Origin of the sequence: Desulfobacula sp. (assembly GCF_030145145.1) — a bacterium.
In the GTDB taxonomy this organism is placed as follows: domain Bacteria; phylum Desulfobacterota; class Desulfobacteria; order Desulfobacterales; family Desulfobacteraceae; genus Desulfobacula.
Window position 1 is genome coordinate 1 of record NZ_JAQYWD010000017.1, and the last position, 115,171, is coordinate 115,171.

Sequence of the window (115,171 nt, forward strand, 5' to 3'; positions counted from 1 at the left end):
ATGTTACAGCAAAATTCAATATACACAAGCCATAGCGTTTTTTTGCTTCAAACAGCCAATTTACCCAATTCTTTTTGTCTTTCCGGAATTTTAATAAAAATTCCCTTTTGTGGCATCGATGGGTAATATGCCAGATGCAATTTGGGATATAATGTCTATTAGCACGAGCCATTTTTCTTAAAGTGTTTTTTTTGGGGCTTAAAACGTTAATCTAAGCTGATTTTAACGGCATTTTTTTTAAATTTGTTTTATATTCTCAATATATTAACTTGGTCCGACCGTATACCAGTATACCAATGGGCTGATTGCCTGGGACCGGTTAACGTGACAACCGGATATTTTGCTGCCATGTATAAAAGGTGTTTTTCCAGATCTCTTTTGATGTGTGACATGTTTGTTTCCCATGTTTAAAAAGAATAATGATAAACATATATCATTATTGGACAAACTGAAACTTCAAAATTCAATTTGTCCGTTTTTTCAGGTTCCGGGGAAGGTCAATGCCGGCCACGGCAAGACCCTGTTTTTTTCGGCAGACCAGGAAGCTGGGATTGGATAATTCTTATTTGCCCCGTTTGACATTTGTCAAGTATTGGATTACAATCCAATAATAATAGATAATAATAGGATTACACTCAAATGATTGACAATTTTATAGCCACATACAAACGGCTGCTTGAAAATACCCGGTATAAAAATCATCGTTACATTTATAAACAATTTAACATGGTCAACCGCCTGACAGGATTAATCGGGCCAAGGGGAACAGGCAAGACAACTTTATTGCTGCAATTTATCAATGAAAAAATTGACAATAAAGATGACTGTATTTATGTCTCAATTGACAATCTATATTTTTCAAACCATTTATTAATCGATTTTGTTGCTGAACTATATGATGATTATGGTGTGCGCTATTATTTTTTTGATGAAATACATAAATATCCGAACTGGAATCAGGAATTAAAAAACATATATGATTCATACCCGGATATCAAAGTTGTATTTTCCGGCAGTTCAAGCATCAACCTGATAAAGGGGACATATGACCTGTCAAGAAGGGGAGTGCTTTACCGGATCTGTGGGATGTCATTCAGAGAATATTTGTTGTTCAATGGCACCGCCGATGTTGAACCGGTTACCTTGAATGAAATCCTGAACAACAGGAGTGAAATAGAAAAAAAAACCACCGGCATAAAGAAAATAAAAGGGCATTTTAAGAAATACCTGGGTAAAGGGTTCTACCCATTTTATCTGGAAGATGAAACAACATATCACCAGAAAATTATCAGGATAATTCAAAAAACAATTTATGAAGATATCTCTGATTTTTACCGGTTAAAAACAGCAAATTTATCCAGTTTTAAAAGAATACTGTCATATCTGGCAACCATTCCACCTGGAGAATTGAATAAAAACAGCATTTCTAAAAATATCGGTTTGGATAATCGAACCATTCGAAACTATTTAAATATATTACAGGAAACAGGCCTGATAGAGCTCATAGGGAAAAATAAATCAGGGGCTAATATGTTAAGGTCGACAGAAAAAATATATTTAGATAATCCTGATCTCTATCAATCCATCAGTGAAGAAATTGGGCATGCATCAAAAATTGGAACGATTCGGGAGATATTTTTTATTAAAATGATTAAGAATGCCGGGTATAAGATTCATTATAGCAAAACAAGTGATTTTGAAGTCGATCAAACGATCTTTGAAGTTGGTGGGAAAAACAAAACAAAAAAGCAGATAAAACACAATCTGGACAATGCCTGGCTGGTCAAGGATGATATCCTTTATGGCAGTAAACATGAAATACCATTATACCTGTTCGGGTTTTTATATTGATTCCAGGAGGCCCAGGGCCTAATGTTTGGTGGACTTCGATGGTTATGCCGATTAATTTACCGATTATTGGATTTTTTCTCATGATGTTTATCCAATTCTTTTTGTTTATCCGGACTTTTAATAAAAATTCCCTTTTGTGGCACTGATGGGTAATGGGCCAGATGCAATTTGGGATATAAGTCTATTCGCACGGGGCATTTTTCTTAAAGTGGTGTTTTTGGGGCTGAAAACGTTAATCTAAGCCGATTTTAACGGCATGTTTTTAAAATTTGTTCTATATTTTTAATGTATTAACTTGGTCCGACAAGTATACCCGAGTATACCCGACAAACAAGTATACCCGACAAGTATACCTGAAGTATACCTTGCAAGTATACCTTATGAGACCCCCCATTCGCCATTATGAAAGAATCGTTTTAAATTTTTTCTTTCCTTTGATTCGATAGATTGTAAAATCTCTATCAATGGTGGCGATGGTATAGATGTCGAGTTTTTCTGCTATATACACAAGACAAGAATCAGCAAAATCCATTGGTAAATCACGATATTTTTCAGTTAACGATTTTAATCGTTTAAAATCGATATTTTGGATATTGTGTATTTCAACCGCACCTCTGCTTACCCACTCCAGAAAATCAATCTGAGCATTTCGATTAAAATCCAGCAAATGAAGCGTTTCTGTTATTGAAGCAAGGGTCGTAATTAAAGGATCTTTGTTGATTTTTATAAAATTAACAGATTCTTCATGATACTTGTCTGATGCATCGAATAAAGCGATCAATGGTCCCGAATCAATTAAAATCTTTTTCATCCCCTTTTGGCCTTTATTTTATCCTTAACGATTTCTTTTCGATCAGAAGACAAATTGTGATAACCTGATGAATACTTTCCAAAAAGGTCCTGTCCTGCCTCCCATGCATTTTGTTTCCCAAGTTTTCTTAGATATTCAAGGATACTTTTTCGGATTAAATCAGATTTTGTAAGGCCAAGATTCTTTGCTGTATTGGTTATCGTTTGCTCTAAATCTGGATCGAGTCTTAATGTAATCATTTTTGTCACCTCCGTAATACGAATTGTAATACGTTGATATTGTGATGTCAAATGGTTGATTAAAATAATCGCGGTGCTTACCGGCAACCTGTTTACTGTCCAAAGGTTCAAGGCCGCCATGCTCACGGAAAATTTGTTTTGATCGATTTCTCATAAGTGTTTTCCGGACATCTTGTCATCCTTTGTTGATATGTGGATTCTGTCCCCGGGTTTCAGGGAAAAATGGTCTTGTAGTGACGGATTAGCGGGGTGTTTTATAAAGATCATCGTGGTCAAGAATACGTAATAGTTTAAGTTTGGACGACCAATCAGGAGAGCCGGTTGTCAGGAAAGCCTCCGGCTCAAATGAAACTCTACACCTTTTGTCCACACGGGCAGACCATGCAGTCGGATCATTCATAATGCGCTCAATTCTCAAGCCGGGATGACGGGGATTCTCTTCTAAGAAATTTATGGTTTTCGCAATTTTTTTTAATAATGATTTTTGATGTCTAAATTTTTCCAAATCAGAAATAAATTTTTTATTTGGAATCAATTTCGGCATTGTTGCGTTCCTTTTCAAACCAATCCGGGAGTTTGTCTGTTTCCGAGTCCCTGGCTTCCTTTAATTTTAATAGACCGGAATCATTTAGTCTTATTGTTCGATAAAATTCAACAGGGTAAAGATAAATTGCGCCATCAGCGTCCACTGAAAGTTCAAGATGGCTGCCGGGTTTAATCCCAAGATCTTTTCTTATTGAAACAGGCAAACTGATGCTTCCTCTTTTATCCATCGTTACAATCATAATTATTTCCTTTCTATTGATAGATTGTATTTGGACCATAGACATGAAAACAATATAATCTCATTATGACGTTTTGTCAATATGTCAATTTATGATGATGTTTTCAAGAGGCACTCATGGCCCATGATATCGGTCCTGGTCTATAGCGCTCACAAAAATTGAGACACCTCTGCTCACTTAAATTCAGACACCACGATGCCTTAACTTCAAAAGTACAGACACCATTTCATAAAAGGAATTCGGTAAAATAAATGGCGTGGTAAGGGCTAAAAAAAGGCCCTGTATCCCTGAAAATTTTTTCATTCGTTTCAGCGTTTTTTTGCTTCAAACAGCCAATTTCCCCAATTCTTAAAGGACACAAAATTCGTTTCCAAAAAATTGACATTAAAACGTCATGACGTTATACTGCTAAAATAAAAAATTTAGAGGTGAAATTATGGCACCATTATCAAAACGTTCAACCATCTATTTAGATCCAGTCCTTCATCAGGCATTACGACTAAAATCTCTTGAAACATCGCGCTCTATGTCAGAGATAATCAATGAAGCACTGAGAGAAGCTCTTGCTGAGGATGCTGAAGACCTTTCTGCCTTTGATGAAAGAGCTGATGAGTCCTTGATCAGCTACGAGCAAATGGTTAAGAGGCTTAAAAAAGATGGCCGCATATAAAATTTTTTTCAAATCTTCGGTTTGGAAAGATTTTAAATCAATACCGGATAAGGATTTAACAAAAATTCTTACCTGTATCGAATCTCTCGGTAATAACCCACGTCAATCCGGGTGTAAAAAACTAAGCGGCCAGGAAAAATATCGTTTGAGATATGGCAGATATCGCATTGTCTACTCCATACAAGATGACCAGCTTTCCATTTGGATTGTCAAAGTTGGGCATCGTAAAAATATATATAGCTGAAGCGAATGGCAGCCATGGCGTTTTTTTTGCCTCAAACAGCCAGTTTCCCCAATTCTTTTTGTTTTTCCGGAATTTTAATAAACATTCCCTTTTGTGGCACCGATGGGTAATGTGCCAGATGCAATTTGGGATATATTATCTATTAGCACGGGCCATTTTTCTTAAAGTGGTGTTTTTGGGGCTAAAAACGTTAATCTAAGCCGATTTTAACGGCGTTTTTTTGTAAATTTGTTATATATTTTCAATAGATTAACTTGGTCCGACAGGGATACATTCAGGGATACATTCCTACAGGGATACATTCCTGAAAAATTCAGGCAAAGAACCGGGGATACTGTAAAGGTTATTATTTTAAGTGAGCAAAAAGCCAGGCAAACGGATATTATTGATGAGTTGTTGTTAACTCCTGTTAAATCAAAACAGTTTTCGCCTCTGTTGAGAGAAGAAATCTATGAGCGCTTTTAAAATAGACCTGGAAGCGACATATTTCATCGATACAAATATTTGGCTTTATGCATTTATACAAGGTCGCTTTAGATTGCGATGCAAATTATTTGATATCTGAAGATATGCAGAATGGCTTTCTTCTTGAAGACCGACTGAAGATAGTAAACCCATTTACATCAATTAGGCCCAGGGTTTGAAAAAGTGGTGTTTAGTGAGAGTGGAGCCGCTGTTCACTCGATCAAAAATATCGAGTTTTGCGCGACCAGGTGCTTTCTCGTCTATAAAATAAAGGATTAAATTTGTCCGCCTGATCTCTTTGAAAATCAGGATCAAGAATATATAGTTCTTCATCAATCTCCTCAATTACCTGACGGATGGTGAGTTAACTGGTGCGAATGAGAATGTCATCCAACGGATAATCGGCTAAGTCCAGCTCTTGTGCGTCTATTTCAACATCTTCCGGTTCTTTAACGGTTTCCTTCTGCATGGTGCGTCCTTTTAACTTTTAGGTCTTACTTTTTCTAACATTTTGTCCAAAAAATGTCACCATTCTTAATTGCAGGCGAACATCCATTAACAGGTATCATGTTTTTACGACAGATAAATCACATCATGGGTGCTGACATCCTTGATCGAGGCGTTGAAATCCGTTAGACTTTACCAAACCTTGTGGAATTTTAAAATAGAGAACCCGGCGTTGTGAAGGGAAAGGGGGTCAGGCTTTTGTTATTGCAGGCTGAATCTTTTATCAGGCCCCATGCTTTTGATCACAGCCTGAAAAGTTAGGGGAACAGCAGTCGGTAAAAGCGTCAATAACGCAAGCCTGACCCCCATGAAATCGTGACTTTCATCGGATTAACTTGACAAAAACCATCCGCCTATCCTATAAATTACTTATTTGCTGGCACAAACACAATTTGCTGTCATAAAGGAAACAGATTCATGAAATTTCATCATATCCCTGCCAATCAGAAAGGGTTTTCGCTGATCACCATTGTCCTCCTTTTCACGATACTGGGAGTCATGACCGCCGGGGGGGTCATGTTGAGCCTTAAACTCCAGACGGCAGCAAAGAACAACAAAACTGTCGACAAGATGACCATCATTCGTGATGCCCTGCAACAATATTACAGGGGGCATCAAGAAGACTTCCCCACCATCCTAACGACCCACTTGCTCCCTTCCGACCCGAATAACCGAATCCCAGTGGATGCCCTCAAACTGGAACAACACTTCCGGTACGATGCCTGGGGACAATTTTTTCATTACGATCCCGGTGTTGTCACAGATATCACCGATGTCCGTGTTAATGACAACGGTAATAACAAATATGTAGGAGCTGTAATCATCAGCTCGGGGTCTGACCAGATCCGCCAGTCGGTGAATATTCCTCCCTATTCAACCCAGGGAGATGATATCCTTGTTCCGGTAAATTTAAGGGAACTAGGCATTGAAATAAGTCTCACGGAAATGCGGGTTCTCCAGAAAAAACTCAGGGCACTCGCTTTGAGGTGTATCAGCCCGTCACCACCCATCACAGATGTTATCACAGATATTGTCATTCCGTTTGCACTGGGTGATGAGTTCATACAGGATGCCTGGCTTCAGCAGTATATCATCAGCGACTCAGAAATACGGTCATCCGGGCCAGACGGACCATACGGGGACCCTTCTAACTCCGATGATCTTGTCCTGTCCAGCCTGACGGTCACCTGCCCCGGCGGCCTGCCCCAGACCTCTTCCATCATAGTAAACGGCCGATTCAACGAGGTGAATCAGAATTCGCCGCAGCCGGATATGGGCAGTTATATCGTAAACGGACAGATTGTTGGCGGCGCTAACCGGTCGGCAGTGGATAAACCGCCTGGGGGGGGTACTTACTCCTTGATATTAGATGGTTCTAACAATTATGTCAGACTTAACAGCCTTCCTATTCTCGACCCTGGGACAGGTGGTTATGCTATCAGCATCTGGATAAATGTTGACGTAGCTTCCAACGGAATAAGGCCGATTTATGGAACCAGGTCATCCGATTCAACCACAATAGAATTTTTTGTAGATGGCGACCCTGCTCTTGGCAAAGTTCTTGTTTTCAGAGTAGAGGATCCTTCTGGAAATTATGTTGAGGCCAGAAGCAATGCCACTTTATCCACTGGATCTTGGCACCATGTTGTTGCAGTGTGGGAGAGTTCATCCCAGGTTATTAAACTTTATCATCAGGGCGCCCCGTATCCAGCAACCCTGATGCCAGGTTCACCAGGTCCAGTCGGTAACCTTGAAAGCGATGAACACTATTGGATCGGACGGGACGGCTCAGGCAATAATTTCTTCGGTTTGATCGATGAAATCTTAATCTACAACGTGGCCATCTCCGACGCGGACGTTGCAGCAATCTTTGCCACCTACTGATATATGCGGGCAATATCGACTTTAGATTCTACACTGTAAACTAAAACAGAAATCAAGATGAATATTTTTAAGGAGCAATCGAGAAAGTTGAGAATTATCAGAATGCGACATAATAATCATCTGGCTGGGATAACCAACCAGGAAGCCCTGAGTCAAATGGCCCCAGGGGTGGCATTCATCTTGACTTTTTACAGGGGGGTTGCTAACTTAACCCCTATGAATAATAGGAATAACTCCCATGCCTTTGCGGGCACAATAAATATTAGTAAAGTTATGAGTTGTGAGTTATGAGTATTGGGAGGAGCTAAATTGACATTTTTTTCTCACTACTCAAAACTCATATCGCACGACTCATATATAAACCCATGGATCAAAACGGAGACACGCAAATGACACGGTATAAATCACTGGACAATAATGGCTTCACTCTCCTTGAGCTTCTCATTGTGATCTCGATCATCGGGATCATCTCCTATTTTGCTATTAGCATTACCTCTTCCATGAAGGCCACGGGTAATATTGCCACCACCAAAACCAACATGGAAATCATTGCAAAAAAGGCCCGGGAGTTCTATCGGGGGCATGAATATCTTCCCCCGGCCACCAGCGATTTTGTTGTTGCGACTGTCAATGTCGGTGTACCCGTGGGAGACAGCGCCCTCAATCTGGAACCCAAATTCCGGCTGGATGCCTGGGGGCGCTATTTGATATACGATGGCAACGTTAATAATCCTGGAAGTACCGTCTGGAACGGCATTGACCGGGATGGCATCGAAGGCAGGCTTACCAGTTACGGCCCTGACCAAGTCGCAGGCGGCGGAGATGACATTACCCTGAATATCAATGTGTCTGAAGAGGCTGTTGAAATTGCCATCGCGGAATTAAAGGTCTTACAAACAAAAGTGCATGCCTTTGATGCGCTTTATGAAGGTATGGAAAATGGAGGAAATCCTTCAATTGTGGATGATCCTGATCCTTGGTTTGGTGACTTGTCATGTATTTTAGCTTTACCTTATACAAAAGGGGCTGGTTGTCCTCCAATTTCAGGATTAAGAAATGACCCGAATTGCGGAGGACCGACATTGGATCAGATTGATACCTGTATTAATATAAATGATGATAATTATGACTGTTCCTTTATCGATCCTCTTGATCCGTCAATTGATCCGATCAGTGCTATAAGTACCATACTCAATGTTTACAATCTGTCCACCCAATACAGAAATGATCCATGGAACAACGAATACCAATGGGGATGGTCAAACCTAGCGGTTATTGCTGGTGCTCAAGGCCCTCCCTATCCAAGCGACAATCCAAGGTTTCATAAATTTTTCTCCATGGGCCCCGATGGACTAACTTCAGAAGTGGGAGTGGGCAATGATGATCATGATGGGGACGGTATAAATGACGATGACGATGATATCATACCATAGCTATTAATTTAAAAGTAATGTCATATGATAGCAGGGTCATTCCGAAAGACCCTGGGGTAAAACCCTGTCCAGAATCTTTTGCACCTGGTTCCTCTTAAAACGTGCAAAGATGAAATGGGATTTTCGATAATTTGTTTCCCATTCGGTTTTTCGTGGTAGGCCAGGCCCCAGTTTTACGATTACTCTGGCTTGCGGTAAAACCATTGCAATGAGGTCTTCTATTGACACACTGGTCATAAAAGTATTACCCGGTATTCTCCAGGACAAGCTTGAACCCTATTTATTTTGAACCCTGTCATCCCTTGGACGGGACGCGGCGGACTTAAAAGGGCTGTCCGGGAAGTGACGAGTAACCTGCCAAACTAAAAGTTTTTCTGCAAGAAAGATGTGAAATCCCAGTACAATTCTATTGAACATTGCACCTTGATGATGAAACTGTATGAATATGCTGATGACAGGATAATCATGGCTATGTCTGGCAGTTTCTGCGCCAGTGAGTTTACCATGGCATTGCAAGGGCTTCGTCGCTGTCTCTCCTGCTGGAAACTTTTTGTCTCATGAGTTTTGATAACAGTATGTTTCAAGGTAGCAGGAAGTTGTAAGCAGATTGTTTGGAAAAGGTAAAGTTAGTAGGGCAGAACCGAGTGAAACAGTAATGCCCTACACTGGGACACAAAGGTGCTAAAATTTTATGACGTCTTTTTTCTGCTCACTCCGGCTACACCAAGAAGACCAAGGCCAAACAAAATTACGGTGGCTGGCTCAGGCACAGCGGCGGCTGGATCAGGATCAGGTACAGGTTGTGGAGAAATAACTGATATATTGTCTAATAACAATGCAGACCTTAGAGAGTCATCGGTGCCTAATGATCCGAAAGTTAAAAATCCGGTTATGGCGCTGGAGAAGGTCTTTGTATAAGGGGTCCATGTTCCATCGCCGACGGACGCAATATTTGTCCCGATGGCTAATTGTACGTTAGGTTCACCTGTAACATATAGCCAAGCGTTGTCTGGATTTTGACCACCATTATTTATCCATGCGTAATCAAATGACAATTTTGTACCGGCGTTCCAATCAATCGCCTGTGATATGGTTACTGTTTCCATGAGTCCTGCGTAATACGTGAGATTGGTGGGGGTATACTTTTGTGACTGGGTGCCTATCGTCCATGCATCATTTGAATCGTATAGTTGTGCAGTCCCTCCGTTTGCAGCAGTTATGGTCCATTCGTCCATGGCCGGTGTATCTTCGAAACTTGGGTTTTGGATTATGGTGGAAGCCCCAGCACTTCCAGTCAAACCCCATGTTAGTAATAAGACAATCAATAATAATAACAACTTCTTCATGTTTTCCTCCTTGTAGTTTAAATAGATAATTCGCCTATGTTGCTAACTCTATATTGAATGCATAGATTGTGCCAAGATGAACTAAATATTTAGGCTCAAGCTTGGCTGATTTCAGGTATATTGGCGTTGCGGTAACTGAGGGCAAAGACATCATGAACTTTATACATGGTATCTTTATGGGACGTCAGCAGGGAAAATCTTTTAGAAGTTGTAAAAATAAATAGTATGACGGAAAATTATTAAGGGGATAAAATTAATGGTTTTTTTATTATGAGGAGTTGAGTAAAAAAGGTTATAAAAAAGGAAATAAATGTAATGCTTTTGGAAAAACATTTTCCAGGGTCACTCACCCACCATACCAAGCTCCCGAATATAACCCATAGCCTTTCGCATCTCCTCGAGCCGGGTCTCAGCTCTCAGATACCCCTTCCAAGTATCAATGGCCCGGGTCACCATGCCCTTTTGTTCATAGAGAATGGCCAGGTTGTAGTGGGCCTCCTTAAAGTAGGGGCTGATGGCCAGGGCCTTCTGGTACAGGGTAATGGCCCGGTCCGGGTGTCCTATTTGCCCGGATATCAGGGCCAGGTTGTAATTGGCCTCGGGAGAATCCGGGAATCGGCGCACCACGGTGCTGAAGCGGGTGGCGGCAAGGGCCAGGTCCCCCCGGTCCAGGGCCTGGATTCCCTGGTCAAAAAAAGCTGACACCTGGGGCAGGGTTAAAAGGGGTTGTTTTTTTTCATAAAAATCATAGTACCAGAGCACCTTTTGTATATACTGTTGGGTCTCCTTGAACGGCGGGACCCCATTGTATTGATCCACCCGGCCCGGTCCGGCATTATAGGCGGCCATGGCCAGGGTGACGTCCTTGAACCGGTCAAAGAGCCACCGGAAATACCGGGTGCCGGCCCGGATGTTTTCCCTGACATCAAAGGGGTCTTTGACGTTGTAATCCTTGCACACCCCGGGCATGAGCTGCATCAATCCTTTGGCGCCCCTGGACGAAACAGCCATGGGATCAAAATTGGATTCAGTCTTGATGATGGCCATGACCAGGTTCCAGGGCACGTTTGCTTCCCGGGCCATGGCCTGGATCATGTCCAGGTGATGAAGGCCGGTTCCCACGAGTTTTTTAAAGGTCCGGGGTGTCTTGAACGTGGTCAAGAGCAGGTGGTAGGTGTCATCCGGGGGGGTGTCGGTGATGTGCACGTTGCCGTGTTCATCCTCAACGCTGTACAGGGCGGCCATTGCCGTGACCCCGGACAGGATGAAAACAAGGATTCCTATCCCTAAGAGTGCAATGAAAAAATTTCGATCCTTTTGTTTAGCCATGGGTTGTTTTTACACTTTTTTTAGTGAATCCTTTCAAGGTTGCCAGGATAACCGGAAGACCGATCCAGGGTCAAGGGATAACAGCAAGACCCTGGATTTTTTTATTATATTGATATTCACTATTCGCTATTCGGTATTTGGGGGACATATTTGGGGGACACCTTACTGAATTCAATTGCTGCGGTTTGGATAGAGACAGCAAATCCCCGGCTCAAGGCCGAAGATATTCTATTCGGGAGACACCTTACTGAATTCAGTTGCTTTGGTTTGGATAGAGACAGCAACTCTCCGGCTCAAGGCCGGGGCAGAATATAAAATTAATTGTGAGATCGTTAGAGGAATAATAATCTATATCGTTAATTAAGTAAAGTGTCACCAGAACATCCAGTATTTTTGGGGTCAAACTATTAAAATTTTATGTCCAATCATATCGGATTCTTAAATCATTATGCCATTCATTTTTAATGTATTTTTCATGTTGAAGACGTCCAACAACAATACCAGGCGGTATTTGGACCTCATTCGCGAATTGAATAATATTGTCTTTGTAAAAATTTCCTTCCTTTATAAACAATTCAAACTTAGATGATGGTATAAGCGTCTCTGCTGCGTATTGATCGGCTTCGTCTTCTTTTTCATCCCTTGCTGATTCGGTGCTATCCGTTTCAAGAAATACGGAATTACAATCATGTAACAATATATGACCGAGTTCATGAAACAGGCTAAACCAAAAAATATCTGCCCATTTGCCCCGTATGGTCATCATAATAACAGCTTTATTTTTCCCGAGCCAGAATGTTGCACCCTGAACAAAAGTTCCAGGTAGATGTGGGCATAAAACCAATACAACCCCTGAGTCTGCTAATTTTTGACGCAGTTCATCCTGAAACTTATCTGGTTCACGTGCAGTTAAAGATCTTATCTCTTGAATAGATTTTTTAAATCTGTTTTTATCAAACGCTGGTAAGAACTGTTTTTGAGCCTTTAGTTCTCCTATCCTCAACCATGAGGTGATAGCTTCAGATGATGCCTTTTGTTTTTTACCTCCTCCGAATCTAAATGCAGTCTGATAACGAGGCAAGTTGTAAATAGTTTTTAATGCCGTTACGCCAAAGAATTTATGTAATTCTAAAATTTTATCAGTTGGACGAGTTCTCTTTTTTATGATATTTAATTTGACCAAATCGGCGTAACGAAATTTGGTAACAAGCTTGATCTCCTCTTTAAGTCTTTTTTGCTCGAGAATTTCGTTCTGTCGTGCCAAAGTAAGTCGATAATCAGCTTCTAGACCCGTCCAAATATGTGCCGGTACTCCGACAACCTTTTCCAACTGAAGTGCAGTGTCTGGAGTAATTGCCTTAGCCCCCTTGAAAATAGCACTTAGTTTTGGAGCAGGGCGATTCATCCTTTGTGCAAGTTCATTCTTGCTTATACCCAGTTCTTCAATAATTTCTTCAAGGTATTCACCTGGCGGAACCGGGAGATCAGAACAAATAATTTCTTTAGTCTCCATAATGCTTACTCACCTCCTCAATACACACAATTTCCATTTGGTTTCCATCAAGGTTAAAAATCAATCTATAAAAACCCGTTAGTTTGAGAGCGTATTGCCCTTGTCGTCCTCCTTTTAGAGGATGGCAACGTAATCCCGGTAACAGTAGAAGTTCATCAATATCAAAAACATTTTTTATAATGTTTACCCGTTGAATATATTTGCGGGCAACGGTTAAACCATATGCTTTTGTAGCACTCTTGAAACTTGTATATTCTTTTTTTAATTTCCGCGTCCGAAAAATAACATCCAATTAGCTAATCCCAAACAGATTTAATTTACCCTTAAGGTAAAATATAAAATGAAAAAAGTGTGTTGTCAATAAATAATTTCTATTCGGGGGACACCTTACTGAATTCAGTTGCTTTCGGTATTCGGGGGACACCTTACTGAATTCAGTTGCTTCGGTTTGGATAGAGACAGCAACTCCCCGGCTCAAGGCCGGGGCAGAATATAAAATTAATTGTGAGATCGTTAGAGGAATAATAATCTATATCGTTAATTAAGTAAGGTGTCACCAGAACAAAGGTGTCACCAGAACATAGAAATGTTGAGGCCGCAGAGGGTTTTTTATGCTTTTGTAAGAGCTTGTTGTATTTTTTCTTTTAAAGAAGGTAAATCTTCTTGAATGGTTTTCCATAACACTTCATTATCAAGGCCAAAATATTCATGAATAAGAATATTTCGCATTCCTTTCATTTTATACCAAGGGACATCGGAAAATTGTTTCTGAATGTGATCAGGTGTGTTGGCAGCCGCTTCTCCTATTATTTCAAGATTTCTGACAACCGCATCAATCGTTTTCTGGTCTTTCACCCAGTGGGCATAATTTAAGCTTAGAGTATATTCGAAGATTCTATCTAATGCTTCGGCAATATCTTCCAAACGAAATTTCCAATCTCTATATGACATGCACAGCTTCCTTAATAATTTTATCACGGAGTTGTTTTTTTAATGCATTTTCAGTTACCAAGTCAACAGGACGGTTCACAATGGATTCGAGATATTGTTTTAAATCAAGAAAGCCAAAAAGACCGGGGGAGGTTTGATATCGAACCAGGATATCGACATCGCTGCTTGGGGTTGCAGTACCTTTTAAGACTGATCCAAAAACTGCTAGGTACTGCACAGAGAACCTTTTTTTAATTTCCTCTTTGTGCACATCAAACAATTCAATGAAATGCTTGTCTATTGCTGCCATAATTTTTTCTCCAGTGTTTGCCGTCTGGCTTCTCGGCATTGCGGTTTATATCATTTCTAAAGCTTCCCGTCTGCCTTTCTAATCTCAAAAGGGGCCAATTCATATAGTGGCATATTCATGACTTAAATACCTTCCTTGATACAAATCAATTGCATTATAATAGACTGTCCTCATAATATCAATTTGTTTCCTATTGTATTCGGGGGACATCAGTTGCTTTGTTTTGGATAGAGACAGCAACTCCCCGGCTCAAGGCCGGGGCAGAATATAAAATTAATTGTGAGATCGTTAGAGGCATAATAATCTTTATCGTTAATTAAGTAAGGTGTCACCAGAACATCACCAGAACAACACCAGAACAACACCAGAACAACCTATATTGTCTGTTCCGATAGTCGTTTCACAGCTTCTATAATGGGTAGTGCCAGTGTTTTGCCTTTGTTAAGGGGTATGATTCGATTCCCTGGATAAATTATCCATTCTTTTTTGGGTTTTAAATTTTTACATCCTTCGTAGAAACCTCGGCCGGGTCGTGGGGTTAATCCAGCTTTTATTTCAATAGCGATTTCCACCTGGCCACCAGAAATGAGCAGCAAATCGATTTCACTGCCGCCACTTGTTTGCCAGAACCCCAGTTCCCAACCCAGAGGAAGGCAGGATGCCATTTGCTCAATGACGAGGATTTCCCATGAATTTCCCCTTACGGGGTGACCTAAAAGTTGTTCTCTGTTTTTCAGACCAAGCAAGGCATGCAGCAGACCGGTATCCCGGATATATACCTTGGGGGATTTAATCAGTCTTTTACCCAGGTTTTTATGAAATGGCTGCAGCCGTCGTACCAAAAGCGTCTGTTGAATGGCATCCAGGTAGCGACCGGCTGTGGTTGCCCCTATGTCAAGGCTTCTGGCGAGTTGTGCTTTGTTCCAGGGTTGCCCATGGTTGTGGGCAAGCATCTGCATGAAACGCCACATTCTTTCCGGGGGCAGATTAAAACCGAGTAAACCTAAATCCCGCTCCACCACATCTCGCAGATAATGTATTCGCCATTGCAGGCTTGTGGAAGCGGTATCCGCTATAAAGGAAGGGGGAAAGCCGCCCCGAACCCACAACTCATCGAGGCGGGTTGCCCTGGGATTTATTTCAGATAATAAAAAAGGGGTTAATTCCAGTGTGATGATACGTCCAGCAAGACTTTCTGCACTTTGACGCCGCAGATCAGGTGAGGCTGATCCAAGCAGCAGAAACCTCCCCGGTTTTCGATTTTGGTCCACCAATACTCGGATTGCCGGGAAAAGTCCTGGCATGCGCTGGGCCTCATCTATTATGATCAATTTGTTATGATATTGCTCCAAAGCAAAAATAGGGTCTTCGAGAGCAAATTGATCAGCCGGGTTTTCAAGATCGAAAAAATGGACTGCCCGGTCCTTGATGAATTGGCGTGCAAGAGTTGTTTTCCCACACTGCCGGGGACCAATTATCGCGGTGACGGGCGATTGAGTTAAGGTTTTTTCAATTGTTTTGTATAACTTTCTTGGTATCATACTTGTAAAATATCACATGATGTGGTTGAAATGCAAGCTTATATTCCGGGGACATCTTATTAAATTCCGTATATTCCGGGGACATCTTATTCAATTCAGTTGCTTTGGTTTGGATAGAGACAGCAACTCCCAGGCTCAAGACCGGTGCAGAATATAAAATTAATTGTGAGATCGTTAGAGGAATAATAATTTTTATTGTTAATTAAGTAAGGTGTCACCAGAACATTTCACTGATAAGCTGAATCATGATCAGGATGTAACGACAACAGGCGTAGCCATGAGTCGTCACGATATGCTATTCCCCGAAATCCCTTGCCGATTCGAAAACTGTAAAGTTTGTTACCGCCCGGGCCTTTTTGTGATAGAATAACTTCCCATTTTAGACCATAATCTAAATATACCTGTTGCCATGTCATATCTGCCAATTTTCGCAAAGTATTGAGGGTTTTGTGCTGATCACTTTTGGACAGCTTGAAAAGTAAGCGTTTATTCGGGGGACACCTTACTGAATTCGGTTGCTTCGGTTTGGATAGAGACAGCAACTCCCCGGTTCAAGGCCGCAGAACACTTGATCTATGCGGGAAGCTTTAGGGTGTTTTGTATAATCGGTATAATCGTTTTTAAATCAGCTGCTTCGGCTTGTTTTACCCGATACAAATCCCATCGAAGCTGTAAATTGATCCAAAAATCTTCTGACATTTCAAAAAGTTTTGCCAATCGTAATGCTGTGCTGGGTGTTACGCCACGTCTTTTGTTTACAATTTCATTAACCCGTTGATAGGGGACATGTATGGCTTTTGCCAATTGTTTTTGCGTCATACCCATTGGAATTAGAAATTCTTCGAGAAGCATTTCCCCAGGATGGGTCGGTTCTCTGTCCGTTGGTATTCGTATCATAGTCACCTCTATATTGTTAATGGTAGTCAGCTATTTCTACCTGATTTGCGCATCCGTCTTTCCAAATAAAACAAATTCTATATTGGTTGTTTATTCGGATACTATGTTCCATCTTTCTATCTCCAGATAATGATTTAAATTGATTGCCTGGTGGAACCCGTAATTCTTCTAATTCAATGATAGAGTCAATTTGATCTAATTTTCTGGCCGCGATTCTCCAAAGGTTTTTAGGACAAGTTTTTCTGGCATCTTTTGTATTTTTACCATTAAAGATATCCTCCGTTCCCTTATCCAAAAATGAATTTATCATAAAAACATGATAGCACGGTACCCATGCTATTTCAATACTGTCGTCAATATAACAGCAATTTTTGTATTCGGTGTATTCGGTGTATTCATATTCCGGGGACATCTTATTCAATTCAGTTGCTTTGGTTTGGATAGAGACAACAACTCCCAGGCTCAAGGCCGGGGCAGAATATAAAATTAATTGTGCGATCGTTAGAGGCATAATAATCTTTATCGTTAATTAAGTAAGGTGTCACCAGAACATCACCAGAACAAGACACCAGAACAAGAAAAGGTGCTATGATCTGGAGTCTCCGGCAAATGAAGTTTTCTTGAGCGCTATGAGTATTGCCGAGCTTATGATCAAATCTTCGATTGGTAAAATCAATATTGAGTTTGATCCCATTGAAATGGCAAAGCAAATGCAGATTGATATATTGGATTTTTCAGGAACACATGCGATGGCTCTGGGCAAATTACCATTTCACCATAAAGATCCTTTTGACCGAATGATAATTGCACAAGCCCTTGTCAATAAAATTGCCCTGATGTCTGACGATTCCAAGTTTTCAAATTATAACTGCCATATTATTTAATACCACAAATTTAAAAAACCGTTGAACAACCATAACCACAACTTATCGGGGTCTGACCCCGGCAACTCCTTAAATTGCCAAAAAACATGGCAGAACTTTTAGGACGGGATACTATTATCTTGCAAGGTATCAATCTTTAATGTATATTTTGACTATACATTAAAGCAAGGAGGTACCTGATGAAAGCAACAGTGGTTGATTTAAGATATAAGATGAATGATGTGCTTAAAGCACTCGATAGGAATGAACAAGTAACGGTTCTCTATCGTGGTAAAATCAAAGGAATTCTTATACCCGCTAAAAAACAGACAACAAATTTGAAGATTTCTGAGCATCCTTTTTTTGGTATGATTGCCTCAAACACTTGCAGGTCTGTTTTGGATGAATTGGATACATTAAGGGGTTCCAGGTACGATGATATTTGATACTGATATTTTTATATGGGCGCAAAGAGGCAATGAAAAAGCAGCAGCGCTGATGCAAAAAAACCAGGAGAGGTATCTTTCCATCCAGACCTACATGGAACTTTTACAATGTGCTAAAAATAAAACTCAGCATAAACTTGTAAAGGACTTTTTAAGCTCTTTTGGGTTTATTGTTCTCCCATTGACAGAAAACATAGGGCATCGTGCTTCAATCTATGTTGAAGAATATACATTGAGTTCAAGTATTCGTTCAGGAGATGCTATTGTAGCCGCGACAGCAGTAGAAAGCAACATGATACTTTCATCAAGCAATGCGAAACATTTCAAAGTGATAAAAGATTTGAAACTGAAAATATTCAAGCCATCCTAAAGCTAAATATGCAGCTCGACAAGGGTAGAAACGAGACTGGGGACACTCTACTCTGATATTCCGGGGACATCTTACTGAATTCAATTGCTGCGGTTTGGATAGAGACAGCAACTCCCAGGCTCAAGGCCGGGGCAGAATAAAAAATTAATTGTGAGATCGTTAGAGGAATAATAATCTTTATCATTAATTAAGTAAGGTGTCACCAGAACAAAGGTGTCACCAGAACAACATCTGTTTTTTATGAATTCAATTTGACAACATCCCCCAATTAACGATATTAGATAGGGTGTTTTCAGCCGTGGGTGCGCATCGCCTGTTTCCATATATGCTGATGATATCAGGAAGGATCGTTTCCATGGCGGTTGTTTATAACGGGGGAGTTTTTGTTTGGATTATAAAAAGCGTTATGGATTAAAAGAAGCCCCTTTCGGGCTGTCGCCGGACCCGGAGTTCTTTTTTCCCAGTGAGACCCACAGGGATGCCCTGGAGACCCTTCTCTACTCCATCCAGTCCAAGGAGGGGTTTATCCAGATCACGGGTCCGCCCGGAACGGGAAAATCCATGCTCCTGCGCAAGATCCTCAAGGAGATGGGCGATTCCGTGGTGGTGGGGCTGATCCTGCATTCCAATATCCAGGCCGGAGATCTGCTGCCCATCATCATGCAGGACCTGAAAATCGATACTTCCCGGGTGAACCTGCCGTCCCGGGGAAATTTGGTTCCCTTGTTCCGGGATTTTCTGCTGGACCAGGCCCGGGCCGGCAACCAGGTGATCATCATCGTGGATGAGGCCCAGAACCTTCCGGATGAGACCCTGGAAGAACTGCGCATGCTTTCCAACCTTGAGACGGAAAAGGCAAAGCTCCTCCAGATCATCCTGGTGGGGCAGGTGGAACTGGAGCAAAGAATCCGCTCGGAAGGGCTGAAACAATTGTCCCAGCGCATCACCGTGCGGTACCGGTTGAAGCCGTTGACCCGGGAGGAAACCCGGTCGTATATCTTCCATCGTCTGGAGATCGCGTCCCTGAACCGGGGCGAAACCCTGGTGGCGTTTCGGCCCGGGGTCCTGGGTGCCATCCATAAGTACAGCCAGGGAATTCCCCGGCTCATCAATATCGTGTGTGAACGGTGCCTCATGGCGGCCTTTATCGGGGGGGAAGACCGGATTAGTCGGCGCCATCTGAACAAGGCCATCCTGAGCATTGACGGTGCGGCTGCCCTGGTCCCGGGCCGCTTGTATTTCCGGCCGGCCACCTGGGGTCTGTTAATGGTTTTCTTTTTAATGGTGGGCCTGTGGGGGTATTTACGAGTCAATCCGGATCTGCCCCTGGTGTCCAGGGCCTTGTCTTCCCTTACCACTGCCATGACCGACGCTGCCCCCCCCCAGCCCCCAACTTACCGCAACCAGCCAACACCCGTGGAAAAAAAGCCTGATCCAGTGGCCATCAAGACCCCTGAGCCGGAACCGCCTGCCCAGCAGCCCGAGCTTTCAGTGGTGATGGAAATGCCCCCCCGGCAACCCGGGCCCGTGATAAATGAATTTTCTTTTATGGACCAGTGGATAACCTTGCCCCCGGGGGTGGTCCAGGTGGGGCTGATCAATAAGGCCCGGGGTACCCTGTTAATGGTCAAACAAAAAAAGGGTGAATTCTTTCGATCCACGGAAATGCCTGTCAGCTGGCCATACCCCTCGGGGGTCTACATGGCCGGATATTCCCCCCAGGACACCCCCTTTATCTTTCATCCTGAAATGGCCTATATCCAAAAGCTTGAGCTGGACAACCCCGACTTCTGGCAGCTGATCCGGACCGGGAGCAAAACCATCACCCCCCTTATCGTCCTTGCGTCCTTTGATTTACTTGAAAAGCCCCCGGAGCAGGGGGGGGGTGACAGCGTACGCCGGGTGGTCCAAAACTGGGCCGATACCTGGCGGTCCATGGATACGGAAAAACTCATGGGGTATTTCAGCAATGTGACCGCCATCTATACCCTGGGCAGGGAACAGCCCCTTGTATACTCGAAAACCCGTATGAAGGCCATTAAACGAGATATCCTTGAGCAGAGCCGCTTTATCCGGCTGAATTTTTCGGAACCCATCTGTCTCATCAACCCCCTGGAGCCTCATCTGGCCTATGCTGTTTTTCACCAGACTTACCAGTCCAAAACCTTCCAGGACCGGGGAACCAAAGTCCTTTATTTTCGCAGACTGGATACGGATGCTGCCCAATCTGACTGGAAAATCACCGGAAAACTCTGGATACCAGATCCTGATATCACCATTGCCGACCCAATGACCCCGTAAATTTTAAAGGAGATCCATACATGACCGATAAACCGCCCGTGGTGGCGTTAACGCACCTCGGCAAAACCTACAAGGGAAAGAAGAAGACTATTGTGACGGCCCTGAAGGACCTTTCCTTTTCCGTGGCACAAGGAGAGATTGTCGGCCTGCTCGGCCCCAACGGTGCCGGCAAGACAACGGCCATCAAGCTGATGATGGGCTTTGCCGTCCCGGATGCAGGCGAGGTCCGTTTCCATGGGAACATCCAGAAATTTGCCGAGCCCAGACCCAACACCGGGTATCTGCCCGAAAGTTTCAAGCCCAACCCCCATTTGACCGTCAAAGAATACATCCTTTTCCACTGCGGCCTGTCCGGGATTTCCAAGAGCCGGGCAGCACAAGAGGCCGATACCCTGCTGGGCCATGTGGGCATGGACATCTTTGCCCACCGGAAGATCTCGGATCTTTCCAAGGGTATGGGCCAGCGGGTGGGACTTGCCCAGGCCTTTGTGGGGAACCCTGACCTTCTCATCCTGGATGAGCCCACCTCGGGCCTTGACCCGGTGGGCCGGTCTGAAATGATTGATTTTCTGATTGCCCAGAAACAGGCCGGGAAAACCATTTTCTTCTGTTCCCATATCCTCTCCGAGGTGGAAAGGGTGTGCGACAGGATCGGCATCCTTGTCAAAGGGGAGCTCAGGCTGCTGGACACCCGGGACGTCCTCCTTGAACAGACAGACAGTAAAGACCTGGATGAGGTTTTTAAAAAGGAGGTATTATGCGCTCAATCCTGACGCTGACCCGCACCATGCTGCAGGAATCCTTTCGAAGCAAACTCTTCTGGGGCCTTGTCCTGTTTTTGATATTTTTTTTCGGGTTTTCCGTTTACATCAGTTTTCTCTCCCTTGACACCCCGGCCCGGTTTATCCTCAATGCGGGCATGGTGGGCATTTCCCTGGTCTGCCTGGCCGTTACCATCCTGTTCGGTCTGTTTTCCATGTATGAAGAAAAAGCCAGGTTTGAGCGATACGTGATCCTGAACCGTATTCCCAGGGCCACCTATCTCATGGGTAAATTTTCAGGAACCATTGTGATCCAGGCCCTTTTTGCAGTGCTCACGGCAACCGGTATCTTTTTTCTCACCTGGTACTTTGCCGGGGACGTTTTCTATGGTATTTTTGCCGCAGCCTATTGGGCCATCCTGGAGTTCAGCCTTCTCATGGCCGTGGGCATTTTTTTCTACTGCCTTGGCACCAGCTTTCCCTTGAACGCCATGCTGGTTCTGGGCACCTATGTCATGGGCCATTCCACCCGGGAGGCCATGCTGAGTTTTATCGGCCTGGGACAGTTTGGCAGCAAGATCCATTTTTATTTTGTAAAGGTCTTGTGCGTGGTCATTCCTGATTTTGATTTTTTTAATTTTCGTTTGTCCCTGATTCACCATGAGCCCATCCCCCTGGCAAAGATCCTCATCTCCACCGGTTATTGGGGGTGTTACCTGGCCGGAGTTCTGTTTCTTTCCACCATGATCTTAAAACAAAAGGATATCTGATCCATGCCGTTGCTATCCTCTATCACCAAGTGTTTAAGACATCACCGGATGATGCTCCTGGGTCTTGGTTTCCTCGGGGCTGCCTTCAGTCTTGGATATGCAAGGCTCACCCTCTACCCCTTTATCGTGAAACCCGAGGTCAAGGTGGTGGTGGACTCCCGGCTGAGCAGGATCGTGGCCCTGGACCACCCGGGCTTCCTGGCGGACATGCTGTTTATCCAGGTCAGCCTCCATTCGGGCAGTCTCATGTGGAAACCCCTTTACATCGACTTTGACAGCAAATGGGCCTATCATATGATGGATGTGATCACCGATCTTGATCCCGGATTCTACACGGCCTACCTGTTTTCTGCCATGGGGCTCGTGCACTACCACGAGGATGTAAAACTGGCCGTCCCGATTTTAAAGAAAGGAATGAAGCAATTCCCTGATTCCTGGGAGCTGCCTTTCTGGGCCGGGTACGGGTATTACACCCGGTTGATGGATTACCCAGCCGCATCCAGTTATTTCTGGGAGGCCTACAACAAGCCCGACGCCCCGAAACAATTTCTTGGCCTGATGCTCTCGGCCATGAAGCAAACCGGCAGCTTTGACCGGGCTGCCATTGCCATGAAAGCCATGATGGACAGCACGGACAACCTTAACTTAAAAACCATTTATGCCAAAAAGCTTGTCCGGTTGAAGAATCTGGATGTCCTTATGACGGCGGCAAAGAGGTACAAAGAAAAAACCGGGGAGTTCCCGACAACCCTTGATAACCTGGTGAGTTCCGGGTTTTTGAAACAGATCCCTGATGATCCGGAAGGCCTGACATACCAGTGGAACAGGGAAAAGAACCTGCCGGGAACGGTTCGATAAATGAAAGACAAGGAGTCTTTACTTGATGACCGGGGTGGCTTGAAGGTTGGAAAACCTGGCTACGAAAATGCCTCGACGGATACCCCCCTCACTGGTGGCATTGATGGCACCGTACCATTTGGTATCAGTACCGGTATAAATAAAATAAAGATTGTTATAAGACCGGTTTACAACGGCATTTTTTAGGGGGGCGGCTATTAGAAAAAGAAGACCGGGCTGTTGTCCCGGGATTTCAGTATCATTATTCAATCGATCAAAGATGGAAACCTGGTTAAAGGGATTCCGGATGGGGGCGTCTGGATGAATAAGTCCTTCCACCCCGTCAAAGGCTTTGTTTCCGGTGTAATGATTGATGAGTCCGTAGTTTGAAGCGTCAACACTGTCATCCTGTGCATTGCCGAGTAAAAAATTTTCAATTGCCAGGGAATATTTCTGGGCCTTGGCCTTTTTTTGTGCCCATGCCACAACATAACTGCCTGCCTCGGATGCATTCTGCCGGACCAGGCTGATCTTTGCCTCATACTGGGCTCTCTGGGCCTGGGGAATAATAACGGCAAGCATGAGCCCAATGATGGAGATCACAAGCATAAGCTCAAACAGGGTAAATCCCCTGGCACTAAGTCGGGTTCGGATACGCATTTTGTTCAACCTTTAAAGATAAAGCTCAGCTATTGAGGAGGGCCTAAAACAACTGTAACGGCCATGGTCGATTGTTAAAAATAATATAATCAGCACCTCCACCTATATAATTCACCAGGGAGAGGTGCTGATTTGCTAGGAACAAAAGTTCAAGTCATTTTTTTTAGGAACGAGCCTTGCCAAAATTAGAGTCCTGGTCTGACACGGGCAAAGAAAATACCGTTGCGCATTCCTGCCAGAGTGGTGGGGCCCATACCTGCATAATAAGAGGTATCGTTACCTATAGCAGAGGTCGTAACATCTGTACCCTGAAAAAGAAATGCATAATAGTGCCAGTCATCAGTCCCCGCGCCACCAGGACCTACATCTGCGATGGTTGCAGAGGCAATGGCACCGGTCACAGCCCCTCCTGTAGAGAGTGGATCATTGGATGCCTGGAAGACATTGACCTCGTTAAAGGGGTTCCGGATTACCTTTTCAGGGGGAATGATCCCTTCAACTGTGGTTTCCGGAGCTACACCAATTCCAGCAGTTGCATCGGCCTGTGTAATATATCTTCCGCCGATGAGAATCCCTCCTGGCTGATTCGCAGCAGTACCACCGGCACCAGATATGGACCAGTTGGTATTATTAGTCTGATCTGCCACCCAGGTCTGATTGGTTCCATATACGCCTACACCAGCACCTGGTTTACACAGGGACCAGAGATAATTGTCCATGGTTGCCGTTGAAAGGGATTCATTCTGGGCAAGCAACTGATTCTCAGCCCACTCCTGCCCAAAGGATGCTAGCTCTGAAGCATTCTGTCTGACCAGGCCGTACTTGGCGTCAATGTTGGCTCTCCAGGCCCGGGGGACAATGACTGCCAGCATCAAGCCGATGATGACAACAACTAGTAATAGTTCGATCAATGTGAAACCTTTTTCAGAATTTTTCCTTTTCATGCTCAACTCCTTTTGTAAAAATTAAAAAATAGTAGATTAATTATAAATAAAAACACTATCTCTCCCTCGCAAGAAAGATACCGTTACGAAGACCTGGTAAAGTTGTCAGCCCCTGACCGGCATAAAACGATGTGTCCGCAAAAGTATTCGTTGTACTGTCCGTACCCTGGAAGATCAGGGCGTAATAATACCATTCTTGAGTATTGTTTTCATCAATTCCGGCACAGGCAATAGCACCCGTAATGGCATTACCCGCCGCACTGGGATCATTGGATAGGGAAAACACATTGACACCGTTAAAAGGGTTGATCGGGATCTTTACGCCAGGAATCATTTCCTGGATAGTGATTTCCGGGACGACTCCTAAAGCAGTATTTCTGCCCGGAATCACCAAGGCTGCAGCGGCATTATTCCAGTTGGAGGGGGCAACATCTGCGATCCAAGTTGCAACGCCTCCAGGAACAACTGCTGCGAGGTTTGCCGCTCCAGTCAAAGAAGCCAGATAGGCATTCAGGTCAGCAGTGGAGTCTTCACGATCCTGGGAAGCCAGGCCCTGGTTGGCCCACTCCACAGCATAAGAAGTCAACTCCACGGCACCTTGGCGGACAACCCCGTATTTTGCATCAATATTGGCGCGATAGGCCCTTGGGGTGATCACGGCAAGCATCACGCCGATGACAACAATCACAAACAGGAGCTCTATCATTGTAAATCCAGGTTCATGGTCAAGTGGTCTCATTATTTTTTTTACCTCCTGAAAGGGAATAAGCCGCTGTAGTATGCTGCTCAACTGACGTCACTTTATTGTCATAAATTGTCATAAATTGCCATATATTGGAAAAAACGCTAAAAACCGTCATTTGGAAAATATCTCCACTTTGCCTGATGAAGAAATATAATCAGGTGAGCGCTCAAGGATCACCTCGGAATCCAGTTCAACTCCACCGTACTCCTGGTCGTCATAAAGTTTTGCAACAAAAATACCGTGGCGCATGGCCCCGGGTGTCATATCCATATTTCCGTACCATTTGCCCGCTTTCCCCTCACCCACTGCATCCGTGATTAACAGATAAAATTCAAGATAATCCATGGCTCTAGGGCTTTTACCTGCCATAAAATAAACCAGGCCGGTTTTTCTGGAAGGGATGGAGATGTCGTTATTGATATATGAAAAATAATTAGTTCCGTTAAAGGGATTTTTCAGGGAATTCTCCCCGCTAAAACAGTTTTCCACCACATCAAAATCTTGATTTCCCGTATATTTGTCCACCAGTTTTTTGCTTGTAAATGTGGTTTCCTCATCCCCCGTGATATCCGTGTAAAGGATATCCTTGATGGTAAAAGAGGTGCTGGGTCTCTGGGTACTGGCAAGCTCTTCTGCGTAAGTCACTATTTTCATGGAGATTTCATTGCAGTTTTGCCGGATCAGGGAGAACTGGCTGTCTATTTTGGCACGGCTTGCTTTGGGTATAACAAGGGCAAGGATGATGCCGATGATCGTTACCACCAGGAGCAATTCTACCAGGGAAAATGCAGCGGCATTACCAGGGGTGACGTTTCTTTTTTGGATTTTTTTGTCGTTATTTAAAATATCCATGACATCCATTCCTGCAATTGGTATTGTTTTTTAATCTTATTTATAAAGCCCATCAAAACCATCGGCTTAAATCATTATTAACTTTATAGCAATATTCATACCTAAAAAAATAATTGAACCCTTTTTTTTTAAAAGATAGTTATTTCAAATGGGTATAAACTTGCATGCAATTCCATTGTCTGTAAATTATGTAAATAATATCCTTTTATAGCGTTAATATAGTAAAAAAATTCCTTTTATGGCATTAATCTGGCTATAAAAATACCGTTTCTCAACCCTTCAAGGGAGTCATCGGCCTGTCCTGCGTAAAAAGCATTTTCCGTTGTAAAGCCTGAGGACTCAGTACCCTGAAAAACCAGGGCAAAATAATTGTAACCACCAGGATCAAAAAAATATGCACATCCGATAGCCCCTGTGATGGCATTGGCAGTCGGCAGGTTACCGCTGGAGAACACCGAAAGTCCGTTAAAAGGATTTGTCAAAATTTTTGCCTGGGGCATGATGTCTTTGACACTGGTGTCGGGGGGGGTGTCACTCCCTCCAGAGGAACCCGTCATCCTTCCAGATACATTTTCACGTCCTACAGCTTGCCAATTACTGGTGTTGTCGGTTTCGGCCACCCAATCTATAATAGCACCATCCGCAGCATTATTATCTCCCAGGGTCTCCATATAATTATTCAGGTTGCTGATGGCTTCGGGCGGCTGAGTCTCCAGCTCTTTCTCAGCCCATTCATTGGCCCAGGAAGCCAGCTCGGTGGCGGTCTGGCGGACCAGCTGGTATTTACTCTCAACAGATGCCCGGTAAGCCCTTGGAATAAGAAAGGTCAGGATCACGCCGATGATCACAAAAACCACCAGTAATTCCACCAGGGTAAAGCCTTTTTGTTCAGCAGTAGTTAATCTTTTGGTCAGCATTGGTTAAAGTCCTCCTGCACCCACACCCGTTGAAAGGGTGGACACCATATTGTACAACGGAAGTAAAACCCCCATGACAAGGGAGAGGGCCAGTCCTGCCATGGTAAAGACCAGGATGGGTTCCAGCATGGCCAGGGCAGAAGCTATGACACGTTCCAGCCGTTCGTTGTATACATTGGCAAGATAGTCCATCTGTTCGGGCAGGTTACCCGAAGATTCACCCACGGCCACCATGCGGATCACCGTGTTGGGGATAAAGCGGATCTGTTTCAGGGACTGGGAGAACATGGCACCGTCAATGATTCGTTGACGGCACCCTAAAAGTTCCTTCTGCACCACGGTGTTGGAGACGGAATAGGCAGAAAGATCAAGTCCCCTGAGAATATCCACCCCTGCCGTCAGCATGAGGGCCAGATAGCGCAGGAAATAGGTCATGTGGAGCTGGATAAAAACCGTTTTAATGAAAAATGTTTTGATCTCCAGCCAGTCAAACCAGTACCGTGTGGGTTTGTATTTCCTCAAAATAATCACCAGGATAACGAGAAGGGTGATCCCTAAGATATAGCCCATCCAGTAATCCTTCAGCGAGGAAGAGACTGCCATGACAATCCGGGTGATCAGGGGCAGTTCCACTTTAAATTCCTTGAGAAGACTGAAAAGAGGCGGAAAGACCATTGTAAGAAACACAAAGGCTGCCAGCAGCAGGGCCACAAGAACAAACGCCGGATACAGCATGGCCTTTCGAACATTCCGGATCAGATCGTCAATGCGTTTATAATGTAGTGCAATACTAAGGAAAATCTCGCTGAGCTGACCGGTCTCTTCAGCGATCTGGATCAGGTTGACAAAAAGAATGGGAAAATCCTTGGGACGTTTTGCCATGGCCTGGTTCAGGCTGTCACCAGCCGTGATGTTGTCCAGTATATCCCCGATAACCACCTGGATATATCCTGTGCTGGCATCTTCTCTGAGTTCGTCCAGGGCCGTGACCAATGGTACGCCGGCTTTGAGCATCACCGACATGTTGCTGCAGAATTCGATCAGCTGCAACCGTGTGATCCCGCCAAGCTGAATACCCTTCATTGCCTCCAGGAGCATTGATCCTTTTCCCTGGTTGGCACTGATGAGAGAATACCCGATCTGCCTCAAGTTCTCCCTGAGTTCGTCCACGTTATTTGCCAGACGAACACCGGATTTGATTTTACCCGATGGATCAGATGCTTTGTATGAATAGTCAGGCATATCTATTTTTTATGCTCCCTTTTGATGGGTGTAAAGGCTTCAACTATTATCGTCATCATCGTCATCATTCTTAAAGGGTTATCCTTATCACTTCCTCAAGGGAGGTAAATCCCTGGAGAACTTTTTTCAGACCCGATTCCCGAAGGGTAATCATGCCGTTGCCCCGGGCAATCTCTTCTATCATGATTGAAGAGGTATTATCAGAAATGGCCTGGCTGATGTTTGGGGTGATTTCTAAAATCTCAAAGATGCCGCTCCTGCCGAGGTACCCTGTGTGGTTACATTTGTCACATCCCCTGGCCCTGAATATCTCTTCGTGGGACCCTTCCCAGTCAGCAAGCCCATACCGTTCAAGTTCGGATTTTTCCGGGACATACTTTTCCCTGCAGGACAGGCAAAGACGGCGGATCAGTCGCTGGGCAATAACGGCCCGGAGCGTCGTGGGAATATAATAGATATCAATCCCCAGGTCCCGGAGCCTTGCCATTGTGGCTGAGGCATTATTGGTGTGGATGGTGGAAAATACCAGGTGACCTGTCATGGCTGCCTGGAAAGCGGTTTGAGCCGTTTCCAGGTCTCGAATCTCACCCACGAGAAGGATGTCAGGATCCTGGCGGAGAAAGTGGCGGATGGCCGTTTGAAACGTTAGGCCCGCCTGTACATTGAGCTGGGTCTGTTTGACCATGGGCAGTTGGTATTCCACGGGATCTTCAATGGTCAGGATGTTTTTTTCCAGGGCATTGACTTCCTTTAACACAGAGTAAAGGGTGGTTGTCTTTCCAGACCCCGTGGGCCCTGCCAGTAAAATCATACCGTGGGGAATAAGGGAAAATCTTCTGATTTGCGCCTGTTCTTCCGGGCTCAGGCCGATACGGCCAAGATCCAGGGCCACATTGCCCTTGTCCAGAAGCCTCAGAGAAATGTTTTCACCATTAATCGAAGGTGATGTGGCCGTCCGGATATCCACTGTTCTTCCCAGGAAATGAAACGTCATGCTGCCCTCCTGGGGAAGACGCTGTTCTGCAATGTTCAGCCCCGACATGATTTTGATGCGAGTGACAAATGAGGTGTGGAGCCTCATGGGCAGGATGGTATCACTCTGGAGAATGCCGTCCACCCTGTAACTTACCCGTACGGATTTTTGTTCCGCAGAGATGTGAACGTCTGTGGCCAGTTTTCGAAGTCCTTTCATAATAAACAGGTCGATGAGCTTTGAAATGGGTGCCTCCATCTCCTCTTCACCCAGGCCTCCCCCTCCCAGGGTCGCTGCCACAAGCTTATCAATCTCCCCTTCCAGAGAACTTGCAATGTCGTAATATACTTCTATTGCTTCGAGAATGTCGGTCCGGTCCGAGGCATAGCACTCCACCTCAAGGCCGACTGCCCGGCTCAGGGTGTCGATGCCCACAACATCATTGGGGTTGTCCATGGCCACGTGAAGGGTGTCGTTCACAAAGGACACTGGCATCAGCGTGAATCGCCGGGCCATGGCGCCGTCCACCAGCTGAACGGCAGCGGGATCAATCGGGGTCTGGGTTAAATCCATATAAGCGATATCGGAACTGGAGGCAATGATCTTAGCCAGTGCCTTTTCCGTGACAATGCCCAGGCGGGCCAGAACAATTCCCAGCAGTTCTTTTGTCCGTTTCTGTTCCCGCAGGGCAATGGTCAGTTGCTGCTCTGTCACCATGCCTTCTTTTAATAATACTTCCCCGAGAAGAGCCATAGGATAATTCCTCTTATTATTCCAGCACGATGTTGATGGTAATAGGATTGTTTCCCGGATATTCCAGCAGGGAATTGCCCATTTTTTCATTTAACCGCACAGACCTTGGGTCATAGCGTCCTTCTTTGTCCATAAAGGTCAGCCAGAGGTCATTGCTCGCTCCCGGTTCAAAGGTAAGATAATACTGGCCCTCACTGTCGGTTTCACTGACGGGGGTCTGTTTTACGGCCAGTATCTGGTTGGTTGTCGCATGAATGGTTCTTTTCACCAGATACACCTGACAGTTTTGAACGGCAACCCCCTGTTGGTTAAGGACCTGCCCGGTTACGGAATACGGCTTATTGTGAATGGTGCTCATCACGGACATGACATGGGTGTCAGAAGAAGGGATGATAGAACCGGTATGGGGGTTGGTGCTGCAGCTGAAAAGGCAGCCTGCCGCCATTAGTATGAATAATGAATGGAAAAAGGATCTTTTGTTAATCATGGGTTTCCTCCGCATTGATAATCTGGTGTTCAGACCCTGCTTTCATCTGCTGCAGCAGGTTTATTCTGGTTTCAATTTTTAACCTGAGTGGTTTAGACGCTTTAACCTCAGTAGTTTTAAGTGCCGCAACATAGCATTGCTGGGCCTGGGAAAATTTTTTTTGATTTTCCAGGATGGACGCCGTTGCAAGGAAAGCGCTTGTATGGTCCCGGTCAATGGATGAGACCCTGGTGTAGAGTTTTTTTGCCTGTTCCAGATGAGTTTGCATCTGGTTGACATAGGCCAGGTTGAACAGCGCCGTGGTGTTGTTTTCCCGAAGATCCAGGGCTTTCTCAAAAAGGGATTTTGCTCGGTCATGGTTATTTTTATCTAAAAACAAAATCCCCAGGTTCACCATGGCATCGACATTTTCCGGCTCCTGTGTGTGGAGTTTCTTGAGAATGGCCATGGCCTTGCTGTGATTACCGGTTTTAATGTAGACGGTGGAAAGGTTTAACAGCGCCCTTGAATGGTCTGGTTTAAGGGTCAGTGTTTTTTTGTAATACCCCACAGCCTGGATAACGTCATCCCGCTTCTGGGCGGCCAATCCAAGATTGAAATAATCTTCAGGTCCTGGCACGGACGGTTTACGATAGGTGTTCGGCACAACCGTTTCCGGCGCTTCCCTTTTTTCCGGTTTATTGGCTTCCATTGCCGCCTGGATCTGCTGTAACGCCTTGCTAGGTTCAGGCAGGGTTTCAGCCATCGGTGGTTTCGGCGCTTTTATCTGAGCCATTAAAACCGGCTGCTTGACAGATGGCTTAACGGGTTCAGGCGGTTCTACGGTTACGGGCTGTGTCACCTGTTTTGCGATAACCGGTTTTTGATCCGCCGGTGTGATTTTAACCGGTGATGTTTTGATATATTCAGGCGTTGATGATGTGTTTATATTCTTTACCGTACTGACTGCAAGGGTCTTCTCCGGGTTTGACGGCATCGGTTGGGGTTGGGCGGTAAGCTCCGGAAAGGAGGCCTTGAAAATATATCCGGAAAAACCGAGGACCACAAGAAAAATCACCAGGACCGGCATGATCCGGCGCACCCTCCCCCTGCTCGTTTTTGTATCCTGGCGAAGCATGGGCGGTACCTGGGCATCCTGGCCCTGCCGTGCCTGGGGGGTGGTTTTTTCAAGATAGTCTCGGAGTAGGCTCATGGTTTATCTTTGTACAATTCTGGGGGTCAATAAAATCACCAGTTCTATTTTTCTTGATTTTTTGGTCTGGTTGCCAAAGAGAAACTGACCGATTACGGGAATACTTCCCAGGATCGGAACACTGGTCCGGTCATCCGAGGACGAATCCTGGATCAGACCGCCAAGTACAATGGTTTCATTATCAAGGGCACTGATAATGGTGGAGGCGGACCGGGTATCCAGAATCGGCACTGGCCAGCTTTCATTATCATAAGTGAACGTCTCTGATCCGACCTGGTTGGTTATCACCGGAATAATGTGCAGGGTGATCACCCCGTCTCCGCTGATCTGGGGAGTAATGCCAAGGCTGACCCCGGCCTGAGCCCTTTGGATGGTTGGCACGGCCTTGTAGGAAACGGTGTCGCCTGCTGTAATATTTTCAATTTCAAAATCAAGGTAGGGAATGGTCCTGCCAATGGAAATGGTGGCTGACTGGTTGTTGATCACGTTGATCCTGGGTGAGGAAATGGTATTCACATCCCCCTGGGTGCGGATGGCATCTATCAGGGCGCTGAGGCCATCTTCACCGGCACTTTTTCCAAGATTCAGCTGAAAGGTTCCCGTGCCGGCGGCCAGGTTGGTAGCCATGTTCGAGGCGAGTGTATAGGCGGAATGGGCACCAGTCTGGATGGCAGACCAGTCTACGCCATACTGGTGGCCATGGTTCAGGACCACCTCCATGATCTTGGCTTCAATAATCACCTGGCGTTTCAGGGTGCTCTGCATCTGTTCCAGGACTTTTTCCACCATATCCAGAACATCCGGCCGGTCCGTCACCACAATAGTGCCGGAAGCGGAATCCACCGTGGCACGGCCAATGGTGGAAAGCAAGCCTGCTGTTTCTCCTTGGTTCTGGGAGCCTTGATCTTCTTCTTTGGGCTGAAGCATATCTTTAATCTGCTTCCATATGTTAAGGCTGTCCTCATCCTCAACCTGGGTCTTCACTGAAAATTCAGCGCTTATATCACTGTCACTGCTTCCACTACTGGTCCCTCCTGATGAGCCCAGCATGTCCCCCCCCACATCGGATGTGGCTTTGGAATAAATCAGGGGATAGTCAAATTTTAAAATTCGCGTTTCAATCGCCTTGATCCTGAGTATATTTCCTGAAATGTCATAGGAATATTCAAAGGTCCGCAGGATTTCCTCCATGGCTTGTCGAAGGGGAAGATTATGAAACTCAACAGAGACAGCCGCCTCCCCGTCAACCTCTTTGCTCAGCGCTATGTTCAGGTCTGCCTGTTTGGCCAGTCCCATGAGCACATCCCGTAACGGTGTGCTCCTGGCTGAAAAGGAAAAAAGCTTGTCATCAAAGGGCAGGGTATTATCCATGGCCATCTGGGGGACCAGTTCTTTAATTGGCAGTAAATTTTCGACATTGATGGAAGCGCGCGTGGGTGCAGGGGCCTCTTTTCGTATCTGTGGGGCCGTGCTCATTACCTCGGGAAGTGCAGGCTGGGGAACCTGGGTACAAGCGCCTAAAAAAAGAGAGGACATGAGCCAAAAGACAGTCCAGTTGAAAAAAATGGAAGCCTCCTTTTTCTGCCATGACCATACCTCCATTGTGTTTCCTACAGTTTTCAGTGTCATCTATACCACCTCATTTTATTTTTTATCATTTAAGATTTAAATTCGGATCTGAATAAAGTTTCAGCACTTGTTTCAACTGGGTCTGAAAATCAAGGGGTGCATTCACTGGGCTGCTTTTTTCCTGTGTCTTTTTTTTATCTACTGCCTTGTGGTATTGAAGCGGGCCTCCTGAAGGTTCCAGGGTTAATGTTTTTTTGCTGTTCTTTCTGGCAAGCATAACCGTCTGGGGTTCAATTTTAACCACATCAAAGCCGCCGATTTTACTCCCCTCACTGACAAAATGGTTGTTGACAAGGGCCAGGCTCCGGGCTTCTCCCACAATGACCATGGAGAGGGTGAATTCCTGGGCCATACTATCCGGGGAAGCGTCTGTTTCGGTCGATTTAAGGCCTTTGGTTCCTGTGGTTTCATCAGCAAGGGGTCCTTTGGAACCATCCGGGCCGGCTGCCAGGTCAGTGGATTCTTCGATCCAGAGAAACGGATTGCGGTTGACCATTGTCGGTAACTGGGAAACAGGGTCTTGTTCCCCTTTGTCAGAAAGGATTTTTTCCATGGTTCCGGCATAAAGATCAGACTTGAAGTTTTTTTTGATTTTTTCCGGCAAATTAACGCTTTCTACGCCAGGCAGGGTTAACAGCACTTTGGGCTGGAGATAATAATGATTGACGGCTGCAATTACTCCCATGAGCACCACCATGATAACAATTAAAAGAATAAGCTTTTGCCGGTTCATCACACCCCCATTCCTTTAAGGTCATCCAGATTGAGTTTCAAGAGACTTGCCGGTAACAGCAGGTCCACATTGATCGCCCCCCTTGTCCGTTGGCCCTCGGCCCTTTGAACAGCTGCGGAGTTCACCTTCAGGGGATAATCGTTCTGGAGAAGGAACTCCTTTAAAAACCGTTCTGCTTCATTGGGGTATCTGAAATCAAATGCGATTTGGAAACTGGTCTTTTGAAGGGGGATCGGACTGTTCTGGAATGTGGGCGACCCCCTCAGGGTGACTTTTGAGTTGACCTCTTTCAGCAACTCAGGCGTGAGAAAATCAAGAAATTTTACAAATCCCTGCTCCGGGTCCTGGAAACCCGTATTGAGCCAGGGTTTAAGGCTTTTGGCAACGGCCGTCAGCCGTTTAAGCTTTCTTTCCGCCGAAATTTTGTGTGACTTGAGCTGGTGGATCTGGGTGTCAAAGGCCAGAATTCTTGCCTGAAGGGCTTTTACAGCCGTTTTCCCATTCAGGCCGTAAACAGCCAGATGCGTGCTGACCAATATCCCCAACAATATGATGATGTATCTGATCTGCATCACTGCTCCATTTTATTGAATTCAAGTAGCAAATTAAAATTAAAAAATTTGGTATTTTCTTCAAGATTCTGTGGGGCATAATTGACTGTTTTTACAATAAAAAGTTCCAAAGCGTCAATTTTTGCGCCATAGTCCCGTATCTGTTCAAGGCCAGCTTCCCAACTAATTGCCCGGATTTTTCCAGAGACATTGGCCAGCCACTTGTTTTGTCCGGCCGGGTTGATGGACAGGGAATCCAGGACAATATCCGGGGGGGTTGTACGGCCAAAGTCCGATAAAATCCTGTCCCAGGGAAGCTTGTCATTGAACGTCTGATCATAAAACACTTTCCACTCCTGGAAGGGTTCCAGTTTGTTGATTTTCACTTCAAGGGCTTCCACCTCGCTTTTAAATGCCATGGCAGTGGTCTGTCTTTCCCTGAGTTTGGCATCTTCGTCGTTAATCTGGGTTCTTAACTGGAAATTCCAGAAAAGAAGACCCAGGACCACAACGGCAAGAATAGCATAGGCCGGGTAGAGCAGTCGTTTGCTTTTTCTGTCCGCCACCACTTTTTGGGGTAGAAAATTGAAATTTTTGTTCAGGAAAAGACTGGAGATAATATGGAAATTTTCAGTTTCATCGTCCTGGGAATAATTGTTGATCAGCTGTGATGTAAATTGAAAGAAATACGACGCTCCCGGTATGGACAGGGGAGAAACCTCAAATATTTGTTGAAGATGGCGGTCTCCAAACAAAAAGATCTTTTCAGGTTCAGGCTCCCGGAATCCCTGTTTAAAAAAATTGATGGTCCGATTTAACTCTTTGTCGATTTTTTGGGAAAACGCCCGCAGAGTATCCTCATCATTAAGATCCAACCCCTTTAACCCAAAGGGAAAACTCCGTGCCACCTTAATGATGCCGTCCTTGGATGCAATGGACATGACAGACTCCGTATCACCGATCCAGGTCACCACAAAATTGGCATCAAGGGATTCAAATTTTGCAACGGTGGCAGAAATGCTGGCCGGTAAAGAGGTGATCCCCTTGATCTTTTTTGTATGTTTTTTAAATTGGGACCAGACTTGTACAATTTCTTCCTCTTCAACTGCCATATAGGCAATTTCTCTCTGGCGGATACCCTCTGTCTGAACCTCGCCAAGGATTTGAAAACCGATATTCGGCTCTCCACTGGATTGAAATTTATCCAGGGCATCCTGGTGGAGAAGGTGGGAGATGTGTTTGGGGGCTACTTTGGGAAACAGGTCCCACACATAGATTGCCGAGAGAAAGGAATCATTGATGTAGATTTCATCTGCACGGCTGCACGCAGAATTCAGGGCCTCTTTGGAGGAGAGGTCCACGGGGGATCCGGCAAAATACCCGCCCCCTTTTTTTTCAACAAAAATTCCCCTGATGCTATCCCGGTGCCTGCTTACAGATAATAGTTTCTGCGCCATAATATACTCTTCATTAGTCGATTGAGAGTCGAGAATCTTTTACATGTTATACTTTCACTCTTCCGTATTAGTAAAAAATTCTATTAAATGTCAATTCATTTTTTCACTATTACGGGGGCAAAGTTAAAAAAATTTACCGGCCCAAGGGGCCGTGGACAAATCTTCTCTATATATTTTCAGATATCCCCAGGTGGATTAATGATACTTTTTATAAATCGCGGCCGCGTTGTTTTCGTCGTTTTTTTCCTATTACTCTCCGTTTTTTTTCTTGTATTTTATAAAATTTAATTTTATACAGGAAGCTAATCATGTTAGATGAGAACTGAAGCGTATCGGAAATCAAGGAGAAAACTCAATGCTAAAAAAAATTTTGCTTTATATGTTTCTTAGTCTATTCTTTGTGGGATGCAGCCAGGTTCCCAAGCCGGGTTCGCACCAATATTCAGTACAAACAAAATTCGAGGCCAGTGAGCATTGGAATATTTTTGCCAGGGATATAGGGAATAATATTACACAGGCCATTAAACCGGAAGATTCACCTTACTCTTCAATTGCATTTATTCCCAATGACAATTCGCCTTTCTGCAGGGCTTTTCGATCCTATCTGGCAACTTATTTAACCCAGGCAGAGATGACTCTCAAAGAAATCGATACGGCTGACTATCAGCTTGACTGGTCTGTTCAAACGGTGACCCATGACGCCGTACGAAAACCGGCGAAGGACTTTCCGGGAAGTAATACCCTGGTTGCTTTACTTGGCGTTGGTATATACAAATTATTTGATGATCATTCAACGGCCGCCGGTGTTATTGCATCAGGTTTGTTGCTAGACATGGCTAAAGAGGTGTATCAATACAATTCCATTACCTTGCCTAAAAATGAAATCATCATCAGCGTCTCTTTGAAAAAAGCAGGTGAATATAGTCATTATCGTTCAACCCATACATATTATGTGAATGATATGGATGCAGATCATTATTATACTACAAAAGACTATCTTGGTATGGATAAAAAATTTAATGAAAAAACGTTTAGCGTATCCGATTAAACAGAGATAATGGAGAAAAATAAATGAAATTATTAATGGTTTTCATGGTAAACGTATTGTTTTTGTTCTCATTATTTTCATGCGCAACAATGCCGCCTCAAACTTCCCCGGATACCGGAAAAATTAATTTTCAAGCGGAAACCAATGATGCTGTTGATGAATTATTAAACAACTGCATCATCAAGCTTGATCCGGAACGACCCATTATTGTGGCAAGCCTGGTATCCATTGATGATATTCAAAAATCGTCTACATTTGGCAGGATGTCTTCCGAAATCATTGCAAGCAGGCTCTCTCAGGTTGGCTACAGTGTCAAAGAATTGAAAATGAGCCAGAATCAAATTTATATCAAAAAAGCCGAAGGCGAATTCGTTCTCTCCAGGGATATACAGAACGTTGCAACAAGGAATAATGTCCAGGCGATTGTTGTGGGAACCTATGCCATCAACAAAGTGGGCAGTCGACATATCAATATCTGTTTAAAGGTCGTTGATCCCGTATCCAACATTATTGGGTGTTCTCAGTGTTATTTGTCAAAATCCCATGAATATAATTGGGAATAAACTGCACTAATCGCCCGAAAATGGGGTCAGGCTTGCGTTATTGACACTTTTGTTGGCTTCTGTCCTTTAATTTGTTCAGGCTTGTGATCAAAAGTACAATAACACAAGCCTGACCCCTTCCAAAAGCCTGAGCCGGAATTAATCGCCAGTTTATGGTTTTTTAAAATAGAGAACCAGACTTTTTCCCAGGATGGGGTTCAGCAAGTCGTCAATAAAGGCGGTCAATTTCGGTTTTTTCATCAAATCCCATACCAGTATCCGATGATACAGGTTTACCAGTTTTGAATCGGTCCTGTCCGGGCCCACAAGACATTTGAGCCACCAGAACGGGGAATGGATGCTGTGGGCATAGTGGCCGGCAAAATGGGTGACCCCGAACGCTTCAATGTCCCTGATCAATGTTTTCTCCGTATAAATCCTGACATGACCGCCGTCGCAATTCCCATAGGTATCGGACAACAGCCAGCAGAGTTTTTCCGGCAGGAATCTCGGGACACTGACGGCGAGGATTCTCCCGGGTTTTAAAATCCTGACCAGCTCCGACATGGCGATTTTATCTGCCGGGATATGCTCTAACACTTCCGAACAGATGACCGCATCAAAGCTGTTGTTTTTAAACGGCAGGCAGGTCACATCCATGCAGGAAAGATCAATGCACCGGCAGCCAAGATCTGCCAGGGCCTCATGAAACGCTAATTTTTTTTTGGTCACAACCAGGTTTTCAAAACCAAAGTCCCCGCCAACGCAGCGGGTTCCCTCGTGCTGACAGGCTTTGATGGTATGCCGGCCTTCACCGCAGCCAATATCCAGGATACGGTCATTGGGGCGGATGTCCAGCCGGTGAAAGTCAATGGTAATCATGGATCACCTCTCGATAGACGTCCACTGTCCGGATGGCGGTTTTTTCCCAGGTAAATTCTTTGAGGACCCGTTGATACCCTTTTTCTGCAAGGGTTTCGCACTGGGCAGGATCCTCCAGCAATTCTAAAATCGCGGTTTCCAAGGCTGCGGCACTCCCGGGGGGCACCAGTTTTGCCGCATCGCCGGCCACTTCGGGCAATGCCCCCCCGGTGGTGCAGATTACCGGAATGCGACAGGCCATGGCTTCACCCACGGGAAGGCCGAACCCTTCGTATAAGGAGGGCACAACAGCAATACGGGCCTTGGCATATTCTTTAACAAACTGGTCATGGTCAATACGGCCGGTGAATGTGATGTGGGGTCCCAGGTCCAGTTGTTTGACCAGGTTGTCAATGCCGCCGTTTCGTTTAGGTGTACCAACGACGACCAGTTTAACCGGTCGGGTTTTCAAGATGGCTTTTACGGCCAGCAACAGGTGGTAAAGCCCTTTTAAAGGGGTATCCGCGCTATTGGTGACAATGATGCGGTGGGGATGTTTTTTAACGGTATCCAACGGATAAAAATGCTGGGTATCAATGCCGATGGGAATGGCCCTGAATCTTGATTCGGGAATCTTGAATTCTGTTGATATATCTGTTTTAGAACTGTCTGAAACCGTTATAATGTGGGACAGTTTTTTGGCCACGCGTTTCTGCATGTTGATAAACGAATACCACCTGAGGGCCTTGACCTTTTTTAGAAAAGAGCGGGTGCTTTGAACCGCAATCCGTCTGTCCACTGTTATGGGGTGATGAATGGTTGCCGTGACCGGCATTTGTTTTACCAGGGACAAAATGCCATAGGACAGGCACTGGTTGTCATGGATGATGTCATACCGCTTTTGGGTCTCGTCCAGGTGTTTTTTTACCCGCATCCCAAAGGTCAGGGGTTCAGGATAGCCCATGGTGGAAACATCCAGCCATTCGATCAGGTTGATGGGGTCCTTGAGTTCTGTCAGGCTGGGGGTCCTGAAAAGGTCTTCCGGATTATACAGGTCCAGGGTTTCCAGCATGGTGAGGGTTACCGCCGGATGCAGGGACGTCTGTGAGGTATGATTTAATAACGGGTCCGGTGGTCCGGCAATCACCTCCACGGTGTGGCCCAGGCGGGAAAGGGCATGACTCAAATGGCGGATATAGACCCCCTGGCCACCGCAATGGGGATTGCTGCGATAGCTGATAAGTCCTATTTTAAGCGGAGCCGTCATGGGAGGGGGTTGGTGCGCCCGGCTGGAATCGAACCAGCGATCTTCAGCTTCGGAGGCTGACGCCTTATCCACTGGGCTACGAGCGCATGAATCATATGCTACTTCATCTTTGTCATTTGATCAAGGTCATAATTAAATTTTTCTTTGGCTTCACCGGCAACATACAGTGATCCGGCAACGCAGACCGCATCCTGGGGCTGTGAGGTTTGAATGGCATGGGTGACGGCCTCTTTTACATCGTCAATTATGGTGACAGGCGTTGCGGTGATTCCCTGGACAGCCTGCTTCAACACTGACGGTTCAATGCTCCTGTCGATTTTGGCCCGGGTGATAATGATCTGCTGGGCACAGGGGACAAGGAGTTTCAGCATTTTTTCATAGGGTTTGTCATCAAGGATGCCCAGAACCAGTGTCAGTCGTCTGTCGTTCACGGTTGAAGACAGGTATGTTGCCAGCACCTTTGCTGCGTGTAGGTTGTGGGCTCCATCAAGAATGACCAGGGGCTTTTCCATGACATGTTCCAGCCGTCCCGGCCATTTGGCAATGGCCAGGCCCTCCCGGACAATCGCCTGGTTTAACGTGTACCGAAGGTCCTTGTGCTTGAATTTTTCAAAAATAAGTTCGCACGCGGCAAGGGCAAGGCTTAAATTTTCCCGCTGGTGATCCCCGGGCAACGGTTTTATCAGGTGATGAAAGCTGTGAATCAAGCCCTTGTAGGTATAGGTGTCCCGGCCGGGGTCTTTCCGGGCTGAAAAGTCTTGTTTATAAACAAAAAGATCGGCTGCATTTTCTCGTGCAATCCGTTTGAGAACCTCAAGTCCTGACGGCTGGGATACCCCGGTGATAACCGGTGTATCCGGTTTGATAATGCCCCCTTTTTCCCGGGCAAGGTCTTTAATGGTATTTCCCAGATACGCGGTATGCTCAATGGAAAGATTGGTGATGACACTCACCTGGGGCTGGATGACATTGGTGGCATCAAATCTGCCGCCCATGCCGGTCTCAATGACGGCCCAGTCCACATTTTTTTTTGAAAAATAGTAAAACCCCATGGCAGTGGCAATTTCGAAAAAAGTGGCTTTTCTTTTCCCTGTATCCGCTGCATGGACGGCTTCATAGGCCGCCACAACCGCATCATCTGAAATCGGCTGGCCGTCAATGGCAATCCGTTCATTAAAACGGACCAGGTGGGGTGAGGTATAAATCCCTGTTTTAAAACCGGCTTTTTGTAAAATAGATGCAATATAGGTCGCTGTCGAGCCCTTACCATTGGTGCCGGCCACATGAATCACATGATAGTTTTGTTGCGGGTTGTTTAACCGTTTTAAAATATTGACGATGGTATCAAGTTCAAGCTTGATGCCGAAACGGCCAAGTTTATAAATGTTTTCCAGGCAGTCTTGATAGGCATTATTTTTCATGGGGGAGTTCATTTTTTTAACATAAAAAACCCGGTATAAAACATTGCGAAAATACGTTATACCGGGTAAGTTTTAAGGTTATCTGGGTCTTCTAGTTGATCTTGAGGCTGCAATCCGTTGTCTTCTCATTGCTTCTCTCATCTTGCGTCGTCTAAACTGACATGGTTTCTCAAAATGCTTTTTCACTTTAAGACGCTTGAAGAGGCCATCATTCTGGATTTTTTTCTTTAATATCCTTAAAGCTCTTTCAACATCGTTATCAATAACCGTGACTGTAATTTCCTTCAAAAAACATCGCCCCTTTCATAGTGTATTTAAATACCGAGATATCTATAACCCGAATATTTAACAAATATGTCGGGTAAAAGCAAGGAAAAAATAATGTCTTTGCCCCGGCAACTGCCGGCGGAAAGGCTTGACATGTGGACTCAACTTTCGGCGTTGGCTATTTTTTAAATGGGGTCAGGCTTTCCTTATGGCACTTTTTACCCGTCTGGTCATGAATTAGTGATAAAAAGTACAATAAAAAAAGCCTGACCCCTTTCATTCAAGCGAAAGACCGAAAGTTGAAAAATGACGTTAAATCAAGCGGTCCTATAGTTTGGAGATCAACTCGGCAGTGACATCCGGAAGTGCTTTCTCACCGGCCAGTGTGAGATATTTGATAGAATCGTCTTTCTCTGCCACGGCTTTGAAATAATAGGAAGATGCCAGTGTGCCGGTTTTCGTATCATAGTAAATGGAATGACGTTTATCAATGGCAGCTTCGTCCTGGTCATCCGCCCGTTTGGTTAAGGCGCCGCCGCAAACCCGGCATTTGTCTCCATCGGGTTTGATGGCATCAATAAAAATGTTGTTCGGGTGATTGTTGTCATTTTCGCAAAGGCGACGGCCCATGATTCTGTTTTTTGCAATCTGTTTGTCCAGCAGCATTTCAATGACGTAATTGAGTTTAATGCCGGCTTCTTCCAGGGAGGCGTGAAGTTTTTCAGCCTGAACTTTGTTCCTTGGGAAACCGTCCAGAAGCCATCCGCTTTTGCAGTCATCTTGTTTGATTCGGTCAAGCACCATGGGGATGGTAATTTCATCAGGGACCAGATCACCTTTGTCAATATATTCTTTGGCTTTTTTGCCCAGGTCAGTTCCGCCTTTGATGTTTTCCCGGAAAATAGCACCGGATTCAATGTGGGCAATTTTATATTTGTCTTTCAGTATAGCGCCCTGGGTTCCCTTGCCACTACCATTTGGTCCAAAAAACAGAATGTTCATTTAAAACTCCTTATGTATTTAATAGTTAGTAACTCAACTTTCAGGATTGGCCATTTGTGCGTGGGGTCAGGCTTTCTTTATGGTACTTTTTCCCGTCTGGTCATGAAATAGTGATAAAAAGTACAACAAAAAAAGCCTGACCCCGTCCATTAAAGCTGAAGACCGAAAGTTGAATTAGTAAAATCGGCACAACTTCCCTAAATATAAGAGTCGTTTTTATTTGTCAAGGTTAAGAAAAATCAGGCAGCAATTCTCATTATGGCTATAACTAAGCCGGGTCAGGCTTGTGTTATTGTGCTTTTGACCAAAGCCTGAACAAATTAAGGGCAGAAGCCAGCAAAAGTGTCAATAACGCAAGCCTGACCCATTCTCTGGGACCACTGCGTTTTATAATGAGAATTGCTGAAAATCAAGATAAATAATTTGAGAATAGTCCTTGAATGTCACAAGGGATATTGCTATTAATGGGGCAGAAAAAAATCATGGAACATTTATATAATCACAAGATAAAATACATTCAGGATAGGGGGAAAGATGACAGAATTAATTGATGTCAAGGCAAGGGAAATTCTTGATTCCAGGGGAAATCCAACAGTTGAAGTGGATGTCGTTCTGGCTTGCGGTGCAAAGGGCAGGGCAGCGGTTCCATCCGGGGCTTCAACCGGCACAAGAGAAGCATTGGAACTTCGGGATAATGCTGAAAGCCGTTTCCTGGGAAAAGGGGTGTTAAATGCGGTTGCCAATGTGAACGAGGTGATTGCACCGGAAATCATTGGATACGATGCCATGGATCAGGCGGGTCTTGACAGGACCATGATTGATATTGATGGTACGGAAAACAAGTCAAGGCTGGGCGCCAATGCCATTTTAGGCGTGTCCATGGCTGCAGCAAGGGCTGCGGCTGAAGCCTGTGAAATTCCGTTGTTTCAGCACCTGGGCGGCATCAATGCCCGGTTACTGCCGGTTCCCATGATGAATATTATCAATGGCGGGGCCCATGCAGCCAACAACCTGGACATTCAGGAATTCATGATTCTTCCTTTTGGTGCGGCTTCTGTTGCAGAAGCCATTCGCATGGGCGCAGAAACCTTTCATCATTTGGCCAGGATTTTAAAGGGAGAAGGGCTTTCCACAGCTGTCGGAGATGAGGGCGGATTTGCACCGAATCTTAGCTCCAATGAAGTCGCATTGGAATATATCATCAATGCCATTGAGGCGGCCGGGTACAGACCGGGTAAGGATATTGGTATCGCCCTTGACGCTGCTGCATCGGAATTCTACAGGGACGGCAAATATATTTTCCAGTCAGAAGGCCGGGAGCTGACCGCTGTGGAGTTGATTGATTACTATGAAGCATTAATTGAAAAATATCCTTTGTACTCCATAGAAGACGGCCTTGCAGAAGGGGATTGGGATTCATGGGAAATCATGACCGAACGCCTGGGCAATGCCATACAGATCGTTGGGGATGATATCTTTGTAACAAATCCGGATATTTTTAAACGCGGGATTGAAAAGGGTGTTGCCAATTCGATCCTGATAAAACTGAACCAGATCGGCACCCTCACCGAAACCCTGGATACCATTCAGATGGCAAAAGAATCGGGGTATACAACGGTTGTGTCCCATCGCTCCGGGGAAACAGAAGATTCGTTTATTGCGGATCTTGCCGTGGGGATTAATTCAGGGCAGATAAAAACCGGATCCATGTCCCGGAGTGACCGGGTGGCCAAATATAATCAACTCATCAGGATCGAAGAACGACTGGGAGAGAGTGCTGCCTTCCCGGAAAATCTGTTTGTCTGATTTTACGGTATGTGTGACGTTTAGGTTATGAAAATAAGATTTTTTTTATCCGTTGTTATCCTGTCGTTTATGCTGCTGCCAGGCGCAGGTGAGGCGTTTATACCCCAAACACCTCATCTGCTGCATCTGGTTCTCACAAAGATCAAACAGCCGGTGGGGATTGAAGCGGTTCAGACCAAAAAGATTATAAATTACCAGGACACGGAAAAAGGCGTTGTAGAATTAGAGGAACGACTGATTTATCGATACCCCAACCAGTTCCGGGTTGAGGTTGTATCGGATACCCTGACCCGTTTCAGTGTTGAATCCGATGGTGGATTTATTCGAGTGGCGGACGGGGTGACCGTTTCCCATGAAAAGTCCCCGGTTGACCTGTATACGGACATTCTGCTGTACCGGGACCTTGACAGCCTCTTGAATCAGCTGGTCCTGGCAGGGATTGACACCACCCGGGTGTCGTTTCAACGACAAAATGATTCCATTTGCTATGTCATCGGCAGACCCGGGCTAAAAGGAAAACCCTTTGCCAGCCTCTGGATAGAAAAAGAGTCTTTTCTGCCCATAAAATATGTGGTTGAAAAGAACGGCTGGACGGTTGAATTTTTTTACAGGAACTGGCAGCCGGTCAGCAGAACCTGGTATCCAATGCAGGTTCATATTTTTTTAGACCATCAATTGTTTGGCACAATTGATGTGAGCCAGATCGACTTGGCATCAGACAGCCCGCTCTCTTTATTTGATATCGAGCATATTGAACAATTGTATCCCCCCCAGCAGCCGGATGCTTTGGATGAGCATTCCAAACAGGTGGATGAGCTTGATCGACGCATGGAAGAGTTTAAAAAACTTTACGAATAATTTAAAATAAGTGAGGAATGATGGCTAAAAACACCAAGTATATTTTTGTTACCGGAGGCGTGCTTTCATCTTTAGGGAAGGGACTTGCATCCGCTGCCATAGGCATGCTGCTTGAAAGTCGGGGATTGACGGTTACCATACAAAAACTGGATCCCTATATCAATGTTGATCCGGGTACGATGAATCCCTTTCAGCATGGTGAAGTCTTTGTCACCGATGACGGGGCGGAAACAGATCTTGACTTGGGCCATTATGAACGGTTCACCCATGCCAAGCTGGGCAAAAATAATAATTTTACCACCGGTAAAATTTATGATCAGGTGATCACTAAAGAACGCAAGGGCGAATATCTGGGGGGTACAGTGCAGGTCATTCCCCATATAACCGATGAAATCAAACAGAGCATCTGCCTGGTAGCGGATGATGCAGATGTTGTGATTGTCGAGATCGGCGGGACCATTGGTGATATTGAATCCCTTCCTTTTCTGGAAGCCATCCGGCAGTTTAAGACGGATGCCGGACCCTCCAATGTGATTTATATCCACCTGACCCTTGTCCCGTATATTAAAACCGCCCATGAAGTGAAAACAAAACCCACCCAGCATAGTGTTAAGGAACTTCGAAGTATTGGCATCCAGCCGGATATCTTATTGTGCAGAACGGAAAGCTATCTGTCCCGGGAAATTAAAGCTAAAATAGCCCTTTTTTGCAATGTGGATACAGATGCGGTTTTTACGGCAAAAGATGTGGATTGTATTTATGAGGTGCCGTTGGTCTATAATAAGGAAGGGCTGGGGGATAAGATACTAAAAAAACTGAACATCTGGGCCAGGGCCCCACAGCTGGATGAATGGAAAGAAATGGTGGAACGGCTGAAAAATCCCCGGTTTTCAGTGAATATTGCCATTGTCGGCAAATATGTTGATCTGACGGAAAGTTATAAAAGCCTCAATGAGGCCCTTGCCCATGGCGGGGTGTCCAATGATGCCAGGGTGAATCTCCAATATGTCGATTCCACAACCCTGACAGAATCCAATGTCGTGGAAATCCTGTCCACCAGTGACGGGGTTCTCGTCCCGGGCGGATTTGGCACAAGGGGGATTGAAGGGAAAATACTGGCGGCAAAATACGCAAGAGAGCACAAGGTCCCGTATTTCGGCATTTGCCTGGGCATGCACATGGCAGTGATTGAAATTGCCCGGAACCTGTTGAATCTTGAAGAGGCCAATGGCGAAGAATTTGACCCCTATACCCCCTATCCTGTGATTTACCTGATGAAAGAATGGTATGATGAGCAGACCCGGCAGGTTGAAAAGCGGGATGAGGATTCCAATAAAGGCGGCACCATGCGCCTGGGGGCTTATCCGTGTCAACTGGTTCCGGATACCCTGGCCATGAATGCCTACAAACAGGAACACATCTCTGAGCGTCACCGTCACCGGTTTGAGTTTAACAATGCCTATAAAGATCAGCTGGTGGAAGAAGCCGGACTGATCATCAGCGGCACGTCACCGGACCACGAGCTGGTTGAAATCGTGGAACTGAAAGATCATCCCTGGTATCTGGGATGTCAGTTTCATCCGGAATTCAAATCCAAACCCGGAAACCCCCATCCCTTATTTAAGGCGTTTATCAAAGCGGCAATGAAAAATGCCAAAAAGTAAAGCACTCACCTTTCGGTCTTTAGCGTTAATGGATGGGGTCAGGCTTTTTTTATGGTGCTTTTTATCATTCGTTCATGACCAGACGGGAAAAAAGTGCCATAAGGAAAGTCTGACCCCATGTAAATGGCCAGCTCCGAAAATTGAGTAAGTCATGATAAGACGTGGCTGTTTGACAGGGGTTGTTTTTTTAATCCTTGTTGTGTGGTGCCCTTTGTTAAGGGCCCACGAAACAAACGCAATGGAAGACAATCGTCTGGCCGCTTTAATTGAATCCGTCAAACCCGCCATTGTTGCTGTGGGGACCTATTATTTTAACGACAAGCCCAAAGCACGGTATATGGGGACAGGGTTTGTCATCCGGAAGGGCCGGCACATTGTCACCAATTTCCATGTGGTTTCGCCGGTTGTTGAACAAAAAAAACTGTCTTCTTTGAGAATCTTTCATCAACGCTTTCCGGATAAGGGGATAACCGTAAAGATTGTTGCAAAAGATGAGTTCCATGATCTGGCACTCCTGGAGCAGGACGGAGACCCTTTGCCGGCCCTTGAACTGGCGGATTCATCAACGGCAAAGGAGGGCCACCGCATCGCCTTTACCGGGTATCCCATCGGATTTGTCCTGGGGTTGAACCCCACCACCCATACCGGCATTATTTCCAGTATTGCCCCCCTGATCAGGCCCAGTCCCAGTGCAAGGATCATCAGCGGCGACCTGATCCGGCATTTACACCAACCCTATGATATTTTTCAGATTGATGCCACGGCCTATCCGGGTAACAGCGGCAGTCCGGTCTACCTGGCACGCTCGGGCAAGGTCATCGGTGTGATCAATAAGGTGTTTGTGAAAGGCAAAAAAGAGCATGCCCTCACCGACCCCAGCGGGATCACCTATGCCATTCCGGCCAATTTTATCCGGGCCCTGGAAGACAAGATTCAATCCTCAGAATAAAATACAGCATGGGTGTGTTGATTTAAGGGACTCGTTTTCATGTGAACAGGATATACGGATTATGGCACCAGTATCTTTGCCAGCTCTGCAAATCCCATCCCGCCTTTGCCCTTTGTGATCCAGGCTGGTTTTACGGCAAGCCTGTCAACCGAGTCAAGCACATTGGCAACTCCCACTGAAAGGGGAAAATAGTCAAACATGGGTGCATCATTGGGGGAGTCCCCGATAAAGATGACACGGTCCTTTATGGTATCCAGATCGGTGTTAAAGACCTCCTTGAACAATATCCGGGTCATGGACAGCTTGTTGTAATCACCAAACCAGCCATTCACATGGATGGAACTGACTTTTGCCGTGGCACCGGATTGTTCAAACAGGTCCACAATACAATCAATGGCTGCCGGGGAAAGCAAGGGGACGTCTTCAGCAAAATCAATGGCCAGATCCGCTTCCCGGTAGGCTTGATCCGCCGAGATGCCGCATCCTGGTACCGACTCCAGGATCTTGTGTTTTAAAGCAGTCAATTGCAAATGATCTTTTTTCCGTTCCGGATCGGTTTTGACATATCTGCGGATCATTTTTTTTGTACGGGGATCATACACAAAGTAAAAGGCCCCGTTTTCACCCACAACGCCTTTCACCGGCCACATCCTGGCAATATGGTCACACCACCCGGCGGGCCGGCCTGTGATGGGGATGATGTTTATACCGGCGGTGTCCAGGTCTTCCATGGCCTGGAAAGCGCATGCCGGTATCCTGCCATTATGGGTGATGGTGTCGTCAATGTCCGTGAGCAGATAGGTGATGGCTGATCTTTTTCCCCGGGGGAATTGTTCTATTGGTTTCATTGTCCGGTTATTTTTCTTTCTCAATCAGGCCTTTTACAAACCACCGTTGCATGAACAGCACCACCAGAACAGGGGGGAGCATGACCAGGAGGACCCCGCACAGGGCAACATTCCATTCCGGGAGATCATCTGCCTGGGGGATCAGGTTTTGAAGACCAATGACGGCCGTGGTCATTTTGGGATTGGTGGTAATCAACAGGGGCCAGAGGTATTGATTGTATCCGTAGACAAATTCAATGACCACAAGGGCGGCAATATTTGTCTTGGACAAAGGCAAAAGGATTTTTCTGAAGAACATCATGGGAGAGGCCCCGTCCATTTTGGCTGCCTCACACAATTCTTCAGGAATGGTCAGAAAAAATTGCCGGAACAAAAACGTGCAGGTGGCGGACGCCACCAGGGGCAGAACGAGTCCGGTATAACTGTCCAGCAGGCTCCAGTTTAAATTGACAGAGATGTCATGGCCGCTGAACCAGGTCATCAGGCTGTCCAGGTGAAGAACGTCCCAGATGGCCTGGACCGGACTGAGAATATTGGCCGCCATTTCATAGGTGGGCAGGATCCGGACTTCCACCGGGAGCATCAATGTACAGAACACCGATGCAAAGGCCACCACCCTGAATCTGTAATCAAAATAAACAATGGAAAAGGCACCGATCATGGAGACGGCAATTTTGCCCACCGTGATACCCGTGGCCATCACAAAGGAATTAAAGATCTGGGTTCCCAGATCACCCCTTGTCCAGGCTTCTTTGAGATTGACCATGAACTGGTCCCCGGGGATAATCGGCATGGGAATTTTAGAGACTTCCTCCAGAGGCAGGGTGACGGCAATGAGGCTGTAAATGATGGGGAATCCGACAATAAAGATTCCCAAAATCAAAAAGGCATAGGTAAGAAAATCGAGTAACGGGGTTTTTTCAACCATAATTTTTATCCACCATATTGTACCTTTTTTTCAACAAACCGGAACTGAAGAAAGGTAATCACAATGATCAGGGACATGAGAACCACGGACTGGGCAGCCGAAGATCCCAGGTTTAAGCCCACAAATCCATCCTGGTATACCTTGTAAACCAGGATGTTTGTGGCGCCCCCCGGCCCCCCCTGGGTCACGGTATGAATCACACCAAAGGTTTCAAAAAATGAGTAAATAATATTCATCACTGTCAGAAAAAAGAAAGTGGGAGATAACAGGGGAAATGAAATGAACCAGAATCGTTTGAAGGGGCCTGCACCATCTATGGCTGCAGCCTCAATCAAGGATTTGGGAATGGCCTGGAGACCTGCCATGAAAAATACAAAATTGTAGCTGACCTGTTTCCAGGCACTGGCCATGACGATCAGTGCCATGGCATCGCTTCCATACAGAACCGGGTTCCAGTCAATCCCCAGCCAGCGTTTGATTCCCAGGGCGACAATGCCATAGGATGGATGGAGTAAAAAAAGCCACATGATACCCGAGATGGCCGGTGCCACCGCATAGGGCCAGATGAGAAGGGTTCGGGTCAACGCCGTTGCCTTAAGGGCCCGGTTGGCCATGGCGGCGATAAACAGCCCCAGGGATATGGATACAAAGGCCACGGCCAGGCTGAAAACAAAGGTGATAAAAACCGATTCCAGGTAAAGGGGATCTGTAAACAATTCAATATAATTATAAAACCATACAAACGTGGATCGTCTGCCAAAGGGATCACTCAACAGGAAAGACTGGATGATGCCCTGGATGGCCGGCCAGTAGAAAAACGTCAGGGTCACCGCCATCTGGGGTAGAATCAGCAGGTAAGGCAAATATTTTGATTTAAAGAAGGACCGTTTTATCATGGGCGTGTCATGGACAGCGCCAAGGTGTCAGACAACGATCTGTCCATTAACAGTCGGATCGTTGTCCAGCGCCTTGAACAGCTGTTTATTTATAGGTTTTTTCAAAGGTTCTTAACTGATCATTACTTCTCTGAGCAGCCGTGTCCAGGGCCTGTTGGGGAGATTTTTTTCCATTCCAGACCTGTTCCAGTTCTTCGTTAATAATATTTCGGATCTGAACAAAATAGCCCAGTCTTAAGCCCCGGGATATTTTGGTGGGGATGGCACGGTTGAGCTGGCTGATCCCCACTTCCTGGAACGGATTGGCATCATAATAGCCCTTGGATTTCAACGATTCGTAGGCATCAATGGTAATGGGGAAATATCCGGTTTGTTTGTGCCAGTATTCCTGCATATCATTGGAAGCCAGAAATTTCAAGAACGCTGCCACTCCCTTATATTCTTTTTTTGAGTGGCCATTGAGCACCCATAGGGATGCCCCGCCGATGATGCTGTTCTGGGGTTTCAGGGTGCCGGCCTCCACTGGAAGGGGCGCCACATCCCATTTAAAGTCTTTCACCGTTTTTAACAATTTTGCGATGCCGCTGATGGACTCGATATAGATGGCTGCATTTTGAGCGGTAAATTCAGCTGACGGGCCCTGGTATTTCTGGCCGCCGTACATGAACCGGTTGTCATCGGCCCAGGTTTTAAGCCGGGTGATATGGTTGACCACCTGGGGGTTATTAATCTTCAGTTCACAGTCAAGCCCCTCATACCCGTTGGCTTTGCTGGCAAAGGCAATGTTATGGATGGCAGAGTAATTTTCAATCTGGGTCCAGGACTGCCATGCCGTCACCATGCCGGCCGGGGCAATTCCGGCACTGACAATTTTTTGAGTGATGTCTCCCAATTGATCCCAGGTAATGGGCGCCGATTTTGATAATGGTGCAATCCCGGCTTTTTGAAACATGTCTACATTATAATACATAACCGGCGTGGACGAATTAAACGGCATGGACATGAGATTGCCGTCGGCATTCATATAATAGGACAGGACCGCCTGGAGATATCTGGACCAGTCCACATCATACCCTGTGTCCGTCATGAGCTTATAAACCGGGTAGATGGCGCCCGAAAGCATCATGGTCTGGGTCCCCACTTCAAACACCTGGAGAAGATGGGGCTGCTTTTTTGCCCTGAAGGCGGCAACGCCGGCGTTCATCGTCTCATCGTAGTTGCCTTTGTTGGTTCCCACAACCTTGTACACGGTTTGAGAGGCATTGAAGTCTCCAATCATTTTTTCAACTACATCCCCCCGGGGGCCTCTCATGGCATGCCACCAGTTGATGGTGACAGGCTCGGCAAAAACCGATGCCGGTAAAGCAAAACATGCTGCAATGATGAAAAATACAAACAATTTCATTCGTTTCATTTCATTTTCCTCCTTGCCTGGGTTATTCGGATTATTCTTTTTGATCAGTTCAATAAAAAGACACCCGGTCGTTTTTATTGTATAATCTCAGCTTTAATCGCATAGCGCATAAGAGTCAAGGTTAAATTTATTTTTTAAAAAAACGATTTGCATAATCAGTGTTTTTGGTGTTTTAATACCTTAATAACTCAACTTTCGAAGTTGGTAATTTTTACATGGGGTCAGGCTTTCTTTATGGCACTTTTTACCCGTCTGGTTATGAAATAGTGATAAAAAGCACCATAAAAAAAGCCTGACCCCGTCGATTAAAGCTAACGTCCGAAAGTTGAATACCATCAAAAAATGAGAAAAAGACACTAAGATCTTGGAACAGGATATGATATGGCGGAACTCAAATTTAAGGACGTGATAAAAAGATATGGAAAAACCGAGGTGATTCATGGGGTAAACCTTGACGTCACTGAAAAGGAATTCCTTGTTCTTGTCGGACCTTCGGGGTGCGGCAAATCAACCCTGCTCAGAATGCTCGCCGGGCTGGAGGAGATATCCGGCGGAACGATATCCATCAACGACAAGATCGTCAACGATATCGCACCGAAAGACCGGGGCCTTGCCATGGTCTTCCAGAACTATGCGCTATATCCCCATATGAATGTGTTTGATAACATGTCTTTTGGGTTAAGGATCGGTAAAACACCCAAGGCCGAGATCCGGGAAAGAGTAGATGAAGTGGCGGTTATCCTGGGCCTGGAAGATCTGTTGTTCAGAAAACCCCATGAACTCTCCGGCGGTCAGCGCCAGCGGGTGGCCATGGGGCGGGCCATGGTTCGAAAACCCGCTATTTTCCTGTTTGACGAACCCTTATCAAACCTGGATGCCAAGCTTCGCATCCAGATGAGGGCTGAAATCAAAATGCTGCACCAGCGGGTGGATTCCACGATCATCTACGTCACCCATGACCAGGTCGAAGCCATGACCCTGGCCGATCGGATTGTTGTTCTCAAGGATGGATACATTGAACAGATAGGGACCCCCCTTGACCTTTTTTCACATCCGGTGAATACATTTGTAGCCGGATTTATCGGCACACCTCCCATGAATCTTGTGGACTGTAAAATCAATAAAACCCCTGACAAAACCGTTGTTCAATTTGACACCGGGCTGGAAATACCTGTTCCGGATAAGGAAGGCACAAAATTGGTTCATGATCAGGCGGTTGTATGGGGACTTCGGGCGGAAGAAATTATCCCCGTGGACGACACCTCCCTGCTGCCGGGCGAGTGGATCTTTCCGGGGAAGGTATTGGTGTTTGAACCTTTGGGAAACGAAACCCATCTGCACATGGATGTCATGGGGGTTCAGCTGATGTCCAGAAGTGAGGGCAAACGGATTTTCCGGCCGAATGAAGACTTGAACCTGGGAATGAATCTTAATGAGATGCACTTGTTTGATGCCAAAACCACCCAAGTGGTATACTGAATTAGTGTTTGAACGAAAACTCACCCATCTGCTACGTTGCTGCAAAATATTGCCAAATCATATAGGATCGGGCCTCATGTACTGCAGTACACTCCGGTTTTAAGATTTCTTGCGCCTTGCATATGGGCAACTTTTCCGTCAAACACGGCGTTTCCGGTCAGGCACGAATCAAAAAAAGATTAGACCCACCATCACCACCAGCAATAAAACCACCACAATGGCTATCCCAATAAATATTGGGGATGTGGACGTCTTTACGTCCACACCGCATTTTGGACATTTTTCTATTAATGTGGTCACGCGTTCGCCACAATTATTACAGACATTGAATTTCATGTTTTTTCAATCATCGCCTTTATTGAATTGATATTCATATGAATTCCCTTTATAAATGATGACAGGTTGTATCCAACAAGATAAAACCTACAAAAAAAAAGAACAGGTTACAAGCGCAACTTTCGGAGTTGGCCATTTTTATATGGGGTCAGGCTTTTTTTATGGCACTTTTACCCATACTATTTATGAAATAGTGATAAAAAGCACCATAAAAAAAGCCTGACCCCGTCGATTAAAGCTAAAGTCCGAAAGTTGAATTACAAGTAAATACATGCAATTTTATAAAAACAGGATGATATGTATGGAGTCAGCGGTTACAATTGAATGTGGAAATATCAAACTTGAGGGTGCTTTACATAACCCTTCTTCAGAAAAGGCGGTTCTGATCTGCCATCCCCATCCGCTGTATGGCGGAAATATGGATAACCCCGTGGTGATGACCCTTGCGGAATCCTTTTTGGAAAAAGGATTTACCACCCTGAGGTTTAACTTCAGGGGAACCTGCAACAGCACCGGCATGTTTGATAATGGAGAAGGAGAACAGGAAGATGTAAGGGCTGCCCTTGACTGGTTAAAGAAGGAGGGGTATCAAAATATTTCCCTTGTGGGATATTCTTTTGGTGCAAGAATGAATGCCCAGGTGGTGTCAACGGGGTGTGAAATCAACGACCATATCATGGTATCCCCGCCAGTGGGATTTATGAGTTTTGACGATATTGAACAAATGCCGTTTACCGGCCTGATCGTGACGGGGGAGAATGATGAAATTGCCCCTGCAGAAAAGGTTCAAGCGCATATCCATCGATGGAAAATTGCACCGCGGTTTGATATTATCGAGGCGTGCGACCATTTTTATTCGGGCTGCCGGGGCCAGCTGAAAACCATATTGACGGATTATCTGTCCTGAAAATAGTTATTTTTCAGACGAATGATTTTGATGCTCAAATTGAATCTCCGGCTTACCATTGAGACCCTCGCCCTTCCTTGCAAGGCCTGGTTGAACAATGGATTGAGAACAACCTTATCAGGTCGTGTCAATCCTTTAAGGTTATGTGTGATTATTCGTAGTGTGTCCACATTCGAAGAACTTTAACCACTTTTTCTTCACGAAGTATCTGATAGACTATTCGATGCTGTATATTAATTCTACGAGAGTATGCTCCCAATAAGTCACCAATTAGTTTTTCATAAGGAGGTGGTGCTTGAAATGGATTTTCTTTAAGTATGTCAATTAAGGAAAGTGCTTTTTTTTTGAGACCAGCGCTTGCCAATTTTTTTGCATCTTTTTGAGCCTGCTTTGTAAAAACAACCTGCCACTTCACCAGTCAAGGTCCTCGGAACAATCTTCAATGGGAGTTTTAAACCCTTCAATTATAGACTCTCTCATTCCAGGTATATTTACGAGGAACATTGTTTCCTGGATCGCTTTCCAGTCACTTTCTGAGAGAAGGACAGCATTCCCACGCTTACCGGTGATTGTAATAGGTTCATGAGTAGATGAAGTTTCATCAATTAGTCGGTATAAATTTTTTCTTGCTTCTGTTACAGATAATGTTGCCATGTTGCACCTTTAAATTTTGTTTGCATATAAAGTACGTCATTCCGTACGCATTGTCAAGTTTTTACACATAAATAATAGCAATTCAATATGAAACATCAGGGTGTGGTCAAGAAAATGCCAAAATGAGAATGGCTGTTAATTCGTGTGGGTCCCTGGATATTTGCCTGAAAAATCAACATAAAAAGATCGTATGGACGTCATGTCGGCATTCACGTCCCCTGAAGGAAAGAATACCGGGCCGATCCCGACTTTTTTCTGTTGGTAATCAATGAATCCTAAAACAATGGGAACGTTTGCCTGGCAGGCAATATGATAAAATCCTGTTTTCCATTTCATGGTTTTTCCCCGGGTGCCGGAAGGGGCAATGGTAAGGATCAGTTCCTCAGATTTTTCAAATGCATTGGTCATGGTTTGAACCATATGGCCCTTTTCCGAACGGTCAACAGGTATGCCCCCCAGCCGTTTTAACAACCCGTGAAAGGGCCACCTGAACATGGTGTTTTTCGCCATCCAGTGAACGGGAAATTTGAGCTTAAAAATAATGAGCAGGAAAAATACAAAATCCCAGTTTGATGAATGGGGTGCGGCAATGAGGACAAATTTTTTCATATCCGGTATTTTTCCGCTGGTCTTCCATCCTAGTATGTAAAGTGAGGCGCTTGCAAACCAGTAAAAAATTGGTTCCAATAACCGATTGTTCAGTAAGGTTGGTTTCACTGTAGTCTATCCATTATATTAAGAATCAAATAGATCATCCTATACTCAATTTTCGATGTTGGCCATTTATGCCTGGGCCGTCTATTAAAGCTGAAGACCAAATTTAAATTATATATAAACAAATGGTTGTGCCGGTAAAGGGGATGATGTCTCTTTTACATTATTAATACAGAGACCCGGGCGGCGGGAGGCACCACCCTGTCATAAGGTGTGCCGGGAATGTTTGAACAGCAATGGGTTTGATCAAAATTAAAATAAGGCAAATTTGAAAATTAAGTTTATAAAATAAGTTGATATTAGGAGTTATGGTTTCGATAGTTATAAAAAAATAAGAATTTTCCTTATAAAATTAAAATTAATGCTTGACAATGATTTATGGATTTGATTAGGTGAAAGAAAATAGATTACAAACCGTTTATTTTGTATCTGTTTTTTACATTGATGGTCTTAAGTTTTACGAATTATTAAACTGTTATATAGAGGAGAAAACCATGCCAATCAAAGAAAACACCTTGATCCTTGACGGTTACACATTAACTCTTGAAGAACTCATAAAAGCCGGGGATGACCTGTCGATCAAAGTTGAGGTTGACGAAAAAAACTGGCCCAAGATTCGTGAGTGCAGGACACTGGTTGAAAAATGGGCCAATGAAGAACAATGTATCTATGGTGTCAATACCAGTTGCGGTGGCTTGGTTGACTATCTTTTGCCCAGAGAAAGAGATAATGATTTTCAGAAAAATCTTGTCAGGAGTATTACCACCCAGGTGGGTAAACCCTTTGAAGATACCATGGTCAGAAAGTTTATGATAGCCAGGGCCAATTCTCTGTGCCGCGGTTTTTCCGGTATTAAAGAAGTGAATTTAAAAATTTATCTGGACATGATTAACAAACAGGTCTTTCCCCTTGTTCCCAGAAAAGGGTCCCTGGGCACCAGTGGTGACCTGGGTCCTTTAGGCTGCATCGCAAGTGTTGCCTTTGGGGAATGGAAAGCACGATATAAAGGAGAAGTCCTGTCCGGGAAAGATGCAATGGCTGCTGCCGGTGTGGAGTTGATGTATCTTAATGCAAAAGAGGGACTTTCTCTTATTAATGGCACTTCCGGAATGGTGGGCCTTGCCTGCACTGTTATAATGGAAGCGACCAATACATTGAAAAATTCTGATATTATCGCTGCTTTTGCCATTGAAACCCTTATGGGAAGATATAATCCTTTTGATGTGAGAGTTCATGAACAAAAATATCACCCGGGCCAGTATGCGACGGCGATGAATCTGACCAAGCTTTTAGCCGGTAGTGGTCTGGCCATTGATGAGCAGGAACTGTCGTTGAAACTTCAGTCAACACTGAAAGAACATAAAGGGGTTTCCGTGGCGGATATCCCGGTGGAAGATGCTTACTCTATCCGGTGTACGCCTCAGTTTGTAGGGCCGACAAAAGAAGCGGTACAACACGCCCACGAAGTTCTTTTCAGGGAACTCAATTCCAGTAATGATAATCCATTGATATTTACGGAATGGGACACATTTATTCATAATGGACATTTTCACGGTCAGCCCATCTCCTTTGTAATGGACTGCCTGGGCATCGCCATGGTGAACCTGGGCGTTGTCAGTGACAGAAGAATCGACCGGTTTATGGATGAACACCATAGTACGGGTCTGCCACCATTTCTGTGCAAAGAAGACACTGGTGTCCGCATGGGCCTTATGGGCGGTCAGTTCATGACAACCTCTCTCGTAGCAGAGAACAGAACACTTGCCGTTCCGGCTTCCATCCAGTCCATCACATCAACAGCAGATTTTCAGGATATTGTCAGCTTTGGTCTGATTGCCGGAAGAAAAGCCAGAAAAATTGTTGAAAACACCAATCATATCCTGTCTTTTGAGTTGATGTGTGCCGCCCAGGCCGCAGATATCAGAGGGGTAGAAAAACTGAGTCCTGCAGGAAAAATTCTGCACAAAGCGGTTCGTGAAACCCTTCCGTACCTGGATCATGACAGGGTTTACATTGATCACCTTGAAGAATTGAAAGCAAGAATTGAATCGGGTGAGTTTGTTGAAAAAATTGAAAAAGAAGTTGGCGAGCTGTTGATCGTTCATACTAGAGAAAAATAAAATAACAATACAAAAAAATAATAAAATAACGAGGACGACACCATGATTGAAGAACAAATTGAAAAGAAAATTGCAGATGCGTATATGGAAAAGTTTCCACTTTCCAGAGAGCATCATGAACGACTGATCAATTATATTCCCGGTGGTGCAACCAGAAGCTTGAGTTATTTTAAACCCTATCCCATTCATATTGATTATGGACAGGGTGCCTATGTTTATACCCATGAAGGGCATAAACTCCTTGATGTTACCAATGCCTATGGCGCCATTGTCCATGGGCATGGTGACCCGGATGTGGTCAAGGCAGTCCAGGACGGCATTGTAAGGGGGTCTCAGTACTCTACCCCCACGGATGGGCAGTATAAACTGGCAAAACTGTTGTGTGAACGGGTGCCGGGGTTTGACAAGGTCAGGTTTCTGAATTCCGGAACCGAAGCCACCTTATTTGTCATGAGAACTGCCCGGGCCTATACCGGAAAAGACAAGATCCTTAAAATGATCGGCGGATTTCATGGCACCCACGATAGTGTGGCCGCATCAACGAAAAAAAATGTTATTACCGCCGGCATTCCCTCCGGCATGACCGAAGATATGCTGGATGTACCGTTTAATGATTTTGATGCGCTGGAGAAAGCGGTCAGGGAAAATGCCGACCAGCTGGCTGCGGTTATCATGGAGCCTTTCCTGGGTGCCGGCGGGGTTGTCTTGCCCAAGCCGGGGTACCTTGAGCATGTAAGAAAAGTGACAGCGGACCATAATGTGCTGTTGATTTTTGATGAGATTTTTTCTTACCGGGTCAATACCGGGGGGTGCCAGAAGCTTTTCGGCGTGATGCCGGATTTGACGACGATTGGCAAGGTTGTAGGCGGAGGGCTCCCCATTGGCGTGTTCGGCGGCAGGGCAGACATCATGAATATTTTTTGTCATGAAAACACGGACAAGCCCTTGTATCACTCCGGCACCTTTAACGGGTATGAAACAGTAATGCAGGCAGGATATGCAGCCTTGTCAAAATATGATGAAGCAGCCGTGGCCTATGTCAATAAACTGGGGGATCAGCTCCAAAAAGGCCTTTTGGCGAGCTTTAAAACCAATGGGTTAAATATCCAGTCCAACCAGATCGGGTCCCTGCTGAACATTCATTTTGTCAATGAACCCATCACCAATGCGGCACAGGTGTTGACATCGGTGGAACAGCTTCACCGGCTGATGCACCTGTCGTTATTGAACAAGGGAATTTTTACCATTCCCAGGGGATTGTTTATTTTATCCACGGTTATCACCCCGGGAGAGATTGATTTCCTGGTGGATAAAATAGATGAAACCTTAAAAGAATTGTTGCCATTGATTGAAGAAAAATATAACCATTTGCTCGTGTAAGCGGTTTTTTCTAAAAAGATGTCCAAAAGAAGGAAATAAATGGTTTTGGATAAAATTGACAAACAGATTTTGAATACGCTTCAAAAAAATGGAAAAACAACCAATTCAAAACTGTCTAAGATTGTCGGGATTTCAGCCCCTGCAACCCTTGAAAGGGTAAAAAGACTTGAGCTTGCAGGGGTGATCTCCCATTTTTCGGCAGTCCTTGATCCTGAAAAAATCGGGTTTTCCATTGTGGCCATGGTGACGATCAGCTTGAGTTTGAGTAGTCTTTCTTCTGTGGCCGCTATAAAGGAAAAATTTACCGAGCTGGATGAAGTGATCGAGTGCTACCAGATTGCCGGTGCAAATGATTTTATCTTAAAAGTGATTGCAAAGGATATTAAAACCTATGGGGAGTTTATGAATATGAAGCTCACCCAGATCGAAGGCATTCAGGTGATTAAATCTTCTTTTGTGATTGATAATGTTAAAAAAAAGAAAGTGCTTGTGCTTGATCTGGATGAGGAATACGGGGTGTAAACGATACTATAACTTTTTTCAACAGGAGAATTAAAAAACATGGATAACAAAATAATCATCACTGCAGCCATTACCGGATCTGTTCATATCCCAACCATGAGTGATTATCTGCCCATAACGCCTGACGAGATTGTGGAAGATGCTGTAAAAGCCCATGAGGCCGGTGCTGCCATAGCCCATATTCATGTACGGAATCCGGAAAACGGGTATCCCTCGGCTGACCCCGAACTTTTCATGGAAGTCTGTTCAAAGATCAAGGCCCGATGTGATCTGGTACTGCTTCCCACAACCGGCGGCGGCATGAACCAGACCACGGAAGAAAAACTGATCCCCATAAAAAGCCTGGAGCCTGAAATGTGCTCTTTTGACCCGGCACCGTTTAATTTCGGTATTTTCCAGATTGCCGGTCGTTTCAAAGAATACAAATATGACTGGGAACCCGAATACCTTGATTTGTGCAAGAATGTAACGTTCAGACCGACATTTAATGATGATATCATCTACGGCAAAGCATTCCTTGAGATGGAGACCAAACCTGAATTCGAAATTTATGAGCTGGGCCATGTCTCATATGTTAAATGGCTGCTTGAAGAAAATTTTACCAAAGGACCGGTTCATCTCCAGTTTGTGTTTGGTCCCATGGTGGGATGGATGACCCCTTCGGTCAAACACCTGGTCCTGATTTATGATGAGGCAAAAGAAGTGCTTGGCAAAGACAATTTTACCTGGTCCGTAGCCGCTGGTGGACGATTTCAGATCCCCATTACGTCGACGGCCATGGCCATGGGCGCACAAAATGTCAGGGTTGGGCTTGAAGATTCTATCTATGCCGGTAAAGGCATCATGGCAAAAGCCAGTGCAGATCAGGTGAACATGATCAAGCGGATTGCCAAGGAAATGAGCCTTGAGCCGGCTACCCCGGATGAGGCAAGGCAGATTCTCGGGTTGAAAGGGCTTGATAACGTAAAGTTTTAATATATAGCGCATCCATTTGAGTATGAGACTGTTGAAAAGGGAGATATGAAGTAAACGGCATATAACTAATAAAACAAAGGAGAATTTCGTTGAATTATTCAGGTTACGCTTCAATTCATGCTCGGCATATTCCTGACAAGGTTTGCTTGATCGAACGCACCCCGGAAACGGGTAAAAGGAGGTCTTTCACCTGGAAGGCTTTTAATGACGAGATCAATCGAACAGCGAATTTTTTGGCAAAGGAAATGGGGGTTACGCATGGAGATTTTGTCATGCACCTTCAGAAAGATTCACTGGAATGGCTTGTTACGTATTTTGCAATCATCCGTCTGGGTGCGGTTGTTGTGCCGCTCAACTTCCGTTTTGAAAGCTCGGATATCCTTTATGCTGCCGAAGTTTGTAACCCGGATGTTTTTATTCTCGGCTCAGAATTTTTAGGTGTTGTCCAGCCGGCGCAAAGCAATCTGTCAACCGTTAAAAAATATATCTGTGTGGGCAATGATGTGCCGGATGATATGATAGATTTTAAAACCATCCAGGACTATCCGGATACGTCAGATGCACTCGTGCCGGTTGACAGGGATCACGACCTGGCCATGATGTTCACATCCGGTACCACCGGGAAACCCAAACCCGTACTTCATACCCATTTTTCAATTGGTAATACCGCCATTGGTAACGGAATGACGTATTCCGTACAAAAGGATGATAATTATTTGTTCTTTTTACCCCTCTACCACAGCGGCACCATGTTTTTATGGGCGCCTTTTTATGCCATCGGCGCCAAGGGGACTATTATCCGGGATTTCAGGGATCCAAAATGGATCGTTGAAGCCATTGCCCAGGAAAAATGCACGGATGTATTATTTGTTGTGCCCATTGGCATTGCATTACTGAATGCCATAGACAATGGCGGCTTGAACCTGGCTGACTATGATCTGTCTTCATGGAAATACATGGAGATTGGTGCCCAGCCCGTGCCGTTTGATATCATGAAGCTCCTTGTGGAAAAGCTCCCCTGCCAGGTGTCCAATATCTATGGCATCACCGAGGGCGGCGGTGGCGGCTTGTTCAACCTCTATCCTGAAGATGTCCTTTCCAGGCCCGGTTCCATTGGCAAACCCACGTTTGGTGTTGAAGCCAAAATCGTTGGCCCCACAGGCGATGAACTGTCCGATGGATCGGTGGGGGAACTGGTATTCCGTACCCCCAGAATGATGCGGGAATATTATTCCAATCCTGAAAAAACCCAGGAAACTTTAAAAAATGGTTGGCTTTATACCGGCGATCTATTAAAGAAAGACAAAGACGGGTATTTTTACATTGTTGATCGAATGAAAGATATGATTACCAGTGGCGGCGAAAATATTTTCCCCGTTGAAATTGAGGACGCGCTCATGGACCATCCTGATATAGAGGATGTGGCCTGTATCGGATATCCGGATGACCGACTGGTAGAAATTGTTCTTGCCGTGGTTCAAGTCAAAGAAGGCAAGCACTTGAGCCAGGAAGAGGTTATTGAATTTGCAAAATCAAAGATCTCGCTTTATAAGGTGCCCCGGAAGGTAATATTTGATCAGGTCCCCCGAAACCCAACAGGGAAACTGATGAAACCCCAGCTTCGGGAAAAATTTACCGGCCGCAGGGAAGCGTTTATAAAGTTAGACTGATAAAAGCAGCAATTCTCAACATGAAACATCAGGGTAGGGTCAGGCTTGCTTTATTGCGCTTTTAGACTGTTCAAGAACCGATTTGTATAAAAAGCAAAATAAAACAAGCCTGACCCGGTCAAGAAAATGTAAAAATGAGAATTGCTGTTATAAAAATCTCGCTTGAGCTTGACTTATTGCGGAACTATAACGTAAATTACAGGATCGTTGAACGTTACTAGTAAAGTGAAAATTAGTTGGATTCCAAAAGTTGAAACCGGTGCAAGGCTTTTTACGCTTGCACCACAAATTATACACTTAAATTTTAGGAAAGGAACTAAGTATGAAGCTTCGAACAGTTTTAGTATCATTGCTTGTCTTGTTGGTTGGATCATTTTTGTTTATCTCCCCGGTCGCTGCAAAGGCAAAACCGTCGCTGGACAAATGGAAACCGGATTTTGACCCCAAAGGCGCAAAGTACCGATGCATTGTTTCTAATGTGTCAACGCCGGGTTTAGTGGGAACCCTTGCCGGTTTTGAGATTCGTGATGAAGTCTGGAAACGGACAAACGGCCAGGTCTATGTGGATTTTAAACCCTATTCAATTCTTGGCGGTGAAGTCGAGGTATTGAATATGCTTCAAATGGGTGCTGTCCAGGGTATGGGTGTCAGTTCCGTGGCGTCAACCAACCTGGGCCCCAGATTCGGCATTGTAAATCTGCCTTTCCTTGTGAACTCTTTTGACAAGTTGGAAAAATTTATCGGCAATAAAACGATTTTTAATCATTTTCTCATGGCCATGGATCACCAGGGAATTACCGGACTGGATATTACCGGATATGGAAACTATGGCTGGGCCACCACCATTCCCGTTAGAAATATTGAAGATGCGAAAAAAGTAAAATTCAGGATCGCAGAAGCTGCCGTGAATCAGTTAAGCTACAGAAACTGGGGATTCAATCCTGTTTCCATGCCATGGCCTGATGTGCCGGTTGCTTTGAAACAGGGCGTCATCACCGGTCTTGATCATACGCTCACGGTCTGTAATGTGACAAAAAAGTTTGAAGTGGCCAAGTATTTTACCCAGATTAACTATGCCCAGGGATTGTTTATCTGGATTTTCAATAAAGCCTGGCTTGCCAAGCTGCCCGCCGACATCAGAGAAGCCTTTATCTCCAGTGTTCACGATATCTGTGCCCAGAGCCGAATAAAATCACTCACCGAAGAAAATACCAATATTGAGAAAGCAAAAGCAGCCGGTGTTGAATTCTTTCAGCTTTCTGACGCAGACATGGCAACCTTACTGGAGCAAAGCAAGGGAACATACGATCGATATGCCCCTGAAATCAATCAGCTTTATCCTGGCGATACCTACAAGTCAGATAATTTCTTAAAAGACGTACAGGATTTTTTACAATAAGTTAATTGATAACAGAAACTGAATAGGACTTGGTTTATGCTTGGGAAAATTTTAAAAAAACTGGACACCATTGTAACGGATATTGAAGAGTGGACCCTTTTTATTATTGTCATGGCTGCACTTTTATCTCTCTTTGCCAACGTTGTTTTGCGGTATGGATTTAACTACACCCTTGCCTGGAGTGAAGAGCTGGTACGCATTGTCATTATTTATTCAACCTTTGTGGGCGCCAGTGTTGCCGTTAAACAGCGGGCCATGATCAGGATAGATGCCATTGTCCAGATTTTCCCAAAGCTTAAATCAGGATTGACGTTTTATACCAATCTGCTGATGCTTGTTTTTGCATGGATGATGCTGTATTACGGGTATAAAATGACGTCTCTGCAGTTTGTGACACATCAAAAAACGATTATCATGCAAATACCCCTTGTCATTATTTATGCCATAATGCCCGTAATGGGCTTTATGGTATTTATTCGAACGATACAGGTCATGATTCAAGACTTCAGAGCAAAATAAAAAAGGATCCTCATGCAGATCAGTGATTTGATTATTCTATGTATTCTCCTCGGTTTTATGACAACCTATGTACCGGTTTTTTTATGCTTGTTTTTTACGGCAACCTTTGGGTTTGTCGTATTCATGGATATGCCCCTGGCCCTATTGGCACAGACGCTTTTCAGGAGTCTTGATAAATTTGCCCTGGTTGTGGTCCTGTTTTTTATCCTTTGCGGTAATATCATGAGCAAAGGAAAGACGGTTGAAAAATTGATCAACCTGGCCAATGCCCTTGTCAGCTGGCTGCCCGGGGGGCTGGGCATGGCCGGTGTCATTGGGTGCGGTTTGTTCGGCGCCATATCCGGGTCCACTGTTGCCACGGTGGTGGCCCTGGGCGGGTTTATGATACCGGCATTGATAAAAAACGGATATGATGAAGATTATACGTTGGGGTTGATGACCACCTCACCCAATTTAGGGGTTATTATCCCCCCCAGTATCAGTATGATTTTTTACTCGATGATCAGCAATGTATCCCTGGAAGGACTTTTTATTACCGGTTTTGTTCCGGGTGTGATCATTATTGCCTGTGTCTGCCTGTATACCTGGCTTCGCTACAGAAACAGAAGTGATATCAACAGATTGCCCGCACCCAGTTTTAATCAACTGTATTCAATCTTAAAAGAAGGCTTCTGGGCCATCATGCTCATTGTTATCATTTTCGGCGGCATTTTTTCCGGAATGTTTACCGCCAATGAAGCAGCGGTTGTGGCCAGTGTGTATGCGTTCTTTGTTGAATTGTTTATCTACAGGTCCATTGATTTTAAAGATGTCAAAGACATCACCGTCAGCTCTGCCGTCACCAGCGCGACCCTGTTGCTGATTGTGGCATCGGCGACCTGTTTTGGACGGTATCTGACCTTTGAAAATATTCCCAACCGGGTGGCGGAAGTGGTTGTGGCGAGCATCCAGTCCCCCATTGTCTTTTTGCTGGCCATGAACATCCTGCTGCTCATTATCGGTATGTTCATGGATATTATTTCAGCGACATTGATTCTGGGACCGGTCTTCCTTCCGCTGTTGGGACCCTTTAATGTGGATCCCATGCATTTCGGCCTCATTATGACGGTAAACCTTGCCATTGGATACTGCACACCGCCTATGGGGGTGAGTCTGTTTATTACGGGATCCCTGGCAAAAAGGGATATCATTTATGTTTCAAAGGCGGTCATGCCGTTTCTGGCGATTCAGATAGGGGTACTTTTCTTTTTAACCTATTTTCCTGAAGTGGTGCTGTTCCTGCCCAGGATGTTTGGATACTTATAACTAAACTTTCGGGGTTGGCCATTTTTATATGGGGTCAGGCTTTCTTTATGGCACTTTTTACCCGTCTGGGTATGAAATCGTGATAAAAAGCACCATAAAAAAAGCCTGACCCCGCAGATTAAAGCTAAAGTGAGAAAGTTGAGTTTATAACAAGGGAGCTATTACCCTATAAAAAAGCCGGGATTCAAGAAGATGTTCATCGTCTTGAATCCCGGCTTTTGCTTTTAATTCCCAGGGGACTAAATACCTTTATCGATGATGTCCTTATCGTGCAACAGTCTTTCCTGGATGCCCCTGGAGACCTCCCAGTTTTTTTCAAAATCATTCCAGAAATCCTTGTTATCCTCTTTCCAGTCTTTTCCAAACCGCTTGTTGAAATGATTTCCCAGTTTTTCAAACAACAGTTTCCAGATGGGCTTGCCTTGATTTTTTTCTCCCAAAAGCTCGTTGAGCAATGTATCCAACTCGCTTAAATGCTCTTTTGATAGATAGGAAATCGCCCCCTTTTTAATGGATTGCATCAAGGAGTCAGGGTTCAGGGAATTGGCCGTCAACATCACCGCCGGAATATCTCTTTTTACACACTCTTCTAATAGTTGAATCCCGTTGACGCCCATAATGTCAAGGATGGCAAGATCATATCGGGTCTGGAGAATTTTTTCAGATGCGGTTTCATAGTCCTGGGCAACATCCACCGTTGCCTCATCCAGAATTTCCTGTATGGTTTCAATAACGTCCCATTCATCGTCAACAGCCAATATATGTTTGCCTTTGAGAAAAGAATCGGTTTGGGTCATTGTTTTTCTCCTTGTTAAAATATATAAAAAGGTATTGCTGGTGATTGTCTTAATATAATTCTGTCATTATACCATTCAAGCTGCAAATATTCGTTTTTTTACTTTTATTCTTAACTAAATAAAGTAATCAAAAACAGATGAAAAGTCAAGCTATTACAGGCGTTAAAGAAAATTTTCCATTAGAATAATTCCCGTTGTTTGTCCCTGGTTTTTTTGCGGGATGGCGGCTTCTTCTTTGTCTTGGGGTCAAGGCTTTTTTTTTCTAGCTCCAAAGGTTCCCATTCCCGGCAGAATGCTGTTTGGGGATGATCAGCATAAACAATCGCCATGGCATTTTCCTTGGGATGTTCAATGGTGAGCAATTCATTCAAGATCAGGGTTTTTTCCTGATTGGTGATGACCGGAAACCCATAGGGGATATTTCGATGCTTCAAGGGTTTGCCGGACGCGATTCTTTCATTAACAAAAAGGAGATGACGGGTCAGCCGGTTCTCCATGATGCTGTTGGACAACTCAATAATGGTTTCCTTGCGTTTGAGGATAGGGGCCTCAAAACCAGTATCAATCTCACATCCCAGGGAATTTCTGGCCGACGCCATGGCTGCGGCCATGGTGGTCCCGGTACCGAGAAAAGGGTCAAGAACACGGTCCCCTTTTACCGAATACATATTGATCAACCGATAGGCCAGTTCAAAGGGGAAAGCAGCACTTCTGCTTCTAGATTCCTTGTCCACCAACCCTTGACGGGTGCCTTTAATATCAAACCAGATGTCTGAGAAAAACGTATTCCTTTCTTCCCAGAAGATGGCACTCGCTCTTCTGTTCTGTTTTTCCGGGTCTCGTTTAAATTCCCGCTTGCCGCCTTTCCGGACAATCAGTATATATTCGTGTTCCAGAGTAACATAGGCCCCCGCCGGCAGCATACCCGAACCCATGAATTTATTGGGTGCATTGGTCTGTTTTCGCCAGATGATTTCAGGCAGGGCGGAAAACCCAATCTGCAGCAGATGGTGAAGAATCCTTGAATGGTTCGGGTAAATGGCAAAATTAGACTTCAGGGTCCGGGTGGCATCACCGATGTTGATGCAGGCAAATCCACCGTTTTTTAATACCCTGAAGGCTTCATCCCATACTGAATCCAATTGGTTGTGCATACGTTCAAACGCAGTACTGCCATCCTGTTTTTTAAGGGCTTTGGCAATGGCTGTATCCTGGGTGGAAAAAAGGCCATCCCACATGTCAATCATGGGATAGGGCGGAGACGTGACCACAAGGTCAATACTATTTGAGGGGATGGTATCCAGATGGCGTGAATCCTGGAAAAGCAGGGTATGGGTTGTTTGCATTGTTGACGGTTACCGTTGGTTAAATGATTGTTACTCAACTTTCGGGGTTGCCATTTTACCTGTATGGAGTATCGTATTTGACCTGTTTTTTCAAGGGATCTATTCAAATTTGTACTGTGCGACGTTTGAATTATCCTTTACACTTTTTATGAAGATTGTTATCTGTTCATAAAGAAAATCGTGTGTGATCTGAACATTATTTAACTCAACTTTCAGGGTTGGCCATTTATGCTTGGGGTCATGCCTTTCAACAGCGACGATTAAAGGGGTGTGTCATCATGAAAAAATGTTGTTCTATTGCTTGTTTCATTCTTGTGTTATCCGGTTGGTGGTTTTTGCCCCGGTCTTCCCATGCGGATGAAAAAAACGGGCTGTCTGATGGCCAGATGATTTATGTTCCGGCGTATTCACATATCTACCATGGTGATCGTGAAAGGTCTTTCATGTTGACCATCACATTAAGTATCAGAAATATTGATTTACACCATCCCATCAAAATTACCACCGTCGATTATTACGAGACACAAGGCAAACTTTTAAAAAAAATATTAAGTACGCCCCAAATTTTAAATCCCCTGGAATCCATCCGCTATGTTATACCGGAACGAGACAAAACCGGCGGATCCGGTGCCAATTTTGTGGTTGAATGGCACGCGGATCGTTTTGTGAATCCACCGATTGTTGAATCCATCATGATCGGTGCGCAATCCGGTCAGGGCATCTCTTTTCTGTCCCGCGGTCGTGTCATGATGTCGTCCAAGGACTGATACGGTGATGCGCGGCAACGACAAACGAATGGATCGTCCACCAAAGGTGAAGGATAATGTTGAAAAAGAAATTTAAAGCCGGTGTTGTTCAGTTTGATGTGAAAGCCGGACAAATTGAAACCAATTTGGAGACAGCCCTTGGCTATCTGGGGGAACTGGCATCCCAACAGGTTTCGCTTGCTGTCCTGCCGGAAATGTTCTCCTGCTCCTTTGACAATGACCACTTAAGCCGGCATTCAGCGCAAACCGAACAGGTCGTTGAAAGCCTTTGCCGTTTTGCGGGTGAGAATCGGATGGCAATTGTGGGAACGCTTCCTGAAAAAGAAACGGATCAGATCTATAATACCATGGTGTTCATTGATGTGGACGGACGCGTAAAAGGGACATATCGGAAACTGCATCTTTTCAGGCTGACAGGTGAACATCTGTATTATGCTGCCGGCGATAAGATTGTCACCCTTGACACAAGTTTTGGAAGGGTCGGGCTGATGACCTGCTATGATCTGCGGTTCCCGGAGCTTGCCAGAGCACTGTTCCTGCAGGGGGCAAAAATGATTCTTGTTTCAGCCCAGTGGCCGGAATCCAGAAAAGCCCATTGGAACACATTGGTCACGGCACGGTCTGTTGAAAATCAATTGTTCATGGTCTGTGCAAACCGGACAGGGAAAGAGGATGACTTACGGTTTCCCGGGATGTCCATGATTGTGGATCCCCTGGGGAAAATCCTGAGCAAAGCCGGGGCAAACGAAACAAGTACCTTTGCAGAAATCGATCTGGATCTGGTGACAACCGCCAGAACCTTGATTCCCTGTATGACGGACAGGAGACAAGAGATCTATGGATAAAATGGCCGGTTTTTCTGAGATAAAACAGCTCTCCCGGCAATACAGGGATGCAAAAAAGACCCTTGTATTTACCAACGGGTGTTTTGATATTCTCCACGCGGGACATGTTACCTATTTAAGCCGGGCGGCAGGTTTTGGCGATATCCTTATCCTGGGGCTGAATTCCGATCGCTCGGTGAGATGCATCAAAGGCGAAAAACGACCGGTGATCGGTCAGGAACACCGGGCTTTGGTGGTTTCCGCCCTGGCATGCATTGATCACGTGGTCTTGTTTGATGAACCCGACCCGGGCCGCTTGATTGAAATCATCTGTCCGGATGTCCTGGTGAAGGGGGCAGACTGGCCGGAAGACCAGATCATTGGCGCCCAGTTTGTAAAACAGCATGGGGGGTGTATCCAAAGGGTGTCTCTGGAACCTGATATTTCCACGACAAAGATTATCCAGCGAATCGGTGCATTGTATTATGGAAAAAACTGATATTCGAGTGCATGAGTTCGCACTTTTTAAACAAGACCCCCATATGGTTCATGGTATATTTCCCCGGCAGGGGGGACCCCTTGCCGGGTCCATCGATTTGCGGAACCCTGCGGATTCCGGAGACGAACCCCTGGCCAGGGAAGTCTGCCGGGATCTGGTTGTCAAAAAAATGGGAAAAAAGCCCCTTGTTTTTTTAAACCAGGTCCATGGGGATCAGATCAGGGTATGGACGAAGAATGACCTGAATAACCTGATGGAAGCCGGAAAAAGGGTCTATACGGCAGACGCTGTCATCACCGATGTGAAAGGGGTGGTTCTGGTGATCCTGGTGGCCGATTGCCAGGCCGTCATGCTGTATGATCCCCAGAAAAAAATCATAGCAAACGTTCATTCCGGCTGGCGGGGAAGCATTAACAATATCATTGGAAAATGTGTGGACAAAATGATCCTGGCGTTCGGGTGTCAGCCTGAACAACTCCTGGCGGGTATTTCTCCTTCCCTTGGTCCCTGCTGTTCTGAATTTGTTAACTACAAAGATGAGATCCCGGAAAAACTATGGACATATAAAATAAAAGACAAACCCTATTTTGATTTTTGGAAAATGAGCGCTGACCAGCTGATGGATAAGGGGGTAAGAAAAGAACACATTGAAAATATGAAGATCTGCACAAAATGTCATCCACAAGAATTTTATTCTTTCCGGGGAGAAAACACAACCGACAGGTTTGCCTGTGTTATCAGTATGGCATGATATGGAACTTAAACCAGAACGTTCAAACAAGTGAGAAACCAAATGAAAAAAAATACCACCGTCTGTTTAACACAGACCGTAAAAGCATCGGGTTGAGCTGCCAAAATTGATCCAGGGACACTGGATCGTATTATGGGGGGGCTTGAGATTAAGGGCCACCCCAACCTGATGGTGGGGCTTGATTCACCGGATGATGCCGGAGTGTATAAACTGACTGACCAGATAGCACTCGTCCAGACCCTGGATTTTTTAACCCCCATTACGGATTCTCCCTATGAGTTCGGTCAGATTGCTGCGGCCAATTCTTTAAGTGATGTGTATGCCATGGGGGGCGAGCCCATAACGGTAATGAATATTGTGTGTTTTCCCTGCTGTGATCTTGGGGAGGATGTCCTGGCGGAAACCTTAAAAGGGGGCTGTGATAAAATCAATGAATCCGGTGCTGTTCTCGTGGGCGGCCATTCAGTGGATGATCCGGAATTCAAATATGGACTGTCCGTTACCGGCACCGTGCATCCGGATGCTGTGTTGACCAATTCTGCCGCTGCCCTGGGGGATGCCATTATTTTAACCAAACCCGTGGGAACCGGCATCATGTCCACGGCCATAAAAGCAACGCTTGCCACAACAGACAATATTCGAGACGCTGTGGCCGTCATGTCGCTGCTGAACAAGACGGCAGCAAGCGTAATGAGACAGTTTAATGTCAATGCGTGTACCGATGTTACCGGATTCGGACTGGCCGGGCATTTGCTGGAGATGGCAAAAGGATCAAAAAAAAGCATCACCCTTTTTACCCGGCAAGTTCCCCTGTTACCCGATGTCATTGATTTTGCAAACATGGGACTGGTTCCGGCGGGTGCCCATAAAAACCGCGAGTTTTTTAATTCAAAGACCCAAATCGATTCAGGGGTTGACCGGGCCCTGGGTGATCTGATGTTTGACCCCCAGACATCTGGCGGTCTGTTGATCAGCCTGAACAAAAAAGATGCCCCTGCCTGTGTGGAACGAATGAAAATCCAGGGCCAAAATGCCTGGATAATCGGTGAAATTACCCGGGAGAGTGATACGGGATTTTTGAGCCTGATTTAATGTTTTTTCACGTTGACTTGAGATGCATCATATGGTATTTGCTCTCAAGATAATTTGATCTTTGAGAGCCAACAGAAAGAGTATAAAAGGTAGGACATGAAAAAAGAAACCGGCAAGACCTTCAGAGAACTGGGCTATTTTGCCAGCCTGGGGATGTCCGTGGCGCTTGCTATTTTTATCGGTCTTTTTGTCGGAGTCTGGCTGGATAAGAAATTTGATACAGGCCCTGTTCTAATGTTTATCGGACTGGCATTCGGTATTGCCGCCGGATTCAGCAACATTATCAGGGCGGGTAAAAAGGGAAGAAAATTTTAATGCAGGACATTCAGAAAATAGTTAATTTTGTCACCACTTCAAACTGGCTGTTATTGCTGTTTGGCGGGATGATCGGTCTCATGATGACCCCGATGAAATTTGCTTTGGGGATCATTCTCGGGGGATTGATTGCGGCAGTTAATTTTCAACTTTTGAAAAAAACGCTTAAAAACATGTTTCAACCCGATGTCGTATCAGAGCGGGGACGTTCGCTTGTGGGCAATGTCCTGATAAAATATTATATTCGATTTGCGATAAGCGGGGCGATGATATTCCTGCTTATATCAAACCATATTGTTCATCCGCTGGGCCTGCTGTTAGGTCTGTCGGTGGTTGTGGCAAGCATGTTTATGGCTACTGTGCTTGAGTTAACAAGACTATTTTTCAAGGAGGCGGTATAAGGTGGAACATCCATATTTGTTACTTACGTCATTGTTCGGGATGATCGGGTTGGAAGGATTTGCTGCTAAATATCCACATGTTGTATACATGTGGCTGGCGATGATCATATTGATATTTTTTGGCTGGCTTGCAGGAAAAAGTATTGCCATGGTGCCCAAAACAGCACAGAATGTATTTGAAGTGCTGATTTCAGGACTTGAAGAATTTATGGTCACCGTGACAGGCGACGAAGGCAGAAAGTCTTATCCGCTTGTATTAACCATATTCTTATTTGTTCTTTTGGGGAACCTCATGGGATTGGTTCCCGCGTTTTTTCCGCCAACCGCCAATATCAATACAACATTGGGCTTAGCACTTATCGCAGTTCTATGGAGTCATGTCATCGGCGTTCAACAGCATGGGTTCAAATATATTAAACATTTCCTGGGTCCAGTTCCGGCAATGATCCCTTTGTTTCTCCCCATTGAAATCATTGGGCATAGTGCAAGGGTTCTTTCCCTTACATTTCGTCTTTTTGGAAATATGGCAGGGCATGAACTGGTTGTGGGTATTCTCCTGGGACTGGGCGGTATGTTCCTGGCGCCGCTTCCGGTTATGGCACTGGGGGCATTTGTTGCCCTGGTACAGGCATTTGTATTCTTCTTGTTGTCCACCATGTATATTGCCGGTGCAATAGAAGAATCACATTGATAAGCGTTTTACGGGGAACGGAAGAAGCCCGTTAGTTTTATATTATATTATTAAATTATATTAAGGAGTAACACATGGAATTTCTAGTTGGTAGTGTATGGGCAGCAGGTCTTGCCATCGGTATTGCCGCTTTTGGTTGCGGTATTGGTCAGGGTCTGGGTTTGAGCGGCGCAATGAGCGGTATTTCAAGAAATCCTGAAGCAGCCGGTAAAATTCAGGTTAACATGCTGATTGGTCTTGCAATGATTGAATCTCTTTGTATTTATGCACTTGTTGTCGCTCTGATCCTTATGTATGCTCATCCTGCGCTTAAGGGTGCGATTGCTGCTATGGGCGGACATTAAGCCATACCGTATAAATTAGACAGCTATTTGTAGTAAAAGGGGGGTAAGATATCGTTTCTTACACCCCTTTTTTTTACCCTGTATGTTCGGTCTGGCGGTCAAAAGCACAAGAACACCCGCCTGACCCTGTTCACTGGTCAATGATTAAAACCATAATGAGAATTGCCGGGGGGGTGATGATTTTTCTTGCCTGACTCTATCATTATTGCTATATTTTTCCGTAAAACAGGACCATCTGATATACCATTCAGGTGAAAATTTTACAGGTCGTTAGATTAGGAAGGTGGGTTCATGGAGGATCAATCCCTAGAATTCAAGAAGATAAAGGACATTCCAGGTTTTCCTGAAAGTGTTCGTAAATCATTTCGTATCCCGGTTGAAGACAGTCAGAAGGCCTGGGTTCTAATCAACAATAAACGATATCCCGTACTGGATATTTGTCCGGATGGTATTGGCATTGGACTTGATGATAATGGGACGTTTACCATTGATCAAACCATTGGCAATTGCGAGCTCAATATTTCAGATGAATCAATTAAGGCCTTGAACGGCAAGGTCATTCATTTTTCCTCATGCCTTGATGAAAATTGGCAATGTGGTATTCAATGGATGGACATGGACGAAAAAACGGCCCATCAAATTTCAAAGATCGTTTTAACAATGAAAGAACAATTGCTAAAAGATGATGCTGTCTTGAAGGAGTATTAGTGGCTATTATCGTCTGTCCTAAATGTGCAAAAAAGCATAAGGTCAATTTAGATAGTGTTAAGCAAAATACACTGCTGGGGAAAAAAATTGTTGCCAGATGTAAATCCTGCGGCCATAAATTTCCTGTGCAGCTTGACCGGCTGATGCATCCGAAAATAGAAGCATCCCCGTCACCCGAACCCGTATCAGCCGTCAGAAAGATTTGCGTTACCTTGAGTAAGGGCGGCGTGGGAAAAACCACCACCTCGGTTAATTTAAGTGCCGGTCTGGCCCTGGCCGGACATAAAGTGCTGCTGGTGGATACCGATACCCAGGGCCAGTCTGCTTATAACCTTGGGAAAAAACCAAGAGCCGGTTTGACGGAATTGCTGACCAAAGAGCTCGCTCCGGAAGAGTGTATCATCCGGGCCAGGAAAAATCTTTGGCTTCTCGCCGGCGGTAAATCCCTGGCCGGTGTCAAAAGAATTATTGATCGGAAAAGTTTCGGGGCAGAATGGACCTTGTCTGAGGCCATGAAAGGACTGGATCACCGATATGACTTTATCATTATTGATACCGCTCCGGGATGGGATCAGCTGATTGTCAATGTGCTGTTTTATGCGACGGAAGTCCTTGTTCCGGTGGCATTGGAGGTGATGCCGCTGCAGGGGTTGTCGGAATTTATGAAAAGCCTGGGATCCATTCAGAAATATCGAAAGGAAATTGTCTTAAAATATATTGTTCCAACGTTTATGGATACCCGGATAAAGGGGCCTGAGACCATCTATTCGCAACTCGAAAAATTATACTCGGAATATATGTGTGACCCGATCCGGTATAGTGAAAGTCTTTCCGAGGCACCCTCTTATGGAAAGTCCATTTTTGAGTTTGCCCCCGGATGCACGGCGGCAGCTGACTACAAGGCGCTGGTCAGAAAAGTCACACGAGACGGTTCCGCACTGTTATAAGCGCGCATTCAGGATAAAAGGGGACACCGCCTTTTGCCGGGTTGAAAATGGCGGCAGTGTCCCTTTTTCAGGTGCTATAAATTGCAGATTTCCTGTTTGCTGATCACTTTTATCTTTTTTTCTGCCAAAATTTTTAAGGCTTTATCATGGTCATCAAACCGGAAAATCATGATGGCATTTTTGCATTGCGGATTGGCAAATGCATACATATACTCCACATTGACCTCGTTTTCAGAAAGCGGGTCTAAAATATCATTCAACCCACCGGGTTCATCTTTTACTTCCACAGCCAATACCTGGGTGATGCCAACCGTAAACCCCTCTTTTTTTAAGGCTTTTTCTGCTCGGTCATTGTTATTTACAATCAGGCGCAATACCCCAAAATCAGTGGTATCAGCAAGGGACAATGCCCTGATATTGACATCGGCATCCCTTAAGATGGCCGTGACTTCTGCAAGCCGGCCTTCCTTGTTTTCAATAAATATGGATATTTGTTCAGCGCACATGGTGTTTAACCCCTTAAATTAATTTAAAATTTTCGATTATCGATAACTCTTACCGCTTTACCTTCGCTTCTGGTAATGGTTTTAGGTTCAACAAACATGACCTTTGCCGAAACCCCCAGATACTCTTTGATATCGTTGGAGATTTTTTGTTCCATGGTCTGGAGCGTCTTTATTTCATCACTGAAAAGTGCTTCATCAATTTCCACTTTAACCGTAAGGGTGTCAAGATTATTTATTCTGTCAACCACCAGCTGGTAATGGGGATGGATTTGCTTTGTCTCCATTAACACACTTTCAATCTGGGATGGAAAAACATTTACCCCCCTTATGATCAACATATCATCGGTGCGACCCGATGGCTTGTTCATCCGGATATGGGTTCTTCCACAGGTGCAGGGTTCCGGATTTAAACGGGTAATGTCTTTGGTCCGGTATCGGATGATGGGGAAGGCTTCTTTTGTGATGGAGGTAAACACCAGTTCCCCGGTTTCACCATAGGGAAGGACTTCTCCTGATTCCGGATCAATAATTTCCACTATAAAATGATCTTCAAAAACATGCAGCCCCTTTTGTTCTTCATAACATTCAATGGAAACGCCGGGGCCAATGACCTCGCTGAGCCCATAAATATCCATGGCTTTCAGGTGAAGTTTTTCTTCCAGTTCAGCTCTCATATTTTCAGACCAGGGTTCCGCACCGAAAATTCCGGATTTAAAATGAAGGTCTTTGAAATCAACCCCCATTTCATCTGCCACTTCAGCCAGGTGAAGGATGTAAGATGGGGTACCGGTAAGGATGGTGGGCTTGAAATCCTGCATGATGGTAATCTGCCGCTTGGTATTTCCCCCTGAAACCGGTATGACCGAGGCACCGAGTTTTTCAGCACCATAATGAACCCCCAGGCCGCCGGTAAACAATCCATATCCAAAGGCATTGTGAATAATATCGCCGCTGGTAGCGCCGGCAGCTGCAAAACTTCTTGCCATCAGCTCAGCCCAGGTATCAAGGTCTCTTTTGGTATATCCCACAACCGTGGGTTTTCCGGTTGTGCCTGACGAGGCATGAATCCGAACGATATTTTCCATGGGAACAGCAAACATATCATAGGGATAGTTATCCCTTAAGTCCAGTTTGGTCGTAAACGGGAGCCGTTGGAGATCCTCAAGACTTTTGATATCTGCAGGCTTGATTCCGGCAGTGTCAAATACCTTTTTGTAAAAGGGAACAGTGACGTAAATCCGTTCAATGGTCGCTTGGAGTCTTTTCAACTGAATCGCTTCAATGCCTTCCCTGGGCATTGTTTCGAAATTAATGTTATAAATGGACATTTTTTATTCCTTATGAAATGGGAGACCGTTTAATACAGGTCTCCTTTAAAAACAGGTTTTCTTTTTTCCAGAAACGCACGGGTTCCTTCTGTGGCATCCTCGCTGGACATGGTGAGACCAAACACATCATTTTCAATTTTACATCCGGTTTCAAGGTCGGTATTCAGACCGCTTTGAATGACTTCTTTGGCAGATCTCAGGGCCACCTTTCCCCGTGTGGCAATGAGGTTTGCGGTTTTCAACACCTCTTCCATGAGCGTTTCCGGCGCACATATTTTGTTGACGATGCCATATTCAAGGGCTTCTTGTGCCTTGATGGGTTTTCCGGTAAAGATCATTTCTTTGGCCCGGTTGACACCCACAAGTCTTGCCAGTCTCTGGGTCCCGCCAAATCCGGGAATCAATCCCAGGGTGATTTCCGGCAGCCCGAAAAGCGCTTTTTCCGATGCATAGATGAAATCACAGGCAAGTGCTGCTTCAGCCCCCCCCCCCAGGGCAAATCCGTTTACTGCGGCAATGGCAGGAATGGGCAGAGCCTCAATTTTTGCAAAGACATTTTGTCCTTTCCGGGAGAAAAATTTTCCCTGCAACGGGCTCATTTTTGACAATTCGGCAATGTCAGCCCCTGCAACAAAGGCTTTGTCACCCGCACCTGTCAGGACAAGAACCCGGATCTCCTTGTTTGCGGCGATCTGGTCCAGGGCGGTATCCAATTCATCGAACAGGGCATTGTTCAGTGCATTTAACGCTTTGGGCCGGTTAAAAAATATGGTTGCAACAGGGGCGGTGACTTCAAGAATAATGTTTTCAAAAGACATGATGTTCTCCTTTAGTATCGGTTATAATTGTTTTGGATTTGTTGCTGCTATATATTGTGTAACCCCATCTGCGATGGCATTACAAATGGCTGTCTGGTATGAGCTGCTCATGAGTCGTTTGCATTCTTTTTTGTTGCTGATAAAAGAGGTCTCCACCAGTATGGATGGCATCCTGGCACCCAGTAGAACATAAAAAGGGGCCTGCTTGACGCCCAGATCAGTAATGTCAGAATAGTGTTTGCCCATTCCGGCGACCACAGACGTCTGTACGATATTGGCAAGCCGTGTGGATTCTTCTATTTTTGTATGCTTCATTAGATCACTCAAGATATAGGCCAGATCTGAAATGTTCTTTTCAGAGGTGGCATTTTCTCTGGCTGCCACGCTAATGGCCTGGTTATCGGTGGCCAGGTTCAAGAAATAGGTTTCAATCCCCCTGAGATTTCTGTTTTTAGCCGCATTGCAGTGGAGGGAGATAAACAGGTCTGCTCGTTTTGTATTGGCAATGGCAGTTCTCTCCTCAAGGGTCAATTTCTTATCGGTTGACCGTGTCAGCAATACCGTGCAGTTTAAACGGTCCCTCAGGATCACGGCCAGGTTTTTGGCCATTTTCAGGACGATATCTTTTTCCCAGATCCCTTTAAAATACCCTGGTGCCCCAGGATCTGCTCCGCCATGGCCTGGATCAATGACGATTTTGTTAACCCCCAGGGCCAGTTGCCGGGCAATGTCAGATGATTTTAAATTGTCGGTTGTGACCCGGGAAAATTTTTGAGGTTTGCCGGAAGTGGCCAATTGGCTGCCCGACTTAGCGGTACCACCGCCATTGGACCCTTTGCCCCAGACATCAATGACAATCCTAAACGGATCTTTTAAAGAAAAGATCTTATAATTTTCAAATAGTTTGATATCCACTACAACCCGCACGGTATGGGGCAGATATTGACCGGCCCGGGCCTGTTTTAACAGGTTATCATTGATGGGGATGTAGTCGGCAACCCCTTTGCCCAGTTTGGCATGTTCTATGTCGATATAGAGTCGTTGAAAGGGCTTATCAATATCCGGATCATTTTTCAAGAGTCGATGGGAATAGTCCCTGTCCTTATCCGCATTAACGACAATCCGGGTGTATTCCGGATTGGACCAGAACCGCAGATCGTTAATCGTGGCGTCCCCGGAAGCCTTGGTTTCAGCTGGAGCAGATTTTTTAACAGGCCCTTGTTTTTTCGGTGGATCCTTCTTTTTCCGTTCTAGTGCCGCCACGTTCCGGTTGTGATCCTTTTTTTTGATAAGGCCGGTTTTTGGGGTCAGGTTTTTGGGAGCAGGACCGGACTTTTTTGTTGCTGTGTAAAGACCCGGGGGGATGTTGGCAGACTTGAGAAGGGATTCTGCACGCCTGCCATAGGCACTCGTTGGATATTTGTTCCGGATTCGCGCCAGCAGATCGTTAGACTGCATCTGGTAAGTGTCCTTGCCGGATAACCGGGAAAGGGTCCGGTAGAGCTGAGCGGCTTTATACATCCCTGCGGGTGCCCAGGAGCTTTCAGGATAAAGCCTGTAAATAATTTCATACCGGCTGATGCAGTTCAGCCATTCGGTGGCCTTTTTCTGCCTGGCTGAAGAATGACGAAGTTTTTTGTAGCAGGCGTCTGCTGCCAGATATTTTTCTTTGGCACTGCCGGCCACCCCGGTTGCCGTGAAAACAAACAACCCAATAAAAAAAAAGGTGAAAAAACATAAAGAGAGTATGGCGGTCTTGAGATTGAGCATATCCTAACGCAGAGCTTTCTGTTTTAAGTCATTTAATACGTTCAACGCTTCAAGGGGTGTCATACTTGAAATGTCCATCTTCTCCAGCAGGGTTTTAATGGCGTGCTCGTCCGTGTTAAATAACTCCAATTGATTCACATCCTTTTTTTTCTTTCTATGCTTGGGTTTTGACGGTTGGGGGTGGGGGATGTGATCTGGGGTGGCATTTTTCTGTTCAATGCCGGATAATATCTGTTTTGCTTTATGGATCACAGTGTCCGGGACCCCGGCAAGCCTGGCCACCTGGATACCATAACTTTTATTGGTTCCCCCCTTAACCAGCCGTCGTAAAAACACAATGTTATCATTGAATTCTTTGACGGCAATATTAAAATTCTTTATCCTGGGTTTTATTTCTTCTAATTTTATTAATTCATGATAGTGAGTGGCAAAAAGGGTTTTTACGCCTTTGCCGTTTATATCATGAAGGTATTCAGCAACGGCCCAGGCAATGCTCATCCCATCATAGGTACTGGTTCCTCTTCCGATTTCATCCAGAATCACCAGGCTGTCGGGTGTGGCATTGTTGACGATATTGGCGGTTTCTTCCATCTCCACCATAAAGGTACTCTGGCCGGATGACAGGTTATCCAGCGCACCGACCCGGGTGAATATCCTGTCCACAATGCAGACAGATGCTTTTTTAGCCGGCACAAATGATCCCATTTGTGCCATAAGCACCGTCAGGGCAACTTGTCTCAATACCGTGGATTTACCGGCCATATTGGGGCCGGTGATGAGCAGGGTCTGGGTCTCGGTATTGTCCATTTCAATGGAATTGGGAACATACCGTTCCCCTTTGATCATTTTTTCCACCACTGGATGACGGCCCTCTTCAATGGAGATGATATGCTGGTCATTGATATCCGGTCGGGTATATCCGTTTTCCGATGCCACCAGGGCAAGGCCTTGAAGCACATCCACGGTGGCAATGAAATCTGCCATTTTTAAAATAAGGGTTGCCTTTGAAATCACCTTGTCCCGGATGGTGCAGAAAATTTTATATTCCAGTGCATTACGTTTGTCCTGGGCATTCAGTATGGTGGATTCAACCTGTTTCATTTCATCTGTGATGTATCTTTCCGCATTGACAAGGGTTTGCTTGCGGATATAATGATCGGGAACCGAATTGGCCTGGGCTTTGGACACCTCGATAAAATAGCCGAACACTTTGTTGTATTTAATCTTGAGGGAGGACAATCGGGTTTTTTGTTTTTCCGTTGCCTCAGCCTTTGCAATCCAGGATTTACCATCCCGGGAAATCAACAGCAGTTCATCCAGTTCAGGGCTGTACCCATCATGGATTAATCCGCCTTCATTGATTACATGGGGGGCATCTTCCCGGATGGTTCGTTCAATTAAATCGGCCAGTGAACCCAGTTCTTTGACGATCAGCGCCTGATCTTCAAGGGTGTTTCCATTGAGCAAAGGACTTTTGAACAGGATAAGTTCCTTAAAGAGAAGGGGCAGCTTTTTCAGGGAGTTCTTAAGGGCGATCAAATCCCTGGCACTGCCCTGGCCCATGGAAATTTTGCTGCCCAGACGTTCAAGATCATAGACCGATTTCAGGTGGGTGATGATCAATTGATGGATATGGGCCGCCCGGGTGATTTCTTCAATGCAATCCAGGCGCTGGCAGATGGCGTTTCGATCAATCAACGGATATCTGACCCAGTTCTTGATCAGCCGTGAGCCCATGGCGGTAACCGTCCGGTCAAGCACGTGGATCAGGGTGCCTTTTTTGTCCAGTGTCTGTATGTTGGTAAGGATTTCAAGATTTTTGCAGGACCTGTCATCAATTACCAGAAAGCTTTTCAGATCATAGGGGGTGAGTTGAAAAATATGTGCCGTGTCCTGCATCTGGGTGTTCTGAACATAGGCGAGGATGGCCCCGGCAGCGGAAATAGAGGCGGGAAGATTTTCTGCACCGAATCCTTCAAGGCTCCTGGTTTTAAATTTACGTACGAGTCTTTCTTTTGCGTCTTCAACGGAAAAATCACTCGTGTCAAGATAAGTGATTTGTCGGCCGTTAAACGCCTGCAGGACATGCTGATACACAGGGTCTTTTTCAAAATTGGACGGCAGCAGGATCTCTTTGGGATCAACCTTTAATGCCTCATCAATCAGTTCTGCCGGTATTTTTGACTGCGGGCTCTCAACCTGGGTGGTTTTAAAGGTCCCGGTTGAGATATCCAGATAGGCAATGCCGGACACTTCCCTTGTTTTTGCCAGGGCCAGGACAAAGTTGTTGGATCGTTTGTCCAGTAATTCTTCGGCTAAAATCATGCCCGGGGTAATGACCCGGACCACTTGTCTTTTCACCAGCCCCTTGGTTGCCGAAGCATCTTCCATCTGTTCGCACACGGCAACCTTGCATCCGTTTCCAATGAGTTTTGCGATATAATTGTCCGCAGCCCGAAAGGGTATCCCGCACATGGGGATCGGGTCGGTATCATTTTTATTCCGGGAGGTTAAGGCGATTTCCAGAATCGAGGCTGCTGTTTTTGCATCCTCAAGGAACATTTCATAAAAATCTCCCATCCGGTAAAACAATATGGCATCTTTATAGGATTCTTTGATGGACAGGTATTGCGCCATCATAGGCGTATTTTTTTGGGGACTCATGGGTAACTTTGTTTCAGCAGGATCAATCCATTGTATCAGATTTTTTACCGTCCTGGGTGCTGTCTTCAGCCGTCTCGGCCAGGGCATTTTCTTGTATCTGTTTTTTTATATATGGATCATGTTGAAACACGTCCAACTCTGATTGAAGCGTATCAGCCTTCTGGGTAAGGGACGCAATGGTGCTGTTTTTTGTTTTTATTTCTTTTTTTAATCCAAGCTTTACCGCAAATCCTTTGATGCCGGCCAGGATGAGGCCTAGAACAAAGCAGATCCCAAAGTAGGCAATATTTTGAAGCGCCGGTGTTGTCCAGTGCCAGGACCCCACTTTAAGATCAAGTCTTAATGCCTGGGTTGTCATAAAATATTCTAAATTCTGATAAATTAAAATGCCAAGCAATACGATGATAATCAGCCACAAAACGTATTTAATTGTTTTCATTAATCGACTCCATGTTCAATTTTGTATTGTAATCGGTTCTGTTCTGGTGATCATAGATTAAATTTTCTTTTTTTTCAATTCTTCTTTTCATATAACCAGGCTTAAATACTGAAGTTAACAGCAAGGGGCCAGATGTTAAACTCAACTTTCGGAGTTGGCCATTTCCATGGGGTCAGGCTTTCCTTATTGCACTTTTTACCTGTCTGATCATGAAATAATGATAAAAATCACAATAAAAAAAGCCTGACCCCGTCCAATAAGGCTAAAGACCGAAAGTTGAGGGTTAAATCTGTCCGGGCATTAAAGGAAAACAGGATGAATCAAATTGATGTCACGGCTTTTTGAAAACAGGTTCCAATTCAGCTGCTCCGGTCGAACCTGCTTCGACACTTCAGCGCATGAAAAATGAAGATGGGGGGGTAATTTGGGGTTTTTATGGGTGTCACAGACCCTTGCAATGACAGCCCCTTTTTTTATGATATGCCCTGGTTTTAAGCTTTTTTCAGGAATGATGTGGGCATATACAAAAAGGATACGTCGATTAAACCCCAATGAATTTTCATGTTCAACCACCAGGGTCTGCCCCAGAAAATCATCACAGATATTGACAATAACCCCATCCGCCATGGCCGGAACCTTAATGGATGTATCAAACTGCCGCAGTTTGTCCGGAATTGTTCGGAAATAGGTAATGTCTATCCCTTCATGGGCAGACTGCCGGAATCTAAAGTCTCCCCACCATTTATTCCAGGTTGAAAAGAGCATCCCACTATGGAAAAGCCATTGAACGGGGTGGGCATTTCTCAGATCACTTCCCAGGTCATTGACCTGGGAAATGGTCTCAAGATAGTCGGAAAATGCGCTCATTACAGGGCTTTTAGGATAATCTTATGTCCCATGAGGTTAATATCTTCAATAATGCCTTTGACTTCCATGCTTTCTCCCAAAAGGCCACGTAAAAGAAACGTATCCTTGCCGGCAGGGGTTATGGTGGCCACATTTTCCATAACCAGTTGTTCATCATTATTCTTTTTTATGTATACATTGGATTCACACATTGTTCTGTCCCTTTATCCGTTTATGGATCATTCAATATCATTTTTATCTTTAACGGTATCTCTTTACCACAATCAATGACCGCATCTCCATAGTTTTTATTCCTGCCACAGGTGGCTGCCCGATTGTTTTTACCCTCCGGACTCCAGCCGGTTCATTGATTCGGTGGTATAATACCATTAATGACGGATGGTTTTCAATGTGTTGTTCCGATTACCAACCATTCTCATTTTCCCCGGATCTGTTTTGTTGTTTGTCCTAATTGTGATAATATAAAAAATTTTAAATTGTTAAAGATGAGGATTATGGCTTTCATGGACAAGACACCGGCGGATCTTGAAATCAGATGGGCAGCTCAGCTTTCCCGGGAACACCAAGATATTTCATGGAAATACGGCGTAAATCTTACACCGCCGACCATCAATATTTCTTCTGGAAAAAAAGAGCAGGGAAGTTGGGTACATGGTACAAAAACACTTTCGATTTCACGTCATCTGATCCAGACCGAAGTCTGGGATATCGTGCTGGAGGTCCTGAAGCATGAAATGGCACATCAATACGTTTCCGAGTTTTATGATAATGCCGATGGTCATGGCAAATATTTTAAGCGCGCCTGTGAAAAATTGGGAGTGCATCCAGCCTTTGTTGCCGGCGGCAAGGCATATCATAAACGATTACAGGAATTCAAAGGGGAACTGCCGGCGGATGCCCGGAAAATGTTAAGGAAAATCGAAAAACTCATGGCCCTCGGGCAGTCCAGTAACGAGGCAGAGGCCCAGGCAGCATCCAGGAAAGCCAATTATCTGCTGAACAAATACAACCTTCAGAGAATTCATACAAGGGAAGATGATCCAGACATTAAATACCTGACAATCTGCCATAAGAAAAAGCGGATTGAAAGCATCCAGAGAGCTGTTTTGTCTGTTTTGAGGGACTATTATTATGTGAATTGTTTGACATCCCGGACCTATCACCCTCAAGACGATGCCGTTTATAAAAGCATTGTCCTGGTTGGAAGGAAAGAGGCGTTAATTGTTGCAGAATATGTGTATCATTTCCTTCTGGATACCGGTCGGACACTTTGGCAGAGTTTTAAAAAGCGGCATAACGCCAAAAGAGGGGATAAACTTTCTTTTGATATGGGATTTATTTCAGGGATTAATCATAACCATCGATTGATGTTTGAACAGTCAGATATACAGGTCCGTAACGACACATCCCTTCCCGTACAAGCAACCAGGGCCCTCATGGCCCAAAACCATGAAGAAAATCAAAAAGAGGTATCCCGACTTTTCCCCCGGTTACAATCCGTACGATACGGCAGGCATCAGTCGTCATCCGGCGCCTTCAAAGAAGGGTTTAATAACGGGAAAAACACGCATGTCAACAAAGGACTGTCCCGTCATGGGACAGGGATAGCCGGCCTGATAACCCGCTCCTTATCTCACCCATGATAATTTCTGAACCGTTCGAGGGAATCAACATCTGCCTGCAGGATGAGGGTGTCCCCGGCTTCCATGATCATGGATCGGTTGGGGTTGTAAATGATGGTCGGGTTGTTTTTCCTGATCAGGGCCAGTATCAGGAGTTGGGCAAAGGCCGGAAAGTTGATATCACCGACCGGTTTACCAACAAGTGAAGATTCTGTTGAAAGGGTAATGTCCTCAATACGCACAATACAATTTTTGTCCCGCATCATCAAATCAAGGTAGCCGACGACTTTGGGGCGGATCATCTGTGAAGCGATTCGCAGCCCACCGATGGCGTTTGGCATTACCACCTCGGCACCCAGCAATTCGAGTTTGCCGGCAAACTCACGGTCACGGCAGCTTGAGAACAGCTTGATCTCCGGGTTCAGCAGTTTACATGTCACCACGACACAGAGATTGTCTTTGTCATTGTCCAGGGCAGAAATGACGCCTTTGGCCTTTTTTACGCCGGCATTTTCCAGGTCATCCGCGTGGGTGGGATCTCCCACCACTGCCGGAAAATTCCCAAACTGGCTTTGTAAAATCTTTATCAGCTTTACATCTAAATCTATCAGCACAAAGGGTACCCCGGTCAAGTGAAGTTCCTTAATTACATAGAAACCAGCGCCCACAGCCCCACACAAAATAATATGTCCGGTTAGTTTATTGATTTGTGTTTCCATTCTTTTTCTCCAAAAAACATTGGTGAGTTCACCATCCACCAAAAAAGCGGTAAGGGTTGAAACAAAATATGCAGCCACACCGAGTCCGCTAAACAGTATAAAAATAGTGAACAGCCTTGCACCGGGGACGAGATTAAGGTTGATGACTTCGCCAAATCCCACGGTAGTAAGCGTGATGGCCGTCATATAAAAGCAATCACCAAGACCCCAGGGCGGATCTGGTTGCTCAAGCTGTCCTAACAGGTAATATCCTGTTGTACCAATTACCGTTACCGCCAGCAGAAAGATGCCGGTCAGGTAAATTCTCCTTCGGAGATCATCTGACATAAAAAACCTATGTAAGCTATAGTTATCTTACTCAACTTTCGGAGTTGGCCATTTTACATTGGGTCAGGCTTTCTTTATGGCACTTTTTACCTGTCTGGTCATGAAATAATGATAAAAAGCACCATAAAAAAAGCCTGACCCCTTCCATTAAAGCTGAAGACCGAAAGTTGAGTTATCTTAATTCCTCATTCTTAGGATGAATAGATAGGAGAACCTTCTTTTTGTCAAGAGGCGGATTGAAAAATATGCAGTACCCGTGGTTCTTGCGCATTGCAGCATATAGGTCCCGATGCCGCAGCCCCGGCACCTGTAACAAGGATTAAAGGAAAATGCCCGGCAATGGTTGCACCGGTGGTCATCAAAATGGGTCGCAACCGGGTTATGGCAGCTTCATGCACTGCTTCCCGTTTTGTATGGCCGGCTTTCTGAAGCTTGTTGGCGAATTCCACGATGAGAATGCCGTTTTTGGAAACCAGACCGACCAGGGTGACCAGCCCCACTTGGGAATAGATATTCATTGTGGTGGTCCAACCATGGGTCCAGAAGGCCACATTGGGGTCCGGCATTTTCAAGAAGGTAAAAATCAGGGCACCAAACATGGCCAGGGGTACTGAACCCGCCAGGATCACAAAAGGATCACGGAAACTGTTGAACTGGGCAGCCAGCACAAGAAAAATCAAGACCACTGCCAACCCAAAGGCCTGGATGAATTTATTGCCTTCAGTCCGTAACTGACGGGATTCCCCGGTGTAATCAATCACATAACCCTGGGGCAGGATCCTGGCGGCTTCGCCTTCAAGAAAACCCAGGGCTTCATCCAGGGGACGAACTGCCACCCCACTGATTTTAACTGCATTGAGCTGCTGAAATCGATTGAGGGAGCGCGGTACAGTGCGGTTTTCAATGGTGGCAATGGTACTTAACGGCACCAATTGGTTAGCCGGACCTGTGACATAGATATTTTGCAGCTGGTTTGGGTTGAGACGATCCACACGCCTGATCTGGGGGATGACCTTGTAGCTGCGGCCGGCAATATTGAATCGGTTGACAAAATTTCCCCCCATCATGGAAGCAAGATCAGCACCCACCTGCTGCAGATTGAGGCCGAGATCAGCCACCTTGTCCCGATCAATGACGATCTCGGACTGGGGTTGATCGATTTTAAGGTCGATAAGGGGAGGGAAAGCAAACATGCCGCTGTTCATGGCAGCTCGCTGGATCTGGCCGGCGAAATTCAGGATCTGTTCAGGCTCGGCCGTGGATGCCAGTATAAATTCCACCGGGAACTGACCACCACCTGGAAGGGCTGGCGGGGTCACCGGGAACATGCGAATACCGGTGATGCCGTGTAACTTCTGTCGAACTTCAGGCATGATCTGGAAGATATTTCTATCCCGCTCCTGCCAGGGTTTAACCACCATCCCGCCAAAGCCGGAGGAAGGCTGTGTGATTTGAAATACAAACTGCCTTTCCGGTACACTCAAAAAAGCGTCATTGACCGCAGACGCATAAAGACTGGTTTGATCAAGGGTGGAATTGGCGGCTGCGTCCAGGATACCGAAAATAACCCCCTGGTCTTCAACCGGCGCCAGTTCCTTTGCCGACATGATAAACATGGGAATGGTCATCAGACTTATCAGAATCCAGACCATATACACCGCTGGCCGGTTATTGAGCGTGCTGTTTAGCATCCTTCCATACAGATTTCTGATTTTTTTGAAATCACGCTCAATTTTACCTGCAAAGCCGCGTTCGTTCATGCCTGACTTGAGCAGCCGTGAGGCCATCATGGGCGACAGGGTTATGGCCACGATGCCGGAGATGGTCACGGCGCCTGCCAGGGTAAAGGCAAATTCCCGGAATAAAGATCCGGTCAAGCCGCCCTGCAGGCCGATGGGTGCATAGACTGCCGCCAGGGTAATGGTCATTGAGATCAGCGGACTCACCAGTTCCCGTGCGCCCATGAGGGCTGCCTGCATGGGGGACTCTCCTTCAGCCAGGTGGCGTTCGACATTTTCCACCACAACAATGGCATCATCCACCACCAGCCCCACAGAAAGAACGACAGCCAGGAGGGTTAACAGGTTGATGGTGAAACCAAACACCTGCATCAGGAACACGGCACCGATCAGAGAAAGGGGAATGGCCACAATCGGAATGAGGGCCGATCGGATTGACCCCAGAAACAGATAGATGATGCACACGACAATGAGCAGGGTTTCGCTCAGGGTCTTCACCACCTCATGAATGGCATTGTCGATATAGGCGGTGCCGTCATAGGCAATACGCCCTTTTATGCCGTTGGGCAACTGCGCTGAAATACCGGTCATTTCCGTGCGGATGCGCTTTATTACATCCAGGGCATTGGCATTGGGAAGGGGCCATATCCCCATGAAAACAGCTGTTTGACCGGAAAATCGTACCTCCGTATCATAGTTTTCAGCGCCCAGGGCCACATCACTGATATCCCCAAGGCGCAGGACTGAACCATTTTCCTGCCGGACCACCAATTGCTTGAATTCCTCAACAGAGCGCAGGTCCGTATCTGTGGTGAGGTTGACCTGGATCAATGATCCCTTGGTTCTTCCCACAGCTGCCAGGAAATTGTTGGCAACCAGGGCCTGGCGAACCTGCACCGGACTGATATTAAAGGCTGCCATGCAATCGGGTTTGAGCCAGATACGCATGGCAAAGGTCCGTGCCCCCAGAATATCTGCGCGCTGGACCCCTTCCAGAGCGGAAAGCCTGGGTTGGACAACTCTTACCAAATAGTCGGTAATCTGGTTCTGCTTGAGGACATCAGAGGTGAAGCTGAGATATGCTGAAGCAAACTGGCTGTCAGCTGATTCCACGTTGATAATGGGCACTTCTGCTTCAGGGGGCAGGTCTCCTCGCACCTGGTTAACCTTGGAACTGATTTCTGAAAGCGCCTTGATGGGATCATAGTTGAGTTTCAGCCGAACGTTAATAGTGGACAGCCCCTGGGCACTCACCGATTCAATGTAGTCAATGCCGTCGGCAGCAGCAATCGTCCGTTCCATGGGCGTGGTAATAAACCCCCTCACCAGTTCGGCATTGGCACCCACATAGGCTGTGGTGACCGTGACCACTGCATTGTCACTGCGCGGATACTGGCGTACATTCAGCGAATTAACGGCCTGCAGTCCGGCGATCACAATCAGAAGGCTGACCACCAGCGCCAGGACCGGATGCTGAATAAAGATATCGGTAAATTTCATGCTTAACTTTCCGTTGGCTGGGGAGACAATTTGAATTCAGGTGCCAGTTTATTGTCCACCACGACGCTCTGGCCGTTACGGAGCTTGAACGTACCGGTACTCACGATGGTGTCCTGTGACAACAGCCCTGATATCACTGTGATAAAGTCCCCTCGTTTTTCTCCCAGACGCACAAACTGCTGCCGCACAATTTGGCTTGCAGGGGACCCCTTGCGGTCTTTTTTTTCTTCTATTACAAAGACCGAGTCGCTATACGGAGCATACAGCACGGCCGTGGCAGGAATGGTCATTACATCTTCTCTGGCGGGTAACACCACGGCCACATTTACGTACATGCCTGACCGCAGTTGCTCATCCGGATTGGCAAGTTGTGCTTGCACGTGAACGCTGCGGGTGGCAATATCCACTTGCGGGTTGATTGCCGTGATTTCACATGTAAACACCCTGCCGGGCAGAGCATCAGAGGTCACTCGAACCGTTAAACCGGTATTGATCAGCGATAATTGCTGCTGCGACACGATGCCCGGCCTTAAAAGCACCGTCAGTCTTGTTGAATGTCACCGGGATGATTTCAATAAAATTAATCCCATTCAGGAGGAATCTTATGGCCAATGAAACTGTATCCCCAAACGCCACCAAACCAATTACGCGGGTGGGTCTTGGCGGAGAAGGGGTGCTTCGGACAACCGGGAAGGCACAAGCTGCCCAGGAAGTGATTAAAGTGGCGCTAAACCATTCACCAGCGAAACTGGAGTTTCTCAACTGAAAATCGGGGAATCGCAAACTTCTGGCCCCCCCCAGATCGCTGGAGACGGCCATGCAATGGCCTGGAAAGCCGGTGCCGAGTTCACCATGATGGAAAAGTCAAAAGCAACACCCTTTGGCAGTGGCAATGTCTTTCCCCCTTATCATTACCTGTTCAATGGGCGTTAATCCGGCAAGATAGCAGAGATCTGAAGGGGATTCAATATCCCAGACCACCAGATCGGCATCTTTTCCTGCCTCAAGACTGCCCTTTGAATGATCAAGGCCCAGGGCCCTGGCACCATTTATGGTGGCGCCCAGCAATGCTTCTTCGCAGGTCAGGTCAAACAGCAGGCAGGCCATATTCAGGATGAGGGTCATGGAATGAACCGGGCTGGACCCGGGATTGAGATCCGTGGATACTGCCATGGGAATCTTGAGATTCCTGAAGGTCGCCACGGGCGGTTTTTGTGTTTCTTTTAAAAAATAAAAGGCCCCGGGCAACAGAACGGCGGTCACATGATGTCGGGCCATCGCCCTTGCACCGGAAAGGGACAGATATTCAAGATGATCACAGGACAGGGCATTGAATTGGGCCGCAAGCTCTGCGCCGTTGGAGTCGGACAATTGCTCGGCATGCAGTTTGATGTTCAACCCGAGATGTTTGGCGGTTTCAAACACCCGCCTTGTCTGATCCAGGGAAAAGGCAAGGTGTTCACAAAACACATCCACAGCAGTGGCAATGCCCTGGGCTTTTACCGCGGGCAGCATGGTTCGGGTCACAAGATCAATATAGCCGTCCGGGTTGCCGGTAAATTCCGGGGGCAGGGCATGGGCCCCTAGAAAGGTGGCTGCTATGTGCAACGGAAACGTTTCCTCCAGGCGGCGAATGACCGCCAGGAGTTTGAGTTCGGTTTCAAGGGTAAGTCCATACCCGGATTTGATTTCAAGTGTTGTGATGCCCTGCTTTAACAAAGTGTCCACCCGTTTTGCAGCCAGGGTGAACAAGGCATCCGATGATGCGTTTCGCGTGGCATTCACCGTGGCAAAGATACCGCCGCCCACCTGTGAGATCTCCTGGTAGGTGGCACCCGCAAGCCGCATTTCAAATTCGTTGGATCTGGAACCGCCCCAGACCAGATGGGTATGGCAGTCCACAAATCCCGGCAGGATCCAGCGGTTGTTGCAATCGATGATTTCCCGGCATCGGGGGGTAATATCATCCGGCAGGTCTTTTTGGCTGCCCACCCAGGAGATGGTTTTTCCGGTAACGGCCAGGGCAGCTTCTTTTATAACGGACAGGGACGCGTCGGCCATGGCGGCAAGATGACAATGGGTAAAGAGCGTATCAATTTTACCCGGCAGCAGGGGGGGCATATCGTCTAAGTCTCCATATTGATCATGGGAAGTTTAACCCCCTTTGCATGGGCCACATCAATGGCTGTTTTGTATCCTGCATCGGCATGGCGGATGATACCGGTGCCCGGATCATTTCGAAGAACCGTGATCAGGCGGTTTTCCGCTTCCGGGGTCCCGTCGGCCACCGTGACCTGGCCGGCATGGAGGGCATACCCGATACCCACACCGCCACCGTCATGGAAGGAGACCCATGTGGCGCCGGAAGCCACGTTTGTCATGCAGTTTAACAAGGCCCAGTCTGCCACGGCATCAGAGCCGTCTTTCATGGCCTCGGTTTCCCGATAGGGCGAGGCAACCGATCCACAGTCCAGATGGTCTCTGCCAATGACAATGGGGGCTTTAACCTTTTTGTCCCGGACCAGATCATTGAACAATTTGCCGGCTCGTTCCCGTTCCCCATATCCCAGCCAGCAGATCCGTGTGGGCAGTCCCATATGTTCCACTTTTTCCCCGGCCATTTTCAGCCAGTTGATCATTTTGGTTTTTTCAGGAAACAGCCGGATGAGTTCCCGGTCTGTGACCCGTATATCTTCAGGATCTCCTGAAAGGGCTGCCCATCGGAAAGGGCCTTCGCCCCGGCAGAAAAGTTCCCGGATATAGGCGGGAACAAATCCAGGATAATCCATGGCATTGTCCACACCCCGTTTCATGGCCTGGGCCCTTAGATTATTGCCGTAATCAAAGGCGATGGCCCCTTTTTTCTGCAGTTCAAGAATGGCTCTCACATGAAGGGCCATGGAATTCAAGGCCATGTCCTTATATGTTTCCGGGTCGGTTTTTCGAAGGGTTAAGGCGGCTTCAAGGGAGAGACCCTGGGGAAAATATCCATTGAGTTCATCATGGGCACTGGTCTGGTCGGTGATCACATCCGGAATAAATTTTTGTTGTATCATGGCCGGCAGGACGTCACAGACGTTGGCACAAAGGCCGATGGAAAGCGGGGTGCCGTTTTTCGCGGCTGCCTGTGCACTTGCAATCGCCTGGTCAAGGCTTGTGGCTTCAATGTCCAGGTATCGTTTATCCAGTCGTTTTTTAATACGGGTCGGGTCAATTTCAATGCAGATGGCCACCCCGTTTGCCATGGTCACGGAAAGGGGCTGTGCCCCGCCCATTCCCCCAAGTCCTGCGGTGACGATAATTTTTCCGGTCAGATCGGAATGATAATGCTTCCGGCCAAGGGAGGCAAACGTCTCATAGGTGCCCTGGAGAATCCCCTGGGTGCCGATATAGATCCATGACCCGGCCGTCATCTGGCCGTACATGATCAGGCCTTTTTTGTCCAGTTCATGGAAGGTGTCCCAGTTGGCCCATTGGGGAACAATATTGGCATTGGCCATCAGGACTCTGGGGGCATTGGTATGGGTTTTCAACACACCCACGGGCTTGCCGGACTGAATCAGCAGGGTTTCATCATTTTCAAGATCCAGCAGGGTTTTGACGATAACATCAAAGCAGTGCCAGTTTCTAGCGGCTTTGCCCAGGCCGCCATAGACGATTAATTCGTCGGGGTTTTCCGCATTGTCCGGGTCAAGATTGTTGCACAGCATTCGCAATGCCGCTTCCTGGTACCAGCCCTTGCAGTGCAGTTGGGTGCCCCGGGGCGATCGGACCGGTCTGGCAACACCACAACCGATCTTTAGATCCTTTAAAAGTTTTTCTTTGTTTGTCATTATTTTTCCCCCCAATATGGTTGACATTTGGTTTTGGATTGGATACTGCCTGTCTATACAAGTATCGATATGATGTCAAGAAGATTAGCCACTGGAGCGGAGTTCATTCTCCGGAAATTTATGAAAAAACAGATTGTGTTGCATGGAAGCGGGTTTCTCCTGGAAGAGCTGATTCAAATCGCCAGAAACAACGTCGGTATCAAAATACCGGTTGAGTCCGAATCAAGAATCAACAAGGCGCGACACCTCATTAACAAATGGGTGAAGCATGGCGAAAGAATTTATGGTGTCACCACGGGATTTGGAGCGCTGTCAGAGGTGACGATTTCCTATGACGATACAAAAAAACTGCAAAGAAATATCCTGTTCAGTCATGCCGCGGGCATTGGAAAGCATATGGAAGCGGATGTGGTCCGGGCCATGATCGCGTTGCGGGTAAATGATTTTTGCCGGGGCAATTCAGGCCTGCGGCTGGAAACCATTGAAAAACTGGCCCAGCTGTTAAACGAGGGGATTATACCGGTGGTACCGGAAAAAGGATCTGTGGGGGCCAGTGGCGACCTTGTTCCCATGGCCCATCTTGCCCTTGTGTTGATCGGGGAGGGTGAGGCCTTTGTTGATGGTGTTCGAATGTCCGGTGCCCGGGCATTGCGGGAACGATTGATCAAGCCCCTGGTGCTTGAGGCAGGAGAGGGGATCGCCCTGATCAACGGCACCCAGTTTATGATTGCCCTGGCGTGCCTGGCCCTCCATGATGCCTTGAACCTTTGCAAGCATGCCGATATTGCCGCCAGCATGAGTCTTGAAACCCTCATGGGAACCCGGGCTGCCTTTGACCCCAGGATTCACCAGGCAAGGCCCCATATCGGTCAGATCAAAGCGGCAGACAATATGCTCAGGATTACGGATAATTCTGAGATTATCTCTTCCCACAGAGACTGTTCAAGGGTTCAGGATGCCTATACCTTACGATGTTCTCCCCAGGTCCATGGTGCGTCCTGGGATGCGTTTGCTTACGTGGAAAATGTTGTCAACGTGGAGATGAATTCATCCACAGAGAACCCCCTGATATTTCCGGAATCAGAAGAATTTCTGTCCGGCGGCAATTTTCATGGCCAGCCCCTGGCCCTGGCCTGTGATTTTTTGGGCATTGCCATTGCAGAACTGGCCAATATTTCGGAACGGCGGATAGAACGGCTTGTAAATCCTCAACTGTCAGGACTTCCCGCCTTCCTTATTGAAGACGGCGGATTGAATTCCGGATTCATGATTGCCCAGTATGTGGCAGCAGCCCTTGTTTCTGAAAACAAAGTGCTGGCCCATCCCGCATCGGTGGATTCCATTCCCACGTCGGCAAACAAGGAAGACCATGTCTCCATGGGAGCCCTTGCCGCCCGGAAGTGCAGGGATATTGTCGCCAACACCGAAGAGGTCATTGCCATTGAATTGTTGTGTGCGGCCCAGGGCATTGATCTGTTCACCAACATGAAAGCAGGAGACGGTACCCTGGCAGCCTATGAAGTTATCCGGAGCAAGGTTGATTACCGGAAGGCAGACCGGATCCTGTCAACAGACATTGCCCGGGTAAAGCAACTGCTGGAAGACGGCAGTATTGTGAGGGCAGTGGAGCATAAAGTGGGTGGGCTGTATTAGGCACCCGTCAGTGTGACGAGTTTGAGATCTCCCCATAACCCGATGCTGTCGCCCTTGAGGATCACAATCCCCAGAATGCCCGGTATGGCTTTGCCGGCATCGATGGCGCCCTGGATGTCAGCGGGTGTTTTGATGCGGTTGCCCAGTGCTGTGGCCACCGCATCGGCCAGGGCACAGGAACGGGCCATCACTGTGGCGGCATCTGCCTTACCAAAGCTCGTTGAATGACCCAGTGTCCCGGACGAGGTACACATCCCATAAGGGGTATCCCTTTTGTCGACACGGATGCCGGTGGTCATGCTGAACGGCGAGTTTTCAGCATAAATTTTGAAAATGGTTTCAGAATCGGATTGAATAAAAATATCGCCCCCGTTTTCCACGATCACTTCCGGGGAATGGTCCAGTAATGACCTTCCGGCATGTTCTGCCACAGCACCTGCCACAGCCGCCATGGGGCCGACATTGGCCAGCCTGGCGGCATCCATCATATCCCGGATGATGCCGGGTGCCGGGCCTGTATCCTTTAAAGGTACAATGGCGGTTAAAAAGTCAGGATGCAGGTGGATATAGGTTTCAATATAGTTTCGACAGGTAAGCACGGATTTTATGGCGATATCGGTGAGGTCGGTTTTGGCCTGGATATTCAGATTGGTTTCTTTTACCGTGATGTCAAAGGTGACCAGCCCTTTTTTGTGATGCTGCCTGCGATAGGTGCGATTTTCAAACATTTTCAATGGAATCCGGTTTTAAATGATCCGGGGCCTGGCGGATAAAATACGAGTCGGTCATGCCCGCGATATGATCCCTGACGATTTCAGGGGGTGAATGGGTTTCCCGGTATTCAGCGGACATGCCATGTAAAAAATTCGTAAAAATAACCGAGTGTTCGTTTTTTTTTTCAAGATCTGTCAAGTAGGTTTCAAACAGGAAACTGAAAATGTCCTCAATGGAAGACAAATGCCGTTTAATCACCGGGTTCTTATAAATATGCCGGTAGTTAAATGCTTTCAGCTTTTTTAAAGCCCTGGAAACCGGTTCGGAAAAGCCGATGAACTCCTGATTCAGGCTGTTTGAAATCAAATCGGTGACCAGGCGAAACACAATGGTGCCGTTTGTCCGGCCTAGTATCTGCCGGCAGGTATCCGGGATGTCCTGTCTGTTTACCAGGCCTAACCGGATGGCATCTTCCAGGTCCCGGCCAATATAAGAGATGGTATCTGCCATTCTCACCACACAGCCCTCCATGGTCATGGGGAGCGCATCCCAGGATTTTTTGTTTTTCATGGTCTCCATCATGCGATCCAGCTCCGTAAAGGACCTGTTTTTTTGGGGAACAAGGTGTTCTGAAGGTGCTTCTCCATCGTGGCAGAGAATGGCATCCATGGTTTGGAGGCTTAAATTCAGGCCGCTGCCTTTTTTTTCGATCTTGTCGAGGAACTGGATGCTTTGAAGATTATGGTGGAAAAAGCCGGCACCCTGTTCATGGGTCAGCTTTGAAAGAAAACGCTCGCCATCATGTCCGAACGGGGTGTGGCCGATATCGTGGCCCAGGCTTGCCGCCTCAATGAGGTCTTCGTTCAGTCCCAGGTACCGGCCAATGGTCCTTGCAACCCTTGAGACCAGCTGGACATGAATCACCCTGTGGGTGAGGTGGTCGTTATCGATGAGGGAAAATACCTGGGTTTTGTCAATATATCGTGTAAAGGCAAGGGAGTTTAGAATTCGATCGGAATCTGTGGAAAACGCCTGGCGATAATCGGTTCCAGTGAATTTTTCCGGGTGACGTCTCAGGGCGGTGTGGCTGAAACAAGCCAGGGAACAAAGATTTTCTTCCTCCCTGAGATCAAGAAGGTCTTTTAATTCCCCGGCTTTTTCAAAGATATCATTCAATAGTGTCGTTACAATTGTTTAAGGATGTTTTCCACTATTTTATCAAATGCTTTTGTAAAGTCACTCCCATTGTCTTCAAACATCATGGGAACCCCTGCATCCCCTGAGGTAACGACCCGGGTGTCAAAGGGAAGTGATCCTAAAAATTCAAGGCCCTGGGCTTTTGCTGTTTTTTCACCACCACCGGAACTGAACAGATCAATGGGTTCGTTGCAGTGCGGGCATTTGAAACCGGCCATATTTTCCACAATGCCAAGGGTTTTTAAGTGAACCGTCTTGCAAAAAGAGATGGATTTCCGGATATCGGCCAGCGCTACTTCCTGGGGGGTGGTCACAACGATGCCCAGCGCTTCGGGGATGGTCTGCACAACGGTTAAGGGTTCATCACCGGTTCCCGGAGGGGCATCAATGATTAAAAAGTCAAGCTCTCCCCATTCCACGGAACTGACAAATTGTTTGATCATCCCTGTTTTGGCAGGACCTCTCCAGATGATGGCCTGGTCCTTATCCTGCATCAATGCCTGGACAGAAACAACCTTAAGGTTGCCATTGATCTCTTTGGGGATCAGCAGCTGGTTCTCAGAAATTTCCAGAAGATCTTTCAGTCCCAGCATCTGGGCAATGGACGGACCGTGGACATCCACATCCATCAGGCCTGTTTTATAGCCTTTTTTGGAAAGGCAGGCAGCAAGGTTGGCAGAGACACTGCTTTTACCCACCCCGCCTTTTCCGCTTAGAACAAAAATTTTATGTTTTATTTTGGAAAGAGAGTTTTTTATTGCCACGTCTTCCTGTTGCTGTCTGGCTGCCATGTCCTGTCCACCACCTTGTGAAGGACAACTGCCTCCTGATTTGGCGCTGTCAACACTTTTATGAATCATTTTATAACATCTCCTTTGAGAAAAATTGTTAGTCAATCACATCAATAATGCTCATTATCCTGATTCTGTCAACTGGAAAACAGACTCTTTTATGGGGGGATTGGGTACAAAATTTTTGATGTCGATGATCAGTCTATTGTTCTCCAGATCTTTGATTTCGATTTGTGTCGGAATCTCACCAAACGCATATGCGGAATATTTTAGAAGCGTTACCTCATATACCATTTTTCCTGCAGCAGTTATGGATTTGAGTGCGTTGACTTTCCCCTTGCCATTGAAATGGAGGGTTTGTTTTCTTCCTTTCCAGTCCTGTTTCAATATAATCGTGGATAAAGATGGATCTGACGTTGAAAAATAGGCCTCTTCAAATTTTTTAACCGGCAGCCGCCCCAATAAAAGGGATATCATCTCCGATAATTTGACTGGAACCCGGATATAATCTTCCATGTCCGGGTCCTTTGCCGTATACGAATGTTTGGCATGCTCCCGGGTATGTGAAACGAAAATGATTTTCTTTCCATTGGCAACGATGGTTTCAACGGGCAGGCCGGATAAAAGAAAGGTGATCCTTATTTTATTGGGGAAGACCGCAGCCCAGGCAATTTTATATTTGTCTGTTCGCGTTTTGGTTTCAAGTCTTGCCCAGCCGGTTCCCTTGCTGGCCAGAATGTGTTGATTGAACGATTTTGCCTGGCGCGAAAGAACGGCGGCTTTCTGATCAAGCAACGGGTTGATGTCAGGCCGGACCGATGCACACCCTGAGAGGATAAGCATAACCGCGACACTATAAATTGTTGCTGATACAGCGTTTCGGCTATTCATTTATTCGTTTTTGCACAGCGTCAATTTTTTTTTTAAGTTCCAGGGCTTTTTCCTTATCTTGCTCCTTGATATTGGACAACGCTTTTTTATAGGCATTGATGGCATTCTCAAGTTGATTTGCCTTTTGATACGCATCACCTAAATGATCGGCGATAATGGTTTCAAAAGACGTTAATTCAGCTGCTTTTTCAAGGTGTTCCACGGCTTTCTGGTAGTCGCCCATTTTATAATAGACCCAGCCCAGGCTGTCAGTGACATACCCGTCATCGGGCCTGAGTTCATAGGCTCTTTTGAGCAGCAACAGGGCTTCATCCAGTTTGATCCCCTGATCCGCATAGGTATATCCCAGGTAGTTCAATGCCTCGGAGTCCGTTGGATCAATTTCAATAATGGTTTTCATGGTGTTGATGCTTTGTTCTTTTAACCCCGCTTTATCCTGTATCGCCCCCAGCCTGAACAATAAGGAGGTGTTGCCGGGAGAATCAACCAGCCCTTTTTCCAGGAGCATTATGGCTTTTTTATGGTCCTTATCTTTTTCATAAAAGGAGGCCAGGTAGATGATAATATCGATATCTTTTGGAAAGAGCCTGTATTTGTCTTCAAGATAATTTGTGGCAGTCTTTTCTTCGCCGAGTTGTTTGTAGAGCAGGGCAATGTTCAAAATGGTTTTTTTATACTGGGAATGATCCGGTTTGATTTTTAAATAGTAAAAAATAGCTTTTTTGAAATCCTTTACCGCTTCATAGGCCATGCCGGTAAAAAAATTTAAGGTTGGGTTTTCCGGATCCGCCTTCAGCAGTTGCGAAAAGACGATGACAGCATCTTCATATTTTTTGCCGGAAAGATATTCTTCTACGGCAACCATGATCAATCTGGAATTACTTTCAATGCCCCGGCCAAGCGTCATAAACAGGTTTTTTGCTTCCGGTTTCATATTGGTTTTAAAATAGTGCAGGGCCATCCCTAACTGTGCTTGTTGATTGTCCGGTTCTATTTCAATAATTTCCCTATAGGTCTCGATAATCTTTTGTCGGGTTTCCGGGGTATTTTTCAAGCTGTAAATTTTTATCAATTGAAACCGTGGTTCTAAAAGATCCGGCTCAAATTCAATTGTTTTTAAAAAATGGGTTGTAGCCAGGTCATACTGATGCTGATTCATATATGCCTCGCCCAGATAAAACCAGGCGACATAATCGTCAGGGAATTGCTCGACCATTTTTTTAAACAGTATCAGGGCCTCATCGTTGTCTTCCTTTTCAATATATATTTTTCCAAGGCGAAGAAAGGTCTCTTTGTTGTTTGGATCAAGTACAATAATCCGGTTTAAAATTTCAACCAGACTTTTTTCATCCAGTGAATCTTTTTTTAACCGGACAAGCAGCAGCAGTCCCTCAACATCATCAGGCCTTTGCTGGATCAGATGGTCTGCAAGCGCCAGCGCTTTTTCTTTGTTGTTTTGTCTCAGGTATAACTGGATCAGGTCCCGGGTTAATATGAATGAATCCGGATCTTTGACAAGGGCCTTTTCCAGCGAAGCAATAGCGGATTCATAATTTTGGTTTTTAATGTGCATCCTTGATTCAAGGTAGTAATAATTGGCAGACAGATCATCGTCATCTTTTACATTATTTATTTGACTGGGTTGCGATTCAGAAAGCGTTCGGCTTTGTTTGAGCTCTGTGCAGCCACCAAGAAAAAGAACCGGGATTAAAATGAGAAAAATACAAATACAACTATTTTTCATAATTCGTATTACCTTATAATGATTACAAATTGTCGTTTACTGGGTGTGATCATACATGTCAAAATCAGGCATATCTTTTTTGAAAAAGGCTTTCATTTTTTTTATGATATTGTTTTCAATCTGTCTTACCCGTTCTCGTGATATGGAGTATTCCTCTCCGATTTCCTGCAGTGTTTCAGGACTGTCTGAAAAGATTCTTCTGTCAAAGATTTCCAGTTCTCTGGCATTAAGCGTCTTTTTAAACTCATGAACTTTTTTATGCAGGATATCTTCAATTTCTTTTTTGGCCACCTGTTCCTCAGACGAATCAGACTCAACATTTATAAATTCAATTCTTTCTGTATTTGAATCGTTTTTTAAGGGCTCATCAAGGCTTAAGTCCCAGTTGGCCAATCTCTGATCCATGTCGACCACTTCTTTTTCCGATACGCCCAGTTGTTCAGATAATAGTTTGGGTTTTGGATCAAATCCCTGTTCAATCAGTCGCTGCTTCTCTTTTTTTAACCTGAAAAACAACTTGCGCTGACCCTGGGTTGTTCCAATTTTTACCATTCGCCAATTATCCATGATGAATTTAAGAATATAGGCTTTTATCCAGAAAGAGGCATAATATGAAAATTTTACATTTTTATACGGGTTGAATTTTTTGACCGCCTTCACAAGGCCAACATTGCCTTCCTGGATCAGGTCCTGAAGGTTCTGAACCCATATCCTATGGAATTCAAGAGCAATTTTAACCACCAGCCGCAGATTGGATGTGGTCATGATATAGGCGGCTTCCTGATCTCCTTCTTCCTGAATTCGTTTGCCAAGCTCAACTTCCTGTTCTCTTGTAAGCAGTTTGTACCTGCTTATCTCGTTAAGATAACTTTGAATGGGGTCGGACTTTATAAGTGCTTTTGAGCTTGAAGTTTTTGTTTTTTGTGTAGAAATTAGAAAATCTTTTTTGGTCAGTCTGTTTTCGTTTTTATTGTCCTGGTCGATCTCTTTTGTCATTAAATATACCTTAAGATAGTTTTGATAAAAAGTGAGTATACCATATTGGCCATATCGATAAAAGCAATATATTTTGTACAAAAAAACAATTCACCGCTTTTTTTGTGGACAATTTCATTTGAATTTGATAAAAGATCTTTTTGTTTGCGCCTGTAGCTCAGCTGGATAGAGCAACGGACTTCTAATCCGTAGGTCGCAGGTTCGAATCCTGCCAGGCGTACCATTAAAATCAAGGCTCTCGGGAAAAATCCCTGGAGCTTTTTTGTTTTCTCCGGTCTTCTTCCGGTACTTTTGAAATTTTTCCATATTCCAATTGGGTTTCTGGGGGATTTTGGTCTTTTTTTGTTCAGCCCACCAAGCCCACCGGCCCCACAGTTACATTTACAAAATGGACAGGATTCCATGCACATTACGTCCTTAGTCCGGCAAATTCCGCTTAAGGCTCCATTGCCTCCCTGGACGCAAGTTCACTCTCGAATACAGGCTCATGAGCCTGTTCTCGGAGAGTTCGCATTCCTGTGTAGGCTTGTTTTGTAACTACACCCATATCCGGGTTGGGGATAAAGGATTACCCTTGTTCCACAAAATATATTATAAAAACCACTGTGGGGAAATGGCCGGGTATGATGCTCATGGCTTATATAATTGAATAAAAATCACAAGGCTGGAAAAACCATCTATACCATATGTGGGGATGCCAAAATTTCGTTAGGACTGAGTCTTTGATACGCCATTGGCCTAAAGGCATATTCTTATCAAATGCAATATCCAATGCACCCGCCTTCCTCCATTTTTCATTGAGCTTAGGCCAGGTCATTAAATAATACCGAGCCCGTTCTTGTTTCTGAGTCTTTTTGGTCTGTAATCTTTTTGGCAAATATGTTTGATAGGTTCGCATCAAACACATTGCTATTCGCAGATATCTTCTACTCATACCAAAATCTGCATGTTGCCCTTGTGAAGCGCGCCTCTTGTAATCAAACATTAAGTCTTCTGGCCCATGCAACCCTATGTGCGAAGCAGATTGTACGACATGGTCCTTCAGGATACGATTGTAGCGTTTTCCAACCTTTCTGGTATGAGTTTTCCCCTGGATCCCGCCGGTTTGTTTAACTTTTGGAATAATGCCGGCGTATGAAACCAAATTATTTATAGACTTTTGTTTATGGGGATCACCAATTTCCGCACTTACACCAGCTGCTAAAACGATTCCAATTCCCCGAATACTGGTTAAAAAAGATCCTTGAATCTGGGCTAAATTTTCAGCGATTTCCTTTTCCAGCTGATAAATATTATCTTTCAAGCAGCCATAAAGCTTTGTTTGTTGTTTCAATGAAAGCTGCAATGTTGAAATAGATTCTATTGGTGGCCTGAGGATTTGGCCAGCATAGTCCTGAAGCTTTTTAGCGCAAAGATCTGGAAGATGCACGGCATGGCGGGAAAGTAGTTTGGTTAATGTCGAACGTCGACGTCGACGGATTTGATGCACACTGAATCGATCTTCCATCAATAATAATGAACATTTTGAGAAAGGTAGAATTCCACTTTTCTTTTCGTTTAAAAACCCAGGAAAGATCCGATCAACAATTGAATGAATTCTATTTTTTACACCGGTTGTCATGGCAACAAATTTTCGTCTTTGACGAACCAGCATTCTTAAATTCCAATAGATACCGGATTGAGCAGGAAAACAGTTTCCTCTGCAACTGAGAAGTACTTTACAAATTCCCAATAAATCTAACTGATCAGTACTTGCTTGCAAATTCTCACGATGTCTTTTTGCATCAAAGGCATTAACTCCTGCAACTATCCAATTTTCCGAACGTAAAGCAGCTATGAAATTGTCGGCATAAGGACCACAATCTTCACCACCAAAAAAAGTATGCTGGCGGCCAATTCCATGATGCCGACAAGATTTTGTAACTTGATCAATTAAATAGTTTTTGCCTTCCTGTGAGTTCTTTACAGAGAATGGTTTGCGGATAATTCGTCCATTACCGTCGCAGAACATTGCCAAATGATCTTTTTTGGCATAATCAATTGGAACACACATCACTTTGGATCTGTTCTCTGCCATCTCGAAAATAGTAAGGATTTCTTGACATTGATTCTGAAAAATGTTTCTTTTTTTCATAGTGAAGCTCCTTATAAAATTCAACTGCTTAATTGCAGATTGATCATCAAAAATACCACTATTTTAGATGGTACATTTTATTTATGGGGAGCTTCACCCTTTTGAAGATAAACTATTCTGTTTTCAGTTTAAATTATATGGAAAAAATGAAACTATTTACCCCATAATAATTGAACCATGAATCTGTGTGAGATAGTTTGAAAAGCTCTCACAAATTCATAACATCAATTATTCTGAAAGGTACCAGACAAAGTCGTCGCCTCAGGAATATGAATTTTTCAATCTAAAAATATTTTTTTTGTTCAGAATACTTAAATTCACAACGGATAAAGTTTGATTTATGGTTTATGATTACAAAATGAATTCCCAAATATTGATAAAATTCATGGGACGTTTAATCAAAGACGCCAAGAAAAAAGTATTTTTGATTCTGGATTTCTGTCAAATATGAAGCAATGGTCAAATACAATCCCCATAGCGCCCTTTTTTTATCCCGCCCAGGATTGAAAATCGTCTGAAAACTGTTTTATTTTAGCCAATGAATATTTTCAAGAGGTGCTTGAAATCTACCATCCTCAACTTTTCTGATTTTATTGAGTTCTCCTTTCATCACCACGGTCAAAAATTGGCACCTTTGCTGCTATATAACTTTTATAGAATTCCGGAATTCTATAAAATGGGTTGCACATTAATAATGCCAGATTAACACAAGACAGGCAGAAAGGAGTCGCTGGCTGGCTTGAAAAAATTTATAGCAAGATCTTTTTTTGTTTCGGGAGGTTATTTCTCCCTTGGTTTCAACGTCTATGGTTTTCTAAACAGTTCAATAAAATAAGTAAAATTAATTTTAAGGAAACAGCACATTATGAAAAAATTAGTATTCGGATTCACTTTTTTAATTGCAATTTTTTGCGCCTTCGCATTCAATGCACAGGCCAGTACAATTTATGGTTATACCTCTTTTAGCGGGTCATTCGAGTCGGATAATAATGATTTGTCTTTAGCCAAGGTTTTCACCGATTTCAGCAATGTTGTCGTCTCAACTGACGGAGGACTCGATGATTATGCACCGCTTCTTGGAGATCAATCTGTTACGCTCGGTACCTTCACATTTGATCCGGCCGTTGATTCACTAATTGAAGAATTCTGGATGATTGATTATGATTCTAAAATATACAGCTATGATTTACTGACCTCTGTTATCAGCTATTCCGCCGAAAACTCCATAGTTATTAATGGAACGGGGATCGCTCACTTAACCGGTTTTGATGATACCGATAGTATTTGGGTTTTAAGTGCCAGCGGTGCCGGCACGGTATCGACTTTCACTTTGTCGACTTCGGTACCGCCTGATTATCAACCATCCAATACTGTCCCTGAGCCCGCCACAATGATCCTGTTTGGTCTGGGTCTCCTTGGCGTTGCCGGATTAGGAAGAAAAAAGAAATAATCTGTCTTGAATAATTGACACGACTGTTAAGGGCGGATTGTAGGTTGATCCGCCCTTTTTTTCCTTAACTGCTCACCATCCCGGTACGGAACTTGAGTACTATTCAATATCGTCCAAGGCAACCAAGGCCGGAGAATTTTATAAACAAATATCATAACCGAATTTTATAAGGAGAAATATCATAAAACCGAATACAGAAGACATAGAAAAAGGCGAGGAGCATTGATAAAAAGGCACGATCAAAACCAATAATTCAAGACAAAACAAATAAGGAGGTTCAACATGAAACACAAATTTTTATTGATTTTAGCAATTTCAGCATTCACCGTACTTCTTTTCGCTCCCTTGGTATCGGCCACGCCAATACTAGGTTCAGCAGCAGACTACGCAGTCCTGAGCACCTCGACGGTGACCAATACCGGGGCGACCACCATCACTGGAGATATGGGTGTCTATTCAGGTACTTCGATCACTGGTTCAGGGAGCATCTCGCTCACCGGAGCTATGCATACGGCTGACGCGGATGCGTCACAGGCGCAGATTGATACCACCACTGCGTACAATGCCCTGGCAGCGTTGGCACCCACCTCTGTTTTGACAGGTGTTGATCTGGGAAATCTCATCCTCACATCAGGCATCTATTATTTTGCATCATCGGCTCAGTTGACGGGAACGCTCACTCTCGATGCCGAAGAAAACGACAACGCGTACTGGGTTTTTAATATAGGGAGCACACTCACGACTGCAAGCAGCTCCAAGGTTAACGTGATCAATTATGGATCTAATTATGGCTCGGATTACGGCTTGTTCTGGCAGGTCGGAAGCTCCGCGACTCTGGGTACCGACACTGTGTTTCAAGGAAATATTCTCGCGGACCAGAGCATCACCCTGAACACCAGGGCAAAAATTATGAACGGCAGAGCCCTGGCACAAATTGGAGCAGTAACAATGGATACCAACACCATCAGTAACATCTGCCTCAGCGCAGTCGGCAATTATTACATCGGCCCAGGTTTCAGCAACGGCCTTGAGTTTAGCGGCAACGAACTTATCCAGACGACCGTTGGTTTCAAAACCTTTACGCCCGTTGAATATATTCCCCCATCGCCCGGTACCATTGCGGTCGTTCCAGAACCCTCAACCATGGTGCTCTTCGGCCTTGGTCTCCTGGGTTTTGCCGGATTGGGAAGAAAAAAACACTAATCGGACTTGAATAATTGACATTTCGGTTAAGGGCGGATTATAGAATGATCCGGCCTTTTTTTCCTTAGCCCTGCCCGTTTATTTTTACCAGACTCGCCAGATGGGGTTTATAAAGCGCTTAAAAAAAAACTGGGAAACATAAGCCTGCATCATTTTTCTATTCTGTTGATTCTATGAGAATAATTGCTCTTAAAAATATTTTAAGACCCACTCCGTCCATCAGACAAAAAGGGTCATATCCAAGCTTAGGTCGAATGTGACCTTATGAGGGTTGATCTATAATCTTTCGTATGGCTGATGCTATTCTTGACATCGTCACAGGCTTTGCCAAATAGCCCGCAAACCCAAGTTGTTCGGCCTTTTTCTCATCAATCTTGGAACTGTAGCCTGTACAGATAATGACGGGGATATCAGGTCGGATTTTAAACAATTTTTCAGCCAATATAATTCCCGTCATATTCGGCATGGTCATATCCGTTATAACCACATCAAAATAACCGGGATTCAGCTTGAATAATGCCAGTGCGTCTTCCGGGCTCGACATGGCTTCAACCCGGTAACCCAACTGCGTCAGCGCTTCCCTGGAGATCTCAGTAATGGTTTCTTCATCATCTACAAAAAGAATGGTTTCCCTGCCAGTGAAACATTCATCAGAGGGAATGGTTTTTATCGCTGGCTTTTCATCAATTATGGGGAAAAGCAGCGTAAAAGCAACCCCTTTCCCAGGCTTGTTTTTCACCGTAATGACACCCTTATGATTTTTGACAATGGTGTGAACAACAGCCAGCCCCATCCCTGAACTGTTGCCCATTCCTCTGGTTGTAAAATAGGGGTCAAAGATCCGGCCAATGATCTTGGGGTCAATGCCTGGACCATTGTCACTCACCGTAATTTTAATATACTCCCCGACGGCAACGCCGGGATAATCTGTGGTGGAAACTTCTGTTAAAATTTGGGTTTCAACTTTGATTTCAAGGATGCCGCCGGTTTCCTCCATTGCCTGGGAAGCATTGGTACAAAGGTTTATCAGAATTTGCCCGATCTGGACGGGATCGGAAAGAATCGACATCGCTTCATCCGGGAAAGCGGTATGGATTTTTATGGTGGCTGGAATTGATGCCCGGAGAAATGAAAGAGCATTTTTGATCACATAGACAGGATTTGTGGGTTTTTGGTCCCCCTCGGTTATACGATTGAAACTAAGGAGCGTCTTTACAATGCCGGCAGCCCTCAGGCTGTTCTTTCTTATGGCTTCAAGTCTGCTTTGCGCAGGATTCCATTCCGGTATGTCTTTACCCGCCAGGTCAACATTCCCCATTATAATAAAGAGGATATTATTAAAATCATGGGCAATACCGCCGGCGAGTGTACTGATGGATTCCATCTTATGCAATTGGTGAAGCCGAGCCTGCAAATCTTCCCGTTCCCTTTCCAGCTGTTTGCGCACACTGATATCGCTGATGACGGTGCGGTATTTCCCTGGTTTTGTGGTCTGATATTCAATAAATGTGCTTTCCATCTGCACATCAAAGGATTTTCCATCCGTTGTTTTAAGTCTCAGTTCACAGATATGTCTTGTTTTTGTATGGGAAAGATGTCGTATATGCTGATAATATATATCCTGGTCTTCAGAAAAAATATACGCCGACAAGCACTGGCCGATAAGAAGACTTCTTTCCGTTGACAACATATCTGCCAGGGTCAGGTTGGCGTTGAGGATCAATCTTTTTTCATTCAGGGTGATGTAACCCACGGGTGCGAAATCATAAAGTTCAGTATAGCGTATTTTCGACCGCATCAGTTCCTTTTGGGAACGATACAGCTCATCATTCTGAAGTTCAAGCTCAATCTGGAATGTCTGGAGTTCATGAATTAATTTAGCTGAATCTTCAAGGGCAATTTGTGAATTGACAACCTCTTTTTTTGTTATCACTTCTTCTGCCTTACTGCGGAGTTGGATAATCTTTTCTTGTGTGATTTTTCTTTGTTCCATCGATATGGTTTCCCTTTATTCATCGACCTCCGGCAAAGCCGGAGGCTTGTATTGTGAACCGCTCAAAGCGGTCATAAAACCATGAGCCACCTAAAGGTGGCTAAAACAGTTCCAATTGATCGGTTCTTTTGTCCAATATTTCCTGTTTTTGGATGTATTTCCTTACGGTCTCTTCATCTCTACCCACTGTTGAAACATAGTACCCCCTGGCCCAAAAATTTTGCCCGACAAAATTGCGACGTTTTCCGGGGATGACCGTATATCGCTTTTTTCCGATATTTTGGAATCCAGACCAGATGATACTTGCAATCATAGGTAGTATGGTTTAATTTTTTATTGTTGTTCATTGAAAGTCTCCTTTTCTGTGATCTTTGAGCGGTTCACAGTATTGGAGACTTTCTTATATTCCCGCAAATGTTAAACTCTGGGAGTCTCCCCGGCAAAGCCGGGGGTTTACCCTTTATTAATTATTTAATTATGGTTCAATTTACGTGCCAGGCTTCCAATTTGCGGCTTATTAATGCCACCCTGCCTGTCTGCGGATCTTCTGAATAAAAAGACGTTCAAGCGGCTGCTGGTGAAAGTATATAGAATAAGGTCATATGCCTCCTTCGGTCATATATGGCCTATTTTGATCACTTACCTTTCAACACTGCCTGTTTCGGGTAAGGGGATATGAATTGAGGGATTACGGTTTTTGAATGCCGAGTTTTCGCATGCGGGCGCGTAAGGTGCTCCTGTTTAACCCAAGAATTTCTGAAGCGCCGTTTTTCCCGTCGACTTTCCATTGGGTTTGTTCAAGCACGTGAACAATATGGTCGCGCTCAACTGCTTCCATAGTTTTCCGGTTTGTATTGAATTTTGTTGACAATCTCTTGAGTTCTTCAGCCAGGCGCAGCTTGGGGCCGGAAGAGTGGATCACGGCCCGTTCCAGAACATTTTCCAGTTCCCTGATATTTCCAGGCCAGTCATAATTTTGCAAATCAGTCATGACACTATCCGGAATGATTTCAATGACCTTGCCCAACCGCCTGGAAATCTTTTTGACGTAAAAATCCACAAGAAGTGGCAGGTCATCTATACGATCCCTGAGGGGAGGCACTGTAATCGGAAAAATATGTAACCGGTACCAGAGATCATCACGGAAATTGCCCTTGCGAACTTCCTCCTCAAGATTCCGGTTGGTGGCGGTGATAAGGCGAACGTCAACTTTGAGGCTTCGGGAGCTGCCCAACCGTTCAAATTCACCATCCTGAATCACCCTGAGAAGCTTGGCCTGAAGTTCAAGGGGAAGTTCTCCAATCTCATCTAAAAACAGAGTCGCGCCATTTGCCACCTCAAAACGACCCTGCCGTCTGGCAGTCGCACCACTGAAGGCTCCTTTTTCATGGCCGAACAACTCACTTTCGACCAGGTTTAAAGGCAGCGTGGCACAATTCATCTTCACCAAAGCCCTATTTTTGCGAGGTCCGTTAGCATGAATGGCCCGGGCGATCAATTCTTTACCGGTTCCGGTCTCACCAAGGATAATTACAGCGGTGTCTGTGGGGGCGATTTGCTCAACCTTATAGAGTGTGTGTCTGAGTGCGTTACTGTTGCCGATAATATTTTCATAGTTGTATTCTTGTTTGATTTCCTCTTGAAGATACGCTTTTTCAGCTTCAAGAAGATTTTTTAAACTTTTTATTTCAATCAGGGCATCATGAAGGCCTTGAACGGCCTCTTTGCGCTCGGTGATGTCTTGAAGCGATCCGGCCATACGTATGGCGTTTCCCTTGTCATCCCAGATCGCCTGGCCGCGTGCCAGAAACCATCGATAGTCACCTGACTTTGTTTTCAGCCGGTATTCAATGTTATACGGAATGTGTTCCTCAAGGTGGCTTTGCTCAGCGGTCCAGACATCATCAGTATCCTCTGGGTGCAAACAGCTTCGAAAAGCATCAACCGTTCCAGGAAACTCCTTGGAAGTGTATCCCAGGATTTCTTTGAAACGGTCTGAGTAAAAAACGGTATTTGACAGGAGATCCCAGTCCCAGATGCCATCGCTTGTGCCTGAGATGACCACTGCATATCTTTCTGCAAGTTTATGAACCTTTGCCTCAGCCTGTTTTCGCTCTTTAATTTCCTGATTCAGTTCCTTGTTCCTATCCGCCAATTGGGCGGTTCGTTCTTTAACCTGCTGCTCAAGCTCTTCAAAAGCTTTTCGCAATGCCTCTTTTGCTAACTTGAGTTCATTTATATCGGTTATTGTTGTTTGTATCTGCGCATTGTCCCCATTATGGTTTTTCACTATAATGGTGCCAAGTTGAGCATGAAATTGGGTGAGGTCTTCTCTTACCAATCTTAATTCGCAGACCTGTTTGGCATCTGATTCAAAAAGCGTTTTTCGATGAAAGTAGAAAGCATCCTGATCCTCTTTAGCTATAAATCGAGAAAAGAATTTTCCAATTAATATACTTCTTTCTATTCCCAGCATGGAGGCACAGGAAAGGTTTGCCTCTATGATCATTCCCTTTTCATTCAGTGTCAAATAACCGACCGGTGAAAAATCATATAAATGAACATAACGATCCCGCGTGACTTCAAGTTCACCTTGGATGCGTCGGAGTTCATCATTCTGCATTTTTAATTCAATCTGATGGACCCGAAGCTCGTGTAATTGGTTTGCCATTTCTTCAGGTGACACCTCGGAAAGCAATTCAGTATTGCCACCGTACATATCAAGCTTTTTTTCTGCACGCTGTCTGAGTTCAGAATCACTGGGGGTATCTTTTTTTCTTTCCATCATTTCCTTCCTTATTCTTTGCTCAACCATGCAAGATCCCGTTCCGTTGATGCAATTTCAACGGGCCGACCGTTTTCATCATTTAAAGCCGTTATGGTTACTCAGACGTCCAGAATCTTTCCAGTACTTGTCTTCCTCTGCGTTCTAAATGATATTACAGGAACTTTCTCCTCTAATTTTTCAACGATGGATTTGAACTCATCTTGTTTATCATCCGGGAGAAATTCTTCAAAATTCATTTTTAATGCCTCGGATTCAGTCCAGCCGTACATTTGCTGCGCCCGTTTGTTCCAGGCTAAAATATTTCCGTCCATGTCCAGAACGGTAACGGCATCATTGGAGTCTTCAAGAACCGCTGCCAGCCTCTTTAATTTATCTGCCTGTTTAATCTTCTGCACATTAAAAAAGGTCATGACCACACCATCAATTATATTGGAGGTTGTCCGGTATGGAATAATCTTTAATGAATACCAGATGCCATCTTGTGACAGAATGTCCAATCCCACTGTATTCAGATCGTTGAGGACACTCTCGGCCATACTGACAAGATCGACACCGGCAAAACGGGTTTTAAGGTCATTAAACGGTCTGCCGATATCGGTCGAAATTAAATTGATGATTCCGGCAGCAGCAGGCGTATAGTTTTTTATGCGCAGGTCAGTATCGATAAAGTTACTTTCGCATAGTTTTTCGAGCATTTTCCTAATGAAATCTTCATCATCTATAATGAGTATTTTAGCCAATTTTATTCTCTTTCGCTTGATCAAGAACTTTTCGAACCTTTGAGGAAAAATCATTGATCAAAATCGGTTTATGAAGGTAGCCCATGATACCAAGAGTCTTTGCTAATTCATGGTCAAGGTTTTCACTGAATCCTGTGCAGATAATAATGGGGATATTCGGACGAATTTTAATTAATTTTTTGGCGAATTCCGTTCCAGTCATACTGGGCATTGCCATATCCGTAATGACAAGGTCAAACTTATCAGGCTCAGATCCAAACAATTCCAATGCTTCTATGACGCTTGTTTTTCCTGTCACAGTATAGCCAAACTTCTCAAGTATCCGAACACCTAATTTAACGATAGGCTCTTCATCGTCAACAAATAAAATCCTTTCATCCCCCCCTATCCCTCTTTTATCCAGGCCGGGCATGCCACCTGGTTCCATGGCCTGGGAAGTTAATGGAAGGTAAACATAAAAGATGGTCCCTTTACCTGGATTACTTTCAACCGTTATTGCGCCCTTATTATTTTTAACAATCCCATAAACAACAGCCAATCCTAATCCAGAACCCTTTCCCAAGTCCTTTGTTGTAAAGTAGGGTTCAAAAATATTATCCCTTATTTCAGGAGAAATACCCGTGCCGGTGTCACTAACGCCTAAACAACAATATTCCCCGGGCGGCAGCTCCAATTTGGGATCAGGTTTGACCTTATTTAAAGAAACTTTCAATGTTCCGCCTGTTTCCTCCATGGCATGATAGGCATTGGTGCAAAGATTCATGATAATCTCATGAATTTCAGTGGGATCACCCAAAATAAAGTCTGAAGCTTCATTGAGATCTTTCTGTATTTCTATGTTGGCCGGAATGACAGCTCTTAATAACTTTAATGTATCTTCAATCTCAGACTGAATCTGCATGGGTTTATGTTCCAGCTCTTTCTGACGGCTGAACAATAATATTTGTTTAACCAGGTCACGGGCTCTTTTTGCCCCTTGAAGAATGACCTTAAGATTTTCTTTTATTGGATGATTTTCAGGAAGGTCTTGAATGGACATCTCTGCAAACCCAATTATAGGGTATAAAATGTTATTAAAATCATGGGCAATCCCTCCGGCAAGGGTACCGATTGACTCCATCTTATGGGATCTATAAATTTTTTCTTTTAAAGCCTTCTGGTCTTCTTCTTTTTGTTTTTTTTCAGTTATATCTCTTGAAACAGCAATCAATCGATCAACACTACGGTCTTTTTTATAAGTCGGGGTTATGATAACATGCCACCATTTCGGTTTGCCTTTTTCTGTTGGGCAATATCCCTCAAATTCTCCGACGTTTCCCTCTTTAGCTGTTGAAATGGCTTTAAGCGCAGCCTCATGATCAGAATCTTTCCAGAAATCTGGCCAGGATTTATTCAGATAGAGACTGATATCTTCAATCTCCAATAATGCCTGACCGACCTTGCTGATAAATTCAAGTCGCCCGTCCGGATAAAGGGTTTTGATACAATCATGGCTTCCTTCAATAATTTTTTTATTGAACTCTTCACTCTTGTTCAGTTTTTCCTCGGCCTGGACAAGCTCTGTGATGTCGTTAACCGAGGCCCGGATCTGTTGAAAATCATTTTCCTGTTTTAGAAGAATGCATTCCAAACGGATATATAACTCATGACACCCTTTTTTTATAAGACGCAGTTTACAAGACTGGGGGGTCCCTGTTTCCATAAGCCGTTGTTGGTGTTTATAGAGAATATCCTGGTCCTCTTTTAGAACAAAACGGTGAAAAGGCTTTCCAATCAAGTCTGCCCGAGTGACACCCAGCATTGAGGCAAGGGTGAGATTGGCCTCATCAATGATCCCCTTTTCAATCATCGTAAAATAACCGTTCGGTGCGAAATCATACAGATGAGAATACCTGTCACGGGATTCTTCAAGTTCTTCGTATGTCCGACGGAGTTCATCGTTCTGCATTTTCAACTCAATTTGATGGACCTGAAGCTCGTGGATGTGGCTCTTCATGTCATCCTGAGAAAAATCGACAAGGGAGTCGTCTTCACCGAAGGGTGCTTCCAACGCCTCCTCGGCCCTTTGTTTGAGCGTGGAGATATCAGTTGTTTTTCTTTTTTCTGTTGACATGATCGCCTCCTTTAATACTGCATTTACCAGCCGCAACAAAGGAAAAATTTATTACATTTACAAAATACTAAAACGATACTTTATTTTAGTAAACTCTCTTTTCTTTTGATCTAAGCTTTAGTTGGCATGCTTTCTGTTTCATTTAATTATATTTATTTATATCACTATAAAAAACTTTTGTCAAGAATAAGGATTGCTATAGTGCATTTTTTATATTACTATGGTTTACTGAATTTAAGGATTGTGTTATAAGGAGAGGCCCTTGGAAAGTTTATCAAAAAAAATCAAAGAAACTCGAAAAAAAAAGAAGCTCACATTAGAACGTTTAGCAAAAGCAGTAGGCTCAAGCAAAAGCTACATGTGGCAGGTAGAAAATGCACATAAAAACAATCCATCATTTGAAATCGTCGTTAAAATTGCAAAAGTATTTGGTGTGCCTTTGGATTATTTTGCCAATCCGCATGACACCCAATTATCAACAGATGATAAAAATAATTATTTTTTAAGCCGATTCAATGAATTGGATGACGATTCAAAAGAGCTGATAGAAAATCTGATTGAACATTTAATTAGAATCAACAAAAAGAACATTGATCAACGATGAAAAATGAATTGATAGACAAAAAAGCAGTTGAGGTTTTCCAAGCGTCTGTTTTTTACTTTCCATCATTCTCTAACGTCTTCTTTGCTCAACCATGCAAGATCCCGTTCCGTTGATGCAATTTCAACGGGCCGACCGTTTTCATCATTTAAAGCCGTTATGGTTACCCAGACGTCCAGAATCTTTCCAGTACTTGTCTTCCTCTGCGTTCTAAATGATATTACAGGAACTTTCTCCTCTAATTTTTCAACGATGGATTTGAACTCATCTTGTTTATCATCCGGGAGAAATTCTTCAAAATTCATTTTTAATGCCTCGGATTCAGTCCAGCCGTACATTTGCTGCGCCCGTTTGTTCCAGGCTAAAATATTTCCGTCCATGTCCAGAACGGTAACGGCATCATTGGAGTCTTCAAGAACCGCTGCCAGCCTCTTTAATTTATCTGCCTGTTTAATCTTCTGCACATTAAAAAAGGTCATGACCACACCATCAATTATATTGGAGGTTGTCCGGTATGGAATAATCTTTAATGAATACCAGATGCCATCTTGTGACAGAAT

Annotated in this window: 110 protein-coding genes, 2 tRNA genes and 1 pseudogene; 46 read left to right on the forward strand and 67 right to left on the reverse strand. The window is 45.2% G+C overall.

Features of this window, described 5'->3' with window-relative positions; genetic code table 11:
- The first annotated feature begins 639 nt into the window (after positions 1-639).
- The gene (locus Q1Q15_RS11075; RefSeq protein WP_300459625.1) at positions 640-1,851 is read left to right on the forward strand and encodes an AAA family ATPase; all 1,212 of its coding nucleotides are present in this window, start codon (positions 640-642) and stop codon (positions 1,849-1,851) included.
- Positions 1,852-2,251: 400 nt separating this feature from the next.
- On the opposite strand, the gene Q1Q15_RS11080 is transcribed toward Q1Q15_RS11075, so the two are convergent.
- The 4 genes from Q1Q15_RS11080 to Q1Q15_RS11095 form a co-directional block, all read right to left on the reverse strand.
- Entirely contained in the window at positions 2,252-2,662 is a 411-nt protein-coding gene (locus tag Q1Q15_RS11080) for a PIN domain-containing protein (RefSeq protein ID WP_300459627.1), read from the reverse strand.
- Positions 2,659-2,901, reverse strand: coding sequence for a ribbon-helix-helix protein, CopG family (locus tag Q1Q15_RS11085; RefSeq protein WP_300459630.1), 243 nt, complete (start codon positions 2,899-2,901; stop codon positions 2,659-2,661). The genes Q1Q15_RS11080 and Q1Q15_RS11085 overlap by 4 nt, the downstream gene beginning before the upstream one ends.
- A gap of 241 nt (positions 2,902-3,142) precedes the next feature.
- Positions 3,143-3,445 (reverse strand): hypothetical protein, encoded by a 303-nt coding sequence (locus Q1Q15_RS11090; protein WP_300459632.1) that lies wholly within the window; start codon positions 3,443-3,445, stop codon positions 3,143-3,145.
- Positions 3,423-3,686 (reverse strand): AbrB/MazE/SpoVT family DNA-binding domain-containing protein, encoded by a 264-nt coding sequence (locus Q1Q15_RS11095; protein ID WP_300459634.1) that lies wholly within the window; start codon positions 3,684-3,686, stop codon positions 3,423-3,425. Before Q1Q15_RS11095 ends, Q1Q15_RS11090 begins: the two co-directional genes overlap by 23 nt.
- Before the next feature lie 436 nt (positions 3,687-4,122).
- On the opposite strand from Q1Q15_RS11095, the gene Q1Q15_RS11100 reads away from it, so the two are divergent.
- The 4 genes from Q1Q15_RS11100 (at position 4,123) to Q1Q15_RS11115 (ending at position 8,889) form a co-directional block, all read left to right on the forward strand.
- Entirely contained in the window at positions 4,123-4,356 is a 234-nt protein-coding gene (locus Q1Q15_RS11100) for a CopG family transcriptional regulator (RefSeq protein WP_300459637.1), read from the forward strand.
- A complete protein-coding gene (locus Q1Q15_RS11105; RefSeq protein ID WP_300459639.1) occupies positions 4,343-4,600 on the forward strand; it encodes a type II toxin-antitoxin system RelE/ParE family toxin in 258 nt (85 codons plus the stop codon). Before Q1Q15_RS11100 ends, Q1Q15_RS11105 begins: the two co-directional genes overlap by 14 nt.
- Before the next feature lie 1,389 nt (positions 4,601-5,989).
- Positions 5,990-7,456: a LamG-like jellyroll fold domain-containing protein gene (locus tag Q1Q15_RS11110; RefSeq protein ID WP_300459641.1), complete on the forward strand. Its 1,467-nt coding sequence runs from the start codon at positions 5,990-5,992 to the stop codon at positions 7,454-7,456.
- Positions 7,457-7,845: 389 nt separating this feature from the next.
- Positions 7,846-8,889 carry a prepilin-type N-terminal cleavage/methylation domain-containing protein gene (locus Q1Q15_RS11115; RefSeq protein ID WP_300459644.1) on the forward strand — a complete coding sequence of 348 codons (1,044 nt, stop codon included), beginning with the start codon at positions 7,846-7,848 and terminating at the stop codon, positions 8,887-8,889.
- Between the two features lie 689 nt (positions 8,890-9,578).
- Here Q1Q15_RS11115 and Q1Q15_RS11120 read toward each other — a convergent pair.
- The 9 genes from Q1Q15_RS11120 to Q1Q15_RS11160 all read right to left on the reverse strand — a co-directional run bounded on the left by Q1Q15_RS11120 (position 9,579) and on the right by Q1Q15_RS11160 (position 17,266).
- Positions 9,579-10,235, reverse strand: coding sequence for a PEP-CTERM sorting domain-containing protein (locus Q1Q15_RS11120; protein ID WP_300459647.1), 657 nt, complete (start codon positions 10,233-10,235; stop codon positions 9,579-9,581).
- A 342-nt stretch (positions 10,236-10,577) separates the two neighbouring features.
- A complete protein-coding gene (locus Q1Q15_RS11125) occupies positions 10,578-11,564 on the reverse strand; it encodes a transglycosylase SLT domain-containing protein (protein ID WP_300459650.1) in 987 nt (328 codons plus the stop codon).
- A gap of 415 nt (positions 11,565-11,979) precedes the next feature.
- Positions 11,980-13,077, reverse strand: a complete 1,098-nt coding sequence (locus Q1Q15_RS11130; protein ID WP_300459653.1) for a HigA family addiction module antitoxin — start codon at positions 13,075-13,077, stop codon at positions 11,980-11,982.
- On the reverse strand, positions 13,067-13,369 hold the full coding sequence (locus tag Q1Q15_RS11135; RefSeq protein ID WP_300459655.1) for a type II toxin-antitoxin system RelE/ParE family toxin: 303 nt from the start codon (positions 13,367-13,369) through the stop codon (positions 13,067-13,069). The genes Q1Q15_RS11130 and Q1Q15_RS11135 overlap by 11 nt, the downstream gene beginning before the upstream one ends.
- Positions 13,370-13,686: 317 nt before the next feature.
- Positions 13,687-14,028 carry a DUF86 domain-containing protein gene (locus tag Q1Q15_RS11140; protein ID WP_300459657.1) on the reverse strand — a complete coding sequence of 114 codons (342 nt, stop codon included), beginning with the start codon at positions 14,026-14,028 and terminating at the stop codon, positions 13,687-13,689.
- Positions 14,018-14,317, reverse strand: a complete 300-nt coding sequence (locus Q1Q15_RS11145) for a nucleotidyltransferase family protein (RefSeq protein ID WP_300459659.1) — start codon at positions 14,315-14,317, stop codon at positions 14,018-14,020. Before Q1Q15_RS11145 ends, Q1Q15_RS11140 begins: the two co-directional genes overlap by 11 nt.
- A 374-nt stretch (positions 14,318-14,691) precedes the next feature.
- Positions 14,692-15,858, reverse strand: a complete 1,167-nt coding sequence (locus Q1Q15_RS11150; RefSeq protein ID WP_300459662.1) for an ATP-binding protein — start codon at positions 15,856-15,858, stop codon at positions 14,692-14,694.
- A 573-nt stretch (positions 15,859-16,431) separates the two neighbouring features.
- Entirely contained in the window at positions 16,432-16,755 is a 324-nt protein-coding gene (locus tag Q1Q15_RS11155; protein ID WP_300459665.1) for a HigA family addiction module antitoxin, read from the reverse strand.
- Positions 16,756-16,771: 16 nt separating this feature from the next.
- The gene (locus Q1Q15_RS11160; RefSeq protein WP_300459668.1) at positions 16,772-17,266 is read right to left on the reverse strand and encodes a type II toxin-antitoxin system RelE/ParE family toxin; all 495 of its coding nucleotides are present in this window, start codon (positions 17,264-17,266) and stop codon (positions 16,772-16,774) included.
- A 40-nt stretch (positions 17,267-17,306) separates the two neighbouring features.
- Between Q1Q15_RS11160 and Q1Q15_RS11165 the strand changes: the two genes are divergently transcribed.
- The 7 genes from Q1Q15_RS11165 (at position 17,307) to Q1Q15_RS11195 (ending at position 23,124) form a co-directional block, all read left to right on the forward strand.
- Complete coding sequence (locus Q1Q15_RS11165; protein WP_363320939.1) at positions 17,307-17,639, forward strand: type II toxin-antitoxin system VapC family toxin; 333 nt, start codon at positions 17,307-17,309, stop codon at positions 17,637-17,639.
- A gap of 179 nt (positions 17,640-17,818) precedes the next feature.
- Positions 17,819-18,064 carry a hypothetical protein gene (locus Q1Q15_RS11170; RefSeq protein ID WP_300459671.1) on the forward strand — a complete coding sequence of 82 codons (246 nt, stop codon included), beginning with the start codon at positions 17,819-17,821 and terminating at the stop codon, positions 18,062-18,064.
- Positions 18,054-18,434: a type II toxin-antitoxin system VapC family toxin gene (locus Q1Q15_RS11175; protein ID WP_300459674.1), complete on the forward strand. Its 381-nt coding sequence runs from the start codon at positions 18,054-18,056 to the stop codon at positions 18,432-18,434. Before Q1Q15_RS11170 ends, Q1Q15_RS11175 begins: the two co-directional genes overlap by 11 nt.
- 387 nt (positions 18,435-18,821) lie before the next feature.
- Complete coding sequence (locus tag Q1Q15_RS11180; RefSeq protein ID WP_300459675.1) at positions 18,822-20,735, forward strand: AAA family ATPase; 1,914 nt, start codon at positions 18,822-18,824, stop codon at positions 20,733-20,735.
- Positions 20,736-20,755: 20 nt separating this feature from the next.
- On the forward strand, positions 20,756-21,508 hold the full coding sequence (locus Q1Q15_RS11185) for an ABC transporter ATP-binding protein (protein ID WP_300459677.1): 753 nt from the start codon (positions 20,756-20,758) through the stop codon (positions 21,506-21,508).
- A complete protein-coding gene (locus tag Q1Q15_RS11190) occupies positions 21,493-22,266 on the forward strand; it encodes a hypothetical protein (protein WP_300459678.1) in 774 nt (257 codons plus the stop codon). The genes Q1Q15_RS11185 and Q1Q15_RS11190 overlap by 16 nt, the downstream gene beginning before the upstream one ends.
- 3 nt (positions 22,267-22,269) lie before the next feature.
- Positions 22,270-23,124 carry a hypothetical protein gene (locus tag Q1Q15_RS11195; protein ID WP_300459681.1) on the forward strand — a complete coding sequence of 285 codons (855 nt, stop codon included), beginning with the start codon at positions 22,270-22,272 and terminating at the stop codon, positions 23,122-23,124.
- An 18-nt stretch (positions 23,125-23,142) separates the two neighbouring features.
- Here the strand turns inward: Q1Q15_RS11195 and Q1Q15_RS11200 are convergent, their stop codons facing one another.
- The 13 genes from Q1Q15_RS11200 to Q1Q15_RS11260 form a co-directional block, all read right to left on the reverse strand.
- A complete protein-coding gene (locus Q1Q15_RS11200; protein ID WP_300459683.1) occupies positions 23,143-23,763 on the reverse strand; it encodes a type II secretion system protein in 621 nt (206 codons plus the stop codon).
- Positions 23,764-23,948: 185 nt separating this feature from the next.
- Positions 23,949-24,707, reverse strand: a complete 759-nt coding sequence (locus Q1Q15_RS11205) for a type II secretion system protein (protein ID WP_300459685.1) — start codon at positions 24,705-24,707, stop codon at positions 23,949-23,951.
- Between the two features lie 55 nt (positions 24,708-24,762).
- Positions 24,763-25,446: a type II secretion system protein gene (locus tag Q1Q15_RS11210; protein WP_300459687.1), complete on the reverse strand. Its 684-nt coding sequence runs from the start codon at positions 25,444-25,446 to the stop codon at positions 24,763-24,765.
- A gap of 117 nt (positions 25,447-25,563) precedes the next feature.
- Positions 25,564-26,304, reverse strand: a complete 741-nt coding sequence (locus Q1Q15_RS11215; RefSeq protein WP_300459690.1) for a type II secretion system protein — start codon at positions 26,302-26,304, stop codon at positions 25,564-25,566.
- A 236-nt stretch (positions 26,305-26,540) separates the two neighbouring features.
- Positions 26,541-27,221, reverse strand: coding sequence for a type II secretion system protein (locus Q1Q15_RS11220; RefSeq protein ID WP_300459692.1), 681 nt, complete (start codon positions 27,219-27,221; stop codon positions 26,541-26,543).
- A gap of 3 nt (positions 27,222-27,224) precedes the next feature.
- Positions 27,225-28,463 (reverse strand): type II secretion system F family protein, encoded by a 1,239-nt coding sequence (locus tag Q1Q15_RS11225; RefSeq protein ID WP_300459695.1) that lies wholly within the window; start codon positions 28,461-28,463, stop codon positions 27,225-27,227.
- 70 nt (positions 28,464-28,533) lie between these two features.
- The gene (locus Q1Q15_RS11230) at positions 28,534-30,189 is read right to left on the reverse strand and encodes an ATPase, T2SS/T4P/T4SS family (protein WP_300459698.1); all 1,656 of its coding nucleotides are present in this window, start codon (positions 30,187-30,189) and stop codon (positions 28,534-28,536) included.
- Between the two features lie 16 nt (positions 30,190-30,205).
- A complete protein-coding gene (locus Q1Q15_RS11235; RefSeq protein ID WP_300459701.1) occupies positions 30,206-30,676 on the reverse strand; it encodes a hypothetical protein in 471 nt (156 codons plus the stop codon).
- Positions 30,669-31,868 carry a tetratricopeptide repeat protein gene (locus Q1Q15_RS11240; protein ID WP_300459703.1) on the reverse strand — a complete coding sequence of 400 codons (1,200 nt, stop codon included), beginning with the start codon at positions 31,866-31,868 and terminating at the stop codon, positions 30,669-30,671. The genes Q1Q15_RS11235 and Q1Q15_RS11240 overlap by 8 nt, the downstream gene beginning before the upstream one ends.
- 3 nt (positions 31,869-31,871) lie before the next feature.
- A complete protein-coding gene (locus Q1Q15_RS11245; RefSeq protein ID WP_300459704.1) occupies positions 31,872-33,497 on the reverse strand; it encodes a hypothetical protein in 1,626 nt (541 codons plus the stop codon).
- Between the two features lie 25 nt (positions 33,498-33,522).
- Positions 33,523-34,230 (reverse strand): hypothetical protein, encoded by a 708-nt coding sequence (locus Q1Q15_RS11250; protein ID WP_300459706.1) that lies wholly within the window; start codon positions 34,228-34,230, stop codon positions 33,523-33,525.
- On the reverse strand, positions 34,230-34,802 hold the full coding sequence (locus tag Q1Q15_RS11255; RefSeq protein ID WP_300459708.1) for a hypothetical protein: 573 nt from the start codon (positions 34,800-34,802) through the stop codon (positions 34,230-34,232). Before Q1Q15_RS11255 ends, Q1Q15_RS11250 begins: the two co-directional genes overlap by 1 nt.
- On the reverse strand, positions 34,802-36,238 hold the full coding sequence (locus Q1Q15_RS11260; protein ID WP_300459710.1) for a hypothetical protein: 1,437 nt from the start codon (positions 36,236-36,238) through the stop codon (positions 34,802-34,804). Before Q1Q15_RS11260 ends, Q1Q15_RS11255 begins: the two co-directional genes overlap by 1 nt.
- A 355-nt stretch (positions 36,239-36,593) precedes the next feature.
- Between Q1Q15_RS11260 and Q1Q15_RS11265 the strand changes: the two genes are divergently transcribed.
- Positions 36,594-37,286, forward strand: a complete 693-nt coding sequence (locus Q1Q15_RS11265) for a hypothetical protein (protein ID WP_300459711.1) — start codon at positions 36,594-36,596, stop codon at positions 37,284-37,286.
- Between the two features lie 23 nt (positions 37,287-37,309).
- The gene (locus tag Q1Q15_RS11270; protein ID WP_300459714.1) at positions 37,310-37,849 is read left to right on the forward strand and encodes a FlgO family outer membrane protein; all 540 of its coding nucleotides are present in this window, start codon (positions 37,310-37,312) and stop codon (positions 37,847-37,849) included.
- A gap of 150 nt (positions 37,850-37,999) precedes the next feature.
- Here Q1Q15_RS11270 and Q1Q15_RS11275 read toward each other — a convergent pair whose 3' ends face one another.
- The 6 genes from Q1Q15_RS11275 to Q1Q15_RS11300 form a co-directional block, all read right to left on the reverse strand.
- Positions 38,000-38,710, reverse strand: coding sequence for a class I SAM-dependent methyltransferase (locus Q1Q15_RS11275; protein ID WP_300459718.1), 711 nt, complete (start codon positions 38,708-38,710; stop codon positions 38,000-38,002).
- Entirely contained in the window at positions 38,697-39,956 is a 1,260-nt protein-coding gene (locus tag Q1Q15_RS11280) for a glycosyltransferase family 4 protein (RefSeq protein ID WP_300459721.1), read from the reverse strand. The genes Q1Q15_RS11275 and Q1Q15_RS11280 overlap by 14 nt, the downstream gene beginning before the upstream one ends.
- Before the next feature lie 10 nt (positions 39,957-39,966).
- Positions 39,967-40,042, reverse strand: a tRNA-Arg gene (locus tag Q1Q15_RS11285).
- Between the two features lie 12 nt (positions 40,043-40,054).
- Positions 40,055-41,377, reverse strand: a complete 1,323-nt coding sequence (locus tag Q1Q15_RS11290; RefSeq protein ID WP_300459724.1) for a folylpolyglutamate synthase/dihydrofolate synthase family protein — start codon at positions 41,375-41,377, stop codon at positions 40,055-40,057.
- Positions 41,378-41,455: 78 nt separating this feature from the next.
- Positions 41,456-41,665, reverse strand: a complete 210-nt coding sequence (rpsU, locus tag Q1Q15_RS11295) for a 30S ribosomal protein S21 (RefSeq protein ID WP_300459726.1) — start codon at positions 41,663-41,665, stop codon at positions 41,456-41,458.
- Between the two features lie 306 nt (positions 41,666-41,971).
- Positions 41,972-42,646, reverse strand: a complete 675-nt coding sequence (locus Q1Q15_RS11300; protein WP_300459728.1) for an adenylate kinase — start codon at positions 42,644-42,646, stop codon at positions 41,972-41,974.
- A 534-nt stretch (positions 42,647-43,180) separates the two neighbouring features.
- On the opposite strand from Q1Q15_RS11300, the gene eno reads away from it, so the two are divergent.
- The 4 genes from eno (at position 43,181) to Q1Q15_RS11320 (ending at position 47,923) form a co-directional block, all read left to right on the forward strand.
- Positions 43,181-44,452, forward strand: coding sequence for a phosphopyruvate hydratase (eno, locus tag Q1Q15_RS11305; RefSeq protein WP_300459731.1), 1,272 nt, complete (start codon positions 43,181-43,183; stop codon positions 44,450-44,452).
- Positions 44,453-44,479: 27 nt separating this feature from the next.
- Positions 44,480-45,310, forward strand: a complete 831-nt coding sequence (locus Q1Q15_RS11310; protein WP_300459734.1) for a hypothetical protein — start codon at positions 44,480-44,482, stop codon at positions 45,308-45,310.
- Positions 45,311-45,330: 20 nt separating this feature from the next.
- Positions 45,331-46,974, forward strand: a complete 1,644-nt coding sequence (locus Q1Q15_RS11315) for a CTP synthase (protein WP_300459888.1) — start codon at positions 45,331-45,333, stop codon at positions 46,972-46,974.
- Positions 46,975-47,125: 151 nt separating this feature from the next.
- Positions 47,126-47,923 (forward strand): serine protease, encoded by a 798-nt coding sequence (locus Q1Q15_RS11320; protein ID WP_300459737.1) that lies wholly within the window; start codon positions 47,126-47,128, stop codon positions 47,921-47,923.
- Between the two features lie 59 nt (positions 47,924-47,982).
- Here the strand turns inward: Q1Q15_RS11320 and Q1Q15_RS11325 are convergent, their stop codons facing one another.
- From Q1Q15_RS11325 to ugpB, 4 genes are all read right to left on the reverse strand, one after another.
- Positions 47,983-48,771, reverse strand: a complete 789-nt coding sequence (locus Q1Q15_RS11325) for an HAD-IIB family hydrolase (RefSeq protein ID WP_300459740.1) — start codon at positions 48,769-48,771, stop codon at positions 47,983-47,985.
- Positions 48,772-48,778: 7 nt separating this feature from the next.
- Positions 48,779-49,699 (reverse strand): ABC transporter permease subunit, encoded by a 921-nt coding sequence (locus tag Q1Q15_RS11330; protein WP_300459743.1) that lies wholly within the window; start codon positions 49,697-49,699, stop codon positions 48,779-48,781.
- A 5-nt stretch (positions 49,700-49,704) separates the two neighbouring features.
- Positions 49,705-50,595, reverse strand: coding sequence for an ABC transporter permease subunit (locus tag Q1Q15_RS11335; RefSeq protein ID WP_300459746.1), 891 nt, complete (start codon positions 50,593-50,595; stop codon positions 49,705-49,707).
- Between the two features lie 85 nt (positions 50,596-50,680).
- Positions 50,681-52,009: a sn-glycerol-3-phosphate ABC transporter substrate-binding protein UgpB gene (gene ugpB, locus Q1Q15_RS11340; protein WP_300459748.1), complete on the reverse strand. Its 1,329-nt coding sequence runs from the start codon at positions 52,007-52,009 to the stop codon at positions 50,681-50,683.
- 381 nt (positions 52,010-52,390) lie between these two features.
- Here ugpB and ugpC point away from each other — a divergent pair, with 381 nt between their 5' ends.
- Entirely contained in the window at positions 52,391-53,488 is a 1,098-nt protein-coding gene (gene ugpC / locus Q1Q15_RS11345) for a sn-glycerol-3-phosphate ABC transporter ATP-binding protein UgpC (RefSeq protein WP_300459750.1), read from the forward strand.
- A 637-nt stretch (positions 53,489-54,125) separates the two neighbouring features.
- Entirely contained in the window at positions 54,126-54,731 is a 606-nt protein-coding gene (locus Q1Q15_RS11350) for an alpha/beta fold hydrolase (protein ID WP_300459753.1), read from the forward strand.
- Between the two features lie 151 nt (positions 54,732-54,882).
- Here the strand turns inward: Q1Q15_RS11350 and Q1Q15_RS11355 are convergent, their stop codons facing one another.
- The 3 genes from Q1Q15_RS11355 to Q1Q15_RS11365 all read right to left on the reverse strand — a co-directional run bounded on the left by Q1Q15_RS11355 (position 54,883) and on the right by Q1Q15_RS11365 (position 56,102).
- A complete protein-coding gene (locus tag Q1Q15_RS11355) occupies positions 54,883-55,146 on the reverse strand; it encodes a Txe/YoeB family addiction module toxin (RefSeq protein ID WP_300459756.1) in 264 nt (87 codons plus the stop codon).
- Positions 55,143-55,385: a type II toxin-antitoxin system Phd/YefM family antitoxin gene (locus Q1Q15_RS11360; protein WP_300459759.1), complete on the reverse strand. Its 243-nt coding sequence runs from the start codon at positions 55,383-55,385 to the stop codon at positions 55,143-55,145. The genes Q1Q15_RS11355 and Q1Q15_RS11360 overlap by 4 nt, the downstream gene beginning before the upstream one ends.
- 135 nt (positions 55,386-55,520) lie before the next feature.
- A complete protein-coding gene (locus tag Q1Q15_RS11365; RefSeq protein WP_300459762.1) occupies positions 55,521-56,102 on the reverse strand; it encodes a lysophospholipid acyltransferase family protein in 582 nt (193 codons plus the stop codon).
- A gap of 491 nt (positions 56,103-56,593) precedes the next feature.
- Between Q1Q15_RS11365 and Q1Q15_RS11370 the strand changes: the two genes are divergently transcribed.
- The 8 genes from Q1Q15_RS11370 (at position 56,594) to Q1Q15_RS11405 (ending at position 65,989) form a co-directional block, all read left to right on the forward strand.
- Positions 56,594-58,219 carry an aromatic amino acid lyase gene (locus Q1Q15_RS11370; RefSeq protein ID WP_300459765.1) on the forward strand — a complete coding sequence of 542 codons (1,626 nt, stop codon included), beginning with the start codon at positions 56,594-56,596 and terminating at the stop codon, positions 58,217-58,219.
- A 42-nt stretch (positions 58,220-58,261) separates the two neighbouring features.
- Positions 58,262-59,599, forward strand: coding sequence for an aspartate aminotransferase family protein (locus Q1Q15_RS11375; protein WP_300459768.1), 1,338 nt, complete (start codon positions 58,262-58,264; stop codon positions 59,597-59,599).
- 39 nt (positions 59,600-59,638) lie between these two features.
- Positions 59,639-60,121 carry an Lrp/AsnC family transcriptional regulator gene (locus Q1Q15_RS11380; protein WP_300459769.1) on the forward strand — a complete coding sequence of 161 codons (483 nt, stop codon included), beginning with the start codon at positions 59,639-59,641 and terminating at the stop codon, positions 60,119-60,121.
- Positions 60,122-60,160: 39 nt separating this feature from the next.
- Positions 60,161-61,096, forward strand: coding sequence for a 3-keto-5-aminohexanoate cleavage protein (locus Q1Q15_RS11385; RefSeq protein ID WP_300459771.1), 936 nt, complete (start codon positions 60,161-60,163; stop codon positions 61,094-61,096).
- Between the two features lie 89 nt (positions 61,097-61,185).
- A complete protein-coding gene (locus Q1Q15_RS11390; RefSeq protein ID WP_300459773.1) occupies positions 61,186-62,766 on the forward strand; it encodes an AMP-binding protein in 1,581 nt (526 codons plus the stop codon).
- A gap of 322 nt (positions 62,767-63,088) precedes the next feature.
- Positions 63,089-64,165, forward strand: coding sequence for a TRAP transporter substrate-binding protein (locus Q1Q15_RS11395; RefSeq protein ID WP_300459776.1), 1,077 nt, complete (start codon positions 63,089-63,091; stop codon positions 64,163-64,165).
- A 36-nt stretch (positions 64,166-64,201) separates the two neighbouring features.
- Positions 64,202-64,684, forward strand: a complete 483-nt coding sequence (locus Q1Q15_RS11400) for a TRAP transporter small permease (protein WP_300459778.1) — start codon at positions 64,202-64,204, stop codon at positions 64,682-64,684.
- A gap of 12 nt (positions 64,685-64,696) precedes the next feature.
- The gene (locus tag Q1Q15_RS11405) at positions 64,697-65,989 is read left to right on the forward strand and encodes a TRAP transporter large permease subunit (RefSeq protein WP_300459780.1); all 1,293 of its coding nucleotides are present in this window, start codon (positions 64,697-64,699) and stop codon (positions 65,987-65,989) included.
- A 239-nt stretch (positions 65,990-66,228) separates the two neighbouring features.
- Here Q1Q15_RS11405 and Q1Q15_RS11410 read toward each other — a convergent pair whose 3' ends face one another.
- Positions 66,229-66,786: a response regulator gene (locus Q1Q15_RS11410; RefSeq protein WP_300459783.1), complete on the reverse strand. Its 558-nt coding sequence runs from the start codon at positions 66,784-66,786 to the stop codon at positions 66,229-66,231.
- Positions 66,787-66,965: 179 nt separating this feature from the next.
- Positions 66,966-68,132, reverse strand: a complete 1,167-nt coding sequence (locus tag Q1Q15_RS11415) for a site-specific DNA-methyltransferase (protein WP_300459786.1) — start codon at positions 68,130-68,132, stop codon at positions 66,966-66,968.
- A 278-nt stretch (positions 68,133-68,410) separates the two neighbouring features.
- Between Q1Q15_RS11415 and Q1Q15_RS11420 the strand changes: the two genes are divergently transcribed.
- From Q1Q15_RS11420 to Q1Q15_RS11470, 11 genes are all read left to right on the forward strand, one after another.
- Positions 68,411-68,899, forward strand: coding sequence for a DUF3124 domain-containing protein (locus tag Q1Q15_RS11420; RefSeq protein WP_300459787.1), 489 nt, complete (start codon positions 68,411-68,413; stop codon positions 68,897-68,899).
- Between the two features lie 56 nt (positions 68,900-68,955).
- Positions 68,956-69,744, forward strand: a complete 789-nt coding sequence (locus tag Q1Q15_RS11425) for a carbon-nitrogen family hydrolase (RefSeq protein ID WP_300459789.1) — start codon at positions 68,956-68,958, stop codon at positions 69,742-69,744.
- A complete protein-coding gene (gene rfaE2, locus Q1Q15_RS11430; RefSeq protein ID WP_300459791.1) occupies positions 69,737-70,222 on the forward strand; it encodes a D-glycero-beta-D-manno-heptose 1-phosphate adenylyltransferase in 486 nt (161 codons plus the stop codon). The genes Q1Q15_RS11425 and rfaE2 overlap by 8 nt, the downstream gene beginning before the upstream one ends.
- Complete coding sequence (gene pgeF, locus Q1Q15_RS11435) at positions 70,209-70,973, forward strand: peptidoglycan editing factor PgeF (protein WP_300459794.1); 765 nt, start codon at positions 70,209-70,211, stop codon at positions 70,971-70,973. The genes rfaE2 and pgeF overlap by 14 nt, the downstream gene beginning before the upstream one ends.
- A 42-nt stretch (positions 70,974-71,015) precedes the next feature.
- Complete coding sequence (gene selD, locus Q1Q15_RS11440) at positions 71,016-72,065, forward strand: selenide, water dikinase SelD (protein ID WP_300459797.1); 1,050 nt, start codon at positions 71,016-71,018, stop codon at positions 72,063-72,065.
- A 96-nt stretch (positions 72,066-72,161) separates the two neighbouring features.
- Complete coding sequence (locus Q1Q15_RS11445; RefSeq protein WP_300459799.1) at positions 72,162-72,380, forward strand: AtpZ/AtpI family protein; 219 nt, start codon at positions 72,162-72,164, stop codon at positions 72,378-72,380.
- On the forward strand, positions 72,380-72,781 hold the full coding sequence (locus Q1Q15_RS11450; RefSeq protein ID WP_300459802.1) for an ATP synthase subunit I: 402 nt from the start codon (positions 72,380-72,382) through the stop codon (positions 72,779-72,781). Before Q1Q15_RS11445 ends, Q1Q15_RS11450 begins: the two co-directional genes overlap by 1 nt.
- Before the next feature lies 1 nt (position 72,782).
- Positions 72,783-73,472: a F0F1 ATP synthase subunit A gene (atpB, locus tag Q1Q15_RS11455; RefSeq protein ID WP_300459805.1), complete on the forward strand. Its 690-nt coding sequence runs from the start codon at positions 72,783-72,785 to the stop codon at positions 73,470-73,472.
- 74 nt (positions 73,473-73,546) lie between these two features.
- On the forward strand, positions 73,547-73,816 hold the full coding sequence (atpE, locus tag Q1Q15_RS11460; RefSeq protein ID WP_022664077.1) for an ATP synthase F0 subunit C: 270 nt from the start codon (positions 73,547-73,549) through the stop codon (positions 73,814-73,816).
- A 291-nt stretch (positions 73,817-74,107) separates the two neighbouring features.
- Complete coding sequence (locus Q1Q15_RS11465) at positions 74,108-74,524, forward strand: hypothetical protein (protein ID WP_300459809.1); 417 nt, start codon at positions 74,108-74,110, stop codon at positions 74,522-74,524.
- A complete protein-coding gene (locus Q1Q15_RS11470) occupies positions 74,524-75,471 on the forward strand; it encodes an AAA family ATPase (RefSeq protein WP_300459811.1) in 948 nt (315 codons plus the stop codon). Before Q1Q15_RS11465 ends, Q1Q15_RS11470 begins: the two co-directional genes overlap by 1 nt.
- A gap of 74 nt (positions 75,472-75,545) precedes the next feature.
- Here the strand turns inward: Q1Q15_RS11470 and Q1Q15_RS11475 are convergent, their stop codons facing one another.
- The 8 genes from Q1Q15_RS11475 to Q1Q15_RS11510 all read right to left on the reverse strand — a co-directional run bounded on the left by Q1Q15_RS11475 (position 75,546) and on the right by Q1Q15_RS11510 (position 84,054).
- Entirely contained in the window at positions 75,546-75,977 is a 432-nt protein-coding gene (locus Q1Q15_RS11475) for an ACT domain-containing protein (RefSeq protein WP_300459813.1), read from the reverse strand.
- Positions 75,978-76,000: 23 nt separating this feature from the next.
- Positions 76,001-77,305 carry a phenylacetate--CoA ligase gene (locus tag Q1Q15_RS11480; protein ID WP_300459815.1) on the reverse strand — a complete coding sequence of 435 codons (1,305 nt, stop codon included), beginning with the start codon at positions 77,303-77,305 and terminating at the stop codon, positions 76,001-76,003.
- A gap of 29 nt (positions 77,306-77,334) precedes the next feature.
- Positions 77,335-78,123, reverse strand: coding sequence for an enoyl-CoA hydratase-related protein (locus Q1Q15_RS11485; protein WP_300459818.1), 789 nt, complete (start codon positions 78,121-78,123; stop codon positions 77,335-77,337).
- Between the two features lie 21 nt (positions 78,124-78,144).
- A complete protein-coding gene (locus Q1Q15_RS11490; protein WP_300459820.1) occupies positions 78,145-79,893 on the reverse strand; it encodes an N-acetylmuramoyl-L-alanine amidase in 1,749 nt (582 codons plus the stop codon).
- Between the two features lie 3 nt (positions 79,894-79,896).
- Positions 79,897-82,557 (reverse strand): DNA mismatch repair protein MutS, encoded by a 2,661-nt coding sequence (gene mutS, locus Q1Q15_RS11495; protein WP_300459891.1) that lies wholly within the window; start codon positions 82,555-82,557, stop codon positions 79,897-79,899.
- 22 nt (positions 82,558-82,579) lie between these two features.
- A complete protein-coding gene (locus Q1Q15_RS11500) occupies positions 82,580-82,996 on the reverse strand; it encodes a hypothetical protein (RefSeq protein ID WP_300459822.1) in 417 nt (138 codons plus the stop codon).
- Positions 82,997-83,296: 300 nt separating this feature from the next.
- Positions 83,297-83,863, reverse strand: a complete 567-nt coding sequence (locus Q1Q15_RS11505; RefSeq protein ID WP_300459824.1) for a M23 family metallopeptidase — start codon at positions 83,861-83,863, stop codon at positions 83,297-83,299.
- Complete coding sequence (locus tag Q1Q15_RS11510) at positions 83,863-84,054, reverse strand: CooT family nickel-binding protein (RefSeq protein ID WP_300459827.1); 192 nt, start codon at positions 84,052-84,054, stop codon at positions 83,863-83,865. The genes Q1Q15_RS11505 and Q1Q15_RS11510 overlap by 1 nt, the downstream gene beginning before the upstream one ends.
- 312 nt (positions 84,055-84,366) lie before the next feature.
- Between Q1Q15_RS11510 and Q1Q15_RS11515 the strand changes: the two genes are divergently transcribed.
- Positions 84,367-85,506, forward strand: a complete 1,140-nt coding sequence (locus tag Q1Q15_RS11515) for a DUF2786 domain-containing protein (protein ID WP_300459830.1) — start codon at positions 84,367-84,369, stop codon at positions 85,504-85,506.
- Here the strand turns inward: Q1Q15_RS11515 and Q1Q15_RS11520 are convergent.
- The 3 genes from Q1Q15_RS11520 to Q1Q15_RS11530 form a co-directional block, all read right to left on the reverse strand.
- The gene (locus tag Q1Q15_RS11520; protein ID WP_300459833.1) at positions 85,497-86,531 is read right to left on the reverse strand and encodes a potassium channel protein; all 1,035 of its coding nucleotides are present in this window, start codon (positions 86,529-86,531) and stop codon (positions 85,497-85,499) included. The genes Q1Q15_RS11515 and Q1Q15_RS11520 overlap by 10 nt on opposite strands.
- A gap of 224 nt (positions 86,532-86,755) precedes the next feature.
- Positions 86,756-89,770 (reverse strand): efflux RND transporter permease subunit, encoded by a 3,015-nt coding sequence (locus tag Q1Q15_RS11525; RefSeq protein WP_300459836.1) that lies wholly within the window; start codon positions 89,768-89,770, stop codon positions 86,756-86,758.
- A gap of 2 nt (positions 89,771-89,772) precedes the next feature.
- On the reverse strand, positions 89,773-90,288 hold the full coding sequence (locus Q1Q15_RS11530; protein ID WP_300459839.1) for an efflux RND transporter periplasmic adaptor subunit: 516 nt from the start codon (positions 90,286-90,288) through the stop codon (positions 89,773-89,775).
- Between the two features lie 86 nt (positions 90,289-90,374).
- Between Q1Q15_RS11530 and Q1Q15_RS11535 the strand changes: the two genes are divergently transcribed.
- On the forward strand, positions 90,375-90,536 hold the full coding sequence (locus tag Q1Q15_RS11535; RefSeq protein ID WP_300459840.1) for a hypothetical protein: 162 nt from the start codon (positions 90,375-90,377) through the stop codon (positions 90,534-90,536).
- A gap of 98 nt (positions 90,537-90,634) precedes the next feature.
- Here the strand turns inward: Q1Q15_RS11535 and hutI are convergent, their stop codons facing one another.
- Complete coding sequence (gene hutI, locus Q1Q15_RS11540; protein ID WP_300459843.1) at positions 90,635-91,891, reverse strand: imidazolonepropionase; 1,257 nt, start codon at positions 91,889-91,891, stop codon at positions 90,635-90,637.
- A gap of 5 nt (positions 91,892-91,896) precedes the next feature.
- Complete coding sequence (hutU, locus tag Q1Q15_RS11545) at positions 91,897-93,603, reverse strand: urocanate hydratase (RefSeq protein WP_300459845.1); 1,707 nt, start codon at positions 93,601-93,603, stop codon at positions 91,897-91,899.
- 120 nt (positions 93,604-93,723) lie between these two features.
- Here hutU and hutH point away from each other — a divergent pair, with 120 nt between their 5' ends.
- Positions 93,724-95,256 carry a histidine ammonia-lyase gene (gene hutH, locus Q1Q15_RS11550; protein WP_300459848.1) on the forward strand — a complete coding sequence of 511 codons (1,533 nt, stop codon included), beginning with the start codon at positions 93,724-93,726 and terminating at the stop codon, positions 95,254-95,256.
- Here the strand turns inward: hutH and Q1Q15_RS11555 are convergent.
- From Q1Q15_RS11555 to Q1Q15_RS11580, 6 genes are read right to left on the reverse strand one after another with little or no spacing between them, the layout of a single operon-like run.
- Complete coding sequence (locus tag Q1Q15_RS11555) at positions 95,253-95,984, reverse strand: UPF0280 family protein (RefSeq protein WP_300459850.1); 732 nt, start codon at positions 95,982-95,984, stop codon at positions 95,253-95,255. The genes hutH and Q1Q15_RS11555 overlap by 4 nt on opposite strands.
- Complete coding sequence (locus Q1Q15_RS11560) at positions 95,977-97,146, reverse strand: HD domain-containing protein (RefSeq protein ID WP_300459852.1); 1,170 nt, start codon at positions 97,144-97,146, stop codon at positions 95,977-95,979. The genes Q1Q15_RS11555 and Q1Q15_RS11560 overlap by 8 nt, the downstream gene beginning before the upstream one ends.
- 8 nt (positions 97,147-97,154) lie before the next feature.
- Positions 97,155-98,027: an Mrp/NBP35 family ATP-binding protein gene (locus Q1Q15_RS11565; RefSeq protein WP_300459855.1), complete on the reverse strand. Its 873-nt coding sequence runs from the start codon at positions 98,025-98,027 to the stop codon at positions 97,155-97,157.
- 54 nt (positions 98,028-98,081) lie between these two features.
- The gene (locus Q1Q15_RS11570) at positions 98,082-98,849 is read right to left on the reverse strand and encodes a hypothetical protein (RefSeq protein ID WP_300459857.1); all 768 of its coding nucleotides are present in this window, start codon (positions 98,847-98,849) and stop codon (positions 98,082-98,084) included.
- Positions 98,842-100,593 (reverse strand): tetratricopeptide repeat protein, encoded by a 1,752-nt coding sequence (locus tag Q1Q15_RS11575; RefSeq protein ID WP_300459860.1) that lies wholly within the window; start codon positions 100,591-100,593, stop codon positions 98,842-98,844. The genes Q1Q15_RS11570 and Q1Q15_RS11575 overlap by 8 nt, the downstream gene beginning before the upstream one ends.
- A 36-nt stretch (positions 100,594-100,629) precedes the next feature.
- On the reverse strand, positions 100,630-101,589 hold the full coding sequence (locus Q1Q15_RS11580; protein WP_300459862.1) for an RNA polymerase factor sigma-32: 960 nt from the start codon (positions 101,587-101,589) through the stop codon (positions 100,630-100,632).
- A gap of 146 nt (positions 101,590-101,735) precedes the next feature.
- Between Q1Q15_RS11580 and Q1Q15_RS11585 the strand changes: the two genes are divergently transcribed.
- Positions 101,736-101,812: transfer RNA gene (locus Q1Q15_RS11585), tRNA-Arg, on the forward strand.
- 414 nt (positions 101,813-102,226) lie between these two features.
- Here Q1Q15_RS11585 and Q1Q15_RS11590 read toward each other — a convergent pair.
- On the reverse strand, positions 102,227-103,723 hold the full coding sequence (locus Q1Q15_RS11590; RefSeq protein ID WP_300459865.1) for a transposase: 1,497 nt from the start codon (positions 103,721-103,723) through the stop codon (positions 102,227-102,229).
- Positions 103,724-104,588: 865 nt separating this feature from the next.
- Between Q1Q15_RS11590 and Q1Q15_RS11595 the strand changes: the two genes are divergently transcribed.
- Together Q1Q15_RS11595 and Q1Q15_RS11600 are read left to right on the forward strand one after the other, a co-directional pair.
- Complete coding sequence (locus Q1Q15_RS11595) at positions 104,589-105,173, forward strand: PEP-CTERM sorting domain-containing protein (RefSeq protein ID WP_300459868.1); 585 nt, start codon at positions 104,589-104,591, stop codon at positions 105,171-105,173.
- A 282-nt stretch (positions 105,174-105,455) separates the two neighbouring features.
- A complete protein-coding gene (locus Q1Q15_RS11600; RefSeq protein WP_300459871.1) occupies positions 105,456-106,376 on the forward strand; it encodes an ice-binding family protein in 921 nt (306 codons plus the stop codon).
- A 262-nt stretch (positions 106,377-106,638) separates the two neighbouring features.
- Here the strand turns inward: Q1Q15_RS11600 and Q1Q15_RS11605 are convergent, their stop codons facing one another.
- The 5 genes and pseudogenes from Q1Q15_RS11605 to Q1Q15_RS11630 form a co-directional block, all read right to left on the reverse strand.
- Positions 106,639-108,369: a PAS domain-containing sensor histidine kinase gene (locus Q1Q15_RS11605; protein ID WP_300459874.1), complete on the reverse strand. Its 1,731-nt coding sequence runs from the start codon at positions 108,367-108,369 to the stop codon at positions 106,639-106,641.
- Positions 108,370-108,469: 100 nt separating this feature from the next.
- Positions 108,470-108,716 (reverse strand): annotated as a pseudogene (locus tag Q1Q15_RS11610) (transposase).
- A 341-nt stretch (positions 108,717-109,057) separates the two neighbouring features.
- Complete coding sequence (locus Q1Q15_RS11615; RefSeq protein WP_363320938.1) at positions 109,058-111,157, reverse strand: sigma 54-interacting transcriptional regulator; 2,100 nt, start codon at positions 111,155-111,157, stop codon at positions 109,058-109,060.
- 98 nt (positions 111,158-111,255) lie between these two features.
- Positions 111,256-111,897 (reverse strand): PAS domain-containing protein, encoded by a 642-nt coding sequence (locus Q1Q15_RS11625; RefSeq protein WP_300459876.1) that lies wholly within the window; start codon positions 111,895-111,897, stop codon positions 111,256-111,258.
- Positions 111,890-114,010 (reverse strand): PAS domain-containing sensor histidine kinase, encoded by a 2,121-nt coding sequence (locus Q1Q15_RS11630; protein WP_300459877.1) that lies wholly within the window; start codon positions 114,008-114,010, stop codon positions 111,890-111,892. Before Q1Q15_RS11630 ends, Q1Q15_RS11625 begins: the two co-directional genes overlap by 8 nt.
- A gap of 262 nt (positions 114,011-114,272) precedes the next feature.
- Between Q1Q15_RS11630 and Q1Q15_RS11635 the strand changes: the two genes are divergently transcribed.
- Complete coding sequence (locus Q1Q15_RS11635) at positions 114,273-114,614, forward strand: helix-turn-helix transcriptional regulator (protein WP_300459880.1); 342 nt, start codon at positions 114,273-114,275, stop codon at positions 114,612-114,614.
- A gap of 62 nt (positions 114,615-114,676) precedes the next feature.
- On the opposite strand, the gene Q1Q15_RS11640 is transcribed toward Q1Q15_RS11635, so the two are convergent.
- The coding region (locus Q1Q15_RS11640; RefSeq protein ID WP_300459883.1) for a PAS domain S-box protein at positions 114,677-115,171 on the reverse strand (495 nt) is incomplete at its 5' end.

What these genes read in the sequence shown, in the direction of transcription:
- Q1Q15_RS11075 (WP_300459625.1), top strand. Translation starts at nt 640, where the DNA reads ATGATTGACAATTTTATAGCCACATACAAACGGCTGCTTGAAAATACC.
- Q1Q15_RS11080 (WP_300459627.1), bottom strand. Translation starts at nt 2,662, where the DNA reads ATGAAAAAGATTTTAATTGATTCGGGACCATTGATCGCTTTATTCGAT.
- Q1Q15_RS11085 (WP_300459630.1), bottom strand. Translation starts at nt 2,901, where the DNA reads ATGATTACATTAAGACTCGATCCAGATTTAGAGCAAACGATAACCAAT.
- Q1Q15_RS11090 (WP_300459632.1), bottom strand. Translation starts at nt 3,445, where the DNA reads ATGCCGAAATTGATTCCAAATAAAAAATTTATTTCTGATTTGGAAAAA.
- Q1Q15_RS11095 (WP_300459634.1), bottom strand. Translation starts at nt 3,686, where the DNA reads ATGATTGTAACGATGGATAAAAGAGGAAGCATCAGTTTGCCTGTTTCA.
- Q1Q15_RS11100 (WP_300459637.1), top strand. Translation starts at nt 4,123, where the DNA reads ATGGCACCATTATCAAAACGTTCAACCATCTATTTAGATCCAGTCCTT.
- Q1Q15_RS11105 (WP_300459639.1), top strand. Translation starts at nt 4,343, where the DNA reads ATGGCCGCATATAAAATTTTTTTCAAATCTTCGGTTTGGAAAGATTTT.
- Q1Q15_RS11110 (WP_300459641.1), top strand. Translation starts at nt 5,990, where the DNA reads ATGAAATTTCATCATATCCCTGCCAATCAGAAAGGGTTTTCGCTGATC.
- Q1Q15_RS11115 (WP_300459644.1), top strand. Translation starts at nt 7,846, where the DNA reads ATGACACGGTATAAATCACTGGACAATAATGGCTTCACTCTCCTTGAG.
- Q1Q15_RS11120 (WP_300459647.1), bottom strand. Translation starts at nt 10,235, where the DNA reads ATGAAGAAGTTGTTATTATTATTGATTGTCTTATTACTAACATGGGGT.
- Q1Q15_RS11125 (WP_300459650.1), bottom strand. Translation starts at nt 11,564, where the DNA reads ATGGCTAAACAAAAGGATCGAAATTTTTTCATTGCACTCTTAGGGATA.
- Q1Q15_RS11130 (WP_300459653.1), bottom strand. Translation starts at nt 13,077, where the DNA reads ATGGAGACTAAAGAAATTATTTGTTCTGATCTCCCGGTTCCGCCAGGT.
- Q1Q15_RS11140 (WP_300459657.1), bottom strand. Translation starts at nt 14,028, where the DNA reads ATGTCATATAGAGATTGGAAATTTCGTTTGGAAGATATTGCCGAAGCA.
- Q1Q15_RS11145 (WP_300459659.1), bottom strand. Translation starts at nt 14,317, where the DNA reads ATGGCAGCAATAGACAAGCATTTCATTGAATTGTTTGATGTGCACAAA.
- Q1Q15_RS11150 (WP_300459662.1), bottom strand. Translation starts at nt 15,858, where the DNA reads ATGATACCAAGAAAGTTATACAAAACAATTGAAAAAACCTTAACTCAA.
- Q1Q15_RS11155 (WP_300459665.1), bottom strand. Translation starts at nt 16,755, where the DNA reads ATGATACGAATACCAACGGACAGAGAACCGACCCATCCTGGGGAAATG.
- Q1Q15_RS11160 (WP_300459668.1), bottom strand. Translation starts at nt 17,266, where the DNA reads ATGCCTCTAACGATCGCACAATTAATTTTATATTCTGCCCCGGCCTTG.
- Q1Q15_RS11170 (WP_300459671.1), top strand. Translation starts at nt 17,819, where the DNA reads ATGAAAGCAACAGTGGTTGATTTAAGATATAAGATGAATGATGTGCTT.
- Q1Q15_RS11175 (WP_300459674.1), top strand. Translation starts at nt 18,054, where the DNA reads ATGATATTTGATACTGATATTTTTATATGGGCGCAAAGAGGCAATGAA.
- Q1Q15_RS11185 (WP_300459677.1), top strand. Translation starts at nt 20,756, where the DNA reads ATGACCGATAAACCGCCCGTGGTGGCGTTAACGCACCTCGGCAAAACC.
- Q1Q15_RS11190 (WP_300459678.1), top strand. Translation starts at nt 21,493, where the DNA reads ATGCGCTCAATCCTGACGCTGACCCGCACCATGCTGCAGGAATCCTTT.
- Q1Q15_RS11195 (WP_300459681.1), top strand. Translation starts at nt 22,270, where the DNA reads ATGCCGTTGCTATCCTCTATCACCAAGTGTTTAAGACATCACCGGATG.
- Q1Q15_RS11200 (WP_300459683.1), bottom strand. Translation starts at nt 23,763, where the DNA reads ATGCGTATCCGAACCCGACTTAGTGCCAGGGGATTTACCCTGTTTGAG.
- Q1Q15_RS11205 (WP_300459685.1), bottom strand. Translation starts at nt 24,707, where the DNA reads ATGAAAAGGAAAAATTCTGAAAAAGGTTTCACATTGATCGAACTATTA.
- Q1Q15_RS11210 (WP_300459687.1), bottom strand. Translation starts at nt 25,446, where the DNA reads ATGAGACCACTTGACCATGAACCTGGATTTACAATGATAGAGCTCCTG.
- Q1Q15_RS11215 (WP_300459690.1), bottom strand. Translation starts at nt 26,304, where the DNA reads ATGGATATTTTAAATAACGACAAAAAAATCCAAAAAAGAAACGTCACC.
- Q1Q15_RS11220 (WP_300459692.1), bottom strand. Translation starts at nt 27,221, where the DNA reads ATGCTGACCAAAAGATTAACTACTGCTGAACAAAAAGGCTTTACCCTG.
- Q1Q15_RS11225 (WP_300459695.1), bottom strand. Translation starts at nt 28,463, where the DNA reads ATGCCTGACTATTCATACAAAGCATCTGATCCATCGGGTAAAATCAAA.
- Q1Q15_RS11230 (WP_300459698.1), bottom strand. Translation starts at nt 30,189, where the DNA reads ATGGCTCTTCTCGGGGAAGTATTATTAAAAGAAGGCATGGTGACAGAG.
- Q1Q15_RS11235 (WP_300459701.1), bottom strand. Translation starts at nt 30,676, where the DNA reads ATGATTAACAAAAGATCCTTTTTCCATTCATTATTCATACTAATGGCG.
- Q1Q15_RS11240 (WP_300459703.1), bottom strand. Translation starts at nt 31,868, where the DNA reads ATGAGCCTACTCCGAGACTATCTTGAAAAAACCACCCCCCAGGCACGG.
- Q1Q15_RS11245 (WP_300459704.1), bottom strand. Translation starts at nt 33,497, where the DNA reads ATGACACTGAAAACTGTAGGAAACACAATGGAGGTATGGTCATGGCAG.
- Q1Q15_RS11250 (WP_300459706.1), bottom strand. Translation starts at nt 34,230, where the DNA reads ATGAACCGGCAAAAGCTTATTCTTTTAATTGTTATCATGGTGGTGCTC.
- Q1Q15_RS11255 (WP_300459708.1), bottom strand. Translation starts at nt 34,802, where the DNA reads ATGCAGATCAGATACATCATCATATTGTTGGGGATATTGGTCAGCACG.
- Q1Q15_RS11260 (WP_300459710.1), bottom strand. Translation starts at nt 36,238, where the DNA reads ATGGCGCAGAAACTATTATCTGTAAGCAGGCACCGGGATAGCATCAGG.
- Q1Q15_RS11265 (WP_300459711.1), top strand. Translation starts at nt 36,594, where the DNA reads ATGCTAAAAAAAATTTTGCTTTATATGTTTCTTAGTCTATTCTTTGTG.
- Q1Q15_RS11270 (WP_300459714.1), top strand. Translation starts at nt 37,310, where the DNA reads ATGAAATTATTAATGGTTTTCATGGTAAACGTATTGTTTTTGTTCTCA.
- Q1Q15_RS11275 (WP_300459718.1), bottom strand. Translation starts at nt 38,710, where the DNA reads ATGATTACCATTGACTTTCACCGGCTGGACATCCGCCCCAATGACCGT.
- Q1Q15_RS11280 (WP_300459721.1), bottom strand. Translation starts at nt 39,956, where the DNA reads ATGACGGCTCCGCTTAAAATAGGACTTATCAGCTATCGCAGCAATCCC.
- Q1Q15_RS11290 (WP_300459724.1), bottom strand. Translation starts at nt 41,377, where the DNA reads ATGAAAAATAATGCCTATCAAGACTGCCTGGAAAACATTTATAAACTT.
- Q1Q15_RS11300 (WP_300459728.1), bottom strand. Translation starts at nt 42,646, where the DNA reads ATGAACATTCTGTTTTTTGGACCAAATGGTAGTGGCAAGGGAACCCAG.
- eno (WP_300459731.1), top strand. Translation starts at nt 43,181, where the DNA reads ATGACAGAATTAATTGATGTCAAGGCAAGGGAAATTCTTGATTCCAGG.
- Q1Q15_RS11310 (WP_300459734.1), top strand. Translation starts at nt 44,480, where the DNA reads ATGAAAATAAGATTTTTTTTATCCGTTGTTATCCTGTCGTTTATGCTG.
- Q1Q15_RS11315 (WP_300459888.1), top strand. Translation starts at nt 45,331, where the DNA reads ATGGCTAAAAACACCAAGTATATTTTTGTTACCGGAGGCGTGCTTTCA.
- Q1Q15_RS11320 (WP_300459737.1), top strand. Translation starts at nt 47,126, where the DNA reads ATGATAAGACGTGGCTGTTTGACAGGGGTTGTTTTTTTAATCCTTGTT.
- Q1Q15_RS11325 (WP_300459740.1), bottom strand. Translation starts at nt 48,771, where the DNA reads ATGAAACCAATAGAACAATTCCCCCGGGGAAAAAGATCAGCCATCACC.
- Q1Q15_RS11330 (WP_300459743.1), bottom strand. Translation starts at nt 49,699, where the DNA reads ATGGTTGAAAAAACCCCGTTACTCGATTTTCTTACCTATGCCTTTTTG.
- Q1Q15_RS11335 (WP_300459746.1), bottom strand. Translation starts at nt 50,595, where the DNA reads ATGATAAAACGGTCCTTCTTTAAATCAAAATATTTGCCTTACCTGCTG.
- ugpB (WP_300459748.1), bottom strand. Translation starts at nt 52,009, where the DNA reads ATGAAACGAATGAAATTGTTTGTATTTTTCATCATTGCAGCATGTTTT.
- ugpC (WP_300459750.1), top strand. Translation starts at nt 52,391, where the DNA reads ATGGCGGAACTCAAATTTAAGGACGTGATAAAAAGATATGGAAAAACC.
- Q1Q15_RS11350 (WP_300459753.1), top strand. Translation starts at nt 54,126, where the DNA reads ATGGAGTCAGCGGTTACAATTGAATGTGGAAATATCAAACTTGAGGGT.
- Q1Q15_RS11360 (WP_300459759.1), bottom strand. Translation starts at nt 55,385, where the DNA reads ATGGCAACATTATCTGTAACAGAAGCAAGAAAAAATTTATACCGACTA.
- Q1Q15_RS11370 (WP_300459765.1), top strand. Translation starts at nt 56,594, where the DNA reads ATGCCAATCAAAGAAAACACCTTGATCCTTGACGGTTACACATTAACT.
- Q1Q15_RS11375 (WP_300459768.1), top strand. Translation starts at nt 58,262, where the DNA reads ATGATTGAAGAACAAATTGAAAAGAAAATTGCAGATGCGTATATGGAA.
- Q1Q15_RS11380 (WP_300459769.1), top strand. Translation starts at nt 59,639, where the DNA reads ATGGTTTTGGATAAAATTGACAAACAGATTTTGAATACGCTTCAAAAA.
- Q1Q15_RS11385 (WP_300459771.1), top strand. Translation starts at nt 60,161, where the DNA reads ATGGATAACAAAATAATCATCACTGCAGCCATTACCGGATCTGTTCAT.
- Q1Q15_RS11395 (WP_300459776.1), top strand. Translation starts at nt 63,089, where the DNA reads ATGAAGCTTCGAACAGTTTTAGTATCATTGCTTGTCTTGTTGGTTGGA.
- Q1Q15_RS11400 (WP_300459778.1), top strand. Translation starts at nt 64,202, where the DNA reads ATGCTTGGGAAAATTTTAAAAAAACTGGACACCATTGTAACGGATATT.
- Q1Q15_RS11405 (WP_300459780.1), top strand. Translation starts at nt 64,697, where the DNA reads ATGCAGATCAGTGATTTGATTATTCTATGTATTCTCCTCGGTTTTATG.
- Q1Q15_RS11410 (WP_300459783.1), bottom strand. Translation starts at nt 66,786, where the DNA reads ATGACCCAAACCGATTCTTTTCTCAAAGGCAAACATATATTGGCTGTT.
- Q1Q15_RS11415 (WP_300459786.1), bottom strand. Translation starts at nt 68,132, where the DNA reads ATGCAAACAACCCATACCCTGCTTTTCCAGGATTCACGCCATCTGGAT.
- Q1Q15_RS11420 (WP_300459787.1), top strand. Translation starts at nt 68,411, where the DNA reads ATGAAAAAATGTTGTTCTATTGCTTGTTTCATTCTTGTGTTATCCGGT.
- Q1Q15_RS11425 (WP_300459789.1), top strand. Translation starts at nt 68,956, where the DNA reads ATGTTGAAAAAGAAATTTAAAGCCGGTGTTGTTCAGTTTGATGTGAAA.
- rfaE2 (WP_300459791.1), top strand. Translation starts at nt 69,737, where the DNA reads ATGGATAAAATGGCCGGTTTTTCTGAGATAAAACAGCTCTCCCGGCAA.
- pgeF (WP_300459794.1), top strand. Translation starts at nt 70,209, where the DNA reads ATGGAAAAAACTGATATTCGAGTGCATGAGTTCGCACTTTTTAAACAA.
- Q1Q15_RS11445 (WP_300459799.1), top strand. Translation starts at nt 72,162, where the DNA reads ATGAAAAAAGAAACCGGCAAGACCTTCAGAGAACTGGGCTATTTTGCC.
- Q1Q15_RS11450 (WP_300459802.1), top strand. Translation starts at nt 72,380, where the DNA reads ATGCAGGACATTCAGAAAATAGTTAATTTTGTCACCACTTCAAACTGG.
- atpE (WP_022664077.1), top strand. Translation starts at nt 73,547, where the DNA reads ATGGAATTTCTAGTTGGTAGTGTATGGGCAGCAGGTCTTGCCATCGGT.
- Q1Q15_RS11465 (WP_300459809.1), top strand. Translation starts at nt 74,108, where the DNA reads ATGGAGGATCAATCCCTAGAATTCAAGAAGATAAAGGACATTCCAGGT.
- Q1Q15_RS11475 (WP_300459813.1), bottom strand. Translation starts at nt 75,977, where the DNA reads ATGTGCGCTGAACAAATATCCATATTTATTGAAAACAAGGAAGGCCGG.
- Q1Q15_RS11480 (WP_300459815.1), bottom strand. Translation starts at nt 77,305, where the DNA reads ATGTCCATTTATAACATTAATTTCGAAACAATGCCCAGGGAAGGCATT.
- Q1Q15_RS11485 (WP_300459818.1), bottom strand. Translation starts at nt 78,123, where the DNA reads ATGTCTTTTGAAAACATTATTCTTGAAGTCACCGCCCCTGTTGCAACC.
- Q1Q15_RS11490 (WP_300459820.1), bottom strand. Translation starts at nt 79,893, where the DNA reads ATGCTCAATCTCAAGACCGCCATACTCTCTTTATGTTTTTTCACCTTT.
- mutS (WP_300459891.1), bottom strand. Translation starts at nt 82,557, where the DNA reads ATGAGTCCCCAAAAAAATACGCCTATGATGGCGCAATACCTGTCCATC.
- Q1Q15_RS11500 (WP_300459822.1), bottom strand. Translation starts at nt 82,996, where the DNA reads ATGAAAACAATTAAATACGTTTTGTGGCTGATTATCATCGTATTGCTT.
- Q1Q15_RS11505 (WP_300459824.1), bottom strand. Translation starts at nt 83,863, where the DNA reads ATGAGCGCATTTTCCGACTATCTTGAGACCATTTCCCAGGTCAATGAC.
- Q1Q15_RS11510 (WP_300459827.1), bottom strand. Translation starts at nt 84,054, where the DNA reads ATGTGTGAATCCAATGTATACATAAAAAAGAATAATGATGAACAACTG.
- Q1Q15_RS11515 (WP_300459830.1), top strand. Translation starts at nt 84,367, where the DNA reads ATGGACAAGACACCGGCGGATCTTGAAATCAGATGGGCAGCTCAGCTT.
- Q1Q15_RS11520 (WP_300459833.1), bottom strand. Translation starts at nt 86,531, where the DNA reads ATGTCAGATGATCTCCGAAGGAGAATTTACCTGACCGGCATCTTTCTG.
- Q1Q15_RS11525 (WP_300459836.1), bottom strand. Translation starts at nt 89,770, where the DNA reads ATGAAATTTACCGATATCTTTATTCAGCATCCGGTCCTGGCGCTGGTG.
- Q1Q15_RS11535 (WP_300459840.1), top strand. Translation starts at nt 90,375, where the DNA reads ATGGCCAATGAAACTGTATCCCCAAACGCCACCAAACCAATTACGCGG.
- hutI (WP_300459843.1), bottom strand. Translation starts at nt 91,891, where the DNA reads ATGCCCCCCCTGCTGCCGGGTAAAATTGATACGCTCTTTACCCATTGT.
- hutU (WP_300459845.1), bottom strand. Translation starts at nt 93,603, where the DNA reads ATGACAAACAAAGAAAAACTTTTAAAGGATCTAAAGATCGGTTGTGGT.
- hutH (WP_300459848.1), top strand. Translation starts at nt 93,724, where the DNA reads ATGAAAAAACAGATTGTGTTGCATGGAAGCGGGTTTCTCCTGGAAGAG.
- Q1Q15_RS11555 (WP_300459850.1), bottom strand. Translation starts at nt 95,984, where the DNA reads ATGTTTGAAAATCGCACCTATCGCAGGCAGCATCACAAAAAAGGGCTG.
- Q1Q15_RS11565 (WP_300459855.1), bottom strand. Translation starts at nt 98,027, where the DNA reads ATGATTCATAAAAGTGTTGACAGCGCCAAATCAGGAGGCAGTTGTCCT.
- Q1Q15_RS11570 (WP_300459857.1), bottom strand. Translation starts at nt 98,849, where the DNA reads ATGAATAGCCGAAACGCTGTATCAGCAACAATTTATAGTGTCGCGGTT.
- Q1Q15_RS11575 (WP_300459860.1), bottom strand. Translation starts at nt 100,593, where the DNA reads ATGAAAAATAGTTGTATTTGTATTTTTCTCATTTTAATCCCGGTTCTT.
- Q1Q15_RS11580 (WP_300459862.1), bottom strand. Translation starts at nt 101,589, where the DNA reads ATGACAAAAGAGATCGACCAGGACAATAAAAACGAAAACAGACTGACC.
- Q1Q15_RS11590 (WP_300459865.1), bottom strand. Translation starts at nt 103,723, where the DNA reads ATGAAAAAAAGAAACATTTTTCAGAATCAATGTCAAGAAATCCTTACT.
- Q1Q15_RS11595 (WP_300459868.1), top strand. Translation starts at nt 104,589, where the DNA reads ATGAAAAAATTAGTATTCGGATTCACTTTTTTAATTGCAATTTTTTGC.
- Q1Q15_RS11600 (WP_300459871.1), top strand. Translation starts at nt 105,456, where the DNA reads ATGAAACACAAATTTTTATTGATTTTAGCAATTTCAGCATTCACCGTA.
- Q1Q15_RS11605 (WP_300459874.1), bottom strand. Translation starts at nt 108,369, where the DNA reads ATGGAACAAAGAAAAATCACACAAGAAAAGATTATCCAACTCCGCAGT.
- Q1Q15_RS11615 (WP_363320938.1), bottom strand. Translation starts at nt 111,157, where the DNA reads ATGATGGAAAGAAAAAAAGATACCCCCAGTGATTCTGAACTCAGACAG.
- Q1Q15_RS11630 (WP_300459877.1), bottom strand. Translation starts at nt 114,010, where the DNA reads ATGTCAACAGAAAAAAGAAAAACAACTGATATCTCCACGCTCAAACAA.